General features: G+C 60.9%; 110 protein-coding genes, 2 tRNA genes and 1 other RNA gene (2 of these 113 running past the window's edge). 52 read left to right on the top strand and 61 right to left on the bottom strand.

Annotated features, from left to right (window positions below):
* The 5 genes from P2W41_RS04360 to P2W41_RS04340 all read right to left on the bottom strand — a co-directional run.
* On the bottom strand, nucleotides 1-948 hold the 5' portion of the coding sequence (locus tag P2W41_RS04360; RefSeq protein WP_404934403.1) for a branched-chain amino acid ABC transporter permease. The gene continues 18 nt to the left of window position 1, outside the view; 948 of the gene's 966 nt are visible here — the first part of the coding sequence; it begins with the start codon at nucleotides 946-948; its stop codon lies off the left edge, out of view.
* Nucleotides 945-1,826: a branched-chain amino acid ABC transporter permease gene (locus P2W41_RS04355; protein ID WP_404934402.1), complete on the bottom strand. Its 882-nt coding sequence runs from the start codon at nucleotides 1,824-1,826 to the stop codon at nucleotides 945-947. Before P2W41_RS04355 ends, P2W41_RS04360 begins: the two co-directional genes overlap by 4 nt.
* Before the next feature lie 147 nt (nucleotides 1,827-1,973).
* Nucleotides 1,974-3,278, bottom strand: a complete 1,305-nt coding sequence (locus P2W41_RS04350) for an ABC transporter substrate-binding protein (RefSeq protein WP_292897543.1) — start codon at nucleotides 3,276-3,278, stop codon at nucleotides 1,974-1,976.
* A 296-nt stretch (nucleotides 3,279-3,574) separates the two neighbouring features.
* The gene (locus tag P2W41_RS04345; protein ID WP_404934401.1) at nucleotides 3,575-4,984 is read right to left on the bottom strand and encodes a hypothetical protein; all 1,410 of its coding nucleotides are present in this window, start codon (nucleotides 4,982-4,984) and stop codon (nucleotides 3,575-3,577) included.
* A complete protein-coding gene (locus tag P2W41_RS04340) occupies nucleotides 4,981-5,742 on the bottom strand; it encodes a GntR family transcriptional regulator (protein ID WP_292899954.1) in 762 nt (253 codons plus the stop codon). The genes P2W41_RS04345 and P2W41_RS04340 overlap by 4 nt, the downstream gene beginning before the upstream one ends.
* Before the next feature lie 262 nt (nucleotides 5,743-6,004).
* On the opposite strand from P2W41_RS04340, the gene P2W41_RS04335 reads away from it, so the two are divergent.
* From P2W41_RS04335 to P2W41_RS04325, 3 genes are all read left to right on the top strand, one after another.
* On the top strand, nucleotides 6,005-6,991 hold the full coding sequence (locus P2W41_RS04335; protein ID WP_292897547.1) for an ABC transporter substrate-binding protein: 987 nt from the start codon (nucleotides 6,005-6,007) through the stop codon (nucleotides 6,989-6,991).
* 63 nt (nucleotides 6,992-7,054) lie between these two features.
* The gene (locus P2W41_RS04330; RefSeq protein WP_292897549.1) at nucleotides 7,055-7,834 is read left to right on the top strand and encodes an ABC transporter ATP-binding protein; all 780 of its coding nucleotides are present in this window, start codon (nucleotides 7,055-7,057) and stop codon (nucleotides 7,832-7,834) included.
* Between the two features lie 6 nt (nucleotides 7,835-7,840).
* Nucleotides 7,841-8,770, top strand: coding sequence for an ABC transporter permease (locus P2W41_RS04325; RefSeq protein ID WP_292899955.1), 930 nt, complete (start codon nucleotides 7,841-7,843; stop codon nucleotides 8,768-8,770).
* A gap of 18 nt (nucleotides 8,771-8,788) precedes the next feature.
* Here the strand turns inward: P2W41_RS04325 and P2W41_RS04320 are convergent, their stop codons facing one another.
* The 4 genes from P2W41_RS04320 to P2W41_RS04305 all read right to left on the bottom strand — a co-directional run bounded on the left by P2W41_RS04320 (nucleotide 8,789) and on the right by P2W41_RS04305 (nucleotide 11,396).
* The gene (locus P2W41_RS04320; protein WP_292897551.1) at nucleotides 8,789-8,989 is read right to left on the bottom strand and encodes a Trm112 family protein; all 201 of its coding nucleotides are present in this window, start codon (nucleotides 8,987-8,989) and stop codon (nucleotides 8,789-8,791) included.
* A 35-nt stretch (nucleotides 8,990-9,024) separates the two neighbouring features.
* The gene (locus P2W41_RS04315; RefSeq protein ID WP_292897553.1) at nucleotides 9,025-9,696 is read right to left on the bottom strand and encodes an LON peptidase substrate-binding domain-containing protein; all 672 of its coding nucleotides are present in this window, start codon (nucleotides 9,694-9,696) and stop codon (nucleotides 9,025-9,027) included.
* Between the two features lie 66 nt (nucleotides 9,697-9,762).
* A complete protein-coding gene (gene trxA, locus P2W41_RS04310) occupies nucleotides 9,763-10,794 on the bottom strand; it encodes a thioredoxin (protein ID WP_404934400.1) in 1,032 nt (343 codons plus the stop codon).
* A gap of 89 nt (nucleotides 10,795-10,883) precedes the next feature.
* On the bottom strand, nucleotides 10,884-11,396 hold the full coding sequence (locus tag P2W41_RS04305; RefSeq protein WP_404934917.1) for a prolyl-tRNA synthetase associated domain-containing protein: 513 nt from the start codon (nucleotides 11,394-11,396) through the stop codon (nucleotides 10,884-10,886).
* A gap of 199 nt (nucleotides 11,397-11,595) precedes the next feature.
* Between P2W41_RS04305 and P2W41_RS04300 the strand changes: the two genes are divergently transcribed.
* Nucleotides 11,596-11,670 (top strand) — tRNA-Gly (locus tag P2W41_RS04300).
* 209 nt (nucleotides 11,671-11,879) lie between these two features.
* Here the strand turns inward: P2W41_RS04300 and P2W41_RS04295 are convergent.
* Nucleotides 11,880-12,275 carry a VOC family protein gene (locus P2W41_RS04295; protein ID WP_292897557.1) on the bottom strand — a complete coding sequence of 132 codons (396 nt, stop codon included), beginning with the start codon at nucleotides 12,273-12,275 and terminating at the stop codon, nucleotides 11,880-11,882.
* A 195-nt stretch (nucleotides 12,276-12,470) separates the two neighbouring features.
* Between P2W41_RS04295 and P2W41_RS04290 the strand changes: the two genes are divergently transcribed.
* The 5 genes from P2W41_RS04290 (at nucleotide 12,471) to P2W41_RS04270 (ending at nucleotide 20,266) form a co-directional block, all read left to right on the top strand.
* A complete protein-coding gene (locus P2W41_RS04290) occupies nucleotides 12,471-13,481 on the top strand; it encodes a TAXI family TRAP transporter solute-binding subunit (RefSeq protein ID WP_292897559.1) in 1,011 nt (336 codons plus the stop codon).
* 114 nt (nucleotides 13,482-13,595) lie between these two features.
* A complete protein-coding gene (locus tag P2W41_RS04285; protein WP_404934399.1) occupies nucleotides 13,596-15,674 on the top strand; it encodes a TRAP transporter permease in 2,079 nt (692 codons plus the stop codon).
* Nucleotides 15,675-15,785: 111 nt separating this feature from the next.
* Nucleotides 15,786-16,754: a helix-turn-helix domain-containing protein gene (locus tag P2W41_RS04280; protein ID WP_404934398.1), complete on the top strand. Its 969-nt coding sequence runs from the start codon at nucleotides 15,786-15,788 to the stop codon at nucleotides 16,752-16,754.
* Nucleotides 16,755-16,836: 82 nt separating this feature from the next.
* The gene (locus tag P2W41_RS04275; protein ID WP_404934397.1) at nucleotides 16,837-18,252 is read left to right on the top strand and encodes an aldehyde dehydrogenase family protein; all 1,416 of its coding nucleotides are present in this window, start codon (nucleotides 16,837-16,839) and stop codon (nucleotides 18,250-18,252) included.
* A gap of 28 nt (nucleotides 18,253-18,280) precedes the next feature.
* On the top strand, nucleotides 18,281-20,266 hold the full coding sequence (locus P2W41_RS04270; protein WP_292897567.1) for a tyramine oxidase: 1,986 nt from the start codon (nucleotides 18,281-18,283) through the stop codon (nucleotides 20,264-20,266).
* Between the two features lie 74 nt (nucleotides 20,267-20,340).
* On the opposite strand, the gene P2W41_RS04265 is transcribed toward P2W41_RS04270, so the two are convergent.
* The 4 genes from P2W41_RS04265 to P2W41_RS04250 form a co-directional block, all read right to left on the bottom strand.
* Entirely contained in the window at nucleotides 20,341-20,823 is a 483-nt protein-coding gene (locus P2W41_RS04265) for a heme-binding protein (RefSeq protein WP_404934396.1), read from the bottom strand.
* Nucleotides 20,824-20,911: 88 nt separating this feature from the next.
* Nucleotides 20,912-21,520: a response regulator transcription factor gene (locus tag P2W41_RS04260; protein ID WP_404934395.1), complete on the bottom strand. Its 609-nt coding sequence runs from the start codon at nucleotides 21,518-21,520 to the stop codon at nucleotides 20,912-20,914.
* Nucleotides 21,517-23,070 (bottom strand): sensor histidine kinase, encoded by a 1,554-nt coding sequence (locus tag P2W41_RS04255; RefSeq protein ID WP_292897573.1) that lies wholly within the window; start codon nucleotides 23,068-23,070, stop codon nucleotides 21,517-21,519. The genes P2W41_RS04260 and P2W41_RS04255 overlap by 4 nt, the downstream gene beginning before the upstream one ends.
* Nucleotides 23,071-23,107: 37 nt before the next feature.
* The gene (locus tag P2W41_RS04250) at nucleotides 23,108-24,019 is read right to left on the bottom strand and encodes a LysR family transcriptional regulator (RefSeq protein ID WP_292897575.1); all 912 of its coding nucleotides are present in this window, start codon (nucleotides 24,017-24,019) and stop codon (nucleotides 23,108-23,110) included.
* Nucleotides 24,020-24,127: 108 nt separating this feature from the next.
* Between P2W41_RS04250 and ilvD the strand changes: the two genes are divergently transcribed.
* The 4 genes from ilvD (at nucleotide 24,128) to P2W41_RS04230 (ending at nucleotide 28,891) form a co-directional block, all read left to right on the top strand.
* Nucleotides 24,128-25,801 carry a dihydroxy-acid dehydratase gene (gene ilvD / locus P2W41_RS04245; RefSeq protein ID WP_404934394.1) on the top strand — a complete coding sequence of 558 codons (1,674 nt, stop codon included), beginning with the start codon at nucleotides 24,128-24,130 and terminating at the stop codon, nucleotides 25,799-25,801.
* A gap of 72 nt (nucleotides 25,802-25,873) precedes the next feature.
* Nucleotides 25,874-26,872: a TRAP transporter substrate-binding protein gene (locus tag P2W41_RS04240; RefSeq protein WP_404934393.1), complete on the top strand. Its 999-nt coding sequence runs from the start codon at nucleotides 25,874-25,876 to the stop codon at nucleotides 26,870-26,872.
* Nucleotides 26,873-27,055: 183 nt separating this feature from the next.
* The gene (locus P2W41_RS04235) at nucleotides 27,056-27,601 is read left to right on the top strand and encodes a TRAP transporter small permease (protein WP_404934392.1); all 546 of its coding nucleotides are present in this window, start codon (nucleotides 27,056-27,058) and stop codon (nucleotides 27,599-27,601) included.
* 6 nt (nucleotides 27,602-27,607) lie between these two features.
* Nucleotides 27,608-28,891 carry a TRAP transporter large permease gene (locus P2W41_RS04230; protein WP_292897583.1) on the top strand — a complete coding sequence of 428 codons (1,284 nt, stop codon included), beginning with the start codon at nucleotides 27,608-27,610 and terminating at the stop codon, nucleotides 28,889-28,891.
* A gap of 17 nt (nucleotides 28,892-28,908) precedes the next feature.
* Here P2W41_RS04230 and P2W41_RS04225 read toward each other — a convergent pair whose 3' ends face one another.
* On the bottom strand, nucleotides 28,909-29,814 hold the full coding sequence (locus P2W41_RS04225) for an SMP-30/gluconolactonase/LRE family protein (RefSeq protein WP_404934391.1): 906 nt from the start codon (nucleotides 29,812-29,814) through the stop codon (nucleotides 28,909-28,911).
* A 283-nt stretch (nucleotides 29,815-30,097) separates the two neighbouring features.
* On the opposite strand from P2W41_RS04225, the gene P2W41_RS04220 reads away from it, so the two are divergent.
* A complete protein-coding gene (locus tag P2W41_RS04220; RefSeq protein ID WP_404934390.1) occupies nucleotides 30,098-30,781 on the top strand; it encodes a hypothetical protein in 684 nt (227 codons plus the stop codon).
* Between the two features lie 42 nt (nucleotides 30,782-30,823).
* On the opposite strand, the gene P2W41_RS04215 is transcribed toward P2W41_RS04220, so the two are convergent.
* Nucleotides 30,824-31,621 (bottom strand): IclR family transcriptional regulator, encoded by a 798-nt coding sequence (locus P2W41_RS04215; protein ID WP_404934389.1) that lies wholly within the window; start codon nucleotides 31,619-31,621, stop codon nucleotides 30,824-30,826.
* Between the two features lie 257 nt (nucleotides 31,622-31,878).
* Between P2W41_RS04215 and P2W41_RS04210 the strand changes: the two genes are divergently transcribed.
* Nucleotides 31,879-32,583 carry an MOSC domain-containing protein gene (locus P2W41_RS04210; protein WP_292897591.1) on the top strand — a complete coding sequence of 235 codons (705 nt, stop codon included), beginning with the start codon at nucleotides 31,879-31,881 and terminating at the stop codon, nucleotides 32,581-32,583.
* A 78-nt stretch (nucleotides 32,584-32,661) separates the two neighbouring features.
* Here the strand turns inward: P2W41_RS04210 and P2W41_RS04205 are convergent.
* Nucleotides 32,662-32,737 (bottom strand) — tRNA-Thr (locus P2W41_RS04205).
* A 642-nt stretch (nucleotides 32,738-33,379) separates the two neighbouring features.
* On the opposite strand from P2W41_RS04205, the gene P2W41_RS04200 reads away from it, so the two are divergent.
* The gene (locus P2W41_RS04200) at nucleotides 33,380-33,868 is read left to right on the top strand and encodes a (2Fe-2S)-binding protein (RefSeq protein ID WP_292897593.1); all 489 of its coding nucleotides are present in this window, start codon (nucleotides 33,380-33,382) and stop codon (nucleotides 33,866-33,868) included.
* A gap of 16 nt (nucleotides 33,869-33,884) precedes the next feature.
* Entirely contained in the window at nucleotides 33,885-34,685 is an 801-nt protein-coding gene (locus tag P2W41_RS04195) for a xanthine dehydrogenase family protein subunit M (RefSeq protein WP_292897595.1), read from the top strand.
* A 94-nt stretch (nucleotides 34,686-34,779) separates the two neighbouring features.
* Here P2W41_RS04195 and dgcN read toward each other — a convergent pair whose 3' ends face one another.
* The 8 genes from dgcN to hutI form a co-directional block, all read right to left on the bottom strand.
* Nucleotides 34,780-35,775, bottom strand: coding sequence for an N-acetyltransferase DgcN (gene dgcN, locus P2W41_RS04190; RefSeq protein ID WP_292897597.1), 996 nt, complete (start codon nucleotides 35,773-35,775; stop codon nucleotides 34,780-34,782).
* Nucleotides 35,776-35,911: 136 nt separating this feature from the next.
* Nucleotides 35,912-37,462 carry a TRAP transporter large permease subunit gene (locus tag P2W41_RS04185; protein WP_404934388.1) on the bottom strand — a complete coding sequence of 517 codons (1,551 nt, stop codon included), beginning with the start codon at nucleotides 37,460-37,462 and terminating at the stop codon, nucleotides 35,912-35,914.
* Nucleotides 37,459-37,968: a TRAP transporter small permease subunit gene (locus P2W41_RS04180; protein ID WP_404934387.1), complete on the bottom strand. Its 510-nt coding sequence runs from the start codon at nucleotides 37,966-37,968 to the stop codon at nucleotides 37,459-37,461. Before P2W41_RS04180 ends, P2W41_RS04185 begins: the two co-directional genes overlap by 4 nt.
* Before the next feature lie 59 nt (nucleotides 37,969-38,027).
* Nucleotides 38,028-39,119, bottom strand: coding sequence for a TRAP transporter substrate-binding protein (locus tag P2W41_RS04175; RefSeq protein WP_404934386.1), 1,092 nt, complete (start codon nucleotides 39,117-39,119; stop codon nucleotides 38,028-38,030).
* A gap of 27 nt (nucleotides 39,120-39,146) precedes the next feature.
* Complete coding sequence (gene hutU, locus P2W41_RS04170; RefSeq protein ID WP_292897605.1) at nucleotides 39,147-40,820, bottom strand: urocanate hydratase; 1,674 nt, start codon at nucleotides 40,818-40,820, stop codon at nucleotides 39,147-39,149.
* Between the two features lie 3 nt (nucleotides 40,821-40,823).
* Nucleotides 40,824-41,627, bottom strand: coding sequence for an N-formylglutamate deformylase (gene hutG / locus P2W41_RS04165; protein WP_292897607.1), 804 nt, complete (start codon nucleotides 41,625-41,627; stop codon nucleotides 40,824-40,826).
* Nucleotides 41,628-41,796: 169 nt separating this feature from the next.
* Nucleotides 41,797-43,338 carry a histidine ammonia-lyase gene (gene hutH, locus P2W41_RS04160; protein WP_404934385.1) on the bottom strand — a complete coding sequence of 514 codons (1,542 nt, stop codon included), beginning with the start codon at nucleotides 43,336-43,338 and terminating at the stop codon, nucleotides 41,797-41,799.
* The gene (hutI, locus tag P2W41_RS04155) at nucleotides 43,335-44,543 is read right to left on the bottom strand and encodes an imidazolonepropionase (protein WP_404934384.1); all 1,209 of its coding nucleotides are present in this window, start codon (nucleotides 44,541-44,543) and stop codon (nucleotides 43,335-43,337) included. The genes hutH and hutI overlap by 4 nt, the downstream gene beginning before the upstream one ends.
* Before the next feature lie 108 nt (nucleotides 44,544-44,651).
* Between hutI and P2W41_RS04150 the strand changes: the two genes are divergently transcribed.
* From P2W41_RS04150 to rpe, 3 genes are all read left to right on the top strand, one after another.
* On the top strand, nucleotides 44,652-46,022 hold the full coding sequence (locus P2W41_RS04150; protein WP_404934383.1) for a formimidoylglutamate deiminase: 1,371 nt from the start codon (nucleotides 44,652-44,654) through the stop codon (nucleotides 46,020-46,022).
* Nucleotides 46,019-46,717 (top strand): GntR family transcriptional regulator, encoded by a 699-nt coding sequence (locus tag P2W41_RS04145; protein WP_292897615.1) that lies wholly within the window; start codon nucleotides 46,019-46,021, stop codon nucleotides 46,715-46,717. Before P2W41_RS04150 ends, P2W41_RS04145 begins: the two co-directional genes overlap by 4 nt.
* Before the next feature lie 65 nt (nucleotides 46,718-46,782).
* A complete protein-coding gene (gene rpe / locus P2W41_RS04140; protein WP_404934382.1) occupies nucleotides 46,783-47,454 on the top strand; it encodes a ribulose-phosphate 3-epimerase in 672 nt (223 codons plus the stop codon).
* A 75-nt stretch (nucleotides 47,455-47,529) separates the two neighbouring features.
* Here the strand turns inward: rpe and pal are convergent, their stop codons facing one another.
* The 9 genes from pal to ruvC form a co-directional block, all read right to left on the bottom strand.
* On the bottom strand, nucleotides 47,530-48,033 hold the full coding sequence (pal, locus tag P2W41_RS04135) for a peptidoglycan-associated lipoprotein Pal (RefSeq protein WP_065818148.1): 504 nt from the start codon (nucleotides 48,031-48,033) through the stop codon (nucleotides 47,530-47,532).
* 182 nt (nucleotides 48,034-48,215) lie between these two features.
* Nucleotides 48,216-49,523 carry a Tol-Pal system beta propeller repeat protein TolB gene (tolB, locus tag P2W41_RS04130; RefSeq protein ID WP_292899957.1) on the bottom strand — a complete coding sequence of 436 codons (1,308 nt, stop codon included), beginning with the start codon at nucleotides 49,521-49,523 and terminating at the stop codon, nucleotides 48,216-48,218.
* A 70-nt stretch (nucleotides 49,524-49,593) separates the two neighbouring features.
* The gene (locus P2W41_RS04125) at nucleotides 49,594-50,658 is read right to left on the bottom strand and encodes a hypothetical protein (protein ID WP_404934381.1); all 1,065 of its coding nucleotides are present in this window, start codon (nucleotides 50,656-50,658) and stop codon (nucleotides 49,594-49,596) included.
* 4 nt (nucleotides 50,659-50,662) lie between these two features.
* Nucleotides 50,663-51,118, bottom strand: a complete 456-nt coding sequence (tolR, locus tag P2W41_RS04120; RefSeq protein ID WP_292897621.1) for a protein TolR — start codon at nucleotides 51,116-51,118, stop codon at nucleotides 50,663-50,665.
* Nucleotides 51,119-51,127: 9 nt separating this feature from the next.
* Entirely contained in the window at nucleotides 51,128-51,841 is a 714-nt protein-coding gene (gene tolQ, locus P2W41_RS04115; RefSeq protein ID WP_292897623.1) for a protein TolQ, read from the bottom strand.
* Nucleotides 51,842-52,157: 316 nt separating this feature from the next.
* Nucleotides 52,158-52,625 carry a tol-pal system-associated acyl-CoA thioesterase gene (ybgC, locus tag P2W41_RS04110; RefSeq protein ID WP_292897625.1) on the bottom strand — a complete coding sequence of 156 codons (468 nt, stop codon included), beginning with the start codon at nucleotides 52,623-52,625 and terminating at the stop codon, nucleotides 52,158-52,160.
* Entirely contained in the window at nucleotides 52,622-53,668 is a 1,047-nt protein-coding gene (gene ruvB / locus P2W41_RS04105; protein WP_223021725.1) for a Holliday junction branch migration DNA helicase RuvB, read from the bottom strand. The genes ybgC and ruvB overlap by 4 nt, the downstream gene beginning before the upstream one ends.
* Before the next feature lie 55 nt (nucleotides 53,669-53,723).
* Complete coding sequence (gene ruvA, locus P2W41_RS04100; RefSeq protein WP_292897629.1) at nucleotides 53,724-54,344, bottom strand: Holliday junction branch migration protein RuvA; 621 nt, start codon at nucleotides 54,342-54,344, stop codon at nucleotides 53,724-53,726.
* Nucleotides 54,341-54,856, bottom strand: coding sequence for a crossover junction endodeoxyribonuclease RuvC (ruvC, locus tag P2W41_RS04095; RefSeq protein WP_007007075.1), 516 nt, complete (start codon nucleotides 54,854-54,856; stop codon nucleotides 54,341-54,343). The genes ruvA and ruvC overlap by 4 nt, the downstream gene beginning before the upstream one ends.
* A 46-nt stretch (nucleotides 54,857-54,902) precedes the next feature.
* Here ruvC and P2W41_RS04090 point away from each other — a divergent pair, with 46 nt between their 5' ends.
* Nucleotides 54,903-55,736, top strand: coding sequence for a sulfite exporter TauE/SafE family protein (locus P2W41_RS04090; RefSeq protein ID WP_404934380.1), 834 nt, complete (start codon nucleotides 54,903-54,905; stop codon nucleotides 55,734-55,736).
* Here the strand turns inward: P2W41_RS04090 and P2W41_RS04085 are convergent.
* From P2W41_RS04085 to P2W41_RS04075, 3 genes are all read right to left on the bottom strand, one after another.
* Nucleotides 55,702-56,235, bottom strand: coding sequence for a DUF1465 family protein (locus tag P2W41_RS04085; RefSeq protein ID WP_292899958.1), 534 nt, complete (start codon nucleotides 56,233-56,235; stop codon nucleotides 55,702-55,704). The genes P2W41_RS04090 and P2W41_RS04085 overlap by 35 nt on opposite strands.
* Nucleotides 56,236-56,578: 343 nt before the next feature.
* Nucleotides 56,579-58,225: an acyl-CoA synthetase gene (locus P2W41_RS04080; RefSeq protein WP_404934379.1), complete on the bottom strand. Its 1,647-nt coding sequence runs from the start codon at nucleotides 58,223-58,225 to the stop codon at nucleotides 56,579-56,581.
* Nucleotides 58,226-58,275: 50 nt separating this feature from the next.
* Nucleotides 58,276-59,049 (bottom strand): sulfite exporter TauE/SafE family protein, encoded by a 774-nt coding sequence (locus P2W41_RS04075; protein ID WP_404934378.1) that lies wholly within the window; start codon nucleotides 59,047-59,049, stop codon nucleotides 58,276-58,278.
* Between the two features lie 247 nt (nucleotides 59,050-59,296).
* On the opposite strand from P2W41_RS04075, the gene P2W41_RS04070 reads away from it, so the two are divergent.
* From P2W41_RS04070 to P2W41_RS04030, 9 genes are all read left to right on the top strand, one after another.
* Complete coding sequence (locus tag P2W41_RS04070; RefSeq protein ID WP_292897644.1) at nucleotides 59,297-59,944, top strand: thiamine phosphate synthase; 648 nt, start codon at nucleotides 59,297-59,299, stop codon at nucleotides 59,942-59,944.
* Nucleotides 59,945-59,946: 2 nt separating this feature from the next.
* The gene (locus P2W41_RS04065; protein ID WP_292897646.1) at nucleotides 59,947-60,984 is read left to right on the top strand and encodes a tetratricopeptide repeat protein; all 1,038 of its coding nucleotides are present in this window, start codon (nucleotides 59,947-59,949) and stop codon (nucleotides 60,982-60,984) included.
* A 109-nt stretch (nucleotides 60,985-61,093) separates the two neighbouring features.
* The gene (efp, locus tag P2W41_RS04060) at nucleotides 61,094-61,657 is read left to right on the top strand and encodes an elongation factor P (protein ID WP_007007082.1); all 564 of its coding nucleotides are present in this window, start codon (nucleotides 61,094-61,096) and stop codon (nucleotides 61,655-61,657) included.
* Between the two features lie 50 nt (nucleotides 61,658-61,707).
* On the top strand, nucleotides 61,708-62,511 hold the full coding sequence (locus tag P2W41_RS04055; protein ID WP_292897649.1) for an inositol monophosphatase family protein: 804 nt from the start codon (nucleotides 61,708-61,710) through the stop codon (nucleotides 62,509-62,511).
* A 268-nt stretch (nucleotides 62,512-62,779) separates the two neighbouring features.
* Entirely contained in the window at nucleotides 62,780-63,790 is a 1,011-nt protein-coding gene (locus P2W41_RS04050) for a MotA/TolQ/ExbB proton channel family protein (protein ID WP_404934377.1), read from the top strand.
* A 1-nt stretch (nucleotide 63,791) separates the two neighbouring features.
* Nucleotides 63,792-64,823: a peptidoglycan -binding protein gene (locus P2W41_RS04045; protein ID WP_404934376.1), complete on the top strand. Its 1,032-nt coding sequence runs from the start codon at nucleotides 63,792-63,794 to the stop codon at nucleotides 64,821-64,823.
* A gap of 54 nt (nucleotides 64,824-64,877) precedes the next feature.
* On the top strand, nucleotides 64,878-66,362 hold the full coding sequence (locus tag P2W41_RS04040) for a carboxypeptidase M32 (protein WP_404934375.1): 1,485 nt from the start codon (nucleotides 64,878-64,880) through the stop codon (nucleotides 66,360-66,362).
* Nucleotides 66,363-66,422: 60 nt separating this feature from the next.
* The gene (locus P2W41_RS04035) at nucleotides 66,423-67,118 is read left to right on the top strand and encodes a GntR family transcriptional regulator (RefSeq protein ID WP_404934374.1); all 696 of its coding nucleotides are present in this window, start codon (nucleotides 66,423-66,425) and stop codon (nucleotides 67,116-67,118) included.
* Between the two features lie 80 nt (nucleotides 67,119-67,198).
* Entirely contained in the window at nucleotides 67,199-67,888 is a 690-nt protein-coding gene (locus P2W41_RS04030) for a nitroreductase family protein (RefSeq protein WP_292897659.1), read from the top strand.
* A gap of 20 nt (nucleotides 67,889-67,908) precedes the next feature.
* Here the strand turns inward: P2W41_RS04030 and P2W41_RS04025 are convergent, their stop codons facing one another.
* Nucleotides 67,909-69,714 carry an ABC transporter transmembrane domain-containing protein gene (locus P2W41_RS04025; RefSeq protein WP_404934373.1) on the bottom strand — a complete coding sequence of 602 codons (1,806 nt, stop codon included), beginning with the start codon at nucleotides 69,712-69,714 and terminating at the stop codon, nucleotides 67,909-67,911.
* Nucleotides 69,715-69,920: 206 nt separating this feature from the next.
* Here P2W41_RS04025 and rpmE point away from each other — a divergent pair, with 206 nt between their 5' ends.
* Entirely contained in the window at nucleotides 69,921-70,142 is a 222-nt protein-coding gene (gene rpmE, locus P2W41_RS04020) for a 50S ribosomal protein L31 (protein ID WP_223021740.1), read from the top strand.
* A gap of 66 nt (nucleotides 70,143-70,208) precedes the next feature.
* Here rpmE and P2W41_RS04015 read toward each other — a convergent pair whose 3' ends face one another.
* Together P2W41_RS04015 and P2W41_RS04010 are read right to left on the bottom strand one after the other, a co-directional pair.
* Nucleotides 70,209-70,493 (bottom strand): SelT/SelW/SelH family protein, encoded by a 285-nt coding sequence (locus tag P2W41_RS04015; protein WP_292897664.1) that lies wholly within the window; start codon nucleotides 70,491-70,493, stop codon nucleotides 70,209-70,211.
* 65 nt (nucleotides 70,494-70,558) lie between these two features.
* The gene (locus P2W41_RS04010) at nucleotides 70,559-71,308 is read right to left on the bottom strand and encodes a YebC/PmpR family DNA-binding transcriptional regulator (protein WP_229449870.1); all 750 of its coding nucleotides are present in this window, start codon (nucleotides 71,306-71,308) and stop codon (nucleotides 70,559-70,561) included.
* Between the two features lie 149 nt (nucleotides 71,309-71,457).
* Here P2W41_RS04010 and P2W41_RS04005 point away from each other — a divergent pair, with 149 nt between their 5' ends.
* A complete protein-coding gene (locus tag P2W41_RS04005; protein WP_404934372.1) occupies nucleotides 71,458-72,264 on the top strand; it encodes an MBL fold metallo-hydrolase in 807 nt (268 codons plus the stop codon).
* Between the two features lie 6 nt (nucleotides 72,265-72,270).
* On the opposite strand, the gene P2W41_RS04000 is transcribed toward P2W41_RS04005, so the two are convergent.
* From P2W41_RS04000 to ssrS, 4 genes are all read right to left on the bottom strand, one after another.
* Nucleotides 72,271-73,038 carry a TerC family protein gene (locus P2W41_RS04000; RefSeq protein ID WP_292897670.1) on the bottom strand — a complete coding sequence of 256 codons (768 nt, stop codon included), beginning with the start codon at nucleotides 73,036-73,038 and terminating at the stop codon, nucleotides 72,271-72,273.
* Nucleotides 73,039-73,108: 70 nt separating this feature from the next.
* Nucleotides 73,109-73,933, bottom strand: a complete 825-nt coding sequence (locus P2W41_RS03995; RefSeq protein WP_007007096.1) for a YmdB family metallophosphoesterase — start codon at nucleotides 73,931-73,933, stop codon at nucleotides 73,109-73,111.
* Between the two features lie 255 nt (nucleotides 73,934-74,188).
* On the bottom strand, nucleotides 74,189-74,770 hold the full coding sequence (locus tag P2W41_RS03990; protein ID WP_404934371.1) for a 5-formyltetrahydrofolate cyclo-ligase: 582 nt from the start codon (nucleotides 74,768-74,770) through the stop codon (nucleotides 74,189-74,191).
* Nucleotides 74,771-74,843: 73 nt separating this feature from the next.
* A non-coding RNA gene (gene ssrS, locus P2W41_RS03985) (6S RNA) lies at nucleotides 74,844-75,000 on the bottom strand.
* A 124-nt stretch (nucleotides 75,001-75,124) separates the two neighbouring features.
* On the opposite strand from ssrS, the gene P2W41_RS03980 reads away from it, so the two are divergent.
* Both P2W41_RS03980 and P2W41_RS03975 read left to right on the top strand, forming a co-directional pair.
* Nucleotides 75,125-75,961 carry a MoxR family ATPase gene (locus P2W41_RS03980; RefSeq protein ID WP_292897675.1) on the top strand — a complete coding sequence of 279 codons (837 nt, stop codon included), beginning with the start codon at nucleotides 75,125-75,127 and terminating at the stop codon, nucleotides 75,959-75,961.
* A 79-nt stretch (nucleotides 75,962-76,040) separates the two neighbouring features.
* The gene (locus P2W41_RS03975; protein WP_404934370.1) at nucleotides 76,041-76,487 is read left to right on the top strand and encodes a GNAT family N-acetyltransferase; all 447 of its coding nucleotides are present in this window, start codon (nucleotides 76,041-76,043) and stop codon (nucleotides 76,485-76,487) included.
* Here the strand turns inward: P2W41_RS03975 and P2W41_RS03970 are convergent.
* Nucleotides 76,468-76,977 carry a hypothetical protein gene (locus tag P2W41_RS03970; RefSeq protein ID WP_292897679.1) on the bottom strand — a complete coding sequence of 170 codons (510 nt, stop codon included), beginning with the start codon at nucleotides 76,975-76,977 and terminating at the stop codon, nucleotides 76,468-76,470. The genes P2W41_RS03975 and P2W41_RS03970 overlap by 20 nt on opposite strands.
* Here P2W41_RS03970 and P2W41_RS03965 point away from each other — a divergent pair.
* Nucleotides 76,970-78,160, top strand: a complete 1,191-nt coding sequence (locus tag P2W41_RS03965) for a VWA domain-containing protein (RefSeq protein ID WP_292897681.1) — start codon at nucleotides 76,970-76,972, stop codon at nucleotides 78,158-78,160. The genes P2W41_RS03970 and P2W41_RS03965 overlap by 8 nt on opposite strands.
* A gap of 21 nt (nucleotides 78,161-78,181) precedes the next feature.
* Here P2W41_RS03965 and P2W41_RS03960 read toward each other — a convergent pair whose 3' ends face one another.
* The 6 genes from P2W41_RS03960 to hemC form a co-directional block, all read right to left on the bottom strand.
* Nucleotides 78,182-78,967, bottom strand: coding sequence for a glutamine amidotransferase (locus P2W41_RS03960; protein WP_404934369.1), 786 nt, complete (start codon nucleotides 78,965-78,967; stop codon nucleotides 78,182-78,184).
* Nucleotides 78,968-78,972: 5 nt separating this feature from the next.
* Entirely contained in the window at nucleotides 78,973-79,437 is a 465-nt protein-coding gene (locus P2W41_RS03955) for a TerB family tellurite resistance protein (protein WP_292897685.1), read from the bottom strand.
* Between the two features lie 66 nt (nucleotides 79,438-79,503).
* Entirely contained in the window at nucleotides 79,504-81,144 is a 1,641-nt protein-coding gene (locus P2W41_RS03950; protein ID WP_292897687.1) for a heme biosynthesis protein HemY, read from the bottom strand.
* 6 nt (nucleotides 81,145-81,150) lie between these two features.
* Nucleotides 81,151-82,629, bottom strand: a complete 1,479-nt coding sequence (locus P2W41_RS03945) for a phage tail protein (RefSeq protein WP_404934368.1) — start codon at nucleotides 82,627-82,629, stop codon at nucleotides 81,151-81,153.
* Nucleotides 82,630-82,731: 102 nt separating this feature from the next.
* Nucleotides 82,732-83,439, bottom strand: a complete 708-nt coding sequence (locus P2W41_RS03940) for a uroporphyrinogen-III synthase (protein WP_404934367.1) — start codon at nucleotides 83,437-83,439, stop codon at nucleotides 82,732-82,734.
* A 1-nt stretch (nucleotide 83,440) separates the two neighbouring features.
* Nucleotides 83,441-84,370, bottom strand: coding sequence for a hydroxymethylbilane synthase (gene hemC, locus P2W41_RS03935; protein ID WP_292897693.1), 930 nt, complete (start codon nucleotides 84,368-84,370; stop codon nucleotides 83,441-83,443).
* A gap of 94 nt (nucleotides 84,371-84,464) precedes the next feature.
* Here hemC and tsaD point away from each other — a divergent pair, with 94 nt between their 5' ends.
* From tsaD to P2W41_RS03895, 8 genes are all read left to right on the top strand, one after another.
* Nucleotides 84,465-85,550, top strand: coding sequence for a tRNA (adenosine(37)-N6)-threonylcarbamoyltransferase complex transferase subunit TsaD (tsaD, locus tag P2W41_RS03930; RefSeq protein ID WP_404934366.1), 1,086 nt, complete (start codon nucleotides 84,465-84,467; stop codon nucleotides 85,548-85,550).
* Complete coding sequence (locus P2W41_RS03925) at nucleotides 85,547-86,533, top strand: NAD(P)H-dependent glycerol-3-phosphate dehydrogenase (protein WP_404934365.1); 987 nt, start codon at nucleotides 85,547-85,549, stop codon at nucleotides 86,531-86,533. The genes tsaD and P2W41_RS03925 overlap by 4 nt, the downstream gene beginning before the upstream one ends.
* A gap of 16 nt (nucleotides 86,534-86,549) precedes the next feature.
* Nucleotides 86,550-86,846 carry a YciI-like protein gene (locus P2W41_RS03920; RefSeq protein ID WP_292897699.1) on the top strand — a complete coding sequence of 99 codons (297 nt, stop codon included), beginning with the start codon at nucleotides 86,550-86,552 and terminating at the stop codon, nucleotides 86,844-86,846.
* On the top strand, nucleotides 86,846-87,271 hold the full coding sequence (locus tag P2W41_RS03915) for an EVE domain-containing protein (RefSeq protein ID WP_292897701.1): 426 nt from the start codon (nucleotides 86,846-86,848) through the stop codon (nucleotides 87,269-87,271). The genes P2W41_RS03920 and P2W41_RS03915 overlap by 1 nt, the downstream gene beginning before the upstream one ends.
* A gap of 10 nt (nucleotides 87,272-87,281) precedes the next feature.
* Nucleotides 87,282-87,938, top strand: coding sequence for a class I SAM-dependent methyltransferase (locus P2W41_RS03910; RefSeq protein WP_404934364.1), 657 nt, complete (start codon nucleotides 87,282-87,284; stop codon nucleotides 87,936-87,938).
* A gap of 55 nt (nucleotides 87,939-87,993) precedes the next feature.
* Entirely contained in the window at nucleotides 87,994-88,401 is a 408-nt protein-coding gene (locus P2W41_RS03905; RefSeq protein ID WP_292897705.1) for a DUF1761 domain-containing protein, read from the top strand.
* A 77-nt stretch (nucleotides 88,402-88,478) separates the two neighbouring features.
* Nucleotides 88,479-88,751: a helix-turn-helix domain-containing protein gene (locus P2W41_RS03900; RefSeq protein WP_292897707.1), complete on the top strand. Its 273-nt coding sequence runs from the start codon at nucleotides 88,479-88,481 to the stop codon at nucleotides 88,749-88,751.
* 128 nt (nucleotides 88,752-88,879) lie between these two features.
* Nucleotides 88,880-90,568 carry a SulP family inorganic anion transporter gene (locus P2W41_RS03895; protein WP_404934363.1) on the top strand — a complete coding sequence of 563 codons (1,689 nt, stop codon included), beginning with the start codon at nucleotides 88,880-88,882 and terminating at the stop codon, nucleotides 90,566-90,568.
* 1 nt (nucleotide 90,569) lies between these two features.
* On the opposite strand, the gene P2W41_RS03890 is transcribed toward P2W41_RS03895, so the two are convergent.
* The 5 genes from P2W41_RS03890 to P2W41_RS03870 all read right to left on the bottom strand — a co-directional run bounded on the left by P2W41_RS03890 (nucleotide 90,570) and on the right by P2W41_RS03870 (nucleotide 95,140).
* On the bottom strand, nucleotides 90,570-91,217 hold the full coding sequence (locus P2W41_RS03890) for a septation protein A (protein ID WP_404934362.1): 648 nt from the start codon (nucleotides 91,215-91,217) through the stop codon (nucleotides 90,570-90,572).
* A 2-nt stretch (nucleotides 91,218-91,219) separates the two neighbouring features.
* On the bottom strand, nucleotides 91,220-92,716 hold the full coding sequence (ftsY, locus tag P2W41_RS03885) for a signal recognition particle-docking protein FtsY (RefSeq protein WP_404934361.1): 1,497 nt from the start codon (nucleotides 92,714-92,716) through the stop codon (nucleotides 91,220-91,222).
* 5 nt (nucleotides 92,717-92,721) lie between these two features.
* Nucleotides 92,722-94,005, bottom strand: a complete 1,284-nt coding sequence (gene mtaB / locus P2W41_RS03880; protein ID WP_404934360.1) for a tRNA (N(6)-L-threonylcarbamoyladenosine(37)-C(2))-methylthiotransferase MtaB — start codon at nucleotides 94,003-94,005, stop codon at nucleotides 92,722-92,724.
* Nucleotide 94,006: 1 nt separating this feature from the next.
* Entirely contained in the window at nucleotides 94,007-94,888 is an 882-nt protein-coding gene (gene dapF / locus P2W41_RS03875; RefSeq protein ID WP_292897717.1) for a diaminopimelate epimerase, read from the bottom strand.
* Nucleotides 94,889-94,978: 90 nt separating this feature from the next.
* The gene (locus tag P2W41_RS03870) at nucleotides 94,979-95,140 is read right to left on the bottom strand and encodes a DUF1328 family protein (RefSeq protein ID WP_229449847.1); all 162 of its coding nucleotides are present in this window, start codon (nucleotides 95,138-95,140) and stop codon (nucleotides 94,979-94,981) included.
* Between the two features lie 250 nt (nucleotides 95,141-95,390).
* On the opposite strand from P2W41_RS03870, the gene P2W41_RS03865 reads away from it, so the two are divergent.
* From P2W41_RS03865 to lpdA, 9 genes are all read left to right on the top strand, one after another.
* Complete coding sequence (locus tag P2W41_RS03865) at nucleotides 95,391-95,924, top strand: protease inhibitor Inh/omp19 family protein (RefSeq protein WP_292897719.1); 534 nt, start codon at nucleotides 95,391-95,393, stop codon at nucleotides 95,922-95,924.
* A 51-nt stretch (nucleotides 95,925-95,975) separates the two neighbouring features.
* A complete protein-coding gene (gene zapE, locus P2W41_RS03860; protein ID WP_292897721.1) occupies nucleotides 95,976-97,181 on the top strand; it encodes a cell division protein ZapE in 1,206 nt (401 codons plus the stop codon).
* 353 nt (nucleotides 97,182-97,534) lie between these two features.
* Complete coding sequence (gene mdh, locus P2W41_RS03855; RefSeq protein WP_404934359.1) at nucleotides 97,535-98,500, top strand: malate dehydrogenase; 966 nt, start codon at nucleotides 97,535-97,537, stop codon at nucleotides 98,498-98,500.
* A gap of 13 nt (nucleotides 98,501-98,513) precedes the next feature.
* Nucleotides 98,514-99,710, top strand: coding sequence for an ADP-forming succinate--CoA ligase subunit beta (sucC, locus tag P2W41_RS03850; protein WP_404934358.1), 1,197 nt, complete (start codon nucleotides 98,514-98,516; stop codon nucleotides 99,708-99,710).
* A 6-nt stretch (nucleotides 99,711-99,716) separates the two neighbouring features.
* Nucleotides 99,717-100,619: a succinate--CoA ligase subunit alpha gene (gene sucD, locus P2W41_RS03845; RefSeq protein ID WP_292897725.1), complete on the top strand. Its 903-nt coding sequence runs from the start codon at nucleotides 99,717-99,719 to the stop codon at nucleotides 100,617-100,619.
* 110 nt (nucleotides 100,620-100,729) lie between these two features.
* Nucleotides 100,730-103,717, top strand: a complete 2,988-nt coding sequence (locus P2W41_RS03840) for a 2-oxoglutarate dehydrogenase E1 component (protein ID WP_292897727.1) — start codon at nucleotides 100,730-100,732, stop codon at nucleotides 103,715-103,717.
* A gap of 20 nt (nucleotides 103,718-103,737) precedes the next feature.
* Entirely contained in the window at nucleotides 103,738-105,279 is a 1,542-nt protein-coding gene (gene odhB, locus P2W41_RS03835; RefSeq protein WP_292897728.1) for a 2-oxoglutarate dehydrogenase complex dihydrolipoyllysine-residue succinyltransferase, read from the top strand.
* Between the two features lie 66 nt (nucleotides 105,280-105,345).
* On the top strand, nucleotides 105,346-106,101 hold the full coding sequence (locus tag P2W41_RS03830) for an SDR family oxidoreductase (RefSeq protein ID WP_292897729.1): 756 nt from the start codon (nucleotides 105,346-105,348) through the stop codon (nucleotides 106,099-106,101).
* 32 nt (nucleotides 106,102-106,133) lie between these two features.
* Nucleotides 106,134-107,540, top strand: coding sequence for a dihydrolipoyl dehydrogenase (gene lpdA, locus P2W41_RS03825; protein WP_404934357.1), 1,407 nt, complete (start codon nucleotides 106,134-106,136; stop codon nucleotides 107,538-107,540).
* A 56-nt stretch (nucleotides 107,541-107,596) separates the two neighbouring features.
* On the opposite strand, the gene P2W41_RS03820 is transcribed toward lpdA, so the two are convergent.
* From P2W41_RS03820 to P2W41_RS03800, 5 genes are all read right to left on the bottom strand, one after another.
* Nucleotides 107,597-107,800 (bottom strand): hypothetical protein, encoded by a 204-nt coding sequence (locus P2W41_RS03820; protein ID WP_404934356.1) that lies wholly within the window; start codon nucleotides 107,798-107,800, stop codon nucleotides 107,597-107,599.
* A gap of 73 nt (nucleotides 107,801-107,873) precedes the next feature.
* Nucleotides 107,874-108,947: a TraB/GumN family protein gene (locus tag P2W41_RS03815; RefSeq protein WP_404934354.1), complete on the bottom strand. Its 1,074-nt coding sequence runs from the start codon at nucleotides 108,945-108,947 to the stop codon at nucleotides 107,874-107,876.
* An 80-nt stretch (nucleotides 108,948-109,027) separates the two neighbouring features.
* Entirely contained in the window at nucleotides 109,028-109,969 is a 942-nt protein-coding gene (locus P2W41_RS03810) for a tyrosine recombinase XerC (RefSeq protein ID WP_292897732.1), read from the bottom strand.
* 118 nt (nucleotides 109,970-110,087) lie between these two features.
* A complete protein-coding gene (locus tag P2W41_RS03805; protein ID WP_404934353.1) occupies nucleotides 110,088-111,899 on the bottom strand; it encodes an ABC-F family ATP-binding cassette domain-containing protein in 1,812 nt (603 codons plus the stop codon).
* A gap of 3 nt (nucleotides 111,900-111,902) precedes the next feature.
* Nucleotides 111,903-112,160: the 3' end of a thiamine diphosphokinase gene (locus P2W41_RS03800; RefSeq protein WP_404934352.1), read on the bottom strand. The gene runs 390 nt beyond the window's last position; 258 of the gene's 648 nt are visible here — the last part of the coding sequence; the start codon falls outside the window, past its right edge; it ends in the stop codon at nucleotides 111,903-111,905.

The following is a 112,160-nucleotide window of genomic DNA, read 5'->3' as shown; positions in this document are numbered from 1 at the left end:
CCACCTTTCACGCACCGTACCGATGATGCCTTTGGGGAAAAACAGGATGACGCCGATCAGCACCAGACCGACCACCATGAGATGTGCCGTCGTGTAGCTCGAAGCTGTGTCGATGACATAGAACATGAACAGCGTGCCGATCAGAGGCCCGAGCGTCGTCGCCGCCCCACCGACCAGCACCCACAGCAGCGGCAGGATGGAATACTGGATCGCCGCAAAGCCGGACCCGACATAGCCGAAGAGCACCGCATAGGCCGCACCCGATGCAGCGCAGAAAAGCCCCGAAAGCACCACCGCCATCAGCTTGTTGACGAAAACGTCATAGCCCAGCATGCGCATGCGCTCCTCGTTCTCGCGAATGGCGATCAGCGAGCGGCCATAGGGTGCGCGCACCAGAAACAGGATCGCAGCCAGAACGATCGCGAACAGCGAAAGCGCCACAAGGTAGCGCGTCGACGGATCCGAGAGATCAAGCACCCCGCCGGGAAAGCCCAGAACCCGCATTTCCTGCGGCAGAACAAGCCCTTCCTCGCCGCGCGTATAGGTCGTGAAATAGAGGGTCATCAGGTAGAAGACCTGCGCGAACATCAGCGTCACGATCATGAACGCCACGCCCGTGGTGCGCAGCGCCAGAAACCCGACTACGAGGGCCACCACCACGCCGGCGACGAGCCCCGCACCAAATGCCGGCCACACGCTCCATTCCAGATGATAAATGGTCAACCCGGCTCCATAGAGCCCGGCTGCAAAGAACATCGCGTGGCCAAGGCTGAGCAGGCCCGTATAGCCAAAGGCCAGATTGTAGCCCATGGCGAAGACGGCCAGCACCAGCACACGCGCGAACACGCCACGATGATATTCCGGCAAGAGGAAGTTGAGTGCCAGTAGAAGCACAACCACGCCGATGTGCAAGGCAATGGATTTTGTCGAAGGGGTCAGTCTGGTCATCGTGCCGCGGCTCCGAACAGGCCCTGCGGGCGGAACACCAGGATCATCGCAACAGCCAGCGTCGCCAGCATCTTGGCGAGTGTCGGCGAGAAGAACATCGAGATGATGCCATCCGACAGGCCGATCAGCACCGCCGCCAAAACCGTACCGCGCAGCGAGCCAAGCCCGCCGATGATCACGACAATGAAGGACAGAAGCAGCGGATCGTGTCCCATGAGATAATGCGCCTGCTGGATCGGCACGATCAGAACGGCGGCAACGGCCGCCAGCCCCGCCCCCAGCGCGAAAACGCCGGCATAGACGCGCCCGACCGGAATGCCGAAGGCCTGTGCTGTCTCCCGGTCGAACTGGGTGGCGCGCATGACGAGGCCGATCTTCGTACGCGTCAGCACAAACCACGTCGCCAGCATCATGATGATTGAAAACCCGATCACGGCCAGCTTGTAGGCAGAATAGCCGAACCATGGCAGTTGCATGCGATAGTGGAATGGAGCCTCCACCGGTCGCGCCTCGGGCCCGTAAAACGTCAGTGCCAGCTGCTGGATGATGTAGAGCAGGCCAATCGTGGCAACGATCGTTGCCTCCGGCTCATACTTCAGCCGGCTCAAAACCAGCCGCTCGGCAACAAAGGCGATGGCGGCGACGACGAGCGGGCTCAGCACCAGCGCCATCATGAAACCGATTGCCGGATGCCCGCCGAACAGCGAGGCAACCCACCAGGCGAGCACCGCGCCCAGCATGTAGAATTCGCCATGGGCGACGTTCACCACGCGCATGACACCGAAGACAAGCGAAAGGCCGAGCGCAATCAGCGACAGGACAGCCGCCGTCACCAGCCCTTCAAGCGTAGCGAGGAGAAAATACGGACCGAAGGCCATTCACAAGCGCACTTTCATGAGAGAAGCCGAAGGAAGTTCACCGGCGTCCCAGCCAACACGGAATGAAGGCCACAACGCTGACGCCCCCTCTCCCAGCAAACGGGGAGAGGGTGACGGTGAGGGGCGAACACCGCCCCGTGCAACATGTCAGAACGACATTGCCGTGTAATCGGCCTCGGGCTCGTACGCCCCATCCTCGATGGAGGTGCGATGCACCACTTCCAGCTTGCCGTCCTTCACCTGGCTGATGCTCTGTTCGCCAAAGACCTGATGGATCTTGCCATTGAACAGTTTCTTGCCCTGCGGGTGGTCCGGCCCGGCCTCCATCTCGGTCATCGCCTCGGTTGCCTCGATCATCGCGGCGCGGTCATCCGGCCCCTTGTAATCGCAGGCTTCCATCGAGGCCTTGATGATGTTGAGGGTCTCCCAGCAACCAAACATATGGGCCGCCGTGGAAACATCCTTTGCGTCGTTCACGCTGGCGCCATTCTCGTCGATGCCGACGGCCTCGCGGTAGGCGGTCACATAGTCCGGCTGGTCGGATTGCGCATAGCGCGGCATGCCTTCCCAGAAATGGCTGCCCTCGAGGAATTCCAGACCCGGGCTTGCGATATCGACGGCCTCGAGCGAATCGATGAAGCCGAAGAGCTGCGGCCCGCCGGAACCGAAAAATTCGCCCATCTCCTTCACGAAAGTCAGCACGGCCGGCCCCACCATCACATGGTAGATCACATCCGTGTCACGCGGGATCTGCGGGAAATAGCGGGTGAACGAGGTCTCTGTCGGCGGGATCGGCACCTTGGCAACCACCTGCCCGCCCTGCGCCTCGATGGCCGGGGTGAAGAAATCGCGGTGATCATGGCCAAACGCGTAGTCGGGATAGACCAGCGTGACTTTCTTGCCGAGATTGCCTGCAATCCACGGCGCCATGGAGCGCGCCTGCGCCTTCACATCGGTGATGCCCGGCTGCACGCAGTAGCGGTTCATCTTGCCCGAGGCCACGTGATAGCCCTCGCTCACCACGTAGTAGGGAATTTTCAGTTCGCCCGCAGCCGGTGCCGAGCCGACGACCACATGGGAAAACAGCGTGCCATAGACCAGGTCGACCTTGTGCTGATTGGCGAATTTCTCGACCACTTCCGCACCGCGCTTCGGGTCGGTGCCATCGTCCTCAATGATGATTTCAAGCGGACGTCCATTGATGCCGCCGGCATCGTTGATGCGCTTGGCGGCAGCCGTCGTCACGCGCTCATACCAACGGCCATAGGCCGCGCCGATGCCCGTGCGGTGGCACTGGAAACCGATCTTGATGGGCTCGGAAGACTGCGCCTGGCCATAGCGCACGAACCCCGGTGCGGCCACCAGACCCGCCGCAGCACCCAATCCCTTGAGCGCGGACCTGCGCGTCAGGCCACTGTTTAAATTGATAAGAGACTTGCGATTTTCACTCATGCCGGTTCCCCATTGTTGTGATCGTTTGACCGAGCATTTCCAACGGTTGGAAGCATTTTCCAGCGTCGGAAAAATCACTTGTGTACAAACTAAATCACCAAACCATTCCCTTGGCAACAGGACATGCCGCAAGGGAACTACGCCAGTGTTCTAGTGCATTTCGGGCTTCAGCGGAATTGCCAACGGGGGACAAAATATCGAAGAAACAAAGAGTTACTGCAAAGCAGAGATCGACAGAACGGCTGTCACGCGAAAATGCGCTTCAAGGAAATTTATTCCAGAAATCCTGCATTTCTTCAGCCGGCGGTTGGCGCAGACAGCAGCCACAGACCGAAAACCGTGTATCCGACCATGAGAACCGCAAGAGGAATCTGGCTCATCGTGGCGCGTTGAGCCGAGCCAAAATGGCGATAAGCGATCAAATGCGACAGCACCACCGCCAGAACATGCCCGCCAATGATCGCGAATGCCTGCGCATTCCATATGATCCAGGCCGATTGCGCCCCCAGCGTCGCGCCCGCCTGCACATGCAGGCCTGCCGTTCCGAACAGGTTCCAGCCCCGCATCAATGGGTCGGATAGGGCTGCAAGCGCATACTGGCTGTTGATGGTGAAGCTCACCAGATAGTGCGAGAAGTGATAGGCAAGCGCGATTGGGATGATCGACCATGCAAGATGCCCGGCGAGTTTCAGCCAGTCGCCCTCCCGGGCCAGCCGACAACCAAGCCAGACCGCTCCCATAAAGCCGGAGAAAAGAAGCCCGAACATGGCGACGAGCCCGAAGGAACTCGCCCCGACCACAGCCGATCGACCGGGAAACTCCAACGGGTTGATGCCAATGAGATCGAGCCAGAAGAAGGTGTGCTTGAGGCCGTCAAAGGAGACCGAGCTCAGAGCCAGAAGCAGAAAGGCCATGCCCGAAAGCGACAGTGCCATCGCACCGTCAAGCTTGTGGCCCGGCAGGCCAAGCGTAAGCTTTTGCCGCCCGTTCGGCTCGCTCAGCGCAAAGAATGAGAGGCGCGAGAGCATGCCGAAGAAGAGCGTCAGGAATTCCACACGGCGGATCCATGGTTCATAACCATAAATAATCATGCCTGCGTAGGTGAAACACCAGTAGAGCGATACAACCATCGCCAGCCGCTCGGGATCGGCCGGGGCCAGATAAACCAGCTCGAACCAGGCGAAACCGAACAGGGTCAGAAACGCCGGCCATTGCCTCAGCACACAGGGCAAGCCTCTGACCCCGTCTTCCGGCACTCCAAACCTCACAAGAAGCCGCCAGGGTCCATACCATGGATTGATCCACGCCCAGACATTGCCAAGCACGCCCTGCAGGACAGTCACACCCACCCAGAGCAGCGTCCATATCACCAGTGGCAACGGATTGGAGAGCGGATCGCGGCTGCCAGAGAATCCGGCAAACACCAGCCCCGCAAGAAGGACAAAGGAGACCGTGCTGGCCACTGCCCGGCCCTCCAGAGCGACCGGAAAAAGCGCGACACGCCGCGCCAGAAGTCGCTCCAAACCCCAAACTGGAAGAAAAACAAGGACGAGAAAGCTTAGTGCAACCGCAAGCATGCCACCGAAAAGATAGTAGTCGGTGGGCAGGAGCAGCACATAGCCGCGCTCGGATGCGTGAGCCCAGGCCGCACCGGCTGAACAACAAAGCGCCGCCCCCGCAAGAACGGAGCGACCCGTATCCTTCATGCCCTGGTTCCGGCGGCCCCGCCGCCTGCGCCATCCAGATCGGCAAGGGTGAAAACGTCGACCGTCAGACCCACATGCTCTTTCATCAGTGCCAGCGCCCCCTCCAGATTGCGGTCGAGGGCAAACTCCATGAGTTGCGTATGCTGGTCAAGTGACATGGCTGCGTCGAGAGCCGCGATGGCCGCTTCGTGACCATCCTCAGCCCCCGCAGCCGCGCGCAGGGTAGGTGTCACGGTGAGGAAGATGTGGTGCCGGCACAACTGACCCCAGATCTGCGCATAAAAATGCCTGAGCCACGTGGCATCAGCCGCGGAAAGCAGCGCCTCGTGAAAGGCCTGATGCTTCTCCACCCAGTCATGCAGGGCATCATCCGAAAGCCCCTCGGCAGGTATCTGACAGCGCGAAAGACGATAATGTGCGGTCACCACCGCAGCCTCCCAGTCGGCATTGCCCTTGCGAATGGATTCTTCCAGCAGCGTGGTTTCCACCGCCAGCCGCGCCTTGGAAAGGTCTTCCAGTTCCGCGCGCGAAACCGGCGCGACCGAAAAGCCCCGATTGCTTTCAGCCGTCACAAGCCGCTCTGCCTCCAATCGCGAAAGCGCTTCGCGCAGCGGCGTCCAGCCAAAGCCATAGGCCTTGCGCAGGGCCGCGATCGGCAACGGCGCCCCCGGCATGAGCCTTGTCGCGAGAATATCGCGCCGAAGCTGATGATAGGCTGCTTCGGTCTTCGTCAGCGGCTCCGCGCCATCCACCACCATTTGATGCAACTCTGCTCCTCCTCGGGGAACAAAAGTATATATAATTTCATGTCTGTTCAACGATTATATATAGTGTTTGACAGGCATTGCCCCGGCGATATGATGGCCCTTCAACGGATGGGGAGGCCCGGCATATCAGATGCGGAACATCATCCGGCAGGGGTTGCGGCAACAGGCGCGCGATCTCTGACTTTGTGTTTGGCAAGGACGCAGTTTATTGACTGCCCCGTTTTTGCAGGCCCCTGGCCCTGGGAGGAATGACATGACTGAAAAATCACGCTTATCGCTGCGCGGCATTGTGGCTGCCGGTGCAATTCTGTTCGGCCTTGGCGCGGCCAGCGCGGAACCAATCCGCATCGGCATCGCCAATTTCGGCGAGCACCCGCAGCTCAACACCGCCATTCAGGGCTTCAAGGACGCTCTCGCTGCCGGTGGCTATGAGGAAGGCAAGGATGTTGTCTATTCTGAAAGCCACACGAATTTCGATGCCTCGCTGGTGCCTCAGATGATCGCCAAGCTTCAGGCCGAAGGCCCGGCCCTCGTGTATACCGTCACAACGCCGGTTTCCCAGATCGCCAAGAAGGCGCTTGCCGGTTCCGGCATCCCGATCGTCTTTTCCGCCGTCACCGATCCGGTTGCCGCCAAGCTCGTTCCCTCCTGGGAAGCGGGCGATGAAGGCATGACCGGCGCCACCGACCTGCAGGACGTCGCCGCCGTCATGGAATTCGCCAGGAAGCTCGTTCCGGATGCAAAGCGCATTGGTCAGCCCTACAATCCCGGCGAGGCCAATGACGTCGCCCTGCTTGAAAAGGTTCAGGCTGCCGCACCCGACGCCGGCTTCGAGGTCGTCCCCGTGGGCGTCGACAATGTGAACGACATCCAGCAGCGCATTGCCTCGCTCGCCGGCAAGGCCGATGTGATCTACACGCCCGCTTCCAATCTTCTCCAGCCGGCCATCGCTGCCGTTTCCGCCGCCGCGAGGCAGGCCGGCATCCCGATCATCAACTCCGATGATGGTGCCGTGTCCGACGGCGTGGTTCCGGCAAGCTTCGCCGTCAACTACCAGCAGGTCGGCCTTAACGCAGGCAAGATTGCCCTGCAGATCCTCGATGGCGCCGATCCCAAGACGATCCCGCCCATGAATCCGGCCTATGAGGACCACGCTCCGCGCATCTCGAAAAAGGCCATGGCCGCCTTCGGCATCGAGATTCCCGAAGAGTTTGCCGACTGCGACTGCATCGTCGAGTAATCCGCTCAGCCAGAGACGCGGCGCCTTCCAACAGGCGCCGCGTTCATTTCATGGGAGGTGCCGGTGCTGGAAATCCGTGCCGCACGCAAAGTGTTCTATCGGGGACAACCCGACGAGAAGATCGCCTTGAACGGGCTTGATCTCACCCTCAACTCCGGAGAATTCGGTGTGGTGATCGGCTCCAACGGAGCCGGCAAGAGCAGCATGCTCAATGCCATTTCCGGTTCGCTCGCGCTCGATTCCGGACAGATCCTCATCAACGGCGAGGACATGACGGGCCTGCCCGTTCACAAGCGCGCCAAGCGCATTGCGCGTGTGTTTCAGGACCCCATGCTCGGCACCGCCGCCAGCATGACGGTGGCCGAGAACATGCTGCTTGCCGAATTACGCAACTCCAGGCGCACGCTTCGCCATGGTCTCAATGCAAAGCGATTGACCGACTACCGCGAGCGCCTGGCCATTCTGGGTCTCGGCCTTGAGGACCGTCTCAACACCCGTGTCGATCTTCTGTCCGGCGGCCAGCGCCAGTCGCTCTCGCTCATCATGGCCGTTGGCGGATCACCCGATCTCCTTCTCCTCGACGAGCACACGGCAGCGCTCGACCCCCGCACCGCCGACATTGTGATGGAGGCGACCGTTCGCGCTGTCGAAGCGCTGAAACTGACCACACTCATGGTCACCCACAACATGCAGCACGCCGTGGATTTCGGTCATCGCGTCATCATGCTCAATGCCGGCCGTGTCCATCTGGAAATCGGCGGAGAAGAAAAGACCAATGTGACCGTCCCCGACCTGATCGGCCATTTCGCCACCAAGACCGACAGCATGTTGCTCGCGAGCTGACCCATGATCGATTTTCTTCAAACCACGCTCACGAGCTTCGTCGCCCTCATTCCGGTCACGCTTGCGCAAAGCCTGATCCTCGGCTTCGTCGTCGCCGGCATCATGATCCCCTTCCGCATGCTGAGCTTTCCAGATCTCACCAGCGAAGGCGCGTTCCCGCTCGGCGGCTGCGTGTGCGGCGTCGCGCTCGCCTCCGGCCTCGGCCCGCTCACGGCCATCGGGCTGGCGCTGCTCACCGGCTTCATCGCCGGCTGCTGCACGGCCTTCATCCATCTGCGCTTCCGCATCCACACGCTTCTGGCCGGCATCCTCGTGATGACCATGCTCTACAGCGTGAACCTGCGCATCATGGGCCGCTCCAACCTTTCAGTGTTCGGCACGGAAACCATCTTCGACTGGGTGCCGTTCGTGCAGCCTGGTTTCCCGCTGGCCAAGATCCTTGCCGTGGGCGTCATCACGCTGGCTATCTTCCTGGCGCTCAACTTCTTCTTCACCACGGAGAAGGGGACGGCAGTCCGCGCCGTGGGAGCCAATCCGGTGATGGCCGAGGCGCAGGGCATCAATGTCTGGGCGGCGACCATTGGCGGCATCGGCCTTGCCGGCGCATTCTCGGCCTTCAGCGGTGCGCTGATGGTTCAGTCGCAGGGCTTTGCCGATGTGAATATGGGCCTCGGCATCCTGATCAACGGCCTTGCAGCCCTGATGATCGGCGAGGCCATAGTCGGCAAGGCGACTGTCTGGCGGCAGCTGCTCGCCCCCTTCGCCGGTGCGATGGTTTATTACCAGCTTGTCTCGCTGTGTCTGGCAGCCGGCATGCCGCCGCCCGATCTCAAGCTCGCCACCGGCGCATTCGTGCTCCTGATGCTCGCCCTGCCCACGCTGCGCGCCGCGCGCGGACGGCAGGCGGCAACCCCGCGTGAAAGCTTCCGCGAATAGAAAATGCCGGGCGCGGCCTCAATCAAGGGGTCGCGCCTCCGATGGCAGCATGATCGGGATCCCGTCGCGCACCGGATAGGCAAGTTTTGCGCTTTTCGAGATCAGTTCGCTGTTCTCCGCGTCCCAGCGCAGTGACCCCTTGGTCAACGGACACACAAGAAGTTCCAGCAGCTTGGGATCCAGTGCCGTTCCCTCTCTGTCATCGTCTTCACCCTGCATTCGATGCTCCAGTGTTGGGTTTGCAGGCACATCCGCTATTGGAGCCGGTGCCCGGCTTCGCCGCCGCCCTGCGCCAAAACGATTTCCGTAATTGCAATCAGTGTATCGGCACGCGTTTTCAGATCGGGCGCTTCCAGCAATGCCTGCTTTTCAGCCGGCCCATAGGGCACCATCATGGACAGCGCATTCACAAGGCTCGCATCTTCCGCCTGATGGACGCTGTCCCAGTCTGCTTCCAGATTGTTGGCATCGAGATAGGCACGCAATGCCTTCAAGAGCGCGCTGCGGTCCACCTCTTGTTCATCGGGCCCGTCATGCAGATCGGCCTCGAAAGGCAGGATGCGGCACTGGCGGAAAGGCGTCTTGACCTTCAACTCTTCCAGTACCCTGAAGCGGCAGATGCCGATCAGTGTGATTAGATACCTTCCATCGCCGGTTTCCGAAACCGAGCCGAGGCGCCCGACACATCCCACATCGCAGAGTTCAGGTTCGCCATCCGCCTTTTTCGCCCCGTCGAGACGCGGCTGAACCATTCCAATCAGCCGCGATCCGGAAAGGGCGTGGTCGGTCATGGCGAGGTAACGCGGCTCAAAAATGTTCAGCGGTAATCTCCCACCCGGCAAGAGTAGGGCCGCAGACAATGGAAACACGGGAATCACACTGTCGATATCCCGCCCGCTGCGGTACGAGCTATTGCCTGCCTTCACATGACATCTCCCGATCTTTCCCCGATATCTGGAGCAGTCCTCCCAATAGGCAAATAATCGAAAGGCTTATGAGAACAGCAGCGAAGAAAGTTTACGCCGTGCCGACAGAGTCGCCGGATCCGTGGCTCCCCATGCTTCAAAGAATTTGAGAAGCTGTGCCCGCGCGCCGTCATCCTGCCATTCGCGGTCGGTGCGTATGATGGTCAGCAGGCTTTCGGCCGCCGCCGCACGATCGCCCTTGGCATTCTGCAAAAGCGCCAGATCAAACCGCGCCTGATGATCGTTCGGGTCCGCGGCAAGGCGCTGCTCCAGGGCGGCGCTGTCACCCAGATTGGCCACCTGTTCGGCAAGCGCGATCTTGGCCTGCACGGCGGCGATGGGTGCGGCCTCTTTGTGCTTTTCCGGCACCTGTGCCAGCACCTGCTCGGCCTGCTCTTTCTGGCCAGCCTCGAAGAGCAGGTCAGCCAGTCCGGCGATGGCCTCCACATTCTCCGCATCCCGTTGAAGAACAGCCGAGTAAATCTGCGCCGCCATCTGCTGGTCGCCATTGGCGACGGCTTCCTTCGCCGCTTCGAGCGCACCGGCGATTTCATCGCCACCGGTTCCGGCTGTGAGCTTTTCGATGAATGCCTTGACCTGACTTTCCGGGAGCGCGCCCATGAAACCATCGACTGGCTGCCCGTCCTTGAACGCAAAGACCGCCGGGATCGATTGAACACCAAGCTGTCCGGCGACGGCGGGATGCTCGTCGATGTTCATCTTCACGAGCTTCACCTTGCCGCCAGCCGCGCGCACGGCGTTCTCTATGATCGGCGTAAGCTGCTTGCAGGGGCCACACCACGGGGCCCAGAAATCCACCAGGACGGGCTGATTGCGCGATTCCTGGATAACGTCGGCTGCGAAATTGGCGGTCGTCGTGTCCTTTATCAGGTCAGCGGCCGGTGTCTGCGGCGCGTCCGAAAGCGAAAACCCCTGGCCGGCCGGAGCAGCAGGTTCGGACGCTGGCGCGCCCCCTGCAAAATCCACATTGGTTGTATATTGCCCACCTGCGGCACCATAGTTCTCAGGCTTTCCGTATGGATTGTCGCCGTTGGTCATAAACGCCCCTTCCCTGCTTTCCGTTCGGCGTGGCCATGGCATCTGCCGGCTTGCCGATAGAGTATCTGTCGTCGCACCAAATGTGGCGATCACTCGGTCACTTTCAAGACGAGCGGTGGATGCCCGACCGCTTCAAGAAAACGCATGAGATCATCGCGGCCGATCGAAGTGGTCGCTTCGTTGGTCAGCGGATGCGCATTGATGACATCATTGTCTAACAAATCCGCGTCGAGCACCACTGTTACCTTGCGCTGATCGTCATTCACGGCCCCGAACACGGTCACGGATCCTGGCTCGACCCCGAGATACTCCATCAGCTTGTCCGGCTTGCCAAAAGACACACGGCTCGCCGCGCCGATCCTGTGATGAACTGTTTTCAGGTTCACCTGCGCATCCTCATCCACGGTGACGAGAAAGAAATTGTCTTTCTTGTCCTTGAGAAAGAGGTTCTTTGTATGCCCACCGGGGATTTCTCCCCGCAATGACTGCGAATCGGCGACCGTGAACAGCGGAGGATGGCGATGGGTTTTCACCTCAATGCCAAGTTCCTGCAGATATTCCAGCAGCGCCTCAGTTGATTTTGCCACGACGGAGCCTCGCATGGTCGCTAATCGTTGGTGCGGTTGGTAACCGCGCGCAGCCCATGAAGGCAAGCCCGACAAGGCCGGAAACGCCCCTCTCCGCGAGCCGTCTTCAGCCATCGCATACGGAATTAAAAAAACCGCAGCAGCGCTGTCGATTTCCTGTTGCATTTGCCGGCGAGATCAGACTATAAGCGCGCCGTCGGAAGCGATAAGCCGAGCGGGCGTAGCTCAGGGGTAGAGCACAACCTTGCCAAGGTTGGGGTCGTGAGTTCGAATCTCATCGCCCGCTCCAGTTTTCCTTTTGACATGAACGGCTTACAGGCTCGGGGTTCCCGAGCCTTTTTGCTGTCTGGAGAATTTGCAGTCAGGTGGGATCACCTGACGTCCGCAAAAATGCGGAAAAACTGATGGATTGAGCGGAGCAGCGTTTCCGTAAAACGGTGAACCGCTCTAGATGCCGGGGAGCGGGTGGGCCGGCCAATGAGGCGGGCCCTTTTGTCCTCAGCGATAGCGACCGTGTTTCTGCAGAACTTCGACCTTGTAGCCGTCAGGATCTTCCACAAAGAAAAAACGGGCCAGAAGTGAGCCCTCGCGTTCGAACGAAACAATGTCGCGCGGCTTCAGCCCAGCCTCCCTGAAACGTGTATGCTCGGCATCGAGGTCATCCACGGCGACCGCCAGATGGCCATAACCGTCGCCCAACTGATAGGGTTCGGTCCGTCCTTTGTTGACGGTCAGTTCAACCTCAAAATCAGCTTCCGTATTGCGTAGGTATACAAGGGTGAAACCGTCGAAATCGAATCGATCGGCCACCTCCAGTCCGAAAGCGGTCTTGTAAAACGCGACTGATCTCTCCTCGTTCAAGACGCGGATCATGGTGTGAATGCACTTGGCCAAATTACCTCCAATACGCTCTTCCACAGACACTTGCAGCGCAGGCAAGCCCCATCATTCCGGTTCGAGACCCGACTGGCGCCGAGTCCCGGTGCAAATGTGACAGATCACATGAATAGGGTATCATCAAAGATTGATGGCTGGCACAATGAATGCTAGCTCATAGAGAGTTTCATTCTTATTGTCTGGGAGGATCACGTGAACAGACGGCGTTTTGCGATTATTGGAGCGGTTTTGTGCGGCCTTGCCGCGAGTGGCGTGGCACTTGCACAGCAGCCCCAGTTTTTCCGGATAGGCACCGGCGGCACCGCCGGAACCTACTATCCGATCGGCGGCCTCATCGCCAATGCGATCTCCAACCCGCCCGGCTCGCGCCCCTGCGAGGAAGGCGGTTCCTGCGGTGTTCCGGGCCTGATTGCCACGGCTCTTTCGGCCAATGGTTCGGTGGCGAATGTGAACGCCATTGCGGGTGGCTCGCTTGAATCCGGCTTCTCCCAGTCGGATGTCGCCACCTGGGCCCATAGCGGCACCGGCATCTGGGAAGACCGCGAGCCGGTCGAGAAGCTGCGCGCGATCGCCAATCTCTATCCTGAGACCATTCACCTTGTGGCGAGCGCCGAAAGCGGCATCGACAGTGTGGATGATCTGAAGGGCAAGCGCGTCTCGCTCGATGAGCCCGGCTCCGGCACTCTCGTTGACGCCCGCATCATCCTCAACGCCTACGGCCTTTCCGAAGAGGATGTCGAAGCCCATTACCTCAAGCCCGATCAGGCCGCAGAGCGTATGCGCGACGGCGCGATGGATGCCTTCTTCTTTGTCGGCGGCTTCCCCGCTGGCGCCATTGCAGAACTCGCCAGCCAGCACAAGATCACGCTCGTCTCCATCGCCGGTGATGAGGCAGCAAAGGTCACGGGCGAGCATGGTTTCTTTGCTGCCAACACCGTGCCCGGCGGCACATATGAAGGCGTTGACGGGGATGTCACCACCCTTTCCGTCGGTGCTCAGTGGATCACCAGTGCGGATCAGCCTGAAGAACTCATTTATGAGATCACCAAGGCCCTGTGGAACGAAAACACCCGCAAACTCCTCGATGCCGGCCACCTCAAGGGCCGTCAGATCACCAAGGAAACCGCGCTCGATGGCGTCGGCATCCCGCTGCATCCGGGTGCCGAGAAGTTCTACCGCGAAGCGGGCGTGCTGAGCGAATAACGCTCAGAAAACTCGATGACGACCAATGGACCCGACCTGTATGACCGCAGGCCGGGTCCATCTCTATCCGCCATCGAAATGCGATTATGATGATGTCCAGAGAGGCTTTGCAGGATGGCCCATTCACCTGATACCGATCGTGCCGAAGCGCTGACCGAAGAGGAAATGAAGGCGCTTGAGGAGCAGTTCGATTCCGAAGTTCGCTTCAGACCATTGCCGTCACTGCTCGGCTGGGTTGCCGGCGGTGCCCTCTTCATCCTCTCCTGCTATCACTACTACACATCGGGATATGGCATCCCGCAGGCCACCACCCATCGCGGTCTGCATCTGGCCTTCACCCTCGCCCTGATTTTTGTCTTCTTCGCTGCATGGCACCAACCGCGCGAACCCCGCCGCGGGTTGCTCTACCCGCTTGGCCTGCCTGTTCTCGACTGGATTTTCGCCATCGCGGGTGCCGTATCGGCGCTTTATGTCCCCTGGATTTTCAACGAGCTCGCCTTCCGCGTCGGCGATCCGCTGCCCATCGATGTCATCATGGGCACCGTGCTGATCGCAGTACTGCTTGAAGCGACGCGGCGTGCCATGGGCTGGCCACTGCCCGTCATTGCCCTTCTGTTCATCGCCTATGCCTATTTCGGCCAGTCGATGCCCGGCATTCTCGCCCATCCGGGTGCCAGCTGGGACAACATCGTCAACCATCTATACCTGACCAGCCAGGGCATTTATGGCACGGCGCTCGGCGTCATCTCGACCTATGTATTCCATTTCGTTCTGTTCGGTGTGCTCGCCACCCGCATCGGCCTCGGGCAGCTTTTCATCGATCTCGCATCGGCTCTTGCCGGCCGCTATTCCGGCGGCCCTGCCAAGGTTTCGGTGCTTTCCTCCGCCATGCTCGGCTCGATCTCCGGTTCTTCCATCGCCAACACGGTGACGACAGGCTCGCTCACCATCCCGGCGATGATCCGCATCGGCTATCCTCGCCATTTCGCGGCAGCCGTTGAGGCTGCAAGCTCCACAGGTGGCCAGATCACGCCGCCCGTCATGGGCGCGGTCGCCTTCCTGATGATCGAATATCTGGGCGTGCCGCTCACCACCATCCTGACCGCCGCGCTTGTGCCTGCCTTCATGCACTTCTTCGGCGTTCTGGTTCAGGTGCATCTGGAAGCGCGCCGCCGCGGCCTGCGCGGTCTCACCAGGGACGAACTCCCCGTCGCCTGGACGGTCTTCAAGGCCGGCTGGCTCACCACGCTGCCACTCTTCGTGCTGGTCGCCATCCTTCTTTCGGGCAAAACCCCCTACCTTGCGGCCTTCTGGGGCATCACGGCGTGTCTGCTCGTGCTCGTCATCCAGAATTTCCTGCGGCACGATGTGAAAACAGCGATCACCGAGAGCGTCCGCGAGACCTGGGAAGGCTTCGTTGTCGGGGCGAAGTATTCGCTCTCGGTCACCGCTGCCGCGGCCCTCGTCGGCGTCATCATCGGTGTCGTCACGCTTACCGGCGTCGGCTTCAAGATCGCCTATATGGTCACCTCGGTCGCCGCCGGCTGGGCGCAGAGCGTGGCGGACGGTCTCGCCTTCCTGCCCTTCGAGCTGTTCAGCGTAAACACGCTCACCCTGCTCTTCACCCTCATCATGACAGCCATTGTCTGTGTGCTTATGGGCTGTGGTATCCCCACCACTGCCAATTACCTCATCATGATCGCGGTCGCGGCCCCCATCCTCAGCCTGCTTGGCGTCGAGCCGATCGTGGCCCACTTCTTCGTGTTCTATTTTGGCGTTCTGGCAGACATCACGCCGCCCGTTGCCCTGGCGGCATACGCCGCGGCAGGCATTGCCGGCGCCAACGCTTTCAAGGCCGGCAACACTGCCTTCCGGCTGGGCATGGGCAAGGCGCTGGTGCCCTTCGTGTTCGTCTTCTCGCCATCCATGCTGCTCGTCACCGACAGTTTCACCTGGAACGAGTTTTTCCTGGCAACGATTGGCGCGATGCTGGGCATCTGGATGCTCTCAGCAGCGTTCTCAAGCTGGCTCTTTGCACCGCTGCGCGTCTATGAGCGGCTCCTTCTTGCCTTCGCTGCCATCCTGTTTGTCGCTCCGGACCTCTACGCCACATTGGCTGGGGCGATCATAGTTCTACCGGTTTTCGTGCGACAAATGATGGTTCGCGGACAGGAAAGTCCCTCCTCTTCCTGAGGCCGGCAACGCCACCGGCTTGCCGAGCCGATGAAAGCTGATTACGCTTCCCCTGCCTTTCCTGACTGGGAGAACCTCGATGGGAGAACAAGGAAAGGTGGGAGGAACCGTATGCCGTCTAACGAGACAAACAGCCTGGCATCGCTCGATGCATTCCAGGCTGGTGTGCGCAATGTTTGCGGCCAGTTTCTGGTCTCGCCGCCGGATGGTGCGCGCGACATGCGTGGCATCATCACGCTGAAACAGCGTCAGGCGCTGGCGGTTGCGGTCGTGCGAAACAGCGCTGCGCGCATCAACCGGGACTGGCGCTGCATCCGTCAGGATTCTGCCGAGCACCTCTTTCTCGTCCTGCAAAAGTCGGGACACTCGGTCATGCGGCAGGGCGATGCCGATGTGCGTCTTGCACCAGGCGATTTCATCATGATCGATTCAGCCTATCCGTCGCGCTTTCTCTATGGCGATAGCGGCAGCCTCCAGTATTCCGTCCATCTGAACCGTTCCGAATTCGCGCACCGTTTTGGTACGGCAGCACTCGGCGGCTGTCCGATCCCCGGCTCCACCGAGATCGGCATGGCCCTTCGCGCCACCATCGACCGCCTGGTGAATGCGGAGGATGCCGCCGACCAGCAGCATTTCATAAGCGAAGCCTTCTTCAATCTGATGGGGGCCTATCTTTGCGGGCTTGAAGCCGGCAGTCTTCCGTCGGCTCGCACCAGCGATGACCTGCTTGTCGCCAAGGCGCGCGCCTATATCCGCCAGCGCTTCCGCGATCCCGAATGCACCCCGGCGAGCGTCGCATCGGCGATGGGGGTCAGCCTGCGTGCCCTGCAGCGCCGGTTTCAGGCTGCGGGCTCATCGCTGTCGGATTGCCTGATAGGTACACGGCTCGATTATGTCTGCGACCGGCTCATGGGTCAGAAATACGCGGGCACATCGGAGCGGATTTCCAGCATTGCATTCGATGCCGGCTTCAACGACCTGTCCTATTTCAATCGCCAGTTCCGGGCACGTTTCCAGATCCCACCCGGAGAATACCGCCTTCATGCAGCGACGTCATCGGCCAAAGACCTGACGCAATAGTCCAAGACCATTGGCCAGACGCGCCTCCACTATGACCGATTGATGCCGCCCGGAAAGCGGCGCTATCGGGAGGAGGAAGACAATGGCTGATACGGCACAGTTTCACAACATCATCAATGGGCGGGCTACACCAGCCACCGAGACACAGCCAGTGCTCGATCCGGCAACCGGCGCACCTGTCGGCCATATGCCGCTCGGCACCCGCTCCGACCTTGACGATGCCGTCAAAGCCGCGCGTGCTGCCTTTCCCGGCTGGGCAGCAGCCCGCGATGAAGAGCGCAGGACAGCCTGCCTGAAGATCGCGGACCTTGTCGAACAGAGCATTCCCGAGCTTGCTCCATTGCTCACCGCCGAACAGGGCAAACCCATCGGCGGTTTCGGCTCCCAGTGGGAAATCGGCGCAGCCGCCGCATGGACCCGCCACACCGCAAATCTCGACCTGCCCGTCTCCGTCCTGCAGGACAACAATGAGGGGCGCGTGGAGGTCCATCGCAAGCCAATTGGCGTGGTCGGCTCCATCACCCCTTGGAACTTCCCGGTGCTGATTGCCGCCTGGCACATCATTCCTGCCGTGCGCACCGGCAATTGCGTGGTCATCAAGCCCTCGCCCAACACGCCGCTTGCCACCATCCGCTTCGTCGAGCTCATCAATCGGGTGCTTCCTGCCGGCGTGGTCAACATCGTCTGTGGCGCCGACGAGATAGGCGCGGCCATGTCCGCTCATGCCGACATCGACAAGATGGTGTTCACCGGCTCCACTGGAACCGGCCGCAAGATCATGGCCTCAGCCGCCGAAACCGTGAAGCGCCTCACGCTTGAACTGGGCGGCAATGACGCGGCGATCGTGCTGCCCGATGTCGACCCACAGGCCATTGCCGAAGGGCTCTTCTGGGGCGCGTTTTTGAACAACGGCCAGACCTGCGCCTGCATCAAGCGGCTCTATGTGCATGACAGCATCTATGATGCCGTGTGCGATGCGCTTGTATCCCTTGCCAAGGCCATCCCCATGGGCGACGGGCGGCAGGAGGGCGTCGCACTTGGCCCGATCCAGAACGCGATGCAGTTCGAGCGTGTGAAGGAACTGGTCGAGGAAGCGAAAGCACAGGGCGCCCGCATCCTCACCGGAGGCGCGCCATCCGGCGGTAGCGGATACTTCTATCCCGCGACCATCGTCGCCGATGCCGAGCACGGCATGCGCCTCGTCGATGAAGAGCAGTTCGGTCCCGTCTTGCCCATCATCCGTTATAATGATGTCGAGGCGGTGATAGCCCGCGCCAACGACAATCCGAACGGGCTTGGCGGTTCGGTCTGGTCGCAGGACACCGAGCGCGCAAAGGCGCTGGCCCTGAAACTCGAATGCGGCACTGCCTGGATCAACAAGCACGGCATGATCCAGCCCAACGCGCCATTCGGCGGCATCAAGCAATCAGGGGTCGGCGTACAGTTCGCCGAGGCGGGGCTGATGGAAAATACGGTCGGCCAGACCATCATCATGTGAAAACCGGGACCTAGGAGGAGCAGATAACATGAGAAGACACTTATCGACCACATGCGCAGCCCTTGCGCTCACCGCCTTATGCAGTGGCGCACTCGCACATCCGCTGGACGGTCTCTCCAAAGACGAGATCGCTGAAATCGTCACGATCATGAAGTCCGATGACCGGATTTCCGACGAAGCCCGTTTTCCCCTGATCGAACTGAAAGAACCTGAAAAGGCCGACGTGCTTGCCTGGAAGGAAGGCGAGGAAGGCCCCCGCGCCGCCACCGTTCATGTCATTTCCGGCGACGACACCTATAAGGCCGAGGTCGATCTGGTTTCCGGTGAAATCAGCGATTTCGGCCCCATCGGCGGCCAGCACATGGTGCTGCTCGAAGAGTTCATCGGCGCCATGGATCTGGCGCTCTCTGACGAAACCTTTGTCGCAGCGCTGGCAAAGCGCGAGCTCAAGCCGGATGACGTCTTCTGCCTGCCACTCACGGCCGGTTCCTTCGACATCGAGGCGGAAGCCGGCCAGCGCCTCATGAAGGTTCCCTGCTACGTCAATCCGACCGGCTCCAATTTCTACGCCAAGCCCATCGAGGGGCTCTACGCCGTGGTCGATCTCGCCGGGAAATCCGTGGTGGAAGTCATCGACACCGGCGTCGTTCCCGTGCCGGCAGACCCCTGGGGCTATACAGAGGAAGAGGTGGAGGCCCGCACCGGCTCCCTGCGGGCCGAGAGCAATCCAGCCGTCCTGCGCCAGGAAGGCGAGCCCAATTTCACCGTCGATGGCAGCCTGGTCAGCTGGGACATGTGGCGCTTCCGCTGGCGCGTGGACAAGCGGCCCGGCGTCGTCTTGTCCAACATCGAGGTGAACGACCGCGACGACTGGCGCTCGGTGCTCTATCAGGCCCATCTGTCGGAAGTCTTCGTGCCCTATATGGACCCGGACAAGGGCTGGTACTGGCGCACCTATATGGACAGCGGCGAATATGGTTTCGGCATCTTCTTAAGCCCGTTGCGCGCAGGTGTCGATTGCCCCTCCTACGCCCGCTTCCTGCCCGCCACCGTGCATGACGATATGGGCAATCCGATCGAGATCCCGGATGCGCTCTGCATCTTCGAGCGTAATATCGGCGACCCCGCATGGCGGCACTACGAGATCTTCGCCCAGAGTGAGGATCAGGCCGTGCCGGCTGAAGGTCGCCCGGCAAACGAGCTCGTGGTCCGTTCCGCCTCACAGGTCGGCAATTATGACTATCTCATCGACTATGTGTTCGAGCAGAATGGCCGCATCCGCGTGATGGTCGGCGCAACAGGCCTCGACGCGGTCAAAGGCGCCGCATCTACCTCCATGGCGGACGCAACGGCCGAGCAGGAAACCCGTTACGGCACACTCATCATGCCCAATCTCGTGGCACCGAACCACGACCATTTCTTCAACTTCCGGCTCGATTTCGACATTGACGGCCAGGACAATGTTTTCATGCGCACTGGCCTTGTGAAGGGCGAGGTCGCAGACGACCTGCCCCGTCGATCCATGTGGGTGACAAAGGCGGAGATGCCGAAGACGGAGATGGAAGCGCGGTACCGGGTCAATCCGGCAACCCCAGCCATGTATCACATCATGAACATGGGCCGAAAGATCGGGGTCGGCCACGCGCCGGGCTACATGATCATGCCGCAAAACAGCGTCGCCTATAGCCCGCTCGACACCGAAAACGACATGCCGGCGAAACGCAATGCCTATATCGACTACACCTTCTGGAACACGCCCTATGCAGTCGACGAGCGCTATGCCGGCGGCGAATACGCGTTCCAGAGCGACGGCACGGACACGCTGGCCGAGTGGGTGAAGCAGGATCGCAGCATCGACAACACCGACATCGTGACCTGGTACACGATGGGCTTCCATCACGTTCCGCAGATGGAAGACTGGCCGGTCATGTCGACCATGTGGAAGGGCTTCACGCTGAAACCCTACAACTTCTTCCCGCACAATCCGGCACTCACCGTGCGGCTGCCGGAATAGTCACGAACGAGGGGTCGAACGGAAAGAGGCGCAGCCCTTTGACTGCGCCTCTCTTTTCCGCCCATGGCAAGCGGTTATTCAGCCCCGATTGCGTCCAGGCCGGCGCGGGCGCAGGTCGCGTCGATATCCCCCGAGGGGGCACCGCCGACCCCAATACCCGCCACCAGCGCGCCGCCGATGCGAACTGGTAGCCCGCCCGCCTGGATCACCAGCCGGGAATCCATGTCACGCAGGCCGTCATTCTGCGGGTTTTCGCCAATGAAGTTCGCAAGACCCGCCGTGTCGCGGCCAAGGCTTGCGGAGGTAAAGGCCTTGCCGACGCTGCTGCCGGTCGTGTGTGGGCCTGAAGTGTCGGCCTTGACGAGAACCTTGGTCGCGCCGCTTCGCTCCACCACGGCAACGCTCACCGCGTAACCTTCGGCAGCACATGCCTCGAGCGCCGTCTGGGCTGCCCTGTAGGCCATGTCGAGCGGGAGGTAGGGCGCGGTCGGCAGATCCTGAGCCGATGCCGCGGTTGCGGCCAGAAGCGTAGCGGAAAGAACAGTCGATCGGATCATCGGGGACTCCTTGATTTTGGATGTCCGATCTTCTAGCAACCAACGCTTTGCCGGTGCATCGGTAGGTTTGCCGCCAATATCCGTAGTTCTACGGAGTTTGACCCGCCTGCAGCCACAATCGCGTCATCTCTGCTGCCGATGTCGTTCCAAGTTTCGCGCCAATAGACGCGCGGTGGCTTTCCACCGTGCGGGGCGACAATTCCAGTGAAACGGCAATCTCCTTGGTGGTGAAACCGCCTGCAATGCGCTCCAGAATCTCCTGTTCGCGCGCCGTCAGACTTGCCAGAAGGTCAGCCGTCTCGGCGCGTTCGGCGGCAGCCCGTTCGGCGTGGTCCAGCATGTTCTGCGCTTTCTGGATCGCATCGATCAGATCCTGTTCATCCACGGGTTTGCTTAGAAAATCCACCGCTCCATTGCGAAAGGCCTTGCGGCAGGATTCAATATCTCCATGCCCGCTGATCACCACCGTCGGCCACTCCACGCCGAGTGCCAAAAGCCGCTCCTGCAGCTTCAACCCGGATATCACAGGCATACGGATATCGAGAACCAGACAGCCCGGCGGCATTTTTCCAAGTGCCGCGAGAAAAGTCTCCGGGTCGGAAAATGCCTTTACCTCCATACCCACCGTATTGAGAAGCAGAACGAGCGCTCGGCGCACAGCTTCGTCGTCATCCACCAGATAGACAGGCCGGCTCACGCTGCCGCCTCCGCTTTCATGTTCACGAGATTCAGCCGAACCTGAAACCAGGCACCTTCCTGCGGGGACCTGAGTTCGACCTCACCGTCCATCCGCTCCACCAGCCGTTGCGAGAGTGCCAGGCCGAGGCCCGTGCCCTGGCTCTTTCCTGTGACAAAGGGTTCGAATATCTGGGCGCGGATCGCCGTGTTCACACCGGGTCCGTTGTCACGCACATCAAGAACCGCCAGGCCCGCCTGCCGGCTGCTTTCGATCACCACCTCGCCCCGCCCCTTCGGCATCGTCTCCAGGGCTTCAAATGCGTTGCGAACCAGATTGAAGATCACCTGCTCCAGTTCGGTCTGATCGGCACGCACCGGCAACATGTCGCGTTCGAGGATGAGCGTCAAAATCATCGCGCGCTTGCGCGCCTCCGGCGCTAGAAGCGCTTCGACACCACGGATCGCCTTATTGAGATCGGTCACCGCCGCCGGGTTGCCCCGCGCCGGTCTGATCCACTCACGCAGATGAGCAAGGATATCCGCCCCCCGTCGCGCCTGTCCGATCAGTTCATCGAGCACCGAAGCGACGGCCCCTGTGTCACCATTTCGCAGAAGCCGCTTTCCGGCCTGAGCCTGACTTAACATCGCCGTCAGCGGCTGCGTGAGTTCGTGAGCGATGCCGCTTGCCATCTCACCAAGCGCATTGACACGGGAGGCATGAGCGAGACGTGTTTCCTGGGCGCTGAGTTGCGCCGCTTGCTCGGCCTGACGCCGACGTGCCCATTGCTGCCACAGGACGAGGCCCACAAGGAAAACCGCCGACATCAGGATGAGCGCGGGCGCCAGCTTGGCAGGAGGGAAAAGCGCGGCCAGTGTTTGGGGAACGGCAATCTCGAGAACAAGCGGCTGTGAAGCGCTCCCCAGCCGCTGCCGGAACGCCGTATCGCCCTCGGTTTCCTGCCCCACAAGCTGTGTTCCGTCGGGAAGCGCCAGCGAGAGGTTGACCGATGGTTCCAGCTCCTGACTGCGTTCAGGTTCAAGCAACCCCTGACCGTCGATGTCGAGCGCCAGCCCATAACGGGCGGCGTCCGTGTTCGGACTGCGCTTGACGAGCAGGTAGCGGCCCGCCTCCCCTGGCGTCGGTCGCAGCGCCAGCCCACCTTTGGACGTCAACGCGGCCTCACGGATCGCTTCCTCCACCGCCGGGTTGCCCCGATCTAGCGTGTTCACCCCCGTCTCGCCGACCCTCAGCGGAACAAGATCGATCGCCACGATCCGCGGATAAAAACGATGAATCGTTTCGGCGACGTCCAGAAAGAGCTCAAAGCGGTTTTCCCCCTCCGAAACCGCAACTGCCGACAGCGCGGTCAGGTGCGCATCGTGTTGGTCGGCACGTTGCGAGGCCAGACTGTGCAGCGCCCTGCCTTCGGCCGCCAGCTCCGAAGACAATCGCCAGCGCTCATTCGCCACAACGGCCACGACCGTCAGAACCGCGAGCACAAGCCAGGCACCGGCGAGCCTGAAAGACCTGCTTGCTTTGGCGTGTTGTTCGGTAGCATTTTGCTTCATGCGCGCGATTTTGAGGAACAATCCGCCTTTTTCAAGCTCAGTGCGCCGGAAACATCTCGGCGATGATATCGGCCAGGTGATGCAGTGCTGCGCTTGCGCCGGTGCCGCGCCACGCAAAACCGATTTCAATGGCGGATTGCTGCTCTGCCAGCCGAAAATAGGCAACACCCGGTCGAACAAGTCCGCGCATGGTGCTTGGTACGAAGGCAATGCCGAGCCCGCTGGAGACAAGGTTTATGATCGTTTGCATTTGGACAGCCTGTTGCCCCGCAACCGGCACCGCATCGCGCTCGGCGTAGTAACGCGTCACAAGATCATGCAGCGCCGGGGCGCTTTGCCGCGGAAACAGAATAACCGGCAGTTCGCGCAGGGCATCGAAATCGAGCTTGCCGCCTCTCGGCGTCACACGCCCGGAAATCACCCATTCCTCCGGCACCGCGACCACCAGCTTGTCCGTTTCAATCGCCCGATAGCGCAGCGGCGAGTGCAACGCTCCGCGCGGCGGAGTGATGATGATGCCCGCGTCCAGCCTGCCATCAAGCAGTTCGGCAATCTGGACATCGCTGGTTGCTTCGTGCAGCACCAGCTCCACCTCCGGAAAACGCTTTTTGAAGCGGCGCACGAGCGCAGGCAGGAAACTGTAGCTGACGAAGCTGATAAAGGAGAGGCGTATCGTACCGATTTCACCGCGCGAAAGCCGCTGTGCCACCTTCGGCAATGCATTCGCTTCCTCCAGCACCCGCCGCGCATGAGGTAGCCATTCCTGGCCGACTGGTGTCAGCATTACACTTCGCCGTGTCCGCTCGAACAGCGTAAGCCCCAGATCCGCCTCCAACGCCTGTATGCTCTGGCTGAGCGGAGGTTGCGTCATGCCGAGACGTGCGGCCGCGCGGCCGAAATGAAGCTCCTCGGCAACTGCAACAAAGTGCCGAATCTGGCGAATATCCATGTTTTCTCATTCGGAATATGAATTAATGCGATACAATATATATATTTCTCATATCTTTCAAACTCTCCTAGCCTGCCGCACACATTAGGCACGCGCCGGGAGAGAGACATGGCAGCCAACGACCGATCGAAGACCATTACCCAGGGAATCGAGCGCTCGCCCAATCGCGCCATGTACTATGCGCTCGGCTATCGGGAGGAAGATTTTTCCCGTCCCATGATCGGCATCGCCAACGGACATTCCACCATCACGCCGTGCAATGCGGGCCTCCAGCCCCTGGCCAATGCCGCCGTGGAGGCTGTACGCGAAGCCGGCGGCAACCCGCAGACCTTCGGCGTACCCACCATTTCCGACGGTATGTCGATGGGCACGGAAGGCATGAAATACTCGCTTGTCTCCCGTGAGGTCATCGCCGACTGCGTGGAAACAACCGTTCAGGGTCAATGGATGGATGGTGTCCTCGTCATCGGCGGCTGCGACAAAAACAAGCCTGGCGGCATGATCGGCATCGCCCGGGCAAATGTTCCGGCGATCTACGTCTATGGCGGCACGATCCTTCCTGGCCGGCTGAACGGCAAGGACCTCAATCTCGTCTCTGCCTTTGAGGCCGTGGGTGCGTTCAAAGCCGGCAGGATCACGCGGGAAGAGTTCGATGCCATTGAACGCAACGCCATCCCCGGCACCGGCGCTTGCGGCGGCATGTACACTGCGAACACGATGAGCGCGTCTTTCGAGGCTCTGGGCATGTCCCTGTTGGGGTCCTCCACAATGGCCAACGTCCACAAGGAGAAGCGTCACTCCGCCGCCCGTTCGGCCCATGTCCTGCTTGATGCAGTGCGGGCGGGTCGCAGACCCCGCGACATCATCACCCGCCAGAGTGTCGAAAATGCCATCGCCCTCGTTATGGCGACTGGCGGCTCCACCAATGCCGTCCTGCATTATCTTGCCATCTGCCGTGCCGCCGAGGTGGAGTGGTCACTCGACGATTTCGAGCGGGTGCGCCGCAAAGTGCCGGTGTTGTGCGATCTGAAGCCGTCTGGCCAATACATGGCAGTCGATCTCCATCGCGCCGGTGGTGTGCCACAGGTGCTCAAGATCCTGCTCGGGGCCGGTCTTCTGAATGGGGACTGCCTCACAATCACCGGGCGCACCCTGGCGCAGGAGCTTGCCGAAGTTCCTGAGAGGCCTTCCGAAGCACAGGACGTCATTCGGCCCATCGAGAGGCCGCTCTATGCGCAAGGCCATCTTGCCATCCTGAGAGGCAATCTTGCCGAAGATGGTGCTGTCGCCAAGATCACCGGTCTCAAATCCACCAGCATCACTGGTCCTGCCCGCGTCTTTGAAGATGAGCAGTCGGCCCTTGGCGCGATTCTGTCAGACCGGATCCGCCCCGGCGATGTGATGGTCCTGCGTTATCTCGGCCCAAAAGGCGGGCCCGGCATGCCCGAGATGCTTGCCCCCAGTTCCGCTTTGATAGGACGCGGTCTGGGCGAAACGGTGGGCCTCATCACGGATGGCCGGTTCTCCGGCGGCTCGTGGGGCTTTCTTGTCGGCCATGTCACGCCTGAAGCTTTCGAAGGCGGCACCATCGCACTGGTCGAGGAAGGAGACATGATCACCATCGATGCGAACCGGCACCTCCTTCAACTGAACGTCAGCGAGGAAGAGCTTGCGCGACGGCGCGCCGACTGGTGTCAGCCCAAGCCGCGCTACCACACCGGCGTTCTGGCCAAGTTCGCTAAACTTGCTGGTCCTGCCAGCCAGGGTGCATTGACTGAATAGCCGCGATAGGCCACAGCCTTTCAGCGAATGGGAGACCTGAATCGCAACGAAATTTTGCAACGGGAGAGAGAGATGAAATTTTCCGCAAGATATACGGCGCCGTTAACGGCAATTGTGACTGCACTGGGCATTGTTACCGGCATGTCGGCCGCTCAGGCCCAGCAGGAAATCAAGATCGGCTACGCGCTCGCGCCGACCTCGCATTACGGTGTCGCAGCAGAGAAATGGCAGGAAGTCGTCGAGGCAAAGACCGATGGCCGCTATTCCTTCCGTCATTTTCCCTCCTCAGGTCTTGGCGGTGAACGCGAAGTGATCGAGGGCCTTCAGATTGGCACGATCGAAGCGACCATCGTTTCTTCTGGCACGCTGAGCAATTTCGTGCCCGAAACCGGCGTGTTCGACATCCCGTTCCTGTTCCGTGACCTCAACCATGCACGCAAGGTTCTGGACGGCGAAATTGGTCAGAATATCCTCGCAAAGTTCGATGACGTCGGCCTTGTCGCCCTCGCATGGGGTGAGCAGGGTTTCCGCCACATCACCAACAACCGCAACACTATCGGTAAGCCCGAGGACGTCTCCGGTCTCAAGTTGCGCACGATGGAGAACCCGATCCACATCACCGCGTTCGAGACGCTGGGCGCCGCGCCGACGCCGATGGCATGGCCCGAGGTCATCTCATCCCTTCAGCAGGGCACGATCGACGGTCAGGAAAACCCGCTTTCCGTCATCACCTCTGCAAAACTTTCCGAAGTCCAGAAATATCTGACGCTCTCCGGCCACGTCTATTCGCCGGCCATGCTTCTGGTTTCCCGCCAGCTTTGGGACAGCATGTCCGACGAGGACAAGAAGGTTTTCGAGGAAGGTGCGACCGAGGCCGTCAAGGCCATGCGGGCCTATGTCGACAACGTTGAGTCCTCGGGCGTCAAGCAGCTTAAGGAAGAGGGCATGGAAGTCGGCGAACTGACCGCTGAACAGAAAGCCGCCTTCCAACAGGCCGTCCAGCCGGCCTACGAAAAGTACTATGAGCAGTACGACAAGGCGCTGATCGACCAGATCATCGCGACCGAATAAGGCTCCCGGAGCCTGAAACTCCGGATAGCGGTCCCCGCGATCGCTATCCGGAGTTTTGCATCATGCTGCATTTTTCGACTATGGCTGGTTCCCACGCTTCATCATGTTGGTCTAAACAGGATGGGGTCAGCACGCTGTGGTGCTTCTGGGAAAGCCGCAGGATGCGCGGGTCGGGGAGGATCGGTGAAAACCTTTGAGAGATGTTTCATAGCCCTCAACAAATGGGCTCTGGTGCTGTTGCTGGGCGCCATGGCGGTCATCGTTTTCGCCAATGTCACGTTGCGCTATCTCACGAATTTCTCGATCACCTGGTCAGAGGAAGTCGCGCGGTACCTGATGATCTGGATGACCTTCATCGGTGCGGGCCTCGCGCTACGCACGGGCGGTCATGTGGCCGTGAGCAACTTTCAGGAGATGCTCGGCACAAAGGGCCAACGTGCCGTGCGCATCCTCATCCTGTGCCTGCTTCTCGCATTCTTCGCCATCATGATCTGGATGGGCATGAATTACATGGATCGCGCCCGCTTTCAGCTCACGCCGGCGACGCGCGTCTCCTTTAGCTATATCTACGCCGCCATGCCCATCGGCTTCGGCCTTCTCATCGTGCACCTGCTTCTCATCGCCCGTCCCTTCGTGATGGAGAACCGGTTCGCCGAAGTGGAGACCGACGCGCCATCCGCCGCCCTTCTCGAGAGCGGGGACACCCATATCGCGGCCAACCGGGACTAGACGACCGTGGCGCTGATCCTCTTTGCTTCCTTCTTCGCTCTGCTCATCATCGGCATGCCGGTGGCTTTCTCGCTTGCGCTTGCAGTCTGGGCCGCGATCAGCCTGGGCAGCACCTATCCGCAGATCGTCATCGTCAAGGAGATGTTTTCCGGCCTCGACAGTTTTCCGCTCATGGCGGTGCCCTTCTTCATCCTGGCTGCAGAGCTGATGTCGAGCGGCGCAATGACCCAGATCCTGCTGCGCTTCGCTTCGCAGTTCGTCGGTCATTTCCGGGGTGGGCTGGGCTACGCCAATGTCGTCTCCTCCACCATGTTCGCCGGCATCTCCGGCTCCGCTCTCGCCGACGCTGCCGGCCCCGGCGCCATGATGATCCGCATGATGGAGAAGGACGGCTACGACAAATCCTATGCCAGCGCACTGACCGCGTCCGCCTCGGTTGTCGGCCCCATCATACCGCCCTCGATCATCATGATCCTCTACGCCATGCAGGATGAGAATGTCTCCGTCATCGCCCTGTTCATGGCCGGCATCATTCCGGGCATCCTGATTTCGCTCGCGATGGCCGCGACCAACTGGTATGTTTGCCGCAAGCGTGGCTTTAGGAGCAGTTCGCCACGCCCGTCCCTGCGCGAGATGATGCGCACGAGTTTTCAGGCCCTACCGGCCATCTTCCTTATCGTCCTCATCATTGGCGGCATCCGCAGCGGATTGTTCACGCCGACGGAAGCCTCGGTGGTCGCCGTCTTCTACGCACTTTTGTGCGGCATGTTCATCTACCGCTCATTGAGGCTGCGCGACCTGCCGGACATTCTCTTTCGATCCGCACTGGTCACGGTCGCGATCCTGCTAATTCTGGCGGCCGCGCGGGCGTTTGCCTGGATCATCATCATCGAGGGAATCCCTCAGGCCATTGCTTCGACAATCGTGGCATGGGAGCTTAGCCCGATCCTGTTTCTTCTGGCGGTAAACGTGCTCCTGCTCGCCTTCGGGCTGTTCATGGATCCGCTCCCCGGTGTCATGATCCTTGTGCCGATCCTTGGTCCCATTGCCTATTCTCTGGGCATCGATCCGATACACTTCGCCATCGTCGTCATCGTCAACCTGACGCTCGGGCTCCTCACTCCGCCGGTCGGCGCGCTGCTTTTCGTAGTTTCCTCAGCCGTGAAAATTCGTGTCAGCGAAATGATCCGGGAAATGCCTCCCTTTCTGGTCGTGCATCTCGTCGTGCTGCTCGCCCTGACCTTCATCCCGGCGTTGTCCACCTGGCTCCCGCACCTCAGTGGATACTGACATGCGGGGAAACCGTATCAGCCTGTCAGAACGTCGGGTTCAAACCTGCCCCTCGGTCCACCGAGATCGACCAGGTACACACCGCCGGCAAACGCTGCATCCGGACTGTCCGGGTCCACGCCAATCGAGGCGGATGTCACCAGGAGCCTGTCCGCCTGCGGCCCGACAAAGACCGGACAGGTGGTGAGTGCTGCCGGCAGCTCGATCTTGCGAAGCAGCACACCCTGCGCCGAATAGACCTCCACACAGTGGCCGCCCCAGCGCGCCACCCAGAGATTGCCCTCGGCATCGACCACCGCGCCATCCGGATCACCGTCTCTGGACGGCTTCCCAAACGGAGACGGCTCGCCAACCGGAAGTCCCGTCTCGGGGTCGAGAGGCACCTGCATGATCTGAAGTGTCGGCGTATCCGTGAAATAACCCACCCGGCCATCGGGCGAGAAGCAGATCGCATTGGTCACGGTGATCCCGGAATAAAGTCGCCGTACCTCGCCCTTGCGGTACCAGTAGATCGATCCCATCCCCTGTTCCGCGTGCTTGCCCATCGTGCCAATCCAGAAAGCTCCACTGGGATGCACCCGGGAATCGTTGGAGCGGGTCTGCGGATTGTCCTCTTCCAACGGATGGTGAAGCTTGAGGTTTCCATCCGCAATGTTCCGCAGGTAAAGGCCGCTTTCCGCAACGAGCAATTGTCGCTCGTCATCAACCCGGGCCAATGCAGACGAAAGCTCTGGCAGAACATGCTTTCGCGTCACACCATCGGCGAAGCAATGCTCGAACAGAGCTTTGCCCAGAATGTCGAACCACCAGGCGGTATCTGTGTGGCGATCGTAGGTCGGCCCCTCGCCAAGCACACAACGTTCCGCCTCCAGACGTGTCCAATCTGCTCCTGCCACAGGCCAGCCTCCCCTCGGTTGCTTCATCAAAGGCTGCATTAGCCTTCTTTCACCAGAGCATTCAAGCAGCAGCGGCAGGAGGAAAAACCTGATCGTTCGATCACAATCCTGCGATTTGAGGCCGTTTCACCCCCCCCGCCAGGGGTCGGCATATTGATATGACGGGCCCGATAGGCCTAGAAATCGTATGGGGGGCCTGTCCATCAAGGCAAATCACACGGTGAAGAGACAAACAGACGAAGGTAACAACAGCACAGTCGCTTTAAAAAACGGACTTGGATTGGTTCGGCTGCTTTCGGATGAAGGTCCGATGACGACGAATGAACTGGCCTTGCGTTTATCGCTGCGCCATGACACCGCCGCCCGGCTCTTAAAAACGCTGGAAATTCACGGCTTCGTAGAACAATCCAGATTTGCACAACGCTTCCAGCCTGGCCGCACTGCCAGCGCGCTTTCCGAAAAATTTCTGAGAGAAACCCCAGTAAGCGAGATCGCCCGCTCGGTCCTGCAGGCGCTAGCTGATCGTCACAATGCCACGTGCATACTGGCGGTCGATGACGCCGGCGAAGCGCTCTCTCTCGTCGTGTGTAACGGTCTCAATCGCGTAAGCTCACCCTGTTGCCACGTCGGTTCAGCCTACCCGCTCACAAAAACAGCCGCGGGTCATGCGCTACTCTTCACCACCAGAAGCGAGACGGATGACACTGATGAAAGCACGTCTCACACCTCCGCCGAGACGGAGGCGCTTCGGGAGAGCTTCTGTTTTTTCCGGGCGTCCGGGTGTTTCAGATTGATGCTTCAGGAAGAAAAACTTCTCCTCCTGGCCGCCCCCCTGCATCTCAACAATGCGGTTCTGGCTATGGAGATTATTCTGCCTGCAGACGCACGGTCGGCCTGCGATTCAGCCGGCACGATGAAGGACCTGCTTGCGGCTGTCGAGCTGGTTCAGCGCAAATGCGCGGCAATGGGCGTGCGGTACCTGGAAGACTCCTGATCAAAACTCCACCGGAGATGGACCGTCACCCGCAGGATCCGGTCAGGCGCTCTCGCGCCCGGACGCCAAAGCTGTCGACAGTCTCACGAGTTCCTGGCCGAGTTCCTTCAATCGGGGAAGCGACATCTGTCCCCGGGGAGCACCGCAGCCGAGCGACATGACGGCAGGCTGGTCGGAAGGTTTGAGAGGCACCGCCACGGCGTAGATGTCAGGATGCCAGCCGCCCAGCGATAGGGTGAATCCGGAGCCGGCGATCTCGGCCAATCCCTGTTCGACCTGAGGCGACAGGATATCCCAGTCGGCCCCGTGGTGACGTGCAAGGTCGCTCATGAAGGAGTGACGCTGTGCCGGTTCCAGACAGGCAAGCAAAGCATGCCCGACCGGCGTTCCGGCAATCGACACTCTGGACCCGGCCTCCAGCCGCAGGGTTACGAGGGTCGCCGTGCTGTGGCAGACCTCCACGTGCAGTGCTTCGATCCCGTCAAGAACCGCAAGTGCCGTATGCACTCGGAAACGGTCTGCAATCTCTTGTAGATGAGGCCGTATGAACTCGATGATCTGCGTCTCGCTCCGGGCGCCATATCCGAGGCGCACGACACCGGGCGCCAGCCGAAATCGCCGACGGCTGCTGCTGTAGTGCAGCAATCCCATCCCGGTGAGTGACTTTGTCAACCGCGCCACAGTCGCCGCCGGCAGATCGGTGCGCCCGGCAATATCTGAATTGCTAAGCCAAACAGGCGCATCGGCGAACACCGACAGCAAATGCAACCCTCGCGACAAGGCAGGCGAAACCGAGGACCCTTTCCGGTGCACTCGCAGCAACGGCTTTGTGGTCGCCATACCCTCCCCCTCAGGTCAACCGCCAGAAACGAACCGGAAGCCTATCAAAAACCCTGCGTCTCCGCCAACGCTCCCCCGGCATGCGCGATTTTTATTGTTCTTCCGTTTGTCCACAGGCGCGGACCATAACGATCTGCCAACTGGACCTGCACCCGATGCGGCCATGCCCTATTTTGGTTGGGGAATACAGCCATTTGCACCCGGTCTTTTTGCAACGGGTCTTTTGCACCCTGTCTTTTGCACAACGGAGCCCTTTCGTGGACGAAACCGAAAAGACGCCTCTGGAGGCCATACTGACAGGCAAAATTGCTCCGCTCGGGGAACGAAACGTGCCCAGCGGCATCGACAAGCGCGTCGTCGAGGGTCCGGTATGGCTTAGCACAAATGGTTTCATCGGCGACCATCAGGGGGACAGAAAAGTCCACGGGGGCCCCGACAAGGCCGTTCATCATTATCCGCGCGACCACTACGCGGCCTGGAGAGATGAGATCGGTGAACATCCCCTGCTCGCATCCCCCGGCGCCTTCGGCGAAAATCTTTCCACCTACGGGCTAAACGAGGAAACCGTTGCTCTTGGCGATGTATTTCGGCTCGGTGAGGCGGTGGTGGAAGTGTCACAGGGCCGTCAGCCCTGCTGGAAGCTCAACAGCCGCTTTGCTGTCGGCACGATGGCTTACCAGGTTCAGAAAACCGGGCGCACGGGCTGGTACTACCGGGTTCTTCAGGAGGGCAGGGTCTCACCCGGAGATCTTCTGCAACGCATCGAGCGCCCTTTGCGGGAGTGGCCTCTGAGGCGTCTGTGGCAGATCCTCTACGTGAAAACCCTCGATCGCGGTGAACTCGAAGAGATGGCGGCGCTCGAAAAACTCCCGGAAGGATGGCGGCGCTATGCCCAACGCCGTCTCGCCTCCGGCAGGGTCGAAGACTGGGACCGTCGCCTGAACGGCCAGGAGCAGGCTTGAAGGAACACGGCCCGGTGTCTCGCGCTCGGACAAAAGGCTGGCGGACTGTCTGGAAAGGCCTGTTGGGAGATCTGTGGATGGTGCCGCTTGTCAGACTCGAACTGACGACCTCCGCATTACGAATGCGATGCTCTACCAACTGAGCTAAAGCGGCCCTTTTTTCGCGCCTCGCCAAAACCGGTTTCGACTGGCCACGAAGCACTTCACCGTGCACATACCCGCCTCGGCGGGCTTTCGCAACCAAATTGTCGAGCAAGTCTGCCAATCGGACCGGAACTCCGGTCGTCAAATCCGATCAGCCGGGCGAGCGGACCGCCTGATAGCCCCGTTCGCCCCCAAGATCAAGCGCCCAGCTCGAAATTCGCGCTCTCCGCAGCAAGCGCATCAACGACAGAAATGCATAACACTTCAAGCATAAATAGAAATTTGTTGAATTAATAGGCCATATCAATCAAATTTATTTAAGGAGGATGCTATGTATAAACTGGCAATTTTTCTTTCGGTGTTCATCTCACTCGGCGCCCAGAATGCGAGAGCCTCGGAGATGATTTTTCATTGCCGCGCTTTTGGCGCAGTCTTTGAGGTTCACACCAGCTCGCCATGGAGAGCCTATTCGGACGCCTTTGCATTTCTTGTCCAAAATGGATTTCCGAACCACCCTCAAACCCTTCGCGCTATTAGCTGTCGTCTTCACCGCGCTTGAATGGCAGCAGGGCATGGACAGGAAAGCTCCATAGGTTAAGTTGGCACCCGACCAGCGTATCAGCCACCGAAAATTCCAGTAGGCAGGTATTCCATGACAGACGTGACGATGACGGTGAACGGAAAAACGGTTTCGGGCACCGTCGAGGGCAGAACCCTGCTCGTGCAGTTTCTGCGCGACAGTCTTGGCCTGACCGGAACCCATGTGGGATGTGAAACGTCGCAGTGCGGAGCGTGCACGATTCACATGGACGGTCGATCGGTCAAATCCTGCTCCATGCTCGCCGTGCAGGCCGACGGCGCCGCCATCACCACCATCGAAGGCTTGTCCGATGGTGGTGACCTGCACCCCGTCCAGGCAGCTTTCAAAGAGCATCACGGCCTTCAGTGCGGCTTCTGCACACCAGGCATGATCATGGCTGCAACGGACATGATTCGCCGCCACCCGGAAGGGCTCGATGAAAAGACCGTGCGTGAGGAGCTCGAAGGCAATATCTGCCGGTGCACCGGCTATCACAACATCGTCAAGGCGATCATGGCCGCTTCCGAGGCGATGAACAGCGCCGCCAACAAGGCCGCGTAAGCCGGGAGAACAGACTATGTATGACGTCACCTATCACCGCGCCGGGTCTGTTAGCGAAGCACTGAACCTGCTCGAAGCCGCTGAGGAAGGGAAATTCATAGCCGGCGGACAAACCCTGATTCCAGCCATGAAAACACGGCTGGCCGCACCGTCCGATCTCGTGGATTTGCGCCACGTGGCAGAACTGAAATCAATCTCGGTTGCCGACGGAAAGGTCACTATCGGTGCAGGTGTCACGCACGCTGAAGTCGCTGCAAGCAGCGAGATCAGCGATGTATGCCCCGCTTTGTCTCATCTCGCCTCCCTCATTGGCGATCCCCAGGTCCGTCATATGGGCACTATCGGCGGCTCGCTCGCAAACAATGACCCCGCCGCCGACTATCCCGCAGCAATGCTCGCCCTGGCCGCGACCATCATCACCAGCAAGCGCGAGATCGCAGCAGAAGATTTCTTCACTGGCCTGTTCGAAACGGCTCTGGATGACAATGAGTTGATCACCGCCATTCGCTTCGAGGCTCCGGAAAAAGCCGGCTACGGCAAGTTCCCCAATCCCGCTTCGCGCTATGCAATGACCGGCGTTTTCATTGCACGGAAGAGTGAAACCGTCCGCGCCGCCGTCACTGGCGCCGGTGATGACGGAGTGTTCCTCTGCTCCGAACTGGAAAGCGCCCTGAGCACCGATTTCAGTGCAAACGCATTGGATGGCTTGTCCGTACCAGCAGAAAATTTGATGACCGATATTCACGCAAGCGCGGACTACCGCGCCAGCCTCATCGTTGCCATGGCAAAGCGCGCTCTCGCCATGGCAAACGGTTGACTGTGGAAGCCGCGCATTCGTCACCGTCTGCCCCGTGCGATCGTCACGGGGCAGAGTGACGCGTCAGCCTGACAGGGGCAAGTGCCGTTCGCCCTCAGCCCAGTGCGTCAACGAGGCGTGCGGCGCCCTGCCGGAACGGATCGGCCGTGGGCAGCCCCATGCGTGCCTCGATCTCTTCAAGGCAGGCTTTTGCGTCCGCATCGTTCAGCGCCGCTGTGTTTACAGAGATGCCCACCACCTCGACGTCCGGATTGACCACACGCGCTGTCTCCAGCGCCAGATCGCGCAGGGCCTCCAGACTGGGAAGCTGATAGTGCGGCAGGCCGCGCATATGTGTACGTGTCGGCTCGTGACAAAGCACCAGTGCATCGGCCTGGCCACCATGGATCAACGCCATGGTCACACCGGAGAACGAGGGATGGAAGAGACTGCCCTGCCCCTCGATGAGATCCCAATGGTCGGCATCGTTGTCCGGGGTGATGTGCTCAACAGCGCCAGCCATGAAATCGGCTACCACCGCGTCAAGCGGAACGCCTGAGCCGGTGATCAGGATGCCTGTCTGGCCCGTCGCGCGGAACGTTGCCTTCATGCCGCGCTCACGCATTTCGCGCTCCATGGCAAGTGCGGTGTACATTTTGCCGACTGAGCAGTCCGTTCCGACTGCCAGGCACCGTTTGCCGCTCCGTCTCTTGCCGTCTGCGATGGGGTAGTCTTCCTGAGGCACGCGAACGTCAAAGAGCTGCGTGCCCGCTTTCTCGGCGGCTGCCACCAGTGCAGGCTGTGCTGTCAGCCGGTTGTGCAGACCAGACGCGATATCCATTCCGGCCTCGGCAGCGGCCACCAGCGTGGCCATCCAGCTCTGGGAGATCACGCCGCCACGATTTGCAGCGCCCACCACGAGTGTCTGGGCGCCGGCTTCCTTCGCCTCGGCTATCGTCATTTCCCTGAGGCCGAGATCCGCCTTGCAGCCATCGAGGCGCAGCTGGCCCACACAGAACTCCGGTCGCCAGTCCTTGATCCCCTGGGCAACCTTTGCAGTCAGGGCATCAGGGGCATCACCAAGAAACAGGAGATAGGGCGTCTTAAGCATGAGCGGGCGCTCCCTTAGAATTGTTTTACCGGCTCATCAATGATCCAGACACCCCTTGTCAAGCTGCAGTGGACCAGACAGGGCGTCCTGGATCAACACTTGGGCAGTGGCTGAGCCAGCGTTTGCCGACCAGATGCTAAAAGATGGTTCCCGGTAGCCATGTTGAAATCGACGGAAGCAACCAGATAACGCCCATCCCGACGATCTGCAGGATGATGAATGGAATAACGCCGCGATAAATCTGTCCCGTAGTGATTTCCTTGGGCGCTGCCGCCCGCAGGTAGAACAGCGAGAAACCGAATGGTGGGGTCAGGAACGATGTCTGCAGATTGATGGCGATCAGTATCGAGAGCCACAGCGGATCATGCCCCATCAGGATCAGGATCGGCGCCACCAGAGGGAGGACAATCACCGAGATTTCCACGAAATCCAGGAAAAAGCCGAGAATGAAGATCATCGCCATCACGAAGATCAGCGCCCCCTGTGGGCCACCCGGCATCGAATGAAGAATATCCTCAACCCGGGCATCGCCGCCCAGCCCCCGAAAAACCAGCGAGAAGACGCTTGCAGTCAGGATCGTGGCGAAGATCATGGCCGTGACCGTCATGGTGGAGGTGACGATGGGGGTCAGAATACCTCTCCTGCGCGCCCTGCCGATAGAGATCACGATAGCGATGACGCCAAGAACCAGAAGCCCGGTCGTGAGCGCCGCCATGCCCCACTCGAACAAGCCGGCGTCGCTGCGTTGCAGACGCACGGGAAAAAGCCCTGCAAGAACGGCAACCGCGCCGAGTGCGGCCGCACCCAGAACAATCATGCGGCCATTGCCCTCGCTGCGGACACCGGCCAGAAGCAACGCACCGATCGCGCCCACACTGGCTGCTTCGCTCGGTGTGGCGACACCACCGAGAATGGATCCCAATACGGCAACGATAAGCAGAACGGGAGGAACCACCGCACGCTGCACCTCCTGCCGCCCGGGCCGGTCCCCTGCCTCCATCAACGCAGGAGCGGTTTCCGGTTTTAGTGCGGCCCGCGTCATCAGGTATGCGATATAGACAGCGACAAGCGTCAGGCCCGGCAACAGGGCTGCGGCGAAGACCTGCCCCACAGAAATCGTCTCAATGGTGAATTTGCCCTGCTCATACTGCGCCTGCTGATAGGCGGTGGACATCACGTCGGACAGGATAATGAGGAGGGTCGAAGGCGGGATGATCTGGCCAAGCGTTCCGGATGTACACACAACGCCTGAAGCAAGCTTGGGGTCGTAGCCGTTGCGAACCATCGTGGGCAGCGCAATAAGGCCCATGGCCACCACGGTCGCGCCGACAATGCCGGTGGATGCCGCAAGCAGCGCCCCCACCAACACCACCGAAACGCCAAGGCCTCCACGTAAGCCGCCAAAAAGACGGCCCATCGTTTCGAGCAGTTCTTCAGCGATACGACTCTTTTCAAGAACCACGCCCATGAACACAAAAAGTGGAATGGCGATCAGAACTTCATTGGTAAGCGTCCCGAACACCCGCTGCCCCAGCGCTCCCAGGAGCCCGACGTCGAACTGCCCCGTCATCCAGCCCAGGAAGGCGAAGAACGCTGCGGTTCCCGCCAGCATGAAAGAAACCGGATAGCCAATCAGGATCGCGACGATGAGCGCCGCAAACATCAGAATGTCGAGGGGTAAGGTCATGCGGCCGGGTTTTCTTCACGAAGACGCGCAAGATCACGCAGAATGCAGGCAAGCCCCTGAACGATGAGCAGCACACAGAACAAGGGGATCAGCGACTTGAGCAAAAAGGAAGCGGGAATGCCACCGACGGAGATCGCCCCCTCCATGATGGCCCAGGAATTGCGCACGGATGGCCAGGAGTACCAGCCAATCATCACCATTGAGGGGATCAGGAAACAAAGCGCCCCGAAAATGTCGATCCGCGCCCTGCCACGCGGACCAAACATTCCGTAGAAAATGTCCACGCGCACATGCCCGTCCACCAGAAGCGTGTAACCGCCGGCCAGCATGAAGAGCGCGGCATGCAGATAGAGCACGGTCTCATTCATGAAGATAAAGCTGATTCCGTACACGTAGCGCAGCACCACGGTTCCAAACTGGACCAGCACCATGGCAAGCGCCAGCCAGCGCACCGCCGCGCCTACCACCCGGTTGATCCGGTCAAGTCTGTCCGCCAGCTCCAGCATCACGAGCGTTCCCCGAAATGAAAGAGGCCGGGCGCAGACGCCCGGCCCGGTCGATTGTGTCAGCCGCCGTAATTATAGTCCAGCGCCCGGGCGTTCATCTGCCCGTTGTCCGCATAGACCATATAGTCGGCGATGCCGGAACGGTACTCGAGGAAGCTCTCGACAATGCGCTTCACGAGTTCATCGTCGTCCTCACGCAGTTCCGCGATCACCTCGCCCGCGGCGTTGCCCATGGCGACGATCACATCCTCGGGAAGCTGTTTCACCTGCACGCCCTGCTCGGCCACAAGCTGCTTCAGCGCAGCGGCGTGTTTGGTCGTGTACTCCGTCCACACCGGGTTGTAGAGCGATTCACAGGCATAGGCGACGGCCTGCTGAAGATCTTCCGGCAGCGCGTCGTAAGCGGCCTTGTTGACCGCGCATTCCTCTGCCGAAGAGGGCTCGCCGACACCCGGCCAATAGTAATTCTTCGCGACCTGATAGAAACCAAGCGCCGAATCCGTCCATGGGCCGATGAACTCGCCCGCGTCGATCGTCCCGGACTGCAGTCCCTGAAACATGTCGCCGCCGCCCATGGCCTGCACGGCCATACCGAGCTTGGCGCACATTTCGGAGGCAAGACCGGTGGTGCGGAAACGCAGGCCCTTCAGATCGTCAACCGAATTGATCTCGTTACGGAACCAGCCCTGCCACTGCGGGCCGGAGTTGCCACACAGGAACGGCTTCAACCCAAAGCGGCCATACATCTCGTCATAGAGAGCCTGACCGCCACCATGGATCAACCAGCCGAGCTGCTCGTCGGCGCGCAGGCCGAAGGGCTGTGAACCGAAGAGCAGAATGCCGCGCGACTTCGACCCCCAATAGGCGGGAACCGCGTGGTAGAGTTCGGCTGTACCTTCCGACACCGCATCGAACACACCATTGCCAGGTACGAGTTCGCCGGCCGCATAGAGCTTCACTTCCAGCCGCCCGCCCGAAAGCGCGGTAATGCGATCGGCGAGCATCTGTGCGGCAACACCCGGGCCCGGCAGGTTCTTCGGCCACGCCGTAACCATCTTCCAGGTGATCTTGTCCTGCGCGATCGCCGGAGCTGCAAGCCCCGTCGCCACACCGGCAACGCCGGCAGTTTTCAGAAATTGACGTCTTTTCATCTTAAACCCCTCTGTGCTGTTGTTTTCTTAATTTCCAAGAATCCCCGGCAGCCGCAAGCCTTTTTCCTTCGCCCAGTCGAGCGCAATCTCATAGCCTGCATCGGCATGGCGCATCACGCCGGTTGCCGGGTCATTCCACAGCACACGCTCAAGGCGACGTGCTGCATCCTCCGTGCCGTCGGCACAGATCACCATCCCCGAATGCTGCGAAAAGCCCATGCCCACGCCGCCGCCATGATGCAGCGAAACCCAGGTCGCGCCCGAGGCGCAATTGAGCAACGCATTGAGCAGCGGCCAGTCGGACACGGCATCCGAGCCATCTTTCATGGCCTCGGTCTCGCGGTTGGGCGAGGCCACGGAACCGGAATCCAGATGGTCACGCCCGATCACCACCGGAGCCTTGAGTTCACCCTTGGCCACCATTTCGTTGAAGGCCAGCCCCAGCCGGTGCCGGTCGCCAAGGCCGACCCAGCAGATGCGCGCCGGCAGACCCTGAAACGCGATGCGCTCCTTCGCCATGTCGAGCCAGCGATGCAGATGCTCGTTGTCGGGCAGAAGCTCCTTCACCTTCTCATCGGTGCGATAGATGTCTTCCGGGTCACCCGAAAGCGCCGCCCAGCGGAACGGACCAACACCACGGCAAAACAGCGGTCGGATATAGGCCGGCACGAAACCGGGGAAGGCGAAGGCGTTCTCAAACCCCTCCTCCAGCGCCACCTGACGGATATTGTTGCCGTAATCGAGCGTCGGGATGCCTTGATTCCAGAAGGCAACCATCGCCTCCACATGCTCCCGCATCGAGGCACGCGCAGCCTTCTCCACCGCCTTCGGGTCACTCTCGCGCTTCTCGCGCCATTCGGCGACGGTCCAACCCTTCGGTAGATAGCCGTTCACGGGATCATGCGCGGATGTCTGGTCCGTCACCATGTCAGGCTTCACGCCGCGTCGCACCAGTTCCGGCACGATTTCCGCCGCATTGCCGACCAGACCGACCGACTTTGCCTCGCCCGCCTTCGTCCAGCGATCGATCATCTCCAGCGCTTCATCCAGCGTCTGGGCCTTCTCGTCCACATAGCGGGTGCGGATACGGAAATCGATACGCGTCTCATCGCACTCAATGGCAAGGCAGCACGCACCCGCCATCACCGCAGCCAGCGGCTGCGCACCGCCCATCCCGCCAAGCCCTGCGGTCAGGATCCACTTGCCCTTCAAATCGCCGCCATAATGCTGGCGGCCAGCCTCCACGAAGGTCTCATAGGTACCCTGAACGATGCCCTGCGAGCCGATATAAATCCACGAGCCGGCCGTCATCTGGCCGTACATCATCAGACCCTTTTTATCGAGCTCGTTGAAATGGTCCCAATTGGCCCAGTGCGGCACGAGATTGGAATTGGCGATCAGAACGCGCGGCGCATCCTTATGGGTGCGGAATACGCCCACCGGCTTGCCCGACTGGACGAGCAGCGTCTCGTTTTCCTCAAGTGTCTTCAGGGTCGCGGCAATACGGTCGAAATCGTCCCAGGTCCGAGCGGCCCGCCCGATGCCGCCATAAACCACGAGCTCATTCGGATTCTCGGCCACATCGGGATCGAGATTGTTCATCAGCATCCGGAGCGGTGCTTCGGTCATCCAGCCCTTTGCGTTCAGTTCGGCCCCGCGCGGTGCGCGGACTTCACGTATGTTGTGACGCGGATTGGTCATGGTTCATGCCCCCTTCAAGGTCGGCGCGATCTCGGAAAGACGCGCCAGAATGGCTTTGAGATGCGGGCGCAGGCGGGTCGCCTTTTCCTCGGAAAAATCGAACGGGACAGCCTCGCTTTTCAGATGCGTCGCCTGAGCCAGTTCCATCTGAATGGCATGTTCGCCGCGATCCGGCCTGCCGTAATGCCGTGTGGTCCAACCGCCGACAAAGCGCCCATTGAGCACACTCGAATAACCGTCCGCCGAAGCGCAGATATCCGCTGTCGCCTTCTCGATTTCCGGTGCGCAGGTCTTGCCGTGATTGGTGCCAATGTTGAAATCGGGCAACTCCCCCTCAAACAGGAATGGGCAGTGCGAACGGATGGAATGGCAATCATAGAGGATCGCCACTCCATGCAGCGCCTTCACCCGCGCAATCTCGGCTTCCAGCGCCGCATGATAGGGCCGATGGAACGCCTCCACCCGGTCCCTCACATCCTCTTCTGTCGGCGCTTCACCCTCCCGCCAGATGGGTCGGCTGTCGAAATCCGTGAGCGGCACGAGGGTGGTGGTGTTCTGGCCGGGATAAAGGCTTTCCCCGGACGGATCGCGATTCGCATCGATCACATAGCGGTGAAACGTCGCCCGCACCGTGGTCACTCCGTCGAGCAGACCATCATAGAGTCTGTCCACATGCCAGTCCGTATCGGTCAGAAGCTGGCCCTGTTCGTTGAGCCGGGCCTTGATCGCAGCCGGCACATGAGTGCCCGTATGCGGCAGGCCCAGAATGACGGGCGAGGAGCCCTGATTCACTTCGACGGGGTTCATTCGAAAAACTCCAGTATTGGCGTCGGCCCCTCATCCTTACCCTCTCCCCGCAGGCGGGGAGCGGGAGGCGACGACGTCGCGGCTATCCTTCTTCTCCCCGCAAGCGGGGAGAAGGTGCCGGCGGGCGGATAAGGGGCGAGCGCCAACGCCGAATACAACAAGTTCCGCATCAAACCTCGCTCCTCAATTCCGGCAGAATATTTTCGGGAATGCTGGCATTCAGCTCCCCCGAACGCACGAGTTCAATGGCCCGCTCCAGATCGGGCGCCAGATAGCGATCCTCCTCCAGATCAGGCACCGCCTGCCGGATCGCCGCATGAGCGGCCGAAAGGGCCTCACTCGTCTTCAACGGCGCACGAAAATCAATCCCCTGCGCCGCTGTCACCGCCTCGATTCCGATAATGCCAAACAGGTTCTCCGTCATCGGAATGAGACGCCGAGCACCATGGCAGGCCATCGACACATGGTCTTCCTGATTGGCGGAAGTGGGCGTCGAATCCACGGAAGCCGGATGCGACATCTGCTTGTTCTCGCTCATCAGCGCAGCCGATGTGACCTCGGCAATCATCAGCCCCGAATTCAGCCCCGGCTTCTTCGCCAGAAACGCCGGAAGACCGAAGCTCAACGCGGGATCCACCAGAAGCGCAATGCGCCTTTGCGCAATCGCGCCAACCTCGCAAATGGCAAGCGCAATCTGATCGGCAGCCAGCGCCACCGGCTCGGCATGGAAATTACCGCCCGAAACCACCGTACCGTCCGACAAAACCAGCGGATTGTCGGTCACCGCATTGGCCTCGATGGTCAGCGTGTGCGCCGCCTGGCGCAAGAGGTCGAGGCACGCCCCGTCCACCTGCGGCTGGCAGCGAATGCAATAGGGATCCTGCACCCGCTCATCGCCTTCCAGATGGCTTTCGCGGATCTGCGAGCCCTCAAGCAGCGCCCACAGTGCTGCCGCCGTGTCGATCTGCCCCTGATGTCCGCGCAGCGTGTGGATTTCCGGATGAAACGGTGCGGAAGAGCCCATGGCCGCGTCGGTCGACAACGCCCCGGTGATCAGCGCCGAGCGTGCCGCGCGATGCGCCCGGAACAGACCGGTCAGCGCCAGCGCGGTGGAAACCTGCGTGCCGTTGATCAGCGCCAGCCCTTCCTTGGCCTTGAGAACCAGCGGCGAAAGTCCCGCCTTGCGCAACGCTTCGCTGCCCGAAAGCCGCTCGCCTTTGAAGAAGGCCTCGCCCTCGCCCATCATGGCAGCGGCCATGTGGGCAAGCGGCGCCAGATCGCCCGAGGCGCCCACCGAGCCCTTTTCCGGAATCACCGGCACGACACCCCGCGCCAGCATCTCTTCGATCAGTTTCACCACCTCCATGCGGACACCGGAGGCTCCACGTCCGAGAGACAGAAGCTTGAGCGACATGATCAGCCGCAAGATGCGTTCATCAAGCGGCGCACCGACGCCGCAGCAATGGGACAGAATGAGATTGCGCTGAAGCGTCTCCACATCGTGCGGCGGGATGCTCACGCTGGCGAGTTTTCCGAAACCGGTATTGACGCCATAGACAGCCGCATTGCCGCGCGCGATCTGATCTATCCGCTCCGCTGCCGCCTCGATGCCAGCATGGCAGCCCTTGTCGAGGCGTACAGGTGTGCCATCGCGCCAGATATGTTCCAGATCCCGGATCGTCACCGCACCGGGCGACAGAACAAGCGTCATGCATGATCTCCTGAAACAAGGCGATGCAGCGGATTGAAACCGATGCGATAGGCAAGCTCGGCGGGATGCTCGACATCCCAGATGGCGATCTCGGCGCGCTTGCCGGCCTCGATCGTGCCAATCTCATCGGCGAGCCCCAGAGCGCGTGCCGCTTCACGCGTCGCCCCGGCCAGCGCTTCTTCCGGCGTCATGCGGAACAGCGTGCAAGCCATGTTGATGGTCAAAAGCAGTGAGGCGAGCGGCGAGGAGCCAGGATTGCAGTCGGTGGCAACCGCAATCCGCACCCCATGCTTCCTGAGCGCGGCAAGCGGAGGATGCTGCGTCTCGCGCAAAGTATAGAAAGCGCCCGGCAGCAACACCGCCACCGTCCCCGCCGCGGCCATGGCCGCAACGCCCTCTTCGTCGAGATATTCCAGATGGTCCGCTGACAGCGCACCGTAGGATGCCGCCAGTCTCGCTCCACCCAGGTTGGAAAGTTGCTCGGCATGTAGTTTTACCGGCAGACCAAGCGCCCGCGCCTTATCGAACACCCGGGCCATCTGCTCCGGCGAAAACGCGATCCCTTCGCAGAACCCGTCAACCGCATCAGCCAGTCCCTCGGCCTGGGCCATCTCCATGCCCGGAAGCACGACCTCATCGATATAAGCGTCTTCCTTGCCGCGATATTCCGCCGGCACCGCATGGGCGGCAAGATAGCTCGTCCTGATCCGCACCGGGCGGAGCGTTGCCAGACGGCGCGCAGCACGCAGCATCTTTAATTCATCTTGAATGGCGAGCCCGTAGCCCGACTTCACTTCAACTGTTGCGACACCTTCGGCCAAAAGCGCGTCAAGCCGCTTCAGCGCATCTTCGACCAGCGCGTCCTCACTCATCGCACGGGTCGCCGCGACGGTGGAAACAATGCCGCCGCCCGCGCGCGCCACTTCCTCGTAGCTCGCACCCTCGAGCCGCATCTCGAACTCTCTTGCCCGATTGCCTCCGAAAACAAGGTGCGTATGGCAATCCACCAGCGCTGGCGTCGCAAGCCGCCCGTCGAAATCGACACGTTTCCAATCGAGAAATGCGTCGGGCAATTCATTCGACACACCGGACCAGGCGATCTTACCATCGCTGATCGCGATAGCTGCATCCTCTGTCAGCCCGTAGGATCCGGAATTCTCGCACATGCTTGCCAAGCGGATACCGCTGATGACACTCTGCTTCATGACAGGAAGACCCCTCCCTCCTTGTACAGGGCATATTGCCTAAGCGCGCTTTATTGTCTAGTATTATTCCTATATGTATAGACATAATTAATCTAGGACTGGCACGCGATGCAAGCCATTTTTGCGCAGAATGCTCTCACACCAGACGGTTGGCAAAAAGATGTGCTTGTCGAGCTTAGTGATTCGGGCCGCATCAGCAACGTGACAGTCAAAGCGCAACCGGTCGATGGCAGAACGACCAGTGTTCCGCTCCTCCTTCCCGCCATGTGCAACCTGCATAGCCATACCTTCCAGCGCGCCATGGCTGGCCTTGCCGAGCGGCGGGGCCCGGCTGGCCGCGACAGCTTCTGGACCTGGCGGGAAATCATGTACCGCTTTCTGGACCTGCTATCGCCAGACGATGTGGAAGCCATTGCCGCTTTCGCCTTCATGGAAATGCAGGAAGCGGGCTTTGCCGCCGTTGCGGAGTTTCATTATGTCCACCATCAGCCGGGCGGTGCGGCCTACAGTGACGTCGGAGAACTGTCAGCACGCATCGCGAGTGCCGCAGAGCAGACAGGGATCGGCCTCACACTGCTGCCAGTCCTGTATCGCTATGGCGGCGTTGACCAGCGACCACTTCAAGGTGGCCAACAGCGGTTTGGCAACGATCTCGACCGATACCAGAAGCTGCTTGCCCGCGCCGAAGAGTGCGTGGCCAATCTGTCAGCGGATGCGCATCTCGGCGTCGCGCCGCATTCACTCCGCGCGGTCGGCCTTGATGACCTTCGCGAGGCTCAGTCCATGCGCCCGGATACACCGCTCCACATGCACATCGCCGAGCAACTGCCGGAGATCGACGAGGTGCGCGCGGCCTACGGACAACGTCCGGTGGAATGGCTGCTCGACAATTGCGGCGTCAACGAGCGCTGGTGCTTGATCCATTGCACCCACATGACCGACGAAGAAACCGCAAATCTGGCCGAAACCGGCGCTGTTGCCGGACTATGTCCGGTGACCGAAGCCAATCTGGGAGACGGAATTTTCAACGGTCCGCAATACCGGCAGGCCGGTGGCGCACTCGGTATCGGTTCCGACTCCAACATTCGCATCACCGTTGCCGAGGAGTTGCGCCAGTTCGAATACTCCCAGCGCCTGCGCGATACCGCCCGCGTGGTGCTGGCCGGGCACGGGCAATCCTGCGGTCGCACGCTTTATGATGCTGCGCTTGCAGGCGGATCACAGGCCCTCGGCCGTGCTTCCGGAGCGATCCAGCCGGGATACTGGGCCGACCTCGTCGCGATCAAGCAGTCCAGTTACGCGGGCGCAGCCCATGACGACGGTTTGCTGGACGGCTGGATCTTTACAGGTGACAATGGCGCTGTCAGCGACGTCTGGTCGGCAGGGCGCCATTGCGTACGCGAAGGGTCCCACATCGAACGCGAAACCATCGCTGCGCGCTATGCGCAGACGATACAAAATTTGATGGAGTTGCTGTGACCGGCCGACGCGCTTCATTTCGCACCATACGCGACGAGCTTTCCCGGCGCATTGCCGAGAGAGTTTGGCTGCCGGGAACACTCATCCCTGGAGAGGAAGCGCTGGCCGAGGAATTTGGCGCCGCCCGTGCCACGGTCAATCGGGCCCTGCAGGAGCTGGCCCGCGCCGGAATCCTCGAGCGAAAGCGCCGCGCGGGCACCCGCGTCGCCCTCCATCCGGTGCGTGAAGCCCGCTTCGTCATTCCACGCATCCGCCAGGAGATCGAAGCGCGCGGTTCCGAATATCAGTACCGCCTTTTGAGCGTGGAAGAGGCCAATGCACCGGAAGTCATCTGTGCCCGGCTCAGCCTGCTGACGAAGTCCAACATGCTGCATGTTCGCTGCCTCCATCTGGCGGACCGCGTTCCCTACCAGTTTGAAGATCGCTGGATCAATCTGAACACCGTGCCCGATGCCCGCACGGCCGACTTCACGCTGATGGGGCCGAACGAATGGCTTGTCGGCCACGCTCCGTTCTCGAATGCGGAATTTACGTTCATGGCGGGTGCTGCCAGTGCCGATGAGGCGTCCCTGTTGCAGATTAGGGAAGGCGACCCCGTATTCATCGGCGAGCGTATCACCTGGATGAAGGGTGAGCCGATCACGCTGGCCCACCTTGTCCATCCGTCCTCGCATCGCATGGTGACACATCTGTGAGGCACCTCGACAAGCGCCGGCAGAGGCGTTAGGGCAGGCCAGTCTCATCGTTCCGGGAAATCGCAATGACTGCGCGCAACACGCTCATCGCCCCTTCCATTCTCGCTTCGGATTTCTCTCGTCTCGGCGAAGAGGTCGAAACCGTCGCAAAGGCGGGCGCTGACTGGATACATCTTGACGTGATGGACGGGCATTTCGTCCCCAACATCACCTTCGGCCCGCCGATCATCAAGGCAATTCGTGACCGCACCGACAAGGTGTTCGATTGCCACCTGATGATCACGCCAGCGGATCCGTTCCTCACCGCGTTTGCAGATGCGGGCTGCGACATCATCACTGTTCATGCCGAAGCCGGTCCGCATCTCCACCGGTCCCTCCAGACGATCCGGAATCTCGGCAAGAAGGCCGGCGTTTCGCTCAATCCTTCCACTCCGGAAAACGTCATCGAATATGTGCTCGACGAGCTCGACCTCGTGCTCCTGATGACCGTCAACCCAGGCTTCGGTGGACAGGCCTTCATCCCGTCCGTGGTCGAGAAGGTGCGCCGCATCAAGGCAATGATCGGCGAACGCCCCATCGACATCGAGATCGATGGCGGTGTCTCGCCTGCAAACGCCGGGGAGCTGACTGCCGCAGGCGCCAATGTGCTGGTCGCCGGATCCGCCGTCTTCAAGGGCAACAGCGAAGAGGCCTACGCGAAAAACATCGCCGCAATCCGCGAGGCGGCAGACCGCTGACCCTCGATTGCGCCAATAAAAAAAGCCGCGCGGACAATGTCCGGCGCGGCTTTTTTTCGTTCCTGGTGCAGAAGCTTAGCTGCTGCCACCATTCAGCACCGTGACAGCACGGCGGTTCTGCGACCAGCAGGAGATGTCGTCGCAGGTCGCGACCGGACGCTCCTTGCCGTAGGAGATGGTGCGAATACGATTGGCGGCCACACCGCGGGCAACCAGGAAGTCCCGGGCAGAAGCTGCGCGGCGCGCACCGAGCGCAAGGTTGTACTCACGCGTGCCGCGTTCGTCCGCATGGCCTTCGACAGTGATCGAATAATTCGTATACTTGTTCAGCCACTGTGCCTGGCGCGTCAGCACCTGCTGCGCATCCGCACGGATCACCGACGAGTCGAGGTCGAAGAAAATCCGGTCGCCCACGCTGACGGTGAATTCCTGCTGCGATCCGGGAGGACCGCCTGCACCGCCGAGACCGATATCGGCCGCGTTGTTGGGAACCTGCTTATTGGCACACCCGGCCAGGGCAAGGGCCGCTACCAGAGCGATGCCAACCGGGTTTTTGGCGATAGCTGCAATCGACAGCATTGCCACCTCTCCTTCAGATTAGAGATATTTTGTTCAACGATCAGTAACCACGTTGCCGTTAAGGACCCCTCAAGAAACGCGGTTAACAAACCCCTATCGATACAAATCAGAACCGTTATTTCGCGCAAACTAGCTTAAAATGCGGCGGAAACGCGGCGTTTCAGTCAGAGGTCGCGGCTATCCTACTCAAGAAGCGGCGACCATGCCGGGTCCGAACCGTAATTCGCGGTCGGGATTTTCTGCTCGTTGCGCCCCGTCAGGTCGATCGAATAGAGCTGCGGACCAGCCGAGCCCGCGGGCTGACGGAAGAACATGATCACGCGACCGTTGGGCGCCCAGGTCGGACCTTCCTGAAGGAAGCCGGAGGACAGAATGCGTTCGCCGGAACCGTCCGTCCGCATCACACCGATCTGAAATTGACCGCCCGTCTGCTTGGTGAAGGCGATCAGATCGCCGCGCGGCGACCACACGGGCGTCGAGTAGGTTCCGTCACCGAAGGAAATACGCTTGGCATCCCCACCGCTAGCGCTCATCACATAGATCTGCGCCCGTCCGCCACGATCGGACGTGAACACGATTTGCGAGCCGTCCGGCGAATAGGACGGCGACGTATCAATCGCGTTCGAGGTTGTCAGACGCGTTGTGTTGCGGCTTCTCAGATCCATCGCGAAAATATTGGAATTGCCGTCGTCGCGCAGCAGGCTCATCACGATCTGCTGACCATTGGGCGAGAAACGCGGCGCAAAGGTCATGCCCGGGAAATTGCCGACGAGTTCGCGCTGGCCGGTCTCAAGCTGCAGCAGATAGACCTGCGGCTGCCCGCCCTCATAGGACATGTAGGTGATTTCCTGACGCGTCGGCGAGAAACGCGGCGTCAGAACGATGGCGCGCCCGTCGGTCAGGAAGCGCTGGTTCGCCCCGTCCTGATCCATGATCGCAAGCCGTTTCACGCGGTTGTTGCGCGGGCCGGACTCGTCCACATACACGATGCGCGTGTCAAAATACCCGGTTTCGCCGGTCAGCCGCTGGTAGATCGCGTCTGCGATGATGTGCGCAACACGCCGCCATTTGTCCTTGCTGGTGAAGAACTGCTCACCGACGAGCTGCTGGCCTGCATAAGTATCCCACAACCGGAACTCTGCCTTCAACCGCCCGTCCGGCGTCTCCGAAACCTTGCCGGTCACCAGCGCCTGCGCGTTGATCACCGTCCAGTCCTGAAAACGCGGCGCAGCATCCGGATTGGAGATCTTCTCGATGAACGCGCCCTTCTCAATGGGCGCAAACAGGCCGGAACGCCGCAGGTCGGCTTCAACGACGCTGGCGATCTCCGCCCCTTTTCCATCCGCGGAGATAAACTCCGTGATGGCAATCGGCAGCGGTTCCACCACACCCTTGTTGATGTCGATCTCGACCACTGCCCTTGCCGGCAGCACCGCAATGCCAAGCCCTGCGACCAGCGTCGCGATCAGGAAGGTCGCTCTCATGATCATCTGCATTTGCTCCTGCCTCTCCCGCTTTGGTTAGGCTCAAGCCCCCATCGCCTTGCGAATGGTGCTCAGGTTAAAACATGTCGCTTGGATCGAAGTGGACGATGACTTCGGACCAGGTATCGTATTTTGCCGCCGGCAGATTGTAAGGCGCACACTGCAAAACGGCACGCCTCGCGGACTCCGCCGCGGCGCGTTCCACCATGGTCCCGTTACCGCCAGCAATAATGCGCGGACTGCCCTCGATGTTCCCGCTCGGATCAAGTTTCATCTGGACGGAAACTTTGAGGTTTTCCGCATCCAGCGCACCTGCGGGCACATTCCAGCAGCGCTGGATCTGGCCACGCAGCGCATCCATTTCGCTCTGTGAAAGCTTCTCGCCCGGTGTGCTACGGCTGCCGCCGAGAGACGCCTGTTCCTGCGAGCGCTTTGCACCGCCACCAGACGCCTTGTCCTTGTTCAGGAGCGCGGCCACCTCATCGAAAAGCTCGTCGGAATTCTGCGATTTCGGCTTCGAAGCGGTTTTCTGCGCCGGCTTGTCCGCGTCCTTCCGCTCAGGTGCCTTGGCCGTGCTCGCCTTGGGTGGCTGGGGACGCGACTGCGGCACAGGCGCGCTATTGGGCAGCGCAACGCTCTCGGTCGCTTCGGGTGCTTCCGCCACCACTGCCTCTTCAGGCGCCGGGTCCGGCTTCACCTCCTGCTTGGGCTGTGGCTCTGGCCGCACTTCCGTCGCAGGCACCGGCGTTGGCTCGGCTGCCGCCTGCTGTTTCTCGGGCTCGGGCTTGGGTTCGGGTTTGGGCGTGGGTTTGGGAGCAGGCGGCGGTTCTGCCGTCTTCTCCACCTCACGGTTGCGCGGTTCAGGTGTCGGCGGCGTTTTAAGGTCGACATCATTGTCGCCTGTGTTCTGCGCGTTCTCCACCGGATCCGGACGCTTGGTCGGTGTCGGTGCCGGCTTCTCGGAAAGCTCCGCCTTCTTGTCGCCTTCCTGCACCTGCGTCATCGATTCAATCGGAATGATTTCGACAGGCAGCGCTTCGACATCCGCCACCTCGAAGGCGCGCGGCGCCGACAGCGAGAACAGGCCGAAGCCCAGCAACGCAGCATGCATGGTCACCGATGTAACGAGACCCGCCTTCATTCGGTCAATTGCCTTCTTCCTGCAGAGTGACCAGGCCGAGATTGCGATATCCAGCCGCCGAAATGCGTGCCATCACCCGCATCACAGTGCCGTAATCGGCCGCGCGGTCACCGCGCACATAGATTCGCTCGTCATAGCCCGAGCGCGCTATCGCCTGCAGCTTCGGCACCACTTCTTCAATCGGCACCTCGGTTTCCTGGAGGTAGATCTGGCCCTCATTGTTGACCGAAACCGTGATCGGCTGCGTCTCGGAGTTCAGTGCCTTGGCCTGCGTTTCGGGAAGATCGATCGGCACGCCGACCGTCAAAAGCGGCGCCGCCACCATGAAGATGATGAGCAGCACCAGCATCACGTCCACGAAAGGCGTCACGTTGATCTCCGAGATCAGCCCCGTGCGAGAGCCACGGCGGCCACGCCGCCGTCCGCTTCTTCCGCCCGCCGAACCGACTGACATACCCATTGCGTTCTCCTAAGCCGCCTTGGCGGCGACCTTCTCGTCGATCTGGCGCGACAGAATGGTCGAAAATTCGTCCGCAAAGCCTTCCATCCGACCAGCGAGCTTGCTCGCGTCGGATGACAGCTTGTTGTAGGCGATAACCGCGGGAATGGCGGCCAGAAGGCCGATGGCCGTGGCCAGAAGCGCCTCTGCGATACCAGGCGCCACAACGGCAAGATTGGTGGACTTGGAACCGGCGATCGCCTGGAACGAGGTCATAATGCCAACCACCGTGCCGAACAGGCCAATGAACGGGGCAGCCGAGCCGATGGAGGCAAGAAAGCCGAGCCGGCTCTCAAGCCGCTCCATTTCGCGCGTCAAAGCCAGATCCATTGCCCTGTCGATACGTGTCTGCAAACCAATGGGCGAGCGCGCACCTTTCTCAAAACTCTTTTTCCATTCCCGCATGGCGGCGACAAAGATCGAGCCCATACCGGTGGTCTTGCGCTCGGAAAGCGCACGATAGAGTTCCTCGAGCGACTGGCCCGACCAGAAGGTCTTCTCGAAACGATTGAGGGCCGTGCGCATACGAGCGTAGGCGATCAGCTTGTCAACGATGATCGCCCAGGTCCAGACCGATGCGACAAGCAGACCGATCATGACCAGCTTGACCACCCAGCCTGCCTGCCAGAACAGAGCCCAGATCGACAACTCCCCACCCGGTGCGGCGAGCGTAACACTTTCCATGGATCAACATCCTCTTAAGATCAGGGCGGCGTACATCTCGGTCTCGGCCGCGCCCCTGCTTGCGTGCCGTTGCCTGCGTCCGATCCGAGGCGTCCCCGCAAGATGCTTCAACGCCCCTTTATCCGGTAAATTTTGGTGAAAGGAAGGCGCACGGATTCGCTACGGATTTCATGGTTTTCTTCATGAACCGTTATGGTTAATTAAGCGTTAGAAAATACGGCTGCGATCAGGTATTCGGTGCATGCAACAGTGGCAGTTGAAATAAAAGCCTTGCCGATATGCTCCACCACTGCGACCCAATATCACAAAATTTGTCTCACGTGCCCTTTGGTTTGAAGGCTGCGATCCACTCTTTCGGAAACCGGCGCGGCCGCCCGGACGCGCCGATGATCGCCGCCTCGACCTTCGCCTCCACCAGTACCTCCTCGCCACGCAGGAGCCGTTGCGCCATCTGAATGCGCGCCCCGGATATCGTCTCGGTGCATGTCTCCACAGTCACGATATCGTCCACACGGGCAGGCTGTCGAAACTCGATCTCCATTCGCCGCACCACCCAGGAAAGCACCTCGCCATGCTTGCCATCGGCCAATTCAGTGTGATGCACACCGGCAAGCCGCAGAAAATCCGAGCGTCCCCGTTCCAGGAATTCCAGATAACGGGCATGGTAGACCACACCGGTGAAATCCGTGTCGGCAAAATAGACCCGCGCCACGAGCCTATGCCCGAAATCGGTCAGTTCGCCTGAAAGCCCGACGCTCAAATTCCCGTCCGCAGCTTCGTTCATTCCCCGTTGCCCTCCTGAAACAGGCTGATCTGGGCTTCCGCGAGTTCTTTCGGTGGCTGCAGCCCCATGTGACGCCATGCCCTGGCGGCCAGCACACGCCCGCGTGGTGTACGCTGAATGAAACCCTGCTGGATCAGATAGGGTTCGATGATATCTTCGATTGCGTCGCGCGGTTCCGACAGTGCCGCCGCGATCGTTTCGATGCCCACTGGCCCGCCACCGAAATTTTCAACGATCATGGTAAGGTAGCGTCGATCGAGCTGATCGAGACCGAGGGCATCGACTTCAAGCCGCGACAGCGCCTCGTCGGCCACCTTCCGCGTCACCTCGCTCGCGCCCGCCACGGTCGCGAAATCGCGCACCCGGCGCAACAGGCGTCCGGCAATACGCGGTGTGCCCCGCGCCCTTCGTGCGATTTCCTCGGCTCCGTCTGCCGCCAGCGGCAGGCCAAGAATGCGCGAGCCGCGTGTCACGATCGATTGCAATTCGTCGACGGTGTAGAAATCGAGCCGCACGGGAATGCCGAAACGGTCGCGCAGCGGCGTCGTCAAAAGGCCAAGCCGCGTCGTCGCCGCCACCAGCGTGAACTTGGCAAGGTCGATCTTCACCGAGCGCGCTGCCGGCCCCTCACCAATGATCAGGTCGAGCTGAAAATCCTCCATCGCCGGGTAGAGGATTTCCTCCACCGCGGGATTCAGCCGGTGAATTTCATCGATAAAGAGCACGTCGCGCTCTTCGAGATTGGTTAAAAGCGCCGCCAGATCACCCGCCTTTGCGATCACAGGGCCGGAGGTGGAGCGGAAATTCACGCCCAGTTCGCGCGCCATGATCTGCGCCAGCGTGGTCTTGCCAAGGCCGGGCGGCCCGACGAACAGCACGTGATCCAGCGCCTCGCCGCGTCCGCGCGCCGCCTCGATGAACACTTTCAGATTGGCGCGCGCTGCTTTCTGTCCGACGAAATCATCCAGCGACTGCGGACGCATCGTCGAGTCCAGGTCTTCACCGCGCTTGTCGGCTGCAATCAGCCTCTCGCCATCCGTCATTCGCAGGTTTCCATCTCACAACCACCAGAGGCACAAAGGGCAAACATTGCCCTGACTAACGCGCCAGTTCCTTCAGGCCAAGCCTGATCAGCGTGCCGGCATCCGCGCCCTCGCCAGCCGTCTTCATCGCGGCGGCAACCGCATTCGCCGCGACATCACGCGAATAGCCGAGATTGGAGAGGGCCGAAACGGCATCGGCGACCGGCGCAGGTGCTGCGCCCTCACCCAGTTCCTGCTTCAGGCCGATCGTGCCGGTCGCTTCGCCGGCATAGGCTGGCGCCTTGCTCTTCAGTTCGGTCACGATCCGCTCGGCAACTTTCTTGCCCACGCCCGGCGCGCGCGCCACGGTCGCCGCGTCCTTGAGCGCAATCGCATTGGCCAGTTCCGAAGCCGAAAGTGTCGAAAGCACCGAAAGCGCCACCTTGGCCCCCACGCCCTGCACATTGTTCTGCAAAAGGCGGAACCATTCGCGCTCCAGCGCGGTGCGGAAGCCGTAGAGCCGGATCATGTCCTCGCGCACATAGGTCTCGATGAACAGCGTCACAGCGGTCCCCTCGCCGTCGAGCGCCGCCAGCGTGCGCGCCGGACAATAGGCGACATAGCCGACGCCCCCCACATCGATGATGCAATGGTCTTCGGCGATCTCGTCGATGATGCCCTTCAGTTTACCGATCATTTGAGTGCTTCCATGGCCAGTCGGGAGGTGGCGGATTGCCTGTGATGAGCATGACAAATGGCGATGGCAATCGCATCCGCCGCATCGTCCGTATCGAATCGCGCCTTCGGCATGAGCACCTTCACCATCATGTGGATCTGCTTCTTGTCTCCGTGGCCGACCCCGATCACGGTCTTCTTCACCGCATTGGGCGCATATTCGGCGACCGGCAGCCCGGCTCGCGCCGGCACAAGCATGGCGATGCCCCGGGCCTGGCCGAGCTTCAGCGTTGCCGAGGCATCCTTGTTCACGAAGGTCGCTTCCACCGCCGCTTCGTCCGGCCGGTGGTCATGGAGAATGGCGTCCAGCCCGTCATGCAACTGGCAAAGTCTTGACGCGAGATCGGCCTTTCCATCGGATGTCACGGTTCCGGCCCCTACGAAGCGCAGGGAGTTGCCCTGCGCATCGATGATGGCCCAACCGGTGCGCCGGAGTCCGGGGTCGATGCCGAGAATGCGAATCGGTGTGTTCATGGCACTAACATAGACGCGGGCAGGCCCATTGCCACGCGCAAGCGACATGCGAGAAGGATCGCACTTCGCCAAATATCCTTTCGGAGCTGAACCGCTGCCCGATTTCGACCTCAGCCTTGCTCTTCTGACCGCCACCGTGCTGGTGGCAGGCGTGGTGCGAGGGCTTTCGGGTTTTGGCACCGGCCTGATCGTCGCACCCATTGCCGGAGCGCTCTATGACCCCGTGACGGCGGTCGTCATGCTCGTCATCATCGATTCGCTGCCCACCCTGCCCGTGGCGCTTCCCGTGGTGAAACTCGCCCGCTGGCGCGAGGTCCTACCTGTGCTCGCAGGGCTGGCGCTGTTCGTTCCGCTCGGGGTCTATATCCTGAAGAACGGAGACGAAATCGTTCTGCGCTGGATCATCTGTATGATTATTCTTGCCTGCGCGCTCACTCTGCGCAGCGGCTGGCGCTACCATGGTCCGCGCGGCCTGCCGCTCTCCTTTGGCATTGGAGGCATAGCGGGAACCTTGTCAGGCATCGCGGCGATCCCTGGCCCGCCCGTCATCATATACTGGATGGCGTCGACGCTTCCTGTCGCGGTGGTACGCGCCAATCTGATGACCCTGTTTCTGATTTCGGAGATCTTCTCCGCCGGCAATCTGTGGGCAGCCGGCCTGTTCGAGCAGTCCCGCGTCATGCTGGGACTGTTGATGATACCGCCCTACATGTTCAGCCTGCTCCTCGGCGGAAAACTCTACGGCATCGCCAGTGACACGACCTATCGCCGCCTCGCCTTCACGCTGATCATCGCCTCGGCGCTGATCGCGCTACCACTTACCGAGATGGTGTTTAACTGGCTGTTCAGCGATGCCCGAATGCTGTCTTCAACAGAGTGATCTGCTCGTAAACCGGATTGTTGCTGAAGAGATCTGCCCCTTCGGCCGGTGACGGCTCCCCCCCGTAGATTTCTTCATCCATCCGGCGAACCAGATCCTGAAGCCGCATCGAGCGCACCACGAGACTCTGGAATTTCTCGGGAAGGTCAGTCCAGCCCGGCGCCTGTTCCTGCGGTGAGTGCGTATCGAGGCGCACCTTGGATTTTTCCGCCGCCACCTGCTCACGGGTCATTTCGCCCGAGTTGGCAGCCCGTTGCAGAAGAAGCCATGAGGCAAGCTGCATGAGTCGTGTGGTCAACCGCATGGATTCAGCTGCGTAGAGAGCCGCTCCTGCACGCGTCAGGCATTTGGCATCCGCACGCCCATCGCCGTCGAGATATTCCGCAGCCTCTTCGACCAGGCTCATGCCCTGATTGTAAAGCGGTTTGAACGAATCCGAGAACACGCGATGCTCGGCCAGCTTGATCGTGGTCGCGCGACCGTTCCCGTTTTCAATCATTGTGCCTACGCCCCACCAGATACGATTGTTCCGGCCACCGCCGGTTGATGCGTTCAATCACAAGTGCGCCTGACTCTCAATGCCGGCACGCCACTCAAGAATGGGCTTGTGCACAGCTGTTGGCAAGTTCTTCCTTAACGAAGGGTTAATACTGAATTTGGACAAAAAAAGAGCCGCAAAGGCGGCTCTCAGGAGTTTAAACAGGGAGGCGTCAAACAGAATGGCTCCAGCCACTCGGTAAGAATCCAGATCACTGGATACACACAGTAAACACGTGTAAAGCTTAATGGACGGTTAACGTCCTTACTATTTCTTGAAACGAATCCCGCGCATCAGCGCCTGCTCACGGCAGTTTCCTGGCCTGTTCCCGGAGACGGAATTTCTGGATTTTCCCTGTGGATGTCTTCGGAATCTCGGAAAAAACGACGCTTTTTGGACATTTGAAATGCGCGAGCAGCGAGCGGCAATGGGCGATAATCTCCTCCGCGCTCGCCGTTTTTCCGGGCTTCAGTTCCACGAAGGCGACAGGCGTTTCGCCCCATTTCTCATCCGCCTTCGCCACCACCCCGCAGGCAGCAACGGCTGGATGCTTGTAAAGTGCATCCTCTACTTCGATGGAAGAAATATTCTCGCCACCTGAGATGATGATGTCCTTCGAGCGATCCTTGAGCTGGATATACCCGTCCGGATGCATCACCCCCAGATCGCCGGAGTGGAACCACCCGCCGGCAAAGGCTTCATCCGTCGCTTTCGGGTTCTTCAGATAGCCCTTCATCACGATGTTGCCGCGAAACATCACCTCGCCGATCGTCTCGCCATCATGCGGGGTTTCGGTCATCGTCTCCGGATCCATCACGGTCAACCCCTCGAGCGCCGCATAGCGAACGCCCTGCCGCGCCTTGCGCGCCGCCTGCCCCGCCCCGTCGAGCGCGTCCCACGCACCCTTCCATTCATTCACCACCGCCGGTCCGTATGTTTCGGTCAGGCCATAAAGATGGGTCACCGCAAAACCCGCATCGGCCATCGCCGAAAGCACGGTCTCGGGCGGCGGCGCCGCCGCCGTGTTGAACGTCACCGTGTGGGAAAACGCCCGTTTTTCGTCTTCAGGCGCGTTGAGCAGCGCCGACATCACCACCGGCGCACCACAAAGATGCGTGACCCGATGGTCGGCGATCGCATCGTACATCGGTTTCGCCCGCACCCAGCGCAGACACACATGGGTGCCCGCCGTCAATGCCAGCGTCCAGGGAAAGCACCACCCATTGCAGTGGAACATGGGCAGCGTCCACAGATAGACCGAGCCCCGCGCCAGAGCCGCATGCACTGTGTTGGCATAGGCCATCAGTGCGGCTCCGCGATGGTGATAGACAACGCCCTTGGGATTGCCGGTGGTGCCGGACGTATAATTCAGCGTGATCGCATCCCACTCGTCATCCGGCATGGACCAGGCAAAGCCAGCATCCCCCGATGCAACGAAGGCCTCGTAATCCAGGCTGCCGATACGCTCCCCCTTCGGATAGGGCGCATCGTCCGGATATTCGGGATCGTCATAGTCGATCACCAGCGGCTTGACCCTGGCCAGCGCCAGCGCCTCCTTCATCACCGCGGAAAACTCCCGATCAACAATAACCACCTTCGTCTCGGCATGGTCGAGCTGAAAGGCGATGACCGCCGCATCTAGCCGGGTGTTCAGCGAATGCAACACCGCCTTCGTCATCGGCACACCATGATGCGCCTCCAGCATGGGTGGCGTGTTGGAGAGCATGACCGTCACCGTATCGCCCTTGCCGATACCGTGGCTGGCAAGCGCTGAGGCCAGCCTGAGCGACCGCTCCCAGAAACGCGCATAGGTTACGCGCTCGTTGCCGTGAATGATTGCCACCTCGTCAGGAAAGACCTTCGCGGCGCGTTCCAGAAGCACAAGCGGTGTCAGGGGCTGAAAATTGGCGGGATTCCTGTCGAGATCCCGATCATATGCGTTCCCGGTCACAAACGTCCTCCCGCAGTTTTCGTCTTATAAAGCATAGGCTTCCGAAATCGTCACCATCCCATAAGGTCGGATACACCGTCATGGATCAGCTTCAGGGATACGATCAGCACCATCACATACATGAATGGATAAAAGACCGAGGGCTTCATCCGTTTGACAACCCACACGCCGGCGAGCGTGGCAAGCGGCGCGAGCGGAATCAGGATCAGCGATGCCGTCAGGTTCGAGCGGTCGAACTGACCGAGTGCGAAATAGGGAATGAGCTTCACCGCATTGACGATGGCGAAAAACACCACGCTCGTTCCCGTGTAAACGCGCGGATCGTGCCCCAGCGGTAGCGCATAGACCTGGTATGGCGGGCCGCCCGCATGGGCGACAAAACTGGTGAAACCGGCCACCGCCCCCCAGAAGGTGCCGCGCGGCCGGCTCTGCTCTGCGATGCGCGCCCGCCCGGCCAGTTTCTCGAAAACCCAGCGAATAAAGAAAGCGAGCGTCACCAGACCGACGATGAGGCGCACATGGCCCTCCGTCACGATGGCCGCTGTCGCCCAGCCAATGGCAATTCCCAAAAGAGCGCCAGGCAACATGATCCAGAGCGTCCCGCGATCCACATGGCCCCGCCATGCCCACAGGGAGACGAAGTCCATCACGATCAGGATCGGCAGAAGGATCGCCGCTGCCTGCACCGGCGAGACGACAAGCGACAGCATCGGCACACCGAGCAGAGCCATGGCGCCACCGAACCCGCCTTTGGAAAGGCCTACAAGAATGACGGCGGGTATCGCCGCGATATAGAATGCCGGATCGGAGAGAAGTGAAGTCATGAAACGCGTCTGCGCCCCGTTTGTCGGGCCTCGCCTCTCATAGCCCCGTTGCCGGGATTTGGCGAGACTTGCGGGAAATGCTTCAATTTTCCTTGTCGTCCACCCTGCTCGTCGTCTATGCCGCATTCACACCAAATTGACGGGCAAGAAACGGTCCTGACCGGTTCCGCGCGGACCTGCGTACAACAATGAGACGGAGCCTTTTCGCCACGCGGGCAAATCACGAAAAGGTTTGAGGAGTTCCTGTATGACCAATCGCTGCCGCCTCGTATTGATCGCACCGCCGCCTGAAACGGCTGCCAATGACGAAGCCCATCTGGAGGCCGCACTGGCCGCCGGCGATGTCGCCTCGCTCATCATACCCGACTACGGGCAGGATGAGGTCAGCTTCCAGGCGCGTGCCGAACGCCTGACCCCGCTCGCTCAGTCGCGCAATGTCGCCGTGATGATCGCCGGCGCCCCGCGCATCGCGGCCCGCGTGAAGGCGGATGGCATTCACGTCGAAGGCTCCCTTGAAGAAATTACCGATGTCATCGAAAAATATCAGGACCGCATGATGATCGGCGTCGGCGGCGTCAAAACCCGCGACGATGCCCTCCAGCACGGAGAATTGCAGCCGGATTACCTGTTCTTTGGTCGTTTCGGCTACGACAACAAGCCAGAACCGCACCCCCGCAATCTCGCACTCGGCGCCTGGTGGTCGGAGATGATCGAGATTCCGTGCATCGTGATGGCCGGCAACACCGTGGCATCCGTCGAACCGGTTGCCGCATGCGGCTCGGACTTCACCGCGCTCTGCGCCGCGGTGTTTGCAGACGATACCGATCCGGCGGCCGCCGTCTCGGAAGCCAATGCGATCCTCGACAGGGCTACACAGCAGGTCGAGGGGGCCTGAAAATGCGCGCACGGCTTCTTCCTGCTTCGCTTCTTGCAGCCACACTGTGCGGGCTTGCTGGAAACGCAGTCTCTGCCGGTAACACCGAGAGGGATACGGCAGGCTCCGAAGCGCTCCAGTCCAGCGATCGTGTCAGCGATCGCTTGCAGCCGCCCGGCGACCGGCCTCTTTCAGCCCCCACCGTCGACCAGGTCGACCCTGATCGGTTCGGCAAGCTGCCGGATGCAGCCTATGGCGCCTTCCAACGCGGCTATTACATCACCGCACACAATTTGGCCCTCCCTCGCGCAGAGGCCGGCGATGCCGCGGCACAGACACTGGTCGCGGAAATCTACGCCCGCGGTCTCGGCATGCCACGCGACGCAAAAAAGGCAGCGGAATGGTATTCGAAAGCAGCTCGGCAGGGTGTTCCCGAGGCCCAGTTTCAATACGCGCTGATGTTGCTCGATGGAAATTTCGTCGAGAAAGACGTCGACCGCGCGTTCGAACTCATGCAGGTCGCGGCCGACAAGGGCAATCGGCTTGCCCAGTTCAATCTCGCGCAACTCATTCTGGACCGGCAATCAAGCTTCGAGAGCCAGCAGCGGGCGGTGAGCTATTACGAAAAAGCCGCAAACGCCGGTTTGGCGGATGCCCAGTACGCTATGGCCCAGGTTTACGCCAATGGCTTTGGGGGCCGGCAGATCGATGAAAAGCTCGCTCGGAGCTGGCTTGAGAAGTCGGCAATGCAGAATTTTGACACCGCGCAACTGGACCTTGGCACCTGGATGGTGGAAGGAAGGGGCGGCCCCCGCAACATGGAGGCCGGTTTCAGCTGGTTGAAGCGTGCGGCCGAGGGTGGCAATGTTGCCGCGCAGAACAGGCTCGCCAAGCTATACCGCGCCGGCGTGGGTGTTGAGGCGAATACCATTGAAGGAGCCGCCTGGTATGTATCGGCCCGCCGGGCAGGTCTGATCGACCCGGAGAACGAAGATTTCCTGGCCGGTCTCACGCCCGAGGAAATGAAGGAAGCAATCCAGCGCGCAAACCGCCTGCGTTGAGATTTTCCTTGGCCACATTTGGCCCGCGGCTTGCCTTGACCCGCATTTTATGGTCTTGGAAGCGCCGAATTGCGCGAGACTGCGCGCTTGAGACCCGCAGGACGATCACATGAAAATCAACGGCAATGAAATCCGCCCCGGCAACGTCATTGAGCACAATGGCGGTCTGTGGGTGGCGGTGAAGACCAACGCAGTGAAGCCCGGCAAGGGCGGTGCGTATAACCAGGTCGAACTGAAGAACCTGATCGACGGCACCAAGCTCAACGAGCGCTTCCGTGCTGCAGAGACGGTCGAGCGCGTTCGCCTCGAGCAGAAGGATTTCAGCTTCCTCTACGAGCAGGAAGACGCGCTGGTGTTCATGGATTCCGAAACCTACGAGCAGCTTGAACTGCAGAAGGATTTTGTCGGCGACCGCGCTGCATTCCTGCAGGATGGCATGACCGTGACGGTGGAACTCTATGAGGAAAAGCCCATCGGCATTTCACTGCCTGATCAGGTCACGCTCACCATCGCCGAGGCCGATCCTGTGGTGAAGGGCCAGACGGCGGCCTCTTCCTATAAACCCGCCGTGCTGGAGAATGGTGTGCGCGTCATGGTACCGCCTTTCATCGAGGCTGGCGAAAAGATCGTGGTCGACACCAACGAAATCACCTATCTGCGTCGCGGCGAGTAATTCCGCCCGGCACGCTTACCGAAACTTCAAGTCACAAAGGCTCTTCATCCATGGCCCGTTCGGCGATCATCAATGTCATGGTTCAGGCTGCCATGAAGGCAGGCCGCTCCCTCGCACGCGATTTCGGCGAGGTGCAGAACCTGCAGGTTTCGCTGAAAGGTCCCGGTGACTATGTGAGCCAGGCGGACCGCAAGGCCGAGGAAATCATCCACTCGGAGCTGTCGCGTGCGCGCCCGGGCTATTCCTTCCTCATGGAGGAGAGTGGCACGGTGGAAGGTGACGACCCGCAGCACCGCTGGATTGTCGACCCGCTCGACGGCACCACGAACTTCCTGCATGGCATTCCGATCTTCTCGATCTCGATTGCGCTTGAGCGGCAGGGGCAGATCGTCGCCGGCGTGATCTACAATCCGGCCATGGATGAGCTTTACACCGCCGAGCGCGGTGGCGGAGCCTTTCTCAACGACCGTCGCCTGCGTGTTGCAGCACGCAACAGGCTTTCCGACGCGGTGGTCGGCACCGGCATCCCGCATCTGGGTCGTGGCCACCATGGTACCGCGCTGCTCGACCTGCGCAATGTGATGGGCGAGACGGCAGGCATCCGCCGGCTTGGATCGGCGGCACTTGATCTCGCCTATGTGGCCGCAGGGCGCATGGATGGCTTCTGGGAGGAATGGCTCTCCCCCTGGGATACTGCGGCTGGCATCATCCTTGTGCGCGAGGCGGGCGGCTTCGTCACCGACAAGAGCGGCGGAGACAGGATGTTCGAGACCGGCCAGATCGTCGCCGGCAACGAAGCCATTCACCGCGCTCTATTGAAGACGCTCGCAAAGCCGGCTCCTCAAAAGTCCTGACGCATACACGCGCATTCAAGTCCGCGCCCCATCTGCCTGAAAAACTCGAAGGGCCGGGGGCTGCGGATGGCGCTTGGCGCTGCCTGCACGATATGACAGTTTGTTGCGGTCATCTCTCACGCTTCAGAAAGGGGATCGCCGGGTAAAAGCTGATGCGTGCATCACAACACGCTGCGTGCGGCTTTCAATTTCGTCATAATTTCGATTAGAATCCCGCGCGATACAGGAATCATCACTGGTTCCGCATCGCAATGGATACGAGGAGCTGATGGCCTTGCTGAAATCGCGTGAGGACGCCGAACCATCCGTTGGGCTTGACTATGACCCGCACACACTGTCGAGCCCGCAGGTCTTCCTCTATTCAATGCTGGTGTTTCTTGCGATAGCAGGCTTCGTGGCCGCCATCCTTTACCGGCAGATCGCTTCCGCCTTTCAAACGAATCCTGGGTTGAACGGCCTGATTCTCGGCGTTCTTCTGATAGGCATTCTGCTTGCCTTCATGCAGGTGACGCGCCTGTTTCGGGAGGTTCGGTGGGTGAACTCCTTCCGAGCCGGATCGGATGCCTCGGATCCCGTCTTGCTGGCACCGATGAAAGCGCTCCTCAGTCGTGCTTCCACCATGGCGTTGTCCACCAGTTCCATGCGCTCGATTCTCGATTCCATAGCCACGCGCCTTGATGAGAGCCGTGACATCTCGCGCTACCTGATCGGCCTCCTCGTCTTTCTTGGCCTGCTCGGCACTTTCTGGGGGCTGCTTCAGACGATCGGCTCCATCGGCGACACGATCCAGTCGCTCGACCCTGCCTCCGGCAATGCGAACGACGTTCTCGACGCACTGAAGTCGGGGCTCTCGGCTCCGCTGGAAGGTATGGGGACCGCGTTCTCGTCGTCGCTCTTCGGTCTCTCCGGTTCATTGATCCTCGGCTTCCTCGACCTGCAGGCGGGCCGGGCACAGAACCGGTTTTATGTAGAGCTTGAAAACTGGCTCTCCTCCGTCACCGACCTGAGCTCCGACCTGTCTGAAGGCCGCAACGGCGCCTCGGAAGAGATGCAGCAGCTCGCCGACAAACTGCGTGCCGCTCAGGAGGAGGGCTCCTCCAGTCCGCGCCTGACCGCCTCCATGGCCAATCTCGCCGAGGGCATATCCGGCCTCGTCAAGAACATGCGCCAGGAGCAACAGATGATGCGCGACTGGGTGGAGGCCCAGGCGAATGAGCAAAAGGCAATGCGCGCCACCCTGGAAAAACTGTCTGTAGCATTGAAAAAGCGGGATAGCTGACATGGCGCTGGCCCGCGCACGCCGCACCGACCGCCGGGTCGATTACTGGCCCGGATTCGTGGATGCGATGGCGACGCTTCTGCTTGCCATCATGTTCCTGCTCTCGGTTTTCGTTCTCGCGCAGTATTTTCTCAGTCAGGAAATCACGGGCAAGGATGCCGTTCTCGACCGGCTGAATGCGCAGATCAACGAATTGACGCAGCTTCTCGCTCTCGAGCAGGCCAACAGCCAGGATGCCGAAGACACCATCGCCAGCCTGCGCGCTTCGCTTGAGGATGTACGGGCCGACCGCTCGAGACTGGAACAGCTTCTGGCGAGTGGCAGCGGCCAGAGCGAGCAGGCCGAGGCCCGGATCGGCGAACTTTCCGGTGCCCTTGATGAAGAACGACAGGTCAGTCAACGCGCGCTTTCGCAGGTGGAGCTTTTGAACCAGCAGATCTCTGCGCTGCGCAAGCAGATCGGAGCGCTGGAAGCAGCCCTTGAAGTTTCGGAAGAACGTGATCGCGAATCCCGCACCAAGATCGCCGACCTCGGCCGCCGCCTCAACGTGGCACTGGCCCAGCGCGTTCAGGAACTGAACCGCTATCGCTCCGATTTCTTCGGCCGGTTGCGCGAAATCCTCTCCGACCGTGAAAACATCCGCATTGTCGGCGACCGTTTCGTGTTCCAGTCGGAAGTTCTATTCCCTTCTGGCGCAACGGAAATCAACCCGAACGGCCAGACGGAAATGCGTAAACTGGCAGACGCCATTCTCGAATTGCAGAAAGAGATTCCACCCGAAATAAACTGGGTGCTGCGCGTCGATGGCCACACCGACGATGTTCCGCTTTCCGGCACCGGTCGCTTCCGCGACAACTGGGAGCTCTCGACGGCCCGCGCTACCGCCGTGGTCAAATTCCTGATCGAGAACGGCGTGCCTGCCAACCGGCTCGTGGCCGCCGGCTTCGGCGAGTATCAACCGCTCGACACCGAAGACACTGCCGAAGCCCGCGCCCGCAATCGCCGCATCGAGCTGAAGCTCACTGAGCGCTGACCTTTTCTACTGCCGGGCAACCCCTGCTCTTTTTCCACGCGTATGAGGAACTCCATGTCCTTCCAGAAACTCGACGATCTTGGCCACAGGCTGGAAGCGCTCGGCCACGCGCTTGCGATCCTTGGTGCCGATGAGGCTACGCATATGGCGCCGGGTGGGGGCGAGGCACGCGCCGAAGCCATGTCCACGCTTGCCGGGATGGCGCATCGCCAGGCCACGGCACCGGAAATCGCCGACTGGATCGAAGCGGCAGAGCAGGAAGACCTGAATGCCGAACAGAAAACGGCAGTCGCGGAATTCCGCCGCCACTACATCAACCTCACCTGCCTGCCCTCCGACTTCGTCGAACGACAGACCCGCACCCGCATGCGCTGCGAGCAGCTTTGGCGCGAGGCGCGTCCGAAGGGCGACTGGGCCGGCTTCCTGCCAGCACTCGAAGGCGTGATCGAAATGGCGAGGGAGGAGGCAGAGCGGCGTTCCGACGTGTTCGGCCTTGCCCCGTACGATGCGCTGATGGAGCAGTTCGACCCGGGCAACAGAACGGCGGAAATCGCTCCGGTTTTCGAGAATTTGAAGGCGTTTCTGGTTGATTTCGTCCCAAACGCGCTGGAAATTCAAAAAAAGAAACGGGCGACGAATCCGCTGCGTCCGCTGTCGGGAAACTACCCTGTCGAGCGGCAGCGCGAGCTCGGTCTTGCGATGATGGCGGCTGTCGGTTTCGACCTGACACGCGGCAGCCTCTCTGTCTCGCACCACCCGTTCTGTGGCGGCGTTCCAACCGATGTCCGCATCACCACACGATATCGGACCGACGAGTTTCTGTCCTCGCTGATGGGCATCTTGCATGAAACCGGCCACGCGCTTTATGAGCAGAACCTGCCATCCGATTGGGCGCATTGGCCGGTCGGCAAGGCAAGGGGCATGGCCATGCACGAAAGCCAGAGCCTGTTTGTCGAAAAGCAGATCGGCAGAAACCCGGCTTTCTGGGAATGGGCGCTACCGGTCGTGGAAAAGCATCTCGGCGAGAAATGGTCGAAAGACGAAATCCTCGCCCATGTCCATCATGTCGAGCGCGGGCTGATCCGCGTCGACGCGGACGAAGTGACCTATCCGCTCCATGTGATCCTGCGTTTCGAGCTGGAGCAGGATCTGATCTCCGGCAAACTCGAAGCCCGCGACCTGCCGGAAGCCTGGGACGCGAAGATGCAGGCCTATCTCGGTCTCTCCACCATCGACACGCCGCAGGATGGCCCGATGCAGGATGTGCACTGGCCCTCCGCCGCGTTCGGCTATTTCCCCTCCTACACGCTTGGCGCGATGATCGCCGCTCAACAATGGGCGGCGATCGAGAAGGATATCCCGGATGTGAACGAACAGTTTGCCCGCGGACAGTTCGAAGCGGTGAATGCGTGGCGGCACGAAAAGGTCTGGTCGCAGGCATCGCGGCTTTCAACCCCGGACCTCATCGAACAGGCGACCGGCGAACCGCTCAACGCAGCGCATTTCACAAGACATCTGGAGAAACGCTACGGCGAATAGGCCGCGCTGACCGGCCAGGAAGGCTTGTCAGAACGCCGGCGTCGGCACACTCTCCCCAGCATGGAAGATACCGATTCCCGATCCACTGTGGAGACAGTGGCCGACGCTCTCACCGAAGCCGTTCGTACCGGGCGCCTCGTGCCCGGGCAAAGGCTGACGGAGAACGAATTTACCAACCGGCTCGGCGTATCACGCTCGTCGGTGCGGGAAGCGTTTCGCCGTCTGACGGCCGACGGGCTTTTGATGGCGGAGCCGCATCGCGGCGTGATGGTTCGCCAGCTATCACGCGTGGAGGTGGACAATCTTTTCCAGGTGCGCGGAGCTCTGGAAGCGCTTGCGGTCACCCTCGCCCTGCCCGCGCTTCATCAGGCCCCATCCACCCTTGTCGCATTGCAACGTGATCTCGACGCCGCGGTGGAACAAGGCGACATGAACCGATTCTCGCAGCTCAATGGCCGGTTCCATCGGCTCTTTCGCGACACCGCGGATAACGCCCTTCTGAGCGACACACTCACCCGACTGTCGAATTCGCTCTACTGGCTCCAGTTTCGTGTTCTGGTGGGCCGTAGCGATGTATTCGACACCAACCGGCAGCACAGGGAAGTGACAGAATGCGTGGTCGCCAACGATGAAGGCGGGGCGCGGGCTGCAATGCTTCGCCATGTCGAGAACGCGAGAAAGCTTATCCAATCGCTGCCGGACGACCACTTCGCGCGCCCACAACCGCGCAAAGACCGGAGCCGCATAACGGATTGAACGACGTTGCTGCTTGACGCCGACCTTGGTTTATTCGATTGTCCGACAATATTATCGGACAAAATTGGAGAAGTGTCCGCATGAGCACCAAGGCCACTCAGGAATACCGCCCTGTTCCACTTCCCGATTACAAAGAGTTTCCGGTGGAGGAAATGCGGGCGCGGGCGCAGGCCTTCTACGACGAGATCCGCACCCGGCATACGGTGCGCGACTTTTCCTCCCGGCCCGTCCCGCGCGACATCATCGAGACCTGCATCAGGGCTGCAGGCACGGCACCCAACGGCGCAAATCATCAGCCCTGGCATTTCGCTGTCATCGGCAACCCTGCCGTGAAAAAGCAGATCCGTGAGGCGGCCGAAGTCGAAGAGAAAGCGTTTTACGAAGGCCGTGCGGGCGAAGAATGGCTGCAGGCGCTGGGACCGCTGGGCACCGATGCGAGCAAGCCGTTTCTGGAGGAGGCACCGTGGCTGATCTGCGTGTTCGGCGAGCGCCGCAGCCGTTCTGCAGATGGCGTGAAGCGCAAGAATTACTATGTGCCCGAATCGGTGAGCATCGCCACGGGTTTTCTGATCGCAGCCCTGCACCGGGCGGGGCTTGCCACGCTGACCCACACACCCAACCCGATGAGCTTCCTCAACGAACTGTGCGGCCGGGACCCGCACGACAAGCCGTATATTTTGATGGTCGTGGGCTATCCCAAAGAGGACGCCACGATTCCCCAGCATGCAATGGAGAAAAAGCCTCTGGAGGAGATCGCGACGTTTATTTGAGGCGGGAGTTCAGCCTCAACTCATTCTGCCGCCTCGCCGGGGGCATCGAACTGCAGGCTTGCGAGTTTGGCATAAACACCGCCCGCCGCAACAAGCTCGGAGTGCGTGCCTTCTTCCACGATGCGTCCCTCGTCCAGCACGAGAATGCGGTCGGCCTTTAGAACCGTCGACAGCCGGTGCGCGATGACGAGCGTGGTGCGTCCCTTCATCAGATGTTCCAGCGCCTGTTGCACCAGCGTCTCGCTCTGTGAATCCAGTGCAGAGGTGGCTTCGTCCAGAAGCAGGATCGGTGCATCGCGCAGGATGGCCCGCGCAATGGCGATGCGCTGGCGCTGACCGCCGGACAGGGTGACGCCGCGCTCACCCACCGGCGTGTCGTACCCCTCTGACAGATCGCTGATGAAATCATGCGCAAGCGCAGCCCGCGCTGCAGCCTCGATCTCCGCACGGGTCGCATCCGGGCGGCCGAAGGCAATGTTCTCGCCCGCACTGGCTGCAAAGATAGTGACATCCTGCGGTACGATGGCCATGCGCGCCCGCAGAGCCAGCGGATCCGCCTGCCGGGCATCGACGCTATCGACAAGTACAGTTCCCTTTTCGGGATCGTAATAGCGCAGCAGCAGAGAGAAAATGGTGGTCTTACCCGCACCGGACGGACCGACAATCGCGACCGTCTCCCCGGGTCTGACAGTGAAGCTCACCCCATGAAGGGCAGACCTGTCCGGCCGCGTGGGATAGGCGAACGAGACATTCTGGAACGCCACCTCCCCGCGTGCCGGCTGTGGAAGCACCGCCGGACTGGCCGGCGCCGTGATGACCGGTTTTTCGGCTAGAAGCTCGCTCATGCGCTCGGCAGCACCCGCGGCCTGCGAAAGCTCCCCCCAGACTTCCGAAAGGGCGCCCAAAGCGCCAGCCGCCAGAACCGAATAGAGCAGGAACTGCCCGAGCGTTCCTGGAGTCATGACGCCCGAGAGAACGTCACGCGAACCGAACCACAAGACGGCGACAACCGAGCTGAAGGTCATGAAGATGGCAAAGAATGTGAGAAAGGATCGCGCGAAAATAGAGGAACGTGCCGCCGCAAATGCCGTTTCGATGGCATCGGAAAATTTGCTTCGTGCCGTCGCTTCGCCGGTGAAAGCTTGGAGTGTGCGCATGGCGCCGATCTGTTCACCCGCATAGGCGGTGGCGTCGGCCAGCGTGTCCTGCGCAAATCGCGACCGCCGGCGAACGGAGCGGCCAAATGCCACCAGCGGCAACACGATGACCGGTATTGCTGCCACCACAAGGAGCGAAAGCCGGGGGCTCGTGACCACCATCATGCCAACGGCGCCCAGCCCCATGATGACATTGCGCAAAGCCTGGGAAATCGTGGCACCCACGGCAGACTTGACCTGTGTCGCATCGGCAGAAATGCGTGACACGATTTCGCCGGACTGGACCGTGTCGAAAAAGCCGGGGGACAGGCGCGTCACATGTTCGAACACATCGCGCCGCAGATCGCTGACGACACGCTCACCAAGCGTGATGACGAAGAAATACCGCCCCGCAGAGGCGACGGCCAGCACGGCTGCCACCACAATCAGCATTGAAAAATAATTCGCGATGAAGATGGAGTCTGATTCCGAGAATCCATGATCAATCATGCGGCGCACGGCAAGCGGCAGCGTCAGCGTCGCGATGGCCGCGATAACAAGGAAAAACGCGGCGCCGGCAGCCAGACCGCGATAGCGTCCGACATAGGGCAAGAGGCGCCGGAGTGGCTTGAGAGACCGCCGCTTGGCTGCCTGTTCCCTCTCGTCCGACGCCATTCTTCCACGCGCCATCATCTGTTCCCTTTTTCACACCATGTCCGCGAGCGGCAATTTGTACCCCGCTCAACTCTTGTCTTGTCGCCGGACCTGATGTATAGGCTCGCCAACCAATTCCGAAGCCGTAGCCTTCCTTGGCCGCGGCTTCAAGTTTTCAGGATGGGTGCAATTGCCGCAAGCGCGGTCTTGATTGTTACCCCGACCAAATTCAGGACAAGCCGATGAAAGCCGAAATTCATCCCGACTATCACACGATCAAGGTCGTCATGACGGACGGCACCGAGTATGAGACCCGCTCCACCTGGGGCAAAGAGGGCGACACGCTCCAGCTCGACATCGACCCGTCCACGCACCCGGCATGGACCGGTGGCCAGCAATCGCTGATGGACCGCGGTGGCCGTGTTTCAAAGTTCAAGCAGCGTTATCAGGGCCTGGGTATCTAACCCGCTCCAACGCAGCAGGCATTGCAAAAACCCGCCTCAAGAGGGCGGGTTTTTTGTTGTCTGTCTCTAAGTTGCCGGCTTGTCGATATGTCCGAGATCGCGCTCCGGATCGATCACGTCACGCACGCGCTGCTTCAGTGTCTTGGCATCGGGAAAACCACCATCGCGCTTCCGCTCCCAGATGAGAGTGTCATCGCAGGAGACCTCGAAGACGCCTCCCGTACCGGGACGCATGGCCACTTCGCAAAGCTCTGTGGAAAAGGTGGAGAGAAGCTCCTGCGCGAGCCAGGCCGACCGCAGGAGCCATTGGCACTGGGTGCAATAGGTAATCGTCACGCGGTGCCCGGACATGTCAAGCGTCCTTTGCCAATTGCACAGAAGAGGATGCCGGGCACGAATACCCGGCAGGAGCGCTGTCAGGCCGCGCTGAGTTTCGCCAGCGTTTCGTCGTCGACCTCGAAATTGGCGTAGACGTTCTGGACGTCATCGTCGTCTTCTAGCGTGGCAACAAGTTTGAGAATCGACTGGGCGCGCTCCTCGTCAACCGGTGTGCCGGTCTGCGGACGCCAGATCGCCTTGACGGATTCCGCCTCGCCGAGCGCGGCTTCCAGCGCCGTCGTGACATCGCCGATGTCTTCAAAGGCGCAGGTGATGACATGGCCGTTCTCATCCGACTGAACGTCTTCGGCACCGGCCTCGATGGCCGCTTCCATCACCGTGTCGGCGTCGCCCTTGTCGGCCGGATAGATGATCTCACCCACACGGTCGAACATGAACGAGACAGATCCTGTCTCCCCCAGCGATCCGCCGGCCTTGGTGAAGGCGGCACGAATGTTGGAGGCGGAACGATTGCGGTTGTCGGTCAGGGCCTCGACGATGATTGCCACGCCGCCGGGGCCATAGCCCTCATAGCGCACCTCGTCATAATTCTCCGCATCGCCGCCCGACGCCTTCTTGATCGCGCGTTCGATATTGTCCTTGGGCATGGACTGGGCCTTGGCGTTCTGGATGGCCAGGCGCAGACGCGGGTTCATCGCCGGGTCGGGCAGTCCCATCTTGGCTGCGACGGTGATTTCGCGCGCCAGCTTGGAAAACATCTTCGAGCGAACGGCATCCTGCCGGCCCTTGCGGTGCATGATGTTCTTGAATTGGGAATGACCGGCCATGGGGCTCCTTCTCACGGTCTTTTGAATGCAACGAAATAACGCCGCCTTATAGTGAAAATGCCGGCCAACGTCCAGAACCGCCGGCCGCCAAACGTGGCGCATTGCCGCGCTTTGCAGTAGGATGGCCCCTATTCGCACGGGAGATGCAGATGAATGCCTTCCGACTGACCGCAAGCTTGCTGACATTTCTGCTCGCCCCCCTTGCAGCCGCATGGGCGCAGACCGAGAGACCGAGCACTTGTCTCGCCATGGCGCAGACACTGCCCGACGTAATCTACGCTTCACTTGCAATTCCGGCAGCGGCCGGCGCGGAGGCAGTGGACATAACCTATGCAGGCCACTCCACCTACATCATCGAGACGCCCGCCGGTGTAACCATCGCCACCGATTTTTCAGGTGCCTACGGCGCCAGTCCCTTGCCGCGGGTCGTCACCATGAACAAGGCGCACGGCACGCATTTCACCCACAATCCTGACCCGGCCATCGAGCATGTGCTGCCGGGCTGGAACCCGGATGGTGGACCGGCACGGCATTCACTCCTGGTTGAAGATGTCTATATCCGCAACGTCACCACCGACATCCACCGCTATGGCACGATGGAGCCGGACGCCAACTCCATTTTCATCTTCGAGGTGGCGGGGCTGTGCATCGGCCATCTGGGCCATCTGCACCACAGGCTCGACGACAGCCACTATGCGGCGATCGGCAGGCTCGACGTGCTGATGGTGCCCGTCGACGGCGGGCTGACGCTCTCGCTTGACGGCATGAGCGAAATAGCGCGCCGGCTTTCCTCTTCAGTCATCCTGCCGATGCATCGGCACTCCACGCCTCTCAGCGCTTTCACCAGCCGGATGGGCGGTGGTTTCGAGCTGGATTTCCGGGAGGGACGGACGATCACCGTGGCGCTGGACAACCTGCCACGGCGACCGACCATCGTCATCCTGGACGGTGTATAGCCGTACCTATTCGGCCGAACCTTCTGCCAGCGCCTTGTCACGCGCCCTCTTGCGCCGAGCCAGCATGTTGAGCCCCTCGACCAGCGCCGAGAAGCCCATGGCGGCGTAGATGTAGCCCTTGGGCACATGAAAGCCCATGCCGTCTGCGATAAGCGTCATGCCGATCATCAGCAGGAAAGCGAGCGCCAACATGACCACGGTCGGGTTGGCCGCGATGAAGCGCGACAGAGGCTCCGCGGCGATCAGCATCACGGTCACGGCCGAGATGACGGCGATGAACATGATCGCGATCTCATCGGTCATGCCGACGGCGGTGATGATGGAATCGATGGAGAACACCAGGTCGAGAAGCAGGATCTGAACAATGGCCGCACCAGCCGTCATCGTGACCTTGCCCATCATGTTTTCCTTACCATCGTCGGGATCGACCGAATGGTGAATTTCCTTCGTGGCCTTCCAGACGAGGAAGAGGCCACCGGCAATCAGGATCAGGTCGCGCCAGGAGAAACCGTGGCCGAACAGTTCGAACACCGGCTCGGTGAGCTGTACGATGATGGAGATGGTGCCAAGCAAAGCGAGCCGCAGGATCAGCGCTCCGCTGATGCCGATGCGCCGCGCCCGTGCCTGCTGCTCCTTGGGCAGCTTGTTCGTGAGGATGGAGATAAAGATCAGATTGTCGATGCCGAGAACGATCTCAAGCACCACCAGGGTCACAAGCGCGACCCAGGCTTCCGGATTGGAGACAAACTCGAAGTGACCGGCAAGCCATTCCATTGCAGCACCCCTCGCTGGCAATTGTTCAAAATATAGCGTTTCGCAGAGTTATGCGTGCACGCGCCCAGCGTCAACGCCAGAAGGCGGGAACGGTTTCCTCAAGCCGGGGACCAAGCCGCAACGGCGCGATCTTTTCGCAAAGACCTGTGCGGTCGGAAATCTCCAGGCCGACACCGCAGATCGTAGCAGGGCCGGACGCCGCCTCGAAGCGCCCCTTGGGCACTTTTGCGGTGAAGCGGTTCAGCGGTTCTTCCTTGTCCATGCCGAGGGAAGAATCGTAATCGCCGCACATGCCGGCATCGGAGAGATAGCCTGTGCCTCCGTTGAGGATCTGGTGATCGGCGGTCGGTTGATGCGTGTGCGTGCCGACGACAAGGCTCGCCCGCCCATCGACGAAATGGCCAAAACACATCTTCTCGGACGTCGCCTCGGCATGAAAATCGAGAATGACGGCATCCGCCTGATCGCCAAGCGGACAGGCAGCCAGCACATCCTCCACGCAGGCGAAGGGATCATCGAGTTCGGGATGCATGAAGACCCGGCCCATAATGTTGGAAACCAGAACCCTTGCGCCATTCTTCGCCATATAGACACCCGAACCGCGGCCCGGAGTGCCCTTGGGGAAATTCGCCGGGCGGAGAAACCGCTCCTCGCGCGGAGCGAAAGTGAGCGCCTCGCGCTGATCCCAGACGTGATTGCCCGTTGTCACCACATCGGCGCCGGCATCGAGCGTGGCGCGGAAAATCTCCTCGGTGATGCCGAAACCGCCTGCCGCGTTCTCACCATTCACCACCACGAAATCCAGCCGGAAATCCGAAATCAGGCCCGGGAGCTTTTCCCAGACCGCCGTGCGGCCCGCACGGCCGACCATATCGCCAAGAAACAAAAATCTCATGCGCCGCTTCTAGAGCATCGGACCGAAAAGTGGAATCCGGTTTTCGGATTATTCCGATGCCCCATTGATAGTCTGGATCGTCCTTTGTGCGTCCGGATGGACGCACGGCGATCTATAGCATCGGACCGAAAAGTGGAATCCGGTTTTCGGATTATTCCGATGCCCCATTGATAGTCTGGATCGTCCTTTGCGCGTCCGGATGGACGCACGGCGATCTAAAGCAATTGGGGCATCGGTGAAAAGTGGAAATGCCTTTCAGGCCCCATCGAAACGCCGCAGGCCCGTCTCGGTGAGAATTTCCGATAATGGTTGGTCATGCTCCTCGTCGGGCACGTGTTCGACCTCCTGACAGTCGAAGGCGATGCCGATCAGGCGTGGCGTGCGTCCCTTGGCCTTAAGCCGAGCGATGGCCCGGTCATAGTAGCCCGCCCCATAGCCGATGCGATGGCCGCGTGCATCGAAGGCCGCGAGCGGCACCAGCATCACATCGGGATCGAGCACCGGTGCTTCCTCGTCCGGGCCCATGGTTCCGAACCCCATATCGACCATCGGCGCACCGGGCAGATATTCGCGGAAAACGATCGTCGTTTTATCCAGAATGGCGGGCAGCGCGATCCGTGCGCCCCTTGCGTCAAGTGTCGACATCAGCGGACGCACATCCATTTCCGAACGCATCGGCCAGAAACCTGAAACCACACCACCTGGCGCAGGTGCCACTGCGACCGCATGTGCGGCAAGCTGCTGCCCGACCTCGGCGCGCCATCCGGCATCCAGCGCATCGCGGCGCGCAAGCGCTGCTGAACGAAGCTGCTTTTTCAGATCGCGTGGAGGGGTCATCCGGAAAGGTGTATTGCGCGTCTCGACATCACGCCACGATAAACAGGCAAACTGCAGAGAGAAAGGAAAAGAGTGGCGATCCACGGCGACCGATGGAATACACGATCCCGGGAACCTACAAAGTAGGTGGGCGCCGTGTAGCCAAGCCCACGGGCGAGACCAGGGACAGCTCCCTTAAGGATCGATAAGGCCCCGGGGAATTAGATTCCTGTCGGGAAGCGCAGACCGCAAATTCAATATAGGCTTCCGCCCCCTGCTCCGCCAGTGGCATTCGCGCACTTGCGCCAGCAAAATTCACCCAATAGGGTCGCGCTCGAAATTTGAGCTGGAACAACACCGCAAGGACTGATGCGCATGCGTTTTGAAGGCACGGCGGATTATGTCGCCGACAGGGATCTGATGGTGGCCGTGAATGCGGCAATCGCGCTGGAGCGCCCGCTTCTGGTGAAGGGTGAGCCCGGCACAGGCAAGACCGAGCTTGCCAGGCAGGTGGCGGCATCCCTGGGGCTCGATCTGATCGAATGGCATGTCAAATCCACCACGCGCGCTCAACAGGGCCTTTATGAATATGACGCCGTCTCGCGCCTGCGCGACAGCCAGCTCGGCGATGAGCGCTTCAACGATATCAAGAACTACATCAAACGCGGCAAACTGTGGGAAGCCTTCGCGGCAGACCGCAAAACCGTTCTCCTGATCGACGAGATCGACAAGGCCGATATCGAATTCCCCAACGACCTGTTGCAGGAACTCGACAAGATGGAGTTCTTTGTCTACGAGACCGGCGAGACGGTCAGGGCAATCCACCGCCCCATCGTCATCATCACGTCGAACAATGAGAAGGAGCTGCCCGACGCCTTTCTGCGCCGCTGCTTCTTCCACTATATCCGCTTTCCCGATGCCGAAACGCTGTCCGAGATCGTCGAGGTTCACTATCCCGGCATCAAGAAGAACCTGGTTTCGGCGGCCCTCAGCCAGTTTTATGAAATCCGCGACGTGCCGGGGCTGAAGAAAAAGCCCTCCACCTCCGAGGCGCTGGACTGGATCCGGCTTCTGGTTTCAGAAGACGTGGAGCCAGAAGACCTCCGCGGCGAAGCAAAGAACGCCCTGCCCCGTCTGCATGGCGCGCTGTTGAAGAACGAGCAGGACGTTCACCTCTTCGAGAAACTCGCCTTCATGGCGCGACGGCAATAGGCGCAAAGCCTCCGCCTTCCTGGCCCTTGCAGCCGGAGCACCATCCCCCGACAGTGCTTCGGCCATGAGGGAGAACACCATGACCGTTATCAGCATCCGTCCGCTCGCAAGAACCGACGAGCCGGAATGGCGCCGCCTCTGGACCGCCTATCTGGAATTTTACAAGACGAGCGTGCCCGAAGAGGTCTATGCCACGACATGGAGGCGGCTCTTCGATAATGGCGAATACGAGCCGAACGGGCTGATCGCGGAGATTGACGGAAAGCCTGTCGGTCTGGTGCATTACATGTTCCACCGCACCTGCTGGACCGTGGGCAACAACTGCTATCTGCAGGATCTCTACACCGATCCTTCCGTGCGTGGACAGGGCATAGGCCGGGCTCTCATCGAGGCCGTATACGAAAAGGCGGACCAGGCAGGTGCAGCCAACGTCTACTGGATGACGCAGGATTTCAACGAAACCGCTCGCAAACTCTATGACCGGATCGCGAAGCTGACACCATTCATCAAGTACCAGCGGCGCTAGGCCCGGTACCCGTTGTTTTACGCTCGCCCTTCCGGACCTGTCCGTTGAGCGTGTAACTTTTCTTCAAATAGGCGAGCCCGGCAACAAACCACAGATGAGGGAGGGGCCATTGATGGCGATGTTTCCGCTTCCTCTTCTCAGCGAAGTACGTGCTGGAAAGGAACTCCGCAACAGACTGGGTGCCCTTGGCATGGTTGCATTCAAGACAGCATGGCAGGGTGTGTAAACCGGGAGCGTAGACACGAGGGACAACATGATCGCGTGTTGCCTTGGATAGTGGCAAAGGTTTGCCCACGGTGGCGCGACGCCGCATCGGAATTCCGCAATAGGCGCACCAATTCTTACGGTCATCCTGCCACCAGAAACCGATGAGGGACTCCGCCGAACGTATCAGGGAATGCAATTGATCCGTTTCCATGGCTCCTGTTGTATGGGATTTGTTCCAACGTGAGCCAAACGCCAGCTGAAAGTTTTTAATCAAAATGTTCATCCCCTTCTTCCTCGAGCTGAAAGCCGCGCGTATTCCTGTTTCGCTGCGTGAGTATCTTTCGCTGCTGGAGGGGATGGAGAAGGAGCTTGTCTCCTATGATGTAGAGGCATTCTACTATCTCGCTCGCGCGACGCTGGTGAAGGACGAACGGCATATCGACCGGTTCGATCAGGTGTTCTCGCATGTCTTCAAGGGTGTCGAAGCGGTGTCGGGCGGGGACGGCGTCGAACCGCACGCGATTCCCGAGGAATGGCTGCGCAAGCTGGCGGAAAAGCACCTCAGCGAGGAAGAGAAAAAGCTGGTCGAGGCCATGGGTGGCTTCGAAAAGCTCATGGAAACACTGAAAGAGCGTCTTGCCGAGCAGAAGGGGCGGCATCAAGGTGGCAACAAGTGGATCGGCACCGCCGGCACTTCTCCATTTGGCGCCTATGGTTACAATCCCGAAGGCGTGCGCATCGGCCAGCATGAATCGCGCCACCGCCGCGCGGTAAAGGTGTGGGACAAGCGCGAGTTCAAAAATTTCGACGATGCGGTGGAGCTCGGCACGCGCAACATCAAGGTGGCGCTGAAGCGGCTACGCCGCTGGGTGCGCGAGGGCGCGGTGGAAGAGTTCGACCTGCCCGGCACAGTTCAGGCCACCGCCGAACACGGCTATCTGGATGTCAAAACCCGACCCGAACGGCGCAACGCGGTGAAGCTTCTGATGTTTTTCGATGTGGGCGGCTCGATGGACGATCACATCCGCATTGTGGAAGAGCTGTTTTCGGCGGCGCGCGCCGAGTTCAAGCACATGGAATATTATTACTTCCACAACTGCCTCTACGAGGGCGTATGGAAGGACAACCGCCGACGCTATTCCGAAGTAACACCCACTTTCGACGTGCTTCACAAATTCGGGCCCGACTACAAGGTCATTTTTGTTGGTGATGCTTCAATGAGCCCGTATGAAATCGCCTATCCGGGCGGCTCGGTGGAGCACTGGAACGAGGAAGCCGGCCATATCTGGCTGAACCGCGTTCTCCAGCAATGGCCGAATGCGGTGTGGCTCAACCCGGTGCCGGAAAAACACTGGCGCTACACACACTCGATCCAGATGCTGCAGGAGATTTTCTCAGGCCGCATGTATCCAATGACGCTCGCGGGACTGGAAGCGGCCACGCGGGAGCTTTCGCGGAAGCATTGACCCCGAGGAGGCGCGTTTCGATCAGGCCACGCCCCTGCGCCCGACCATACGCCGGCCGACCGGGTGTTGCCCCGTCGCTTGGTCGCCGGCCTGCAGCGTTCCGGTGCATTCGCGCCCGAAAATCAGTTCCAGAAACTCCACCAGCCACTGTTTCAGGTGACGGTCCCATATGAGACGGCCGCCCAGATGATCGCGGCCCTGCTGCGCGCCCGGCATGACAAAACGATGCGCGCCACGCACCACCCAGCGCTGCATCATGGCACGGGTGAGTTCGGCGTGGAACTGAACGCCCCAGGCATTTTCGCCATAGCGAAACGCCTGGTTGGGATAATGCTCGGCGGTGGCGAGGAGCGTGGCGTCCTTTGGTAGCGAGAACCCTTCCCGGTGAAACTGATAGACCATTTCGGGCCAATGGAGCAGCTTGCGCCCGGCGTCCGTCGCGCGCAGCGGATACCAGCCGATCTCGACCAGCCCGTCATCATGGCTCCTCACCTGTCCACCCAGATGCTTCACCAGCAATTGCGCGCCCAGGCAGATGCCAAGAAAAGGTTTGTTCTCCCGCAGTGGAACGGCGAGCCAATCGGTTTCGTGCTTTACAAAATCATCATGATCATTGGCACTCATTGGACCGCCGAACATGACGACACCGGCATGGTCTTCAAGCGTCTCGGGCAGAAGATGACCCAGCGGCGGACGGCGGACGTCCAAAGAGAAACCGCTCGACGCCAGAACCTGACCGACACGGCCCGCGCTCGATGTTTCCTGATGCAGGACGATTAGAATCCTGCGGCTCGGCTCGGTCCCCATGGCAATCAGCTCTTGGCGTGTTTCTCTTGCATTTCCTGGCGCAGGATTACCCGATCCCGATTGTCGACGCCAATAAGCTCGGCCACGCGCCAGACAAGGTTGTCCTCCAGTTCGTGCATCTCGCCATCGGCAAAGACGATGCCCCACATGAGACCGATGAAGGCCTTTCTTGCATCGGCGTCGAGGTGCCGTTTCAGAACACTGGTAAAGGCATAAAGGTCGATCGCCTCCTGCTCGGCTTTCTCGCCGGCCTTGAGGATCTTCTCGAGTTCCACTCCCGTCAGATTGTAGGTGCTGGACAGGGTTTCCCTAAGCTTTTCGACTTCGGATGCTTCACGAATGCCATCGGCATCCAGGACGTGAAAGAGCAATGCGGCGGCGGCCACACGCGGATCATCCTCCGGCTTCACCGTCGCTTGGCGGCTGCTGCCTGGAAGATCTTTCAGAAAGGACAGAATGCTGTCGAACATGAGGGCCTGCTGTTCGGATCACGTGGAGTAGCGACCCGCCCTGGGGCGAATCGCGGTATCTCACTCTTAGAATAGGCGGAAGGGGCTTTGCGTCGAGCCGTTCTTGTCATCCGGGTCCACGCCAGGGTCATCAGGCAATGGCGGTTTGACTGGTTCGTCTTTCGATGAAGCATCTGTCTTCAGCCCGTTGACCGGGACGGGTTTCGCCTGCGGCGCAGGCTTCTGCGATCCGACTCCCGTATCCGCTGCCTTTTCTTCCGGCTTTGCGTCTTTCGGCTTTTCTGCTTCGACAGGCTCTGCCTCGATTACCACTGGATCGGCTGCCGGCTCATCGGGTTCACGCGTTTCTTCCGCACCCTTTGGCGCTGCGATGGCAGGGGCCGGCGAGAAATCTTCATCGCCTTCGACCACCTGCGCCAGCCGCTCCATGGGCATGCGCCACTCGAAGGCGTCAAGCTTGCCGGTGACGGGCGAGATCGGCGCCCAGCGCTCTGCCACATAGCCATCGGCCACCCACGCAGGATCACGCGGCGCACGCAACGCCTTGGCAAGCCACTGGCGTACCCGCCCCTGATCTCCTGTCTCGGCCTCCTCGATGTCGGCCATCAGGAGATAGACGCTTTCGCGCGGCCCGAGCCGGGCGGCCGCCTCGCAGGATTCACGCGCGAGTTTGAACTCGCCAGCGTCGAGCGCCGCACGGCCAACGATCAGCGCCGATTCCACATTGTTGCGCTTCAGCGACTGGAGTTTCTTGGCGCGCGCCAGACGGTCCTGCGTGGAATCGCCAGGGCGGGCATGGATATAAGCTTCCGCAATTTCGGGATGCGGTTCCTTCTTCCAGACGGTCTCCAGAACTTTTGAACCCTTGCGCAACTCATTTTGGCGGAAAAGCGCCCTCGCAGCAGTCACAGCCGCAGGCACAAAATCAGGCCGCAGCTTGTGTGCTTCCATGGCTGCGGTGCGCGCAGCCTGCGGATCGGCATCCAGCACATCGAGAGCCTTGGCGGTGAGCAACACGGCACGACGGTCTGTGACGCTCTCGCGCGCATCCTTGCCGGTCGGCTTGCGGCTGCCGAGCAGCGTTAATGCTCCATCCCAGTCACCTTCTGCCGTTTTCCCGTCAAGGGCGGCATTCACGGCCCAGTCGAGCTGAGGGGCATCTTGCACCGCCCGTTCGGCATAGTGGCGGGCAACCTCGCGCTCACCCATTCGCTCGGCCTCGAGATAAAGTCCGCGGAGACCCAGAAGGCGCATCTCGGGATCGTCGAGCATGGCGGTGAACTTGTCGCGCGCCGCCTGCCGATCACCGTCCAGCAATGCTGCCTGCGCATCGAGAAGATGGATGAGCGGCTCCTGATCCGAAGAGATCAGCTTGGCCGCCTGCTGGCTCATGCGCCGCGCCAGACCGCCATCACCGGCACCAGCCGCTATCATCCCGGTGGAAAGCGCCTGATAGCCACGATCGCGGCGACGCACGCGGAAATACCGGGCAACGGCATAGGGGCTCGTCCAGATGCTGCGGATCAGCCACCACAGGATCATCACCGTCGCGACGATCGCGACGATCGCGACCGCGGCCACCATGAGAGAAACTTCATAGCGATAGCCCGCAAAGGTGACGACGAGATCGCCCGGACGCTCGGCGAGCCAGGCAAAGCCCAGCCCCAGAAGGAAGACAACAACAAGGTAGAAGAGAATACGGAACATCTGCGCTTATGCCCCCTTCAGCGCATCGGCGAGCGCCCTGTTCAATATCTGATCGGCGGCGTGACGGGCCCTGAGCCTTTCGACGAAATCGGCGGCTGCCTCTTTTCCGGCCTCCGGCAGCGTCTCGTATTCGGCAAGCGCCTTTTCATATTCATTTGCGACAACAGCCGCCTCCATGCGAGCGGCGATCGCATCCGGCCCATCGCCTTCGACGCTGCCCACCGGCCGCACCACCACGAGCGAGCGGGCGCTGGCCATCAGATTGTCGATGATACCGCCCTGGCCGTCGCCGGCCCGGCGGGTGGTGGCGGCCACGATACGACTCGCCACTTCGGGCGCCTCGGCGGCGAGCGCCGCGCGGCTCGGCACACCGGAGTTCGCATTCGCCTCAAGCGGCGCCAGCGCCTCGGCCTCACCCTCGGGTGCGATGGCGGTATAGGTCTCAAGCTCGCTGGCAAAAGGCGCGCCGCGCTCCACAGCGGATTTCAGTGTGGTCGCGGCAATGACCAGCGCCATGCGCGGTGCGGCATCCGCCTCCTCGACCTGCGCCTTCAGCGCATCGACTTCGGTCTTGATCGCGGAAAGAGCCGCGGCGTTGTCAGACGCCGTCTTACGCGCCGTACCGGCCACCTCGGATGCTTCCCGCACGCCGGCCTCTATCGACGAGATCCGGGAGGTTACATCTTCAAGCGCGGCTCCTGTTTCACCGCCTGCAGAAAGGCTTTGCGTCTGTTCTTCAAGTGCTGCAAGCCGATCCGAGATCGCCTCGAGCCCCGGCCCCTCGCCGGCTTCGCCTGAGGAGATCGATTCGCGCAGCGCCGTAATCTCATTTCCCAGCTCGGAAAGGCGCTGCTCGGTGGCCTCGGCACGCTCACGCGCCTCGCTCAGAGCGGCCGCAACCGCCTCGGTGTTACCTCCGGTGGCGGGCTCATCGCTCAACCTGCTTTCAAGGGCTGCAACCTGCTGGCGCAGCGACTCCACCGCCGGATCGGCCGCATCGCCGCCCCTGTCTGGAGCCGGCAGGATTCCTGCCCATTGCAATCCACCGGCAAGTGCAAGCGCCACGAGGCCGCCCACAACACCACCGGCAACCGCACGGCCGGCGCCGCCGCCTGTGGCGGGCGGGGCATCCTCAGGTTTTTCGGATTTCTTTCCAGCATCGCCCTTGCTGACGTTTGCACCGCCAGCTTTTGCGTCGCGTCCGAACCCGGCATCCTTGTTCGCGGGCTTGTCTTTGGACGGAGCAGCAGGCTTTTCGCCTTTTGGAGCGGTAGAGGAGGCGGGCTTGGCAGATGTCTCTGTCCCGGACGCCTCCGGCTTCGCTTCAACGCCAATTTGCGTGTCCTGCCCGGCTGCCTGTTTGGTAGCTTCACCGGGCGCGTCAGGCTTGTCGACCTTTTCCTTCTTCACCTGATCGGGATCCAGATCAATGGTCACTGGCTCCTTCTGGGTTTTGGAATGACGCGTTCTCGGCGTTTTGACCATCAGGCAACTCCGCTGCAAAGGACTGATCCTGCACTATGTGCAGTGCATATAAGTTCCTATCACACCCCTATGTGGTGAAAACAGGGGCCCATAGGATTGCGGCTACGTCTTTAGCAGAAAGAGCAGACGATCTTCCGACGGAAAATCCGCAATTCGAGCGGTTTTTGCGACATCCTGACCCAAAACCCCGGCAATACGCTCTGAGAGACAATAAAATGTCGCAGCCGCCAGTTTTGTTCCCATACCAGACCGCGCCATGGACCGCCTGAGTTGTTCCGCGCCATTGGCCGAGTAGAGCAACACGTCATCGACCGGCCACTCGCCAATCACCGACTGGATAGCGGTATCTGAAGGCTCCAGCAGCAGCGTGTCGTAAATCTCGATCAGACGTGGCCGGTGGCCTGCTGCAAGAAGCCGCGTTTCCAGCACATCGCGGCGTACACGCCCGCACAGCACCGTTACATGGGCGGGAGCCGTGAAAGCGGCATCGATGCGCGCCGCCAATCTCTCAGCGTCGCCTGCCTCATCGTCTACCAGGTTGAGCCCGGCCAGGCGCACGGCCTCACCCGTGCGGCGCCCCACGGCAAAGACCGGCCTGCCCTTCAATGCATCGAAAACAGATTGTGGCGCATGGCGGATTGCGTTGGGGCTGGTCACGGCCACCACATCCACTTGTTCGGTGGCGATGGCAGGATGCAGTGGCACGGTTTCCGTCAACGGCAGGACGAGCGGCTCAAAACCCATTTCAATGAGCCTGGCGGCGGTTTCCGAAGCGCCCGGTTCGGGGCGCGTGACCAGCACCCGCCGCATCTCACTGCCAGCTGTCGAAGAAACGTGTGCCGGCCTTCTCACGGATTTCTGCACCAGCCTCCGCGCCGAGACGGATAGCATCCACCGCGAGGCCTTCGGTTGCAATTTCATGGGTTTCGCGGCCATCGGGCGTGAGAATCAAGCCGGAGAACCGCAGTCTGTCGCCCTCGATGCGGGCAAGCCCCGCAATGGGCGTGCGACAGGAACCGTCAAGCGCACCAAGAAAGGCCCGCTCGCAGAGAAGCGCGTCACCGGTCTCGGCATGATGAATGGCCGCGATCATCGATCCGATGCGCCGGTCGCCGATGCGGCTTTCAATGCAGATCGCGCCCTGCCCGAGTGCGGGCGGGAAACGTTCGGGATCCATCACCTCGGTGGCGATGTGCGGCATGCCAAGCCGGTTGAGCCCGGCAAGCGCCAGAAGCGTACCTTCGGCAACGCCTTCCTCCAGCTTCCGGAGCCGCGTCTGCACATTGCCACGAAACATGCCCACTTCGAGATCGGGGCGAAGACGAAGCACCAGCGCCTGACGGCGCAGCGACGAGGTGCCGAGCTTGGCGCCCTGCGGCAGATCCTCAAGTTTGGCGATGGAGCGCCCGATGAAAACGTCGCGCACATCCTCGCGCTCCAGAAAGGCAGAGATTTCCAGACCATCAGGGAGTACGGTGGGCATGTCCTTGGAGGAATGTACAGCCAGATCGATGCGGCCATCGAGCATGGCTTCCTCGATTTCCTTGGTGAAGAGCCCCTTGCCGCCGGCCTGCGAGAGTGGGCGGTCCTGAATGCGGTCGCCGGAGGTGGAGATGACGACGATCTCGAACGCCTCTTCTGGCAGGCCGTGTGCCGCCATGAGGCGCGCGCGCACCTCGGCAGCCTGAGCCACTGCCAGAGCGCTTCCGCGCGTTCCAATCTTCACCACATCAGTTTGCATGCCGTCATGTCCGTGCTAACCCCGCATCCGAACCGGATGCACCACACCCCTAACGGGGATTGGCTGCGACGGCAACATGAGCAGGTAAGTCTGAATGACGCGCATCCTTGGCATCGAGACGAGTTGCGACGAAACGGCGGCGGCCGTGATCGAGAAATCGGGCAACGACACAAAAATCCTGTCCAATGTGGTTCTGAGCCAGATCGCCGACCATGCCGCCTTTGGCGGCGTGGTGCCGGAGATCGCCGCGCGCGCACATGTAGAGGCGCTCGACGGTGTGGTGAAAGCCGCACTCGATGAAGCCGGCCTCTCGCTTGACGAGATCGACGCCATCGCCGCAACGGCCGGACCCGGCCTTATCGGCGGGCTGATCGTCGGCCTGACCACCGCGAAGGCGATCGCGGCGGCGAGCGGCAAGACGCTCGTTCCCGTCAACCATCTGGAAGGCCATGCGCTGACGGCACGCCTGACGGACGGAATCGATTTTCCCTATCTGCTTCTGCTCGTCTCCGGTGGACACACGCAGATCGTTCATGTGGAAGGCGTCGGGCGCTATCAGCGCTGGGCCTCGACCATCGACGATGCACTGGGCGAGGCATTCGACAAGACGGCAAAACTCCTTGGCCTGCCCTATCCCGGCGGCCCCAGCGTGGAAAAGGCGGCAGCGGATGGCGACCCGGAACGTTTCGCCTTTCCGCGTCCGCTCAAGGGCGAAGCGAGGCCTGATTTCTCCTTCTCCGGTCTCAAGACAGCGGTGAGGCGGGAAGCCACCGCGCTTGCACCGCTCAGCGAACGAGACATTGCCGACATCTGCGCCTCGTTTCAGCAGGCCGTGACCGAGACGCTGGCCGACCGGGTGGCGCGAAGTCTTGCACGCTTCCGCCAGGCGCATCCCGATCTCGAAACTCCGATCCTTGTTGTGGCAGGCGGTGTGGCGGCCAATCAGGCGATCCGCGCAGCACTCGATACACTCTGCGTCAACGCCGGTTTCAGGCTCATCGCCCCACCGCTGCGCCTGTGCGGAGACAATGCCGCGATGATCGCCTGGGCTGGGCTGGAGCGGCTGGAAGCAGGCCTTGAAGAAGAAGACGGTCTTGGCTTCGCGCCTCGCCCGCGCTGGCCGCTGGATCATGCATCAGCACCGCTTTTCGGCGCGGGCAAACGTGGAGCCAAGGCATGAGAAAACCATGGATCATCGCCGTTCTGGGTGCTGGCGCGTGGGGCACGGCGCTCGGCGCAACCATGCTCACGGGCGGGCACCGCGCAAGGCTATGGGCGCGGGATGAGGCACTGGCACACGCGATCAATGCCAATCACATCAACGAACGCTATCTGCCCGGGGTCCCGCTTGATAAGCGGCTTGTGGCAACGAGTAGCATTCAGGATGCACTCAGGGGCGCCGACTGCATTCTCGCGGTGACACCTGCACAGACCCTGCGGACGGTTCTCGCCGATGCCGGGCCGCATGCGCCGAAGGGCATCCCCATCGTGCTATGCGCCAAGGGGATTGAGCGAGAGACAGGCAGGCTCATGTCGCAAATCGCCTCCGAGATGCTGCCTGAAAACCCGGTCGCCGCCCTTTCCGGCCCGAGCTTTGCCAGCGATCTTGCGCGCGGCCTGCCAACCGCCGTGACGGTGGCGGCGCAAAATACCGATCTGGCAGTTACACTCGCCGAACAGCTCTCCGCACCGCGCCTGCGTTGCTATTCGACCGACGATCTGACGGGCGTGGAGATCGGCGGCGCGCTAAAAAACGTTCTGGCCATCGCCGCCGGCGCAACCCATGGCGCGGGCCTTGGCGCCAGCGCATCGGCAGCGCTGATCACCCGTGGTTTCGTGGAGCTGCGCCGCATCGGCGAGGCCTTCGGCGCGCGCCCCGATACGCTGATGGGGCTTTCGGGCCTTGGCGACCTGATCCTGACCTGCGGCTCGGAGCAATCGCGCAATTTTGCCTATGGCGCTGCACTCGGTCGCGGCGAGAGCCTTGAAGGCCGACCACTGGCCGAAGGCGCACACACGGCGGGCATCGCCGCGCGCATCGTGCGCGAACGCGGCCTCGAAGCGCCCATCATCGAAAGCGTGACGGAACTTCTGAAAGGCCGGCTCACCGTGCAGACGGCCATGGAGACGCTGCTTTCACGTCCGCTCAAGAGCGAAACCTGACAAAAGGGGGAAAACCATGATCTTCGCCATCATCTGCCGCGACAAGCCCGGCCATCTGGAAACGCGCATGAGCACACGGCCCGAACATGTAAGCTATCTCAACGGGCTCAATGAGAACGGCGCGCTGAAATTCGCCGGGCCATTCCTTGACGATGAGGGCAAACCCTGTGGCAGCCTTGTTGCAGTGGAGGCCGAGGACCAGGCAGCAGCGGAACTGATCGCTGCAGCGGACCCCTATGCTCTTGCGGGCCTGTTCGAATCCGTTGAAATACGGGCCTGGAACTGGGTCTTCAACAATCCGGAGAATGCGTGATGGCCTATTGGCTGTTCAAATCCGAGCCTTCCACCTGGTCGTGGGAAATGCAGAAGAAAAAAGGCGCAGAAGGGGAGCAGTGGGACGGCGTGCGCAACTATCAGGCACGCAACAACATGCGCGAGATGAAGCTTGGCGATCTCGGCTTCTTCTACCACTCGGTCAAGGAAACTTCCGTGGTGGGCATCGTGGAAGTGTGTGCGCTGGCGCATCCCGACACCACGACGGATGACCCGCGCTGGGAATGCGTGGACATTCGCGCCGTCGAGGACATGCCCCGCCCGGTCACGCTGGCCGAGATCAAGGCCAATCCAGCGCTTTCGGAAATGATCCTGGTCAACAATTCGAGGCTCTCCGTGCAGCCAGTGCAACCGGACGAATGGGCCGAGATCTGCCGTATGGGCGGCCTCAAGAAAATTCCCTGAGAACGCGCTCATGAGGCGCGTCACCCCGGACAATGCGGCGGCGTTCATCCACGCCAACACAGCGCTGACGCGCCCGCCGCATGTGCCCGAAATCGCGCTCCATCTGGCCGATGAGGCCCATGATCTGTGGCAACGCACAGAGGAGGAGCTTGCCGCGATCGGCCTGCCGCCGCCTTTCTGGGCCTTCGCATGGGCAGGCGGACAGGGGCTTTCGCGCTACATCCTCGACCACCCCGAAACCGTGCGCGGGAAAAGCATTCTCGACTTTGCGACCGGATCCGGGCTTGTCGCCATTGCCGCCATGAAGGCAGGCGCTAAACATGTTTTGGCAGCGGACATAGACCCGTTCAGCGCCCCGGCCTGCGCGCTGAACATGGCCGCAAACGATGTGCAGTTCGAGACCACGCAGGACGACCTCACCGACGCAACAGGCAAATGGGATGTGGTGCTTGCCGGCGACGTTTTCTACGACCGGGCGATGACCGACGCGCTGGTGCCATGGTTCGAGCGCCTGTCGAAAGCAGGCGCGACGGTCTTTGTCGGCGATCCGGGGCGCAGCTACCTGCCACGCGCACACCTTGCCGAACTGGCGAGTTATATCGTGCCGGTGACCCGTGCGCTCGAAGACGCAGAGGTGAAGCGCACAACCGTCTGGCAATTCGCTTGACCGCTTTGTGGAGTGCGGGTTCAATCCACCCTGCTGGACATGTGAGGAGAACCCCATGGATTTCGCCGGTCTCAACTATCTCGCCATCCTCGTTGCCGCCATCGCAGCGTTCATGTTCGGCGCCATTTATTACGGCGCGCTCGGCAAGCCATGGATGAAGGCCGCTCGCATCAAGCCCGAAGACGCCAGGATGGAACCGTCGCTCTTTATCACCTCGTTCGTGGCCGAGCTGATCATGGCATGGGTTCTGGCCGGCGTGATCGGCCATCTGGGCGCGGGCCAGGTGACGTTCTGGAATGGCATCGTCTCCGGTGCCTTCATCTGGCTGGGCTTCATGGCCACGACCGTGGCAGTCAACCAGCGCTATGAAGGCTTTGGCTGGAACCTGACCCTGATCGATGCCGGCCATTGGCTTGGCGTCGCGCTTGTCATGGGTGCAGTGATCGGAGTCTTCGGCGTATGACCAATTCAGAACCTCATAATTGATGTTCTAGACATCAATTCTAAATCAATATATCTAAATTAAAAGACGGAGCGCCAATGATAACCGCCGCACAGATGCGCGCTGCCCGAGCCCTTTTGGGCATTGACCAGAAGCAACTGGCCGAGCTTTCGGGCGTTTCCCTGCCAACCATTCAGAGGATGGAGGCGAGCGAAGGCAATGTGCGCGGTGTTGTCGACACGCTTTCCAAGGTGGTCGAGGCGCTGGGGGCAGCTGGCATAGAGCTGATCGGCGACCATGCGCCCAGCCTCGGCACCGGACGCGGCGTACGGTTCAGGGAGCCGACCCCGGCAAAGGCGAAATCCGTCTGAGACAACGCAGTTCCAGCAAAAGTGGAAACCGGTTTTGCATCCGGAACTGCGGGAAACGATGAGAACGCAACGGCGACCGCCTGCAAGACGCCGACGGCCTTCCGCTGCGGATGGTATGAGGCTTTCCCATGCAGGCGAGCGCAACGCGCCCGGGTTTCATTGATCTTTTCACACCAAAACTGCTGACCGTGCTGCGCGAGGGCTACGGCCTCGACGCGTTCAGGGCCGACATTGTTGCAGCCTTGACGGTCGCGATCATCGCGCTGCCCCTGTCCATGGCCATCGCCATTGCGTCTGGCGTGGGACCGGAGCGCGGGCTTTACACCGCCATCGTGGGAGGGTTTCTGGTCTCCGCCCTCGGCGGCAGCCGGTTCCAGATCGGCGGGCCGGCGGGGGCCTTCATCATTCTCGTATTCGCAACGGTTCAGGCGCACGGCATGGACGGGCTGATCCTCGCCACTTTTCTGTCGGGCTTCATCCTGCTTGCCATCGGTGTCTTGAGGCTGGGAACTTTCATCAAGTATGTGCCCTATCCCGTCACCGTGGGTTTCACCTCCGGCATCGCCGTGATCATCCTCACGAGCCAGCTCAAGGATTTCTTTGGATTGACGCTGACGGGTGCGGAGCCCGGACCTTTCATCCCCAAACTGCAGGCGCTGGCGGAGGCCGCCCCGACGGTGAACGCCTCAGCACTTTTGCTGGCGCTTGGCTCGGTGGCGGTGATCATCGGGCTGCGCCGCTGGCGGCCGCACTGGCCGGGCTTTCTGATCGCCGTGGTAGCGGCCACGCTTGTCGCCTGGGTGTTTGGCCTGCCGGTGGAAACCATCGGGACAAGGTTCGGCGGCATTCCAAAAATGCTGCCTGCCCCACACCTGCCCGACCTGAGCACCGAGAAGATCATTGCCGTTCTGCCCGCCGCACTTTCGTTTGCGCTTCTGGGTGGCATCGAGAGCCTGCTTTCAGCGGTGGTGGCCGATTCCATGACGGGCCGCAGGCATCGCTCCAACAGTGAGTTGGTGGCGCAGGGGGCAGCCAATATCGGTTCGGCGCTGTTTGGCGGTTTCTGCGTGACCGGAACCATCGCGCGCACGGCGGCCAATGTGCGGGCTGGCGCACGCGGCCCTGTTTCGGGCATGCTGCATTCGCTGTTTCTTCTGGCGTTCATGCTGGTGGCTGCGCCGCTGGCACGCTTCATCCCACTTTCGGCCCTTGCCGCCATACTGGCCGTGGTGGCCTGGAATATGGCGGAGAAGCACCAGTTCGCCGCCCTGCTACGCTCCTCATGGAGCGATGCAATCGTGCTTCTGGTGACGTTCCTGCTTGTGGTGTTCCGCGACCTGACGGAGGGCATCCTGGTGGGCTTCGGTCTCGGCGCGCTGCTCTTTCTGCACCGCATGTCGGAAGCGGTGCGCGTGGAGCATGGCGTTTCATCGCTGACCGACCAGCCAGACAGCGGCGAAGGCCCCTATTCGGCGGCGAACGCGACGGATGACGATGTGGTTGTCTACCGCATTGCCGGCGCATTCTTCTTCGGGGCGGCGGCTACGGTGGGAGCGGCGCTCGACCGGATCGGCAGTCAACCGAAAGCCTTTGTCATCGACATCAGATCGGTAAGCCTTCTCGATTCCACAGCGGCTGCAACCATTGAAGGTTTCGTGCGCAAGGCGCGCCAGCAGGGAACCAATGTCTATCTCGTGGGGGCGAGCCAGCCGGTGCGCAAATTGCTGCGCACCCATGGGATGCGGCCACCCGCACTCCGGTTCTACAGCCGGCTGGACGACGCCATCGCCGCCGCAAGGCGGGACGCGTCCGGATAGCTCACTTCGTGGGCTCTTCCAGCGAGTGCTTCATGATGAGTGGCATCTGGCTCATCGTAAAGAGAATGGTGATCGGCATGATGCCCCACACCTTGAAGGCGACCCAGGTGTCGGTGGAGAACATCCGCCACACCACCTCGTTGACCACCGCCAGAAAGATGAAAAACAGACCCCAGCGAAGTGTAAGCTTGCGCCAGCCTTCCGCATCCAGCTTGAAGGCGGAATCGAACACATAGCCAAGCAGCGACTTGCCGAAGGCAAGACCGCCCAGAAGCACCACGCCAAACAGCGTGTTGACGATGGTCGGCTTCATCTTGATGAAAATTTCGCTGTGCAGATAGAGTGTCAGCGCACCGAACACGAACACCACCACACCCGAGACAAGCGGCATGATGGGCAGTGTGCGGGTGAGAATCCATGACGCTGTCAGCGCGATGGCCGTGGCGGCCATGAAAAGCGCGGTTGCCACGAAAAGCGGCCCGCCCAGCTCCCCAAGAGCAGGAAAGCGCCCAGCCAGCCACTCGCCGCGCGAGTTGGCGAAGAAGAACACCATGAGCGGCCCCAGCTCCAGCGCCAGCTTTAAGAGCGGGTTGATCTCCTTGCGCCTGGGATCGGCGGGATCGCGTTCGAAGACGGGTTTTTCGCTCACGCTTACTGAACTCCTGCAATCGCCTTGGCGAAATCACTCGCCGAGAAGGGTTCGAGATCGTCAACCTGCTCGCCGACGCCGATGAAATAGACCGGCAGCTTGTGCTTGGCGGCAATGGAAACAAGGATACCGCCCCGCGCCGTGCCGTCGAGCTTGGTCATGACCAGACCGTTGACGCCCGCAACATTGCGGAAGATTTCGACCTGATTAAGGGCATTCTGTCCGGTGGTGGCATCCACCGTCTGGAGGACAGTGTGCGGCGCATCGGGATCGTGCTTGCCAAGCACGCGCACGATCTTCTCAAGCTCCGCCATCAGCTCGGCCTTGTTCTGCAACCGGCCGGCGGTGTCGATGATGAGCACATCGGAGCCGGCCTCCTTCGCCTTTTCATAGGCATCGTAGGCAAGGCCCGCCGCATCCGCGCCGAGTTTGGAGGAAACGACCGGCGAGCCGGTGCGCTCGCCCCAGATTTTCAATTGTTCGATCGCCGCGGCGCGGAACGTGTCGCCCGCACCCAGCGTCACCGAAAGCCCGCCCTCGGTGAGCTTTGCAGCCAGCTTGCCGATGGTGGTGGTCTTGCCGGTGCCATTGACGCCGACCACGAGAATGACGTGTGGCTTGTGCGACAGGTCGAGCTCGAGCGGCATGGCGACCGGCGCCAGCACCTTTTCGATCTCCTCGGCCATGATGGCCTGCACTTCCTCGCCTGACACATCCTTGCCGTAGCGGCCCGACGCCAGCGCATCGGTGACGCGCATCGCGGTCTCAAGACCGAGATCGGCGCGCAGCAGAACGTCTTCCAGGTCCTGAAGCGTGTCGTCGTCCAGCTTGCGCTTGGTGAACACGCCGGCAATGGAATCGCGCAGCTCGCGCGATGAACGCGACAGGCCGTCGCGCAGGCGCTGGAACCATGGCTTGCGCGGCTCGGGCGGTTGTGGCTCGGGCGCCTTCTCTTCCACGCGCTCGACTGCTTTGGAGACGGCGATCTTGCCGGCGGCAGCGGCTGGCACGGCAGTTACAGCCTCGGCGACGGGCTCCACTTTCTTCTCCCCGCCTGCGGGGAGAAGGTGGTCCGCAGGACCGGATGAGGGGCCTGCGTCATCGGTGGACGGTGTCGGCGCGGCTTCGGCTGTGGGCGTTGGGTCTGAAATTTCGGCCTTAGGCTCTGGCTCTGGCTCTGGCTCTGGCTCTGGCTCTGGCTCTGGCTCTGGCTCTGGCTCTGGCTCTGGCTCTGGCTCTGGCTCTGGCTCTGGCTCTGGCTCTGGCTCTGGCTCTGGCTCTGGCTCTGGCTCTGGCTCTGGCTCTGGCTCTGGAGAGATTTCAGGGGCTGGCTGATCTTCGGTCAAGCGCTCACCGGTCTCCGGCGCGGGAATGGCGTCAGCCGGTTGCGCGGCTGCGGCGGCTTCCGCAGCCTTGGCCTCTTCCGCCTCATCGGGCTTGGTCTCTTCGACCTCTTTCTTGCCGAAGGAGAAGACCTTTTTGATAAATCCGAATGCCATGCCTGCTATGCCGCTTCCTGTGTGACGGCGACCGCAGTGAGCCGCTCTCCATCGTGGCCGGTGATCCGCACCTCGACAATATCCCCCGGCATTGCACCCTCAAGCGCAGCCAGGGTGAACCCCTCCGTGCGGCCAAGCCCGGGCCGCTCGATCAAAATGCGCTGGCGCGTGCCATCGAGCGAGGCGAGATGCCTTGCATACGCCACATCACCCACGGCGCGCAAACGCGCGGCCCGCTCCTTCACCAGCGCACGATCGAGCTGCGGCATGCGCGCTGCCGGAGTGCCTTCCCGTGGGCTGAAGGGAAACACATGAAGATGTGTAAGCCCGCATTCCTCGACGATCTTCAACGAATTCCCGAACATCGCCTCGGTCTCGGTCGGGAAACCCGCGATGATGTCTGCCCCAAACACCGCATCGGGCCTAAGCGCCCGCACGCGCTCGCAAAACTCGATGGCATCAGCGCGCAGATGCCGGCGCTTCATGCGCTTCAGGATCATGTCGTCCCCATGCTGCAGCGAAAGGTGGAGATGTGGCATCAGCCGCTCCTCTTCCGCGAGCGCGCGCATCAGATCCTCATCCGCCTCGATGGAATCGATGGAGGACAGGCGCAGGCGCCTCAGTTCCGGCACCTCGCGCAGAATGGTCGCCACAAGGCGCCCGAGGCGCGGGCTGCCAGGCAGGTCGGCTCCGAAACTGGTCAGGTCCACACCGGTGAGCACCACCTCACCATAGCCATTGCCGACGAGCTGGCGCACCTGGTCCACGACCGCGCCCATCGGCACGGAACGGGAGTTGCCGCGTCCATAGGGTATGATGCAGAAGGTGCAGCGGTGATCGCAGCCATTCTGCACCTGCACGAAGGCGCGGGCACGACCCTCAATGGATTCGACCATGTGTGAGGCGGTCTCGCGCACTTCCATGATGTCGTTGACACGCACCTTCTCGAACTGGTTCACGCCAAAGTCCGGCAGGGCGCGATAATTGTGGGCCTTGAGCTTTTCCTCGTTGCCGAGAACGAGATCGACCTCATCCATGGCATCGAAGGTGCCCGGCTCCGTCTGAGCGGCGCAGCCGGTGACGATGATGCGGGCATCGGGATTTTCACGACGCGCCTTGCGGATCGCCTGGCGCGCCTGACGCACCGCCTCGCCGGTGACGGCGCAGGTGTTGATGACAACCGCTCCGCCCGCCAGCTCCTCAAGCCCGGCGACTTTCGCCTCGCGCTTGATGACCTCGGACTCGTAGGCGTTCAGCCGGCAGCCGAATGTCAGAACATCCACCGCCATTTTACGCTGCTCCCTCGGTCTCGCGCTCCCAGGCCCCGGTGGCGGGGTCGAAACGACCGGAGAACTCCCACTCGGCGGGGCCGGTCATGATGACGTGATCGTCTGCGCGCCAAAGGATATCGAGCGGCCCGCCCGGAACGGTGACCGTCACATGACGGCCCGTGCGCCCGGTTCGCGCAGCAGACACCGCAGCGGCACAGGCCGCAGAACCGCAGGCGAGCGTAAGCCCAGCCCCGCGTTCCCATGTGCGCAGGTTCAGTGCATTTTCGGCTGTCACCTGTGCGATGGAGATGTTGGCACGTTCTGGAAAGATCGGGTGGTTTTCAAGCAGCGGCCCAAAGCGCTCCAGGTCGTAGAGATTAACGTCTCTCTCAACCCAGAAGACTGCATGGGGATTGCCCATGGATGCGACTGAGGGCGAATGCAGCACCGGCGCATCGATGGGGCCGGCCTGCAACTCGATCATACGCGTATCGCGAAACTCTTCGGCAAGCGGAATGTCCTGCCAGCCGAACCGTGGCTTACCCATATCGACGGAGATCAGCCCGTCCTCATGCTCCTCGGCGTTCAGAATGCCGGCAATGGTCTGGAAGGTGAAAACCTTCTCGCCCGTTTCGGCGGCAAGCGCCTGCACGACACAGCGTGTGCCGTTGCCGCAGGCCTGCGCCTGGCTGCCATCGGAATTGATGATTTCGATATAGTTATGGGTGCCGGCAAGGCGCGGATCGTGGATCGCCATGATCTGATCGAAACGCGTTGCCGGGTCGGCATTGAGCGCAAGCGCGGCCTCGGGCGTAACCCGGTCCGCGCGACCGCGCATATCGGCAACGATGATCGCGTTGCCGAGGCCGTTCATCTTCGCGAATGCTGCCTCGAGCGCCATGATGGCTCCAAAACCCTGTGTCTCAGGCGCCTATATGGCTGATGAGAGGCAAAATTACCAGACGAACGGCCTCATCAATCATGTGCGATGTCAGGCTATTGCCACGATACCCAGAACCGCGAGGAGGAAGAGAACCAGCACCACGGCGATCAGCAGTTTGGCGCCGGTCATCGCCGCCCCTGCCAGACTGTTCATACCAAGCAGACCCGCGACAGCCGCGACGATCAGCAGAATGAGAATCCATTTAAGCATTGTTTGCCCTCCTTTTGGCGCTAGCGCCGGTTGAGAAGCTTCAACGTCGAAAGTGGTTCCCGGTTCCCAAAGGGCCCCTGCTGCCCCCGACAAGGTGTTGCCAATAAGAAACAGTCACGAAGCCAAGTGGCGGAAACAGGTTCTTAACCCTGGTTGGGCTGTTATAATTGCAAAAGTTCGCCACGATCTGGCGTTTCAAACGGAACTCATTTGTATTTCAGTGCATTGGACGCTGCAACGGAGAGACGGCATGCCACATAGTAAGTTCGCAATTCTGGCCGTATCGCTTTTGGCCGTCGGTCTGGCCGGCTGCCAGAGCGACCGCTTCTCGCCGATGAGCGCAAGGGCTCCGGAACCACTGCCTTCCGCACCGTCTGGCACGGTAACCTCTAACCAGCTTCCGCCTCCTTCAAGCCCGGCCACCAATCCTTCGCAGTTCCCTGAGGCACCTCAGCAGGAAACCCAGGTGGCAGCGCTCGACCCGAATGCGGCGGCCAACGCACCGGATGTTTCCACCGGCAGTGTTGCCGGCGTGTGGAGTGTGAATGTGGCAGGCCAGTCGTGCCGGGTCGCCACACCGCAGACCAAGTTCGGCTCTGGCTATCGTGCCGGGCCGCTGCGCTGCCCGGCTCCCATCGACGGCGTCAAATCATGGAATGTCGAAGGCAAGCAGCTCGCTTTTTACGATGCGAATGGCGGCGTGCTCGCACGTCTCTACTCATCCGGAGCGGGCCGTTTCGATGGCCAGACCACGTCCGGCCAGCCCATCTCACTGTCGCGCTGAGCGACCACCTTCAACATCCTTCGGCCAGACGGCCAAGTGTGAAAGCCTGACATGACATTGCGTGACGGACTCGTAACCCATCCTTCCGTCACGCAGCGCTATGACCATATGGTCGAGACAGGCAGGATCGCCCGCGATCCCGCGCAGGAAAAAATCGCGGCAGCGCTAGACCGGCTGATCGGCGAGATCAGTGACAAGCGTCTGGCCCGCAAATCGAGCGCGCTCGGCTGGTTGTTCGCCCGGCGAAAGACATCTCGCGAGCCGGTGCGTGGGCTCTACGTGTATGGCGGGGTGGGACGCGGCAAGACCATGCTCATGGACATGTTTCATGATTTGGTGCCCGTAGAGCACAAGCGGCGCGCCCATTTCAACGATTTCATGGCAGACGTTCATGATCGCATCGGACAACACCGTGCGGCGCTGAAAGCCGGAGAGACACAGGAAACGGACCCGATCCCGCCCGTGGCCGCGGCGTTGGCGAAAGAAGCATGGGTTCTGTGTTTCGACGAGTTCACTGTAACCGACATTGCCGATGCGATGATTCTCTCCCGCCTTTTCTCGGCCTTGTTCGACAAGGGCGTGGTTCTGGTGGCCACATCCAACGTCGCACCGGACGACCTCTACCGCGACGGGCTCAATCGCGGCCTTTTTCTGCCGTTCATCGGCATTCTCAAGGAAAACACCCGCATTCTGGAGCTGGATATCGACACCGATTACCGGATGCAGAAGCTCAACCGCATTCCTGTCTATATCTCACCCGACGATGCACCTGCCACAAAGCAGATGGACGAGGCCTGGGAGACAGTGACCGCCGGACAGCCAGTCGAGCCCTCGCAGCTGAAGGTGAAGGGCAGGACCGTGCCCGTGCCACAGGCGTCCGGCTCAGCTGCACGCTTTTCATTTGCGGATCTCTGCGAGAAACCGCTCGGCGCTCGCGATTATCTGGCCATCGCCGGCACGTTCGACACGATCTTCATCGATCATGTCCCGGCAATGGATATGAGGCGACGCAACGAAGCGAAACGGTTCATTCTTCTCATCGACACACTATACGATGCCGGGGCACGGGTGTTCATATCCGCCGCTGCTCAGCCCGATGCACTCTACACGGCTTCAAACGGCACAGAAGCTTTCGAGTTCGATCGCACTGTTTCCCGGCTCATAGAGATGCAGAGCCAGGACTGGCTGGAGCAAACCGGTCCGCGAAAGGATGAGAAATCTGTTCATGCCGGAGAGCAGGCGGAACAAGCGGGCTGATCTCCACTTCCCTTGGCACACAGAATCCCCGACGAGCGTCGAGCAATCATTGACGATGCACATTTTTGAGGCAAAATTCTTACTTTTACGTAAGTCCACAAATGTCTAAACGATTGAAATTCCTGTACGCATAAGAATCGGTTGAATTTCCTTGCCAGTATGCTTATTCCAATGAGGCTTATGAAGCGGGCCACGCCATGGATTTGCCACGCCTTTCTTTGAAGAAGCGCGGCGGAACGCAGGCCCGGAATGCATCAGTGTGACACGACACAGGCAAAACGCGACGCGCGCATTTTTCTTCACACATCCATCTCACCACCTATCCTTTCGACACAAGGGGGAATTCTAACCACATGGCACGCGACAAGATCGCTCTCATCGGCTCCGGCATGATCGGTGGAACGCTCGCACACCTGGCGGGCTTGAAAGAACTGGGCGACGTCGTCCTGTTCGACATTGCCGAGGGTATCCCCCAGGGCAAGGGACTGGACATTGCCGAATCCTCGCCGGTCGAGGGTTTCGACGCCAAAATGGTTGGCGCCAACGACTACGCTGCCATCGAAGGCGCGGATGTCTGCATCGTCACCGCCGGTGTGGCCCGCAAGCCCGGCATGAGCCGCGATGACCTTCTGGGCATCAATCTGAAAGTGATGGAGCAGGTCGGCGCTGGCATCAAGAAATATGCCCCCAACGCTTTCGTCATCTGCATCACGAACCCGCTCGACGCCATGGTCTGGGCGCTGCAGAAGTTCTCCGGCCTACCGAAGAGCCATGTGGTCGGCATGGCCGGCGTGCTGGACTCGGCTCGCTTCCGTTACTTCCTCTCGGAAGAGTTCAAGGTCTCCGTCGAAGACGTGACGGCCTTCGTGCTGGGCGGCCACGGTGATTCCATGGTGCCGCTGACGCGCTACTCCACCGTTGCCGGCATTCCGATCCCGGACCTGGTGAAGATGGGCTGGACCTCCAGGGAGAAGATCGACGAGATCGTGCAGCGCACCCGCGACGGCGGCGCAGAGATCGTCGGCCTTCTGAAGACCGGTTCCGCCTATTACGCCCCGGCTTCGTCGGCCATCGCGATGGCGGAGAGCTACCTGAAAGACAAGAAGCGTGTCCTGCCCTGTGCAGCGCATCTTGCCGGCCAGTATGGTGTCAAGGACATGTATGTGGGCGTTCCCACAGTCATCGGCGCCGGCGGTGTCGAGCGCATCATCGAAATCGATCTCAACAAGTCTGAGCAGAAGATGTTCGAACAGTCCGTGGAGGCCGTTGCCGGTCTTTGCGAGGCCTGCGCCAACATCGCGCCCAACCTGAAGAAGTAGGAGTAGGCCTCCAATGAACATTCACGAGTATCAAGCCAAAGAGCTTCTGAAGAGCTATGGCGCACCGGTGGCCGATGGCGTGCCGGTGTTTGAGAAGGGCGAAGCCGAAGCCGCTGCAAAAAAGCTTCCCGGTCCGCTCTATGTGGTGAAGAGCCAGATCCACGCCGGTGGACGCGGCAAGGGCAAGTTCACCGAACTCGGGCCCGACGCCAAGGGCGGCGTGCGGCTTGCGAAAAGCGTTGAGGAAGTTGTCGCGCACACCAACGAGATGCTGGGCAACACGCTAGTCACCAAGCAGACCGGCCCGGCCGGCAAGCAGGTGAACCGCCTCTACATCGAGGACGGTGCGGACATCGACCGCGAGCTCTACCTCTCGATCCTCATCGACCGCACGGTCGGCCGCCCGGCTTTTGTCGTTTCGACCGAAGGCGGCATGGACATTGAGGCCGTCGCCGAAGAGACGCCGGAGAAGATCCTCACGCTCGCCATCGACCCGGAAACGGGCGTAACGGCTGACGACGTGAAGAAGCTCAACGAGGCGCTGAAGCTCGAAGGTGACGCGGCAAAGGATGGTGAGACGCTATTCCCGATCCTCTACAAGGCCTTCACCGAGAAGGACATGAGCCTTCTGGAAGTGAACCCGCTGATCGTCATGGAAAATGGCCGTCTGCGCGTTCTCGATGCCAAGGTCTCCTTCGACGGCAACGCGCTGTTCCGTCACGAGGACGTGGTTGCCCTGCGCGACACGACCGAGGAAGACGAGAAGGAAATCGAGGCTTCCAAATACGACCTCGCCTATGTCGCTCTCGACGGCAATATCGGCTGCATGGTCAACGGCGCCGGTCTTGCGATGGCCACGATGGACATCATCAAGCTCTACGGAGCCGAGCCTGCCAACTTCCTCGATGTCGGCGGCGGCGCCACCAAGGAGAAGGTGACGGCAGCCTTCAAGATCATCACCGCGGACCCGGCCGTGAAGGGCATTCTGGTCAACATTTTCGGCGGCATCATGCGCTGCGACGTCATTGCTGAAGGCGTTGTCGCTGCCGTCAAGGAAGTGGGCCTGAAGGTTCCGCTGGTTGTCCGCCTCGAAGGCACCAATGTCGATCTTGGCAAGAAGATCATCAACGAAAGCGGTCTCAACGTGATCGCCGCCGATGATCTCGACGACGCCGCCAAGAAGATCGTTGCAGCCGTTAAGGGAAGCTGAGCCAAGATGTCCATTCTCGTCAACAAAGACACCAGGGTTCTCGTTCAGGGCCTGACCGGCAAGACCGGAACCTTCCACACCGAACAGGCGCTTGCCTATCATGGCACGCAGATGGTCGGCGGCATTCACCCCAAGAAAGGCGGCTCCACCTGGACCGGCCAGGGCGGTGAAGAGCTCCCGATTTTCGCATCCGTCGCCGAAGGCAAGGAAAAGACCGGCGCCAACGCGTCCGTGATCTATGTCCCCCCGGCAGGTGCCGGTGCTGCCATCATCGAGGCCATTGAGGCCGAGATCCCGCTCATCGTCTGCATCACGGAAGGTATTCCGGTGATGGACATGGTCCAGGTGAAGGCGAAGCTTGACAAGTCCAGCTCGCGCCTGATCGGCCCGAACTGCCCCGGCGTGCTGACGCCGAACGAATGCAAGATCGGCATCATGCCCGGCAATATCTTCCAGAAGGGCTCCGTGGGCGTCGTGTCGCGCTCCGGCACGCTCACCTATGAGGCCGTGTTCCAGACGACCAATGCCGGCCTCGGCCAGACGACGGCTGTCGGCATCGGCGGCGACCCGGTGAAAGGCACCGAGTTCATCGACGTTTTGGAGATGTTCCTGGCTGACGACGAAACCCAGTCGATCATCATGATCGGTGAGATCGGCGGTTCGGCGGAAGAAGAAGCAGCCCAGTTCCTCCGTGATGAGGCCAAGAAAGGCCGCAAGAAGCCGATGGCCGGCTTCATCGCGGGCCGTACCGCTCCTCCCGGACGCACCATGGGCCACGCAGGCGCCGTGATTTCCGGCGGCAAGGGCGGCGCAGAAGACAAGATCGCGGCAATGGAAGCAGCCGGCATCAAGGTTTCGCCCTCCCCGGCGCGCCTTGGCCAGACGCTCGTTGAAGCGATCAAGGGTTGAAGAAGAACCATAAACCCGGCTTGCCACATAAGTGGCAGCCGGGAACAATGTGACTGTCCGGCTAATTTGCCGGCGACCAAGGAGCCGGAACGCGGGTTCCGGAAATCAAAATGGCACGGCAAGATCAGGCCAACGACCAAATGTCGCTCACCTCGTTCCTCTATGGTGGCAACGCTGCCTATATCGAGGAACTCTACGCCAGCTATCAAGACGATCCGTCTTCCGTCAGTGAAGACTGGCGCGACTTCTTCGGCGCGCTCAAGGATGACGCTGTTGATGTGAAGAAGAACGCCGCCGGTGCGTCCTGGAAAAAGAAGAACTGGCCTCAGGCCGCCAATGGCGAGCTTGTCTCAGCGCTTGATGGCGACTGGGGCGCAGTCGAAAAGCATTTCGACGGCAAGATCAAGGAAAAGGCAGCCAAGACCGGCGCGCAGCTCTCGCCTGAAGAGACGTTGCAGGCGACGCGTGATTCCGTCCGTGCCATCATGATGATCCGCGCCTATCGCATGCGCGGTCATTTGCATGCCGACCTCGACCCGCTGGGCATTGCCAAGCCGCTGGAAGATTACAACGAGCTGTCGCCGGAGGCCTACGGCTTCACGGAAGCCGACTACGATCGCCCGATCTTCATCGATCATGTGCTCGGTCTGGAGACGGCCACGATCCGCCAGATGCTCGACATTCTGAAGCGGACTTATTGCTCGACGCTGGGCGTCGAGTTCATGCACATCTCCAACCCGGCCGAAAAGGCCTGGATTCAGGAACGCATCGAGGGTCCGGACAAGGGCGTCGAATTCACCGCCAACGGCAAGAAGGCGATCTTGCAGAAGCTGATCGAGGCAGAGGGCTTCGAGCAGTTCATCGACGTCAAATACAAGGGCACCAAGCGCTTTGGTCTCGACGGCGGTGAAGCGCTGATCCCGGCGCTCGAACAGATCATCAAGCGTGGCGGCCAGATGGGCCTCAAGGAAATCGTTCTCGGCATGGCCCATCGCGGTCGCCTGAACGTGCTCGCCCAGGTCATGGAAAAGCCGCATCGCGCCATCTTCCACGAGTTCAAGGGCGGCTCCTTTGCCCCTGACGATGTGGAAGGCTCCGGTGACGTGAAATACCATCTCGGCGCTTCCTCCGACCGCGCCTTTGATGGCAACAATGTCCACCTCTCGCTGACGGCGAACCCCTCGCACCTGGAAATCGTGAATCCGGTGGTGATGGGCAAGGCCCGCGCCAAGCAGGACCAGGTGTTCGGCCGCAAGCGCGAGGAAGTGGTGCCGCCGGAAGAGCGGGCGCGCGTCATGCCGTTGCTCCTGCACGGTGATGCCGCTTTTGCTGGTCAGGGCGTTGTGGCCGAGTGCTTCGGCCTGTCGGGCCTGCGCGGCCACCGCGTTGCCGGCACCGTGCATTTCATCATCAACAACCAGATCGGCTTCACCACCAATCCGCGTTTCTCGCGCTCCTCGCCCTATCCTTCCGATGTGGCGAAGATGATCGAAGCGCCGATCTTCCACGTGAATGGCGACGACCCGGAAGCGGTGGTCTATGCGGCAAAGGTTGCAACCGAATTCCGCATGACCTTCCACAAGCCGGTCGTGATCGACATGTTCTGCTACCGTCGCTACGGCCACAACGAGGGCGACGAGCCGGCATTCACGCAGCCGATCATGTATCGCAAGATCCGCAAGCACACGACGACCAGCGAGATCTACGCGAAAAAGATGCTCGAAGAAGGTCTTGTGACCGAAGCCGACATCGAGAAGATGCGGGCGGACTGGCGCGCACATCTGGAAGCGGAATTCGAGGCCGGTCAGGCCTACAAGCCCAACAAGGCCGACTGGCTGGACGGTGTCTGGTCAGGCCTGAAGAAGGCCGATCATGCGGATGAACAGCGCCGCGGCAAGACCGCTGTCCCGGTCAAGACGCTCAAGGAAATCGGCAAGAAGCTGACCGAAATCCCGGAGGATTTCGAAGCTCACCGCACGATCCAGCGCTTCCTCAAGAACCGCAAGACGATGATCGACGATGGGGCCGGCATCGACTGGGCGACCGCCGAGGCCCTTGCCTTCGGCTCGATCCTGCTCGAGGGCAATCCGGTGCGCCTTTCCGGTCAGGACTCCGAGCGCGGCACCTTCTCACAGCGCCACTCCGTGCTCTACGACCAGCGCGACGAAAACCGCTACATCCCGCTCAACAATCTGGGACCGCAGCAGGCCTATTACGAAGTCATCAATTCGATGCTTTCAGAAGAAGCCGTTCTCGGCTTCGAATACGGCTTCTCGCTCGCAGAACCGCGCGCGTTGACGCTGTGGGAAGCCCAGTTCGGCGACTTCGCCAATGGCGCTCAGGTGGTCTTCGACCAGTTCATCTCTTCGGGCGAGCGCAAATGGCTCAGGATGTCGGGCCTCGTGTGCCTGCTGCCACACGGCTATGAAGGCCAGGGTCCGGAACACTCTTCCGCCCGCCTCGAACGCTGGCTGCAGATGTGCGCGGAAGACAACATGCAGGTGGCCTACTGCTCGACGCCTGCGAACTACTTCCACATCCTGCGCCGACAGCTGAAGCGCGATTTCCGCAAGCCGCTCATCCTGATGACGCCGAAATCTCTGCTGCGCCACAAGCGCTGCGTGTCTACATTGGCTGAGCTTTCAGGCGAAAGCGCATTCCACCGTCTCTTGTGGGACGATGCCGAGCATCTGGACGGCGAGAAGATCAAGCTGGTGAAGGATTCGAAGATCCGCCGCGTAGTGATGTGCTCCGGCAAGGTCTATTACGACCTTTACGAAGAGCGCGAGAAGCGTGGCATCGACGATATCTATCTCCTGCGTGTCGAACAGCTCTATCCATTCCCGGCCAAGGCTTTGATCAACGAGCTTTCGCGCTTCAAGAACGCGGAGATGGTGTGGTGCCAGGAAGAGCCCAAGAACATGGGTGCCTGGTCCTTCATCGATCCATATCTGGAATGGGTTCTGCAGCACATCGAGGCCAAGAACACGCGCGTGCGCTACACCGGTCGTCCGGCCGCTGCATCGCCCGCGACCGGCCTCATGTCGAAGCATCTGGCGCAGCTCGAGGCTTTCCTCGAAGACGCGCTCGGCGAATAGCAAGCGACGGAGAAAACGACATGGCGACCGAGATTCGGGTTCCCACACTGGGCGAGTCCGTGACCGAGGCAACCATTGCCCGCTGGATGAAATCGGTGGGTGACACGATCGCCACCGACGAGCCACTCGTTGAGTTGGAAACCGACAAGGTTTCCATTGAAGTGCCGGCGCCCGCTGCCGGCACCCTCGATGAGATCGCCGTCAAGGAAGGTGAAACCGTCGAAGTCGGCGCGCTTCTCGGCATGATTGCCGCAGGCGATGGCGCCGGCAAAGCAAAACCAGAAACCAGTCAGGCCGGCGAAAAGTCGACCGGTAGCAAAGAAACCCAGGAGGCAACCATGGCCGGCGGCGGAAAAATCGTCGAGGTGAATGTTCCATCGGCGGGCGAATCCGTCACCGAAGCCCAGGTCGGCGAGGTCTACAAGAAGGTTGGCGACGCGGTGAAAACCGATGAAGCCATTCTCGAGCTCGAAACCGACAAGGCCGCCCAGGAAGTGATGTCGCCGGTCGATGGCGTGATTACTGAGATGGTGGTGAACTCGGGTGACGAGGTCGAAGTCGGGGCGCTTCTCCTGCGCATCGAGCAGGGAGCCTCTGCCGGCGCAGCGGCGCCCAAGGCCGACAAGCCGGCTGAGAAGGAAGCCCCCGCGGCGAAGAAGGACGACGATGGCGGACGTCCGCCCGCACCCTCTGCTCAGAAGCTGATGACAGAAAAGGGCATGAAGGCCTCGGACGTTGCCGGTTCCGGCAAAGACGGCCAGGTGCTGAAGGGCGATGTGCTGGCAGCGCTTGAAGGCGGCGCACCGAGTTCACCGGCTGAAAAGCCCAAGGCAGCCCGCCCCGCTTCTCCGGCCGAAGACGAGAACCGTGAAGAGCGCGTGAAGATGACGCGCCTGCGCCAGACCATCGCCCGCCGCCTCAAGGATGCGCAGGACACTGCCGCCATGCTCACCACCTTCAACGAGGTGGACATGACGGCGGTCATGGAGATGCGTAAGAAATACAAGGAGCTCTTCGAGAAGAAGCATGGCGTCAAGCTTGGCTTCATGGGCTTCTTCACCAAGGCCGTCTGCCACGCGCTGAAGGAAATCCCGGCTGTGAATGCCGAGATCGATGGCACGGACATCATCTACAAGAACTTCTGCCATATCGGCGTAGCGGTCGGCACCGACCGTGGTCTCGTCGTGCCGGTGGTGCGCGATGCCGACCAGATGTCGATTGCCGAGGTGGAGAAGGAAATCGGTCGTCTGGGTCTTGCTGCCCGCGACGGCAAGCTCTCCATGGCCGATATGCAGGGCGGTACCTTTACCATCTCCAATGGCGGTGTCTATGGCTCGCTGATGTCGACCCCGATCCTGAACGCCCCGCAGTCGGGCATTCTGGGCATGCACAAGATCCAGGAGCGGCCCATGGTGGTCGGCGGCCAGATCGTCATCCGCCCGATGATGTACCTCGCGCTTTCGTATGACCACCGGATCGTCGACGGCAAGGAAGCCGTGACCTTCCTCGTACGCATCAAGGACGTGCTCGAGGATCCCGAACGACTGGTCCTCGATCTCTAGAACAGCAGGGCGCGAAAGGCAGATGTCTTTCGCGCCTTTCCGCATTAGCCAGCCTTGGGGACGGCAATGACGCAGGCAGCAAAATCACTTCTGGTGACAGGCGGGAGCCGCGGCATCGGCGCTGCGATCTGCAGGCTGGCTGCGGGCGCAGGGTATCGCGTGGCGGTCAACTACGTCGCCAATCCGGATGCTGCCGAAACGGTGGTCCGCGACATTGAGAAGGCAGGCGGCGAAGCCTTCGCCGTCAAGGCCGACATGGCCGAGGAAAGCGAAATCCTGGCCATGTTCGAGGCCGTTGATCAACGCTTTGGCAAGCTCGATGCGCTGGTCAACAATGCCGGCATCGTCGACCGCAAGGCACGCGTCGACGAAATGGATTTCGCCCGCTTCGAACGCATGATGCGCATCAACGTGATCGGCACGATGCTGTGTGCTCGCGAGGCAGTGAAGCGCATGTCCACACGCCATGGCGGAAAGGGCGGCGCCATCGTCAACATCTCTTCCATCGCCGCTGTGCTCGGTTCGGCGGGCGAATATGTCGACTACGCGGCCTCCAAGGCTGCGGTCGACACCTTTACCATTGGGCTTGCTCGCGAGGTCGCGGAGGAAGGTATCCGCGTCAACGCCGTGCGGCCCGGCATTACAGACACCGAAATCCACGCCTCTGGTGGTCAGCCTGACAGGGCGCAGCGGCTTTCGGGTCTTATCCCAATGAAAAGGCCTGGCACGGCGGAGGAAATCGCCCGCGCCGCGCTCTGGCTTCTCTCCGATGAGGCGTCCTATTCCACAGGCGCCATTCTCAATGTCAGCGGCGGCAGATAGCCGGCGCAACGGAATTCAGGAAAGGCAGGAACATGTCCTATGATCTCGTCGTGATCGGCACCGGCCCCGGCGGCTATGTCTGCGCCATCAAGGCGGCTCAGCTTGGCCTCAAGACAGCTGTGGTCGAGAAGCTCTCCACCCATGGCGGAACCTGCGTCAATGTGGGCTGCATCCCCTCCAAGGCGCTGCTCCATGCCACGGAAATGTTCGAGGAAGCCGGCCATGGCCTTGCCGATCTCGGCGTTGAGGTTGGCAAGCCCAAGCTGAACCTCAAGAAGATGATGGAGCATCGCGTCAAGACGGTCGAGCAGAATACCAAGGGCCTCGACTTCCTGATGAAGAAAAACAAAATCGATGTCTATCGCGGCTTTGGCAGCATTGCCGGCAACGGCAAGGTGAGCGTGAAGGGCGACGACGGCAAGGAACAGACCGTCGAGACGAAGAACATCGTCATCGCTACTGGTTCCGATGTCGCCGGCATTCCTGGCGTCGATGTGAAGTTCGACGAGAAGGTGATCGTCTCCTCCACCGGCGCTCTGGAGCTTTCCAGGGTGCCGGAGCGGATGGTGGTTGTCGGTGGCGGCGTGATCGGTCTGGAGCTGGGTTCCGTCTGGGCCCGTCTTGGCGCAAAGGTGACCGTGGTCGAATATCTCGACACCATCCTGGGCGGCATGGATGGCGAGGTGGCCAAGCAGTTCCAGCGCATGCTCGGCAAGCAGGGTTTCGAATTCAGGCTCGGCGCGAAGGTCACGGACGTAACCAAGGCCGGCAAGGGGGCGAAGGTCACTTTTGAGCCGGCAAAAGGTGGTGATGCGGAGACCGTCGAGGCAGACGTGGTTCTGGTTGCGACCGGCCGCAAACCCTACACGGAAGGCCTTGGCCTGGACGCGATGGGCGTAGAGCTGGACGAGCGCGGACGCGTGAAGACAGACAAGCATTTCAAGACGAATGTCGATGGCATCTACGCCATCGGCGACGTGATCGCCGGACCGATGCTGGCGCACAAGGCCGAGGATGAAGGCGTCGCCGTCGCCGAGATCCTCGCCGGTCAGGCCGGGCATGTGAACTATGACGTGATCCCCGGCGTGGTCTACACCAGCCCGGAAGTCGCCTCCGTCGGCAAGACCGAGGAAGAGCTGAAAAAGGCCGGCGTGGAGTACAACGCTGGAAAATTCCCCTTCTCGGCCAATGGCCGTGCACGCTCCATGCTGAAGACGGACGGCTTCGTGAAAGTGCTCGCCGATAAGAAGACGGACCGTGTTCTGGGCGTTCACATCATCGGCTTCGGCGCCGGCGAAATGATCCACGAGGCTGCGGTTCTGATGGAATTCGGCGGCTCGTCTGAAGATCTCGCCCGCACCTGTCACGCCCACCCCACCATGTCGGAAACGGTCAAGGAGGCAGCGCTCGCCACCTTCGCCAAGCCGATCCACATGTGATCCGGCAGGAATTTTCAAACAATGTGGCCCTGAAGCAAAAGCTTCGGGGCCTTTTTCTATCCGCCATCACCGGTAGGCACACTGTCGGAAACAGTGTCGGGAACTCGGACGCGGTCCTCCCCGAAAAAGCCGCTGCCTGAAATCGCCATGAAGACGAGTATAGCGATCGCAGCGCCGACGGCACCGATCACAAAACCCCGCGTTCCCGCTGAGCTTGAGGAACGTTTTTCGGGATTCTCCTTTGGGTTATCGTTCGGCATGACGTCACTCCGAATGACGCTCCCCAACGCCATTGAAAAGATAACATGCAATTAATTAGCCGGAACCCCAAAATTACAGAACGCCCTCAACAGTATAACCGTCCGCACGCAGGAGTTCGATGAGCCCTTCCTCACCGGGCAGATGCAGCGCCCCAACGGCAATAAAGGCGTTGCCCTCGTCCAGGATCGGTTGCGCCCGTTCGGCCATCGTACCGTTCCGCGCTCTGACCATGGCCTGATCGAAGGCGGTGTAGTCGCCGGGAGCGTCTTCCTGTTCAGGGAGCGCAACACGGATAAGCGGCCAGAACATTCCGGTTTCACCCTGCTCATAGAGTGAGACCATGGTTTCCATGACGTCATTTAGAGCGTCGCCCAGCGCCAACGTCTCGACGAGGCCCCGGACATGCATCTCCATCGGCAGGGAGGCCATGGCATCCAGTTGCTCGACCGCCGTCTCAAGACCAAGAAGCTCTTTGCCGGCGTTCTGTGCATCCTCGGCAAGCTTAAGGTCCAGGATCGGCATGCCGGCTTCCTTGCGCTGGATTTCGCAAGCTGGCAACGCAACCAGCGAGATCAACATCCAGGGCTTCATCTTCTTGACGCTCGCAAACGGAATGCCGCGCAGTTCGAGCGCATTTGCCACCGCCTGACGTTGGGCATCGTCAAGATGATCTCCAAGGGTCTCCTCACCGGTGAACATCATCAGCTCTGGCCGTTTGAACATCGCCGCCGCCATTGTCGACTGATCGAGAATGTCGGTTGTTTCAATGACAACCCGATCAGCTCCCTCAAAAGCCTTGTGGGCGTTGGCGGGGAGAGTCACCACGCGCGGATCGCTCATATGCATGGTGCCAAAAAGATAAGAGGGCGCAACGCCCTCCTTTTCGACCCGCCAAAGCAGGCCCTTGCCGTTGAGCGTTTCCGCGGCTTGTCGTCGAACGTCTTCGAGTGCCTCCGGGTTATCGTCCGCAAGTTCCGTCAGCAGATTCGTACCGGTACAGGCGATCTCCTCCGCCTTGGCGGGCTTCGCCATAATCAGCCCGAGGATAAGCGCCAGCAGGAGAAACAGCGGAAAAGCTACTGCACACAAAAAAAGGCGATCGACAAGCCGCTCCGCGGCGGTGGTGGCTTTTGAATGCGTTTTCATGACCTCACGCTAGCTGCAAATCACCGCGAAACTGTTAATCCGCCACCGCGAATTGCGCACAACCATTTCAGGCGTGGATTTCAGGCGCGCGGATGGGCGGCGTCATAAATTTCGAGCAACCGCGCCGTATCCACACCGGTATAGACCTGCGTGGTAGAGAGGCTTGCGTGACCCAGAAGCTCCTGGATTGCGCGCAGGTCGCCACCACGCCCCAGAAGATGGGTGGCGAAGGAATGCCTGAGCGCATGGGGTGTCGCCGTTTCCGGCAGATTGAGAGCTGAGCGCATGCGTTTCATCTCACGCTGGATGATGGCAGGCTGCAACGCACCGCCACGCGCGCCGCGAAAGAGCGGCCTGTCGGGGTCCAGATGCCAGGGGCAAAGGCGCTGATACTCGGCAACCGCCGCGACGGATATCGGCAGCATCGGCACAAGCCGCGTCTTGCCGCCCTTGCCGGTGATCCTGAGCGCGCCCTGGCGCAACTCCCCGACCTGGCCGCCAAGAAGCCCCAGCGCCTCTGAAATGCGAAGCCCGGCTCCATAAAGCAGCGTGAAGACAGCAGCATTCCGCGCCGCGATCCATGGCTCTTCGGCAAGCTGCCCCTCGCCTGAGGCGACCTTGCGCGCGTCGGCAGCCGTCAGCGGCTTGGGCAGCGCGCGCGGTGCACGCGGCGCCTTCAGCGCTGCTGCGGCCGCCGCGTTCACCAGCCCCCGACGCTCCAGATGACGCAGAAACGAGCGCACACCGGCAAGCCCGCGCCCGAGCGTGCGCGCGCCCGCCCCCCGGCCCCGCCGAAAGGCCAGAAAGGCGCGCAAGTCCGCCGGGCGCAGTTCGGCAATGTCTGAAAGACCTGGCGCCTCGCCGCAATGGCCGGTGAGAAACTGCAGGAACTGCCGTGTATCACGCTCATAGGCATCGACGGTCAGCGCGGAAAGACGACGCTCATCGGCCAGCGCGGAAAGCCAGGTAGCACGCGCTTTCTGCAGATCGGGCTTTGCGGAAATGAGGAAATCCTGGTCCATGCGGCGCATTCTGAACCAGTCTGGTTAGCGAGCGGTGAAGGCGATCGGAACGACGGCTTCCTTCTCCCTGCCTGTGTGGTGAATATCCCTTGAAACCGGAGCCAAGCAGCGAAAATCGCTAGGCGCCCTCGACCTCTTCGCGCAGCATCTCCAGTTCCAGCCATTCCTCTTCCATCTTCTCCCGGCTCGCGCGCTTTTCATCAAGCTCTTTGGAATAGCGCTGAAAAGCGGCGGTATCGCGCGTGTAGAGGTTCGGATCGGCAAGTTTCTGCTCCAGAGCCACGATCTCGTCAGCCAGCTCATCGATTTTCTTTGGCAACGTCTCCAATGCAAACTTCTGCTTGTAGGAGAGCTTCTTCGACGCTGCCTTGGGCGCACTCACATTGCCGGCAGGCTTTGCCTTCTGCTGCTCGGCACTGCGCGCCTTGCGCCGTTCCAGCTCTTCGCCCTTGCGCTGCGCCATCATGTCGGAATAACCGCCGGCATACTCGATCCAGCGACCATCGCCCGCAGGCGCAATCGTGCTCGTTACCGTGCGGTCGAGAAAATCGCGGTCATGGCTGACAAGCAGCACAGTCCCCGGAAAGTCCTCGACCAGTTCCTGCAGGAGATCGAGCGTCTCCATATCGAGATCGTTTGTCGGCTCATCGAGAACCAGCAGATTGGCCGGCCGTGCGAGGAGCCGGGCCAGAACCAGCCGGGCGCGCTCACCGCCCGAAAGCTCGCGGATCGGCGTGCGCGCCTGCTCCGGTTTGAACAAGAAGTCCTTCATATAGGAAACGACATGCCGCTCCTGCCCGTTGACGACGACGCTGTCGCCGCGCCCATCGGTCAGGAAGTGAGAAAGCGTCTCCAGCGGATCAAGCGCTCGCTTCTGGTCCAGAATGGCGATTTCCAGATTGGCACCGAGCCGCAGCGATCCCTCATCGGGCTCGAGCTTGCCTGTCAGAAGACTGATCAGCGTTGTTTTGCCGGCACCGTTGGGCCCGACAAAGCCAACCCGATCGCCCCGCAGGATGCGTGCGGAAAAGTCCTTCACCACCTGCAATCCGTCATACGATTTGGCAAGCCCCTTCGCCTCGATGACGAGCTTGCCGGATTCGGCGGCGTCGCTTGCCGCCATGGTGGCCACACCCTCCGCGCCACGGTGGCTGCGGTGCTTTTCACGCAGCGCCTGCAACTCTCCCAGGCGGCGCACATTACGCTTTCGGCGGGCGGTGACGCCGTAGCGCAGCCAGTGCTCTTCACGCTCGATCTTGCGGGCAAGTTTGTGCTGCTCGCGCTCTTCCTCTTCGAGCACCTGATCGCGCCAGTCCTCGAAATGGGCGAACCCCTTGTCGAGCCGGCGCGTCATCCCCCGGTCGAGCCACACGGTTGCGCGGCTTACCTTTTCCAGAAATCGGCGGTCATGCGAGATGGTGACAAGGGCAGACGAGGTGCGCTGCAATTCATCTTCGAGCCACTCGATCGTGGCGAGGTCAAGATGGTTGGTCGGCTCATCGAGAAGCAGCAAATCCGGCTCCGGCGCAAGCACGCGGGCCAGTGCAGCGCGCCGCGCTTCACCGCCAGAAAGCGTCGCCGGGTCTTCATCGCCCGTGAGCCCCAGCCGGTCGATGACCAGCGCCACGCGGTTGATGTCGTCGGCAGGACCAAGCCCCGCCTCCACATAGGCGCGCACGGTTGCGAAGCCCTGCCAGTCGGGCGCCTGCGGCAGATAGCGTATGGTTGCCGTCGGCTGGCGAAAGATCTCTCCGTCCTGCGGCTCGACGAGCCCGGCGGCGATTTTCAACAGGGTCGACTTTCCGGAGCCGTTGCGCCCCACCAGCGCCAGCCGCTCACCGGGACCGACCATCAGCGAGGCACCGGCAAGAAGTGGCGTGCCACCGAAGGTCAGACGAATATCATCCAGCTTTAAAAGTGGCGGCGCCATGGCTCAGCGTTCTCCATCATTCAGCAGATGCGCCATGAACAGCGCCCGACCCTTCATCAGCGTTATCGAGAGGTCGCCCTTCACGACGTTGGAAAGCGTCAGCGACGATCCGAAGGGCACCTCCACGGCATCGAGCGGCCACTTCGCCCCTTCAACGGTGAGGCCGGAAAGCTCCGAGAAGCCGAGGATCGAAAACAGTGTGCCATCAGCATAGGCGAAGCTGTGGCGCCGCCCCGGGACGAGCGGCACGCCTTCCTGATG

The sequence above is a fragment of the Nitratireductor sp. L15S-10 genome (assembly GCF_045011005.1).
In the GTDB taxonomy this organism is placed as follows: domain Bacteria; phylum Pseudomonadota; class Alphaproteobacteria; order Rhizobiales; family Rhizobiaceae; genus Nitratireductor.
Note: the sequence above shows the minus strand (reverse complement) of the source record. Positions and strands in the feature narration are given on the sequence as shown.

Bases quoted from the DNA above. Each gene is read 5' to 3' on its own strand.
- P2W41_RS04355 (WP_404934402.1), bottom strand. From the start codon at position 1,826: ATGGCCTTCGGTCCGTATTTTCTCCTCGCTACGCTTGAAGGGCTGGTG.
- P2W41_RS04350 (WP_292897543.1), bottom strand. From the start codon at position 3,278: ATGAGTGAAAATCGCAAGTCTCTTATCAATTTAAACAGTGGCCTGACG.
- P2W41_RS04345 (WP_404934401.1), bottom strand. From the start codon at position 4,984: ATGAAGGATACGGGTCGCTCCGTTCTTGCGGGGGCGGCGCTTTGTTGT.
- P2W41_RS04340 (WP_292899954.1), bottom strand. From the start codon at position 5,742: ATGGTGGTGGATGGCGCGGAGCCGCTGACGAAGACCGAAGCAGCCTAT.
- P2W41_RS04335 (WP_292897547.1), top strand. From the start codon at position 6,005: ATGACTGAAAAATCACGCTTATCGCTGCGCGGCATTGTGGCTGCCGGT.
- P2W41_RS04320 (WP_292897551.1), bottom strand. From the start codon at position 8,989: ATGCAGGGTGAAGACGATGACAGAGAGGGAACGGCACTGGATCCCAAG.
- trxA (WP_404934400.1), bottom strand. From the start codon at position 10,794: ATGACCAACGGCGACAATCCATACGGAAAGCCTGAGAACTATGGTGCC.
- P2W41_RS04305 (WP_404934917.1), bottom strand. From the start codon at position 11,396: ATGCGAGGCTCCGTCGTGGCAAAATCAACTGAGGCGCTGCTGGAATAT.
- P2W41_RS04285 (WP_404934399.1), top strand. From the start codon at position 13,596: ATGGCCCATTCACCTGATACCGATCGTGCCGAAGCGCTGACCGAAGAG.
- P2W41_RS04280 (WP_404934398.1), top strand. From the start codon at position 15,786: ATGCCGTCTAACGAGACAAACAGCCTGGCATCGCTCGATGCATTCCAG.
- P2W41_RS04275 (WP_404934397.1), top strand. From the start codon at position 16,837: ATGGCTGATACGGCACAGTTTCACAACATCATCAATGGGCGGGCTACA.
- P2W41_RS04270 (WP_292897567.1), top strand. From the start codon at position 18,281: ATGAGAAGACACTTATCGACCACATGCGCAGCCCTTGCGCTCACCGCC.
- P2W41_RS04265 (WP_404934396.1), bottom strand. From the start codon at position 20,823: ATGATCCGATCGACTGTTCTTTCCGCTACGCTTCTGGCCGCAACCGCG.
- P2W41_RS04255 (WP_292897573.1), bottom strand. From the start codon at position 23,070: ATGAAGCAAAATGCTACCGAACAACACGCCAAAGCAAGCAGGTCTTTC.
- P2W41_RS04250 (WP_292897575.1), bottom strand. From the start codon at position 24,019: ATGGATATTCGCCAGATTCGGCACTTTGTTGCAGTTGCCGAGGAGCTT.
- ilvD (WP_404934394.1), top strand. From the start codon at position 24,128: ATGGCAGCCAACGACCGATCGAAGACCATTACCCAGGGAATCGAGCGC.
- P2W41_RS04240 (WP_404934393.1), top strand. From the start codon at position 25,874: ATGAAATTTTCCGCAAGATATACGGCGCCGTTAACGGCAATTGTGACT.
- P2W41_RS04225 (WP_404934391.1), bottom strand. From the start codon at position 29,814: ATGAAGCAACCGAGGGGAGGCTGGCCTGTGGCAGGAGCAGATTGGACA.
- P2W41_RS04220 (WP_404934390.1), top strand. From the start codon at position 30,098: ATGACGACGAATGAACTGGCCTTGCGTTTATCGCTGCGCCATGACACC.
- P2W41_RS04215 (WP_404934389.1), bottom strand. From the start codon at position 31,621: ATGGCGACCACAAAGCCGTTGCTGCGAGTGCACCGGAAAGGGTCCTCG.
- P2W41_RS04200 (WP_292897593.1), top strand. From the start codon at position 33,380: ATGACAGACGTGACGATGACGGTGAACGGAAAAACGGTTTCGGGCACC.
- P2W41_RS04195 (WP_292897595.1), top strand. From the start codon at position 33,885: ATGTATGACGTCACCTATCACCGCGCCGGGTCTGTTAGCGAAGCACTG.
- dgcN (WP_292897597.1), bottom strand. From the start codon at position 35,775: ATGCTTAAGACGCCCTATCTCCTGTTTCTTGGTGATGCCCCTGATGCC.
- P2W41_RS04185 (WP_404934388.1), bottom strand. From the start codon at position 37,462: ATGACCTTACCCCTCGACATTCTGATGTTTGCGGCGCTCATCGTCGCG.
- P2W41_RS04180 (WP_404934387.1), bottom strand. From the start codon at position 37,968: ATGCTGGAGCTGGCGGACAGACTTGACCGGATCAACCGGGTGGTAGGC.
- P2W41_RS04175 (WP_404934386.1), bottom strand. From the start codon at position 39,119: ATGAAAAGACGTCAATTTCTGAAAACTGCCGGCGTTGCCGGTGTGGCG.
- hutU (WP_292897605.1), bottom strand. From the start codon at position 40,820: ATGACCAATCCGCGTCACAACATACGTGAAGTCCGCGCACCGCGCGGG.
- hutG (WP_292897607.1), bottom strand. From the start codon at position 41,627: ATGAACCCCGTCGAAGTGAATCAGGGCTCCTCGCCCGTCATTCTGGGC.
- hutH (WP_404934385.1), bottom strand. From the start codon at position 43,338: ATGACGCTTGTTCTGTCGCCCGGTGCGGTGACGATCCGGGATCTGGAA.
- hutI (WP_404934384.1), bottom strand. From the start codon at position 44,543: ATGAAGCAGAGTGTCATCAGCGGTATCCGCTTGGCAAGCATGTGCGAG.
- P2W41_RS04150 (WP_404934383.1), top strand. From the start codon at position 44,652: ATGCAAGCCATTTTTGCGCAGAATGCTCTCACACCAGACGGTTGGCAA.
- rpe (WP_404934382.1), top strand. From the start codon at position 46,783: ATGACTGCGCGCAACACGCTCATCGCCCCTTCCATTCTCGCTTCGGAT.
- pal (WP_065818148.1), bottom strand. From the start codon at position 48,033: ATGCTGTCGATTGCAGCTATCGCCAAAAACCCGGTTGGCATCGCTCTG.
- tolB (WP_292899957.1), bottom strand. From the start codon at position 49,523: ATGATCATGAGAGCGACCTTCCTGATCGCGACGCTGGTCGCAGGGCTT.
- P2W41_RS04125 (WP_404934381.1), bottom strand. From the start codon at position 50,658: ATGAAGGCGGGTCTCGTTACATCGGTGACCATGCATGCTGCGTTGCTG.
- tolR (WP_292897621.1), bottom strand. From the start codon at position 51,118: ATGGGTATGTCAGTCGGTTCGGCGGGCGGAAGAAGCGGACGGCGGCGT.
- tolQ (WP_292897623.1), bottom strand. From the start codon at position 51,841: ATGGAAAGTGTTACGCTCGCCGCACCGGGTGGGGAGTTGTCGATCTGG.
- ybgC (WP_292897625.1), bottom strand. From the start codon at position 52,625: ATGAACGAAGCTGCGGACGGGAATTTGAGCGTCGGGCTTTCAGGCGAA.
- ruvB (WP_223021725.1), bottom strand. From the start codon at position 53,668: ATGACGGATGGCGAGAGGCTGATTGCAGCCGACAAGCGCGGTGAAGAC.
- ruvA (WP_292897629.1), bottom strand. From the start codon at position 54,344: ATGATCGGTAAACTGAAGGGCATCATCGACGAGATCGCCGAAGACCAT.
- ruvC (WP_007007075.1), bottom strand. From the start codon at position 54,856: ATGAACACACCGATTCGCATTCTCGGCATCGACCCCGGACTCCGGCGC.
- P2W41_RS04090 (WP_404934380.1), top strand. From the start codon at position 54,903: ATGCGAGAAGGATCGCACTTCGCCAAATATCCTTTCGGAGCTGAACCG.
- P2W41_RS04085 (WP_292899958.1), bottom strand. From the start codon at position 56,235: ATGATTGAAAACGGGAACGGTCGCGCGACCACGATCAAGCTGGCCGAG.
- P2W41_RS04075 (WP_404934378.1), bottom strand. From the start codon at position 59,049: ATGACTTCACTTCTCTCCGATCCGGCATTCTATATCGCGGCGATACCC.
- P2W41_RS04070 (WP_292897644.1), top strand. From the start codon at position 59,297: ATGACCAATCGCTGCCGCCTCGTATTGATCGCACCGCCGCCTGAAACG.
- P2W41_RS04065 (WP_292897646.1), top strand. From the start codon at position 59,947: ATGCGCGCACGGCTTCTTCCTGCTTCGCTTCTTGCAGCCACACTGTGC.
- efp (WP_007007082.1), top strand. From the start codon at position 61,094: ATGAAAATCAACGGCAATGAAATCCGCCCCGGCAACGTCATTGAGCAC.
- P2W41_RS04055 (WP_292897649.1), top strand. From the start codon at position 61,708: ATGGCCCGTTCGGCGATCATCAATGTCATGGTTCAGGCTGCCATGAAG.
- P2W41_RS04050 (WP_404934377.1), top strand. From the start codon at position 62,780: ATGGCCTTGCTGAAATCGCGTGAGGACGCCGAACCATCCGTTGGGCTT.
- P2W41_RS04045 (WP_404934376.1), top strand. From the start codon at position 63,792: ATGGCGCTGGCCCGCGCACGCCGCACCGACCGCCGGGTCGATTACTGG.
- P2W41_RS04040 (WP_404934375.1), top strand. From the start codon at position 64,878: ATGTCCTTCCAGAAACTCGACGATCTTGGCCACAGGCTGGAAGCGCTC.
- P2W41_RS04035 (WP_404934374.1), top strand. From the start codon at position 66,423: ATGGAAGATACCGATTCCCGATCCACTGTGGAGACAGTGGCCGACGCT.
- P2W41_RS04030 (WP_292897659.1), top strand. From the start codon at position 67,199: ATGAGCACCAAGGCCACTCAGGAATACCGCCCTGTTCCACTTCCCGAT.
- P2W41_RS04025 (WP_404934373.1), bottom strand. From the start codon at position 69,714: ATGGCGCGTGGAAGAATGGCGTCGGACGAGAGGGAACAGGCAGCCAAG.
- rpmE (WP_223021740.1), top strand. From the start codon at position 69,921: ATGAAAGCCGAAATTCATCCCGACTATCACACGATCAAGGTCGTCATG.
- P2W41_RS04015 (WP_292897664.1), bottom strand. From the start codon at position 70,493: ATGTCCGGGCACCGCGTGACGATTACCTATTGCACCCAGTGCCAATGG.
- P2W41_RS04010 (WP_229449870.1), bottom strand. From the start codon at position 71,308: ATGGCCGGTCATTCCCAATTCAAGAACATCATGCACCGCAAGGGCCGG.
- P2W41_RS04005 (WP_404934372.1), top strand. From the start codon at position 71,458: ATGAATGCCTTCCGACTGACCGCAAGCTTGCTGACATTTCTGCTCGCC.
- P2W41_RS04000 (WP_292897670.1), bottom strand. From the start codon at position 73,038: ATGGAATGGCTTGCCGGTCACTTCGAGTTTGTCTCCAATCCGGAAGCC.
- P2W41_RS03995 (WP_007007096.1), bottom strand. From the start codon at position 73,933: ATGAGATTTTTGTTTCTTGGCGATATGGTCGGCCGTGCGGGCCGCACG.
- P2W41_RS03990 (WP_404934371.1), bottom strand. From the start codon at position 74,770: ATGACCCCTCCACGCGATCTGAAAAAGCAGCTTCGTTCAGCAGCGCTT.
- P2W41_RS03980 (WP_292897675.1), top strand. From the start codon at position 75,125: ATGCGTTTTGAAGGCACGGCGGATTATGTCGCCGACAGGGATCTGATG.
- P2W41_RS03975 (WP_404934370.1), top strand. From the start codon at position 76,041: ATGACCGTTATCAGCATCCGTCCGCTCGCAAGAACCGACGAGCCGGAA.
- P2W41_RS03965 (WP_292897681.1), top strand. From the start codon at position 76,970: ATGTTCATCCCCTTCTTCCTCGAGCTGAAAGCCGCGCGTATTCCTGTT.
- P2W41_RS03970 (WP_292897679.1), bottom strand. From the start codon at position 76,977: ATGAACATTTTGATTAAAAACTTTCAGCTGGCGTTTGGCTCACGTTGG.
- P2W41_RS03960 (WP_404934369.1), bottom strand. From the start codon at position 78,967: ATGGGGACCGAGCCGAGCCGCAGGATTCTAATCGTCCTGCATCAGGAA.
- P2W41_RS03955 (WP_292897685.1), bottom strand. From the start codon at position 79,437: ATGTTCGACAGCATTCTGTCCTTTCTGAAAGATCTTCCAGGCAGCAGC.
- P2W41_RS03950 (WP_292897687.1), bottom strand. From the start codon at position 81,144: ATGTTCCGTATTCTCTTCTACCTTGTTGTTGTCTTCCTTCTGGGGCTG.
- P2W41_RS03945 (WP_404934368.1), bottom strand. From the start codon at position 82,629: ATGGTCAAAACGCCGAGAACGCGTCATTCCAAAACCCAGAAGGAGCCA.
- P2W41_RS03940 (WP_404934367.1), bottom strand. From the start codon at position 83,439: ATGCGGCGGGTGCTGGTCACGCGCCCCGAACCGGGCGCTTCGGAAACC.
- hemC (WP_292897693.1), bottom strand. From the start codon at position 84,370: ATGCAAACTGATGTGGTGAAGATTGGAACGCGCGGAAGCGCTCTGGCA.
- tsaD (WP_404934366.1), top strand. From the start codon at position 84,465: ATGACGCGCATCCTTGGCATCGAGACGAGTTGCGACGAAACGGCGGCG.
- P2W41_RS03925 (WP_404934365.1), top strand. From the start codon at position 85,547: ATGAGAAAACCATGGATCATCGCCGTTCTGGGTGCTGGCGCGTGGGGC.
- P2W41_RS03920 (WP_292897699.1), top strand. From the start codon at position 86,550: ATGATCTTCGCCATCATCTGCCGCGACAAGCCCGGCCATCTGGAAACG.
- P2W41_RS03915 (WP_292897701.1), top strand. From the start codon at position 86,846: ATGGCCTATTGGCTGTTCAAATCCGAGCCTTCCACCTGGTCGTGGGAA.
- P2W41_RS03910 (WP_404934364.1), top strand. From the start codon at position 87,282: ATGAGGCGCGTCACCCCGGACAATGCGGCGGCGTTCATCCACGCCAAC.
- P2W41_RS03905 (WP_292897705.1), top strand. From the start codon at position 87,994: ATGGATTTCGCCGGTCTCAACTATCTCGCCATCCTCGTTGCCGCCATC.
- P2W41_RS03900 (WP_292897707.1), top strand. From the start codon at position 88,479: ATGATAACCGCCGCACAGATGCGCGCTGCCCGAGCCCTTTTGGGCATT.
- P2W41_RS03895 (WP_404934363.1), top strand. From the start codon at position 88,880: ATGCAGGCGAGCGCAACGCGCCCGGGTTTCATTGATCTTTTCACACCA.
- ftsY (WP_404934361.1), bottom strand. From the start codon at position 92,716: ATGGCATTCGGATTTATCAAAAAGGTCTTCTCCTTCGGCAAGAAAGAG.
- mtaB (WP_404934360.1), bottom strand. From the start codon at position 94,005: ATGGCGGTGGATGTTCTGACATTCGGCTGCCGGCTGAACGCCTACGAG.
- dapF (WP_292897717.1), bottom strand. From the start codon at position 94,888: ATGGCGCTCGAGGCAGCATTCGCGAAGATGAACGGCCTCGGCAACGCG.
- P2W41_RS03870 (WP_229449847.1), bottom strand. From the start codon at position 95,140: ATGCTTAAATGGATTCTCATTCTGCTGATCGTCGCGGCTGTCGCGGGT.
- P2W41_RS03865 (WP_292897719.1), top strand. From the start codon at position 95,391: ATGCCACATAGTAAGTTCGCAATTCTGGCCGTATCGCTTTTGGCCGTC.
- zapE (WP_292897721.1), top strand. From the start codon at position 95,976: ATGACATTGCGTGACGGACTCGTAACCCATCCTTCCGTCACGCAGCGC.
- mdh (WP_404934359.1), top strand. From the start codon at position 97,535: ATGGCACGCGACAAGATCGCTCTCATCGGCTCCGGCATGATCGGTGGA.
- sucC (WP_404934358.1), top strand. From the start codon at position 98,514: ATGAACATTCACGAGTATCAAGCCAAAGAGCTTCTGAAGAGCTATGGC.
- sucD (WP_292897725.1), top strand. From the start codon at position 99,717: ATGTCCATTCTCGTCAACAAAGACACCAGGGTTCTCGTTCAGGGCCTG.
- P2W41_RS03840 (WP_292897727.1), top strand. From the start codon at position 100,730: ATGGCACGGCAAGATCAGGCCAACGACCAAATGTCGCTCACCTCGTTC.
- odhB (WP_292897728.1), top strand. From the start codon at position 103,738: ATGGCGACCGAGATTCGGGTTCCCACACTGGGCGAGTCCGTGACCGAG.
- P2W41_RS03830 (WP_292897729.1), top strand. From the start codon at position 105,346: ATGACGCAGGCAGCAAAATCACTTCTGGTGACAGGCGGGAGCCGCGGC.
- lpdA (WP_404934357.1), top strand. From the start codon at position 106,134: ATGTCCTATGATCTCGTCGTGATCGGCACCGGCCCCGGCGGCTATGTC.
- P2W41_RS03820 (WP_404934356.1), bottom strand. From the start codon at position 107,800: ATGCCGAACGATAACCCAAAGGAGAATCCCGAAAAACGTTCCTCAAGC.
- P2W41_RS03815 (WP_404934354.1), bottom strand. From the start codon at position 108,947: ATGAAAACGCATTCAAAAGCCACCACCGCCGCGGAGCGGCTTGTCGAT.
- P2W41_RS03810 (WP_292897732.1), bottom strand. From the start codon at position 109,969: ATGGACCAGGATTTCCTCATTTCCGCAAAGCCCGATCTGCAGAAAGCG.
- P2W41_RS03805 (WP_404934353.1), bottom strand. From the start codon at position 111,899: ATGGCGCCGCCACTTTTAAAGCTGGATGATATTCGTCTGACCTTCGGT.